111 protein-coding genes and 2 pseudogenes (1 of these 113 only partly in view) are annotated in these 113,097 nt (G+C 73.5%); 56 read left to right on the top strand and 57 right to left on the bottom strand.

Annotated features, from left to right (window positions below; translation table 11 throughout):
* The 19 genes and pseudogenes from SM611_RS27045 to SM611_RS26955 form a co-directional block, all read right to left on the bottom strand.
* A protein-coding gene (locus SM611_RS27045) for an SAM-dependent methyltransferase (protein ID WP_371952914.1) crosses the window boundary here: on the bottom strand, nt 1–83 show its 5' portion. 166 nt of this gene lie to the left of the window's left edge; only the first 83 of its 249 coding nucleotides appear in the window; the start codon lies at nt 81–83; its stop codon lies off the left edge, out of view.
* 96 nt (nt 84–179) lie between these two features.
* Complete coding sequence (locus SM611_RS27040; RefSeq protein ID WP_504230288.1) at nt 180–881, bottom strand: SpoIIE family protein phosphatase; 702 nt, start codon at nt 879–881, stop codon at nt 180–182.
* 48 nt (nt 882–929) lie between these two features.
* A pseudogene (locus tag SM611_RS27035) lies at nt 930–1,787 on the bottom strand (Sco1979 family transcriptional regulator); the annotation flags it as partial.
* 94 nt (nt 1,788–1,881) lie between these two features.
* A complete protein-coding gene (locus SM611_RS27030; protein ID WP_371952912.1) occupies nt 1,882–3,240 on the bottom strand; it encodes an NAD(P)/FAD-dependent oxidoreductase in 1,359 nt (452 codons plus the stop codon).
* A 45-nt stretch (nt 3,241–3,285) separates the two neighbouring features.
* Complete coding sequence (locus tag SM611_RS27025; RefSeq protein WP_371952910.1) at nt 3,286–5,430, bottom strand: ATP-binding protein; 2,145 nt, start codon at nt 5,428–5,430, stop codon at nt 3,286–3,288.
* A gap of 203 nt (nt 5,431–5,633) precedes the next feature.
* Entirely contained in the window at nt 5,634–6,335 is a 702-nt protein-coding gene (urtE, locus tag SM611_RS27020) for an urea ABC transporter ATP-binding subunit UrtE (protein ID WP_504230286.1), read from the bottom strand.
* On the bottom strand, nt 6,332–7,081 hold the full coding sequence (gene urtD, locus SM611_RS27015; protein WP_371952909.1) for an urea ABC transporter ATP-binding protein UrtD: 750 nt from the start codon (nt 7,079–7,081) through the stop codon (nt 6,332–6,334). Before urtD ends, urtE begins: the two co-directional genes overlap by 4 nt.
* Nucleotides 7,078–8,184 carry an urea ABC transporter permease subunit UrtC gene (gene urtC, locus SM611_RS27010; protein ID WP_371952907.1) on the bottom strand — a complete coding sequence of 369 codons (1,107 nt, stop codon included), beginning with the start codon at nt 8,182–8,184 and terminating at the stop codon, nt 7,078–7,080. The genes urtD and urtC overlap by 4 nt, the downstream gene beginning before the upstream one ends.
* Complete coding sequence (gene urtB / locus SM611_RS27005) at nt 8,181–9,059, bottom strand: urea ABC transporter permease subunit UrtB (RefSeq protein ID WP_371952905.1); 879 nt, start codon at nt 9,057–9,059, stop codon at nt 8,181–8,183. The genes urtC and urtB overlap by 4 nt, the downstream gene beginning before the upstream one ends.
* 80 nt (nt 9,060–9,139) lie before the next feature.
* The gene (gene urtA / locus SM611_RS27000; protein WP_371952903.1) at nt 9,140–10,333 is read right to left on the bottom strand and encodes an urea ABC transporter substrate-binding protein; all 1,194 of its coding nucleotides are present in this window, start codon (nt 10,331–10,333) and stop codon (nt 9,140–9,142) included.
* Between the two features lie 203 nt (nt 10,334–10,536).
* On the bottom strand, nt 10,537–11,256 hold the full coding sequence (locus tag SM611_RS26995; protein WP_371952902.1) for an urease accessory protein UreD: 720 nt from the start codon (nt 11,254–11,256) through the stop codon (nt 10,537–10,539).
* Nucleotides 11,253–11,945, bottom strand: coding sequence for an urease accessory protein UreG (gene ureG, locus SM611_RS26990; RefSeq protein WP_371952900.1), 693 nt, complete (start codon nt 11,943–11,945; stop codon nt 11,253–11,255). Before ureG ends, SM611_RS26995 begins: the two co-directional genes overlap by 4 nt.
* A 15-nt stretch (nt 11,946–11,960) precedes the next feature.
* Entirely contained in the window at nt 11,961–12,677 is a 717-nt protein-coding gene (locus SM611_RS26985; protein ID WP_371952899.1) for an urease accessory protein UreF, read from the bottom strand.
* On the bottom strand, nt 12,677–14,404 hold the full coding sequence (locus SM611_RS26980) for an urease subunit alpha (protein ID WP_371952896.1): 1,728 nt from the start codon (nt 14,402–14,404) through the stop codon (nt 12,677–12,679). Before SM611_RS26980 ends, SM611_RS26985 begins: the two co-directional genes overlap by 1 nt.
* Nucleotides 14,397–14,726 (bottom strand): urease subunit beta, encoded by a 330-nt coding sequence (locus SM611_RS26975; protein WP_443112144.1) that lies wholly within the window; start codon nt 14,724–14,726, stop codon nt 14,397–14,399. Before SM611_RS26975 ends, SM611_RS26980 begins: the two co-directional genes overlap by 8 nt.
* The gene (locus SM611_RS26970) at nt 14,723–15,025 is read right to left on the bottom strand and encodes an urease subunit gamma (protein WP_371952895.1); all 303 of its coding nucleotides are present in this window, start codon (nt 15,023–15,025) and stop codon (nt 14,723–14,725) included. The genes SM611_RS26975 and SM611_RS26970 overlap by 4 nt, the downstream gene beginning before the upstream one ends.
* A gap of 171 nt (nt 15,026–15,196) precedes the next feature.
* The gene (locus tag SM611_RS26965; RefSeq protein WP_371952893.1) at nt 15,197–16,594 is read right to left on the bottom strand and encodes a PP2C family protein-serine/threonine phosphatase; all 1,398 of its coding nucleotides are present in this window, start codon (nt 16,592–16,594) and stop codon (nt 15,197–15,199) included.
* Between the two features lie 23 nt (nt 16,595–16,617).
* Nucleotides 16,618–16,896, bottom strand: a pseudogene (locus tag SM611_RS26960) (PAS domain-containing protein); the annotation flags it as partial.
* 150 nt (nt 16,897–17,046) lie between these two features.
* Nucleotides 17,047–17,334: a hypothetical protein gene (locus SM611_RS26955; protein ID WP_371952892.1), complete on the bottom strand. Its 288-nt coding sequence runs from the start codon at nt 17,332–17,334 to the stop codon at nt 17,047–17,049.
* Between the two features lie 310 nt (nt 17,335–17,644).
* Here SM611_RS26955 and SM611_RS26950 point away from each other — a divergent pair, with 310 nt between their 5' ends.
* Both SM611_RS26950 and SM611_RS26945 read left to right on the top strand, forming a co-directional pair.
* Nucleotides 17,645–18,046 carry an STAS domain-containing protein gene (locus SM611_RS26950; protein ID WP_371952891.1) on the top strand — a complete coding sequence of 134 codons (402 nt, stop codon included), beginning with the start codon at nt 17,645–17,647 and terminating at the stop codon, nt 18,044–18,046.
* Between the two features lie 110 nt (nt 18,047–18,156).
* Nucleotides 18,157–18,795, top strand: a complete 639-nt coding sequence (locus SM611_RS26945; RefSeq protein WP_371952890.1) for a GAF domain-containing protein — start codon at nt 18,157–18,159, stop codon at nt 18,793–18,795.
* A gap of 96 nt (nt 18,796–18,891) precedes the next feature.
* On the opposite strand, the gene SM611_RS26940 is transcribed toward SM611_RS26945, so the two are convergent.
* A complete protein-coding gene (locus SM611_RS26940) occupies nt 18,892–19,596 on the bottom strand; it encodes a tetratricopeptide repeat protein (RefSeq protein WP_371952889.1) in 705 nt (234 codons plus the stop codon).
* Between the two features lie 378 nt (nt 19,597–19,974).
* Here SM611_RS26940 and SM611_RS26935 point away from each other — a divergent pair, with 378 nt between their 5' ends.
* Nucleotides 19,975–21,999 carry a right-handed parallel beta-helix repeat-containing protein gene (locus SM611_RS26935; RefSeq protein WP_371952888.1) on the top strand — a complete coding sequence of 675 codons (2,025 nt, stop codon included), beginning with the start codon at nt 19,975–19,977 and terminating at the stop codon, nt 21,997–21,999.
* 176 nt (nt 22,000–22,175) lie between these two features.
* Here SM611_RS26935 and SM611_RS26930 read toward each other — a convergent pair whose 3' ends face one another.
* Nucleotides 22,176–22,460 carry a MerR family transcriptional regulator gene (locus tag SM611_RS26930; RefSeq protein WP_371953086.1) on the bottom strand — a complete coding sequence of 95 codons (285 nt, stop codon included), beginning with the start codon at nt 22,458–22,460 and terminating at the stop codon, nt 22,176–22,178.
* A gap of 683 nt (nt 22,461–23,143) precedes the next feature.
* Between SM611_RS26930 and SM611_RS26925 the strand changes: the two genes are divergently transcribed.
* Both SM611_RS26925 and SM611_RS26920 read left to right on the top strand, forming a co-directional pair.
* The gene (locus tag SM611_RS26925; RefSeq protein ID WP_371952887.1) at nt 23,144–24,160 is read left to right on the top strand and encodes a class I SAM-dependent methyltransferase; all 1,017 of its coding nucleotides are present in this window, start codon (nt 23,144–23,146) and stop codon (nt 24,158–24,160) included.
* Between the two features lie 64 nt (nt 24,161–24,224).
* Nucleotides 24,225–25,025 (top strand): SAM-dependent methyltransferase, encoded by an 801-nt coding sequence (locus SM611_RS26920; protein WP_371952885.1) that lies wholly within the window; start codon nt 24,225–24,227, stop codon nt 25,023–25,025.
* A gap of 32 nt (nt 25,026–25,057) precedes the next feature.
* Here the strand turns inward: SM611_RS26920 and SM611_RS26915 are convergent, their stop codons facing one another.
* Together SM611_RS26915 and SM611_RS26910 are read right to left on the bottom strand one after the other, a co-directional pair.
* The gene (locus SM611_RS26915; protein WP_371952884.1) at nt 25,058–25,396 is read right to left on the bottom strand and encodes a MerR family transcriptional regulator; all 339 of its coding nucleotides are present in this window, start codon (nt 25,394–25,396) and stop codon (nt 25,058–25,060) included.
* 248 nt (nt 25,397–25,644) lie between these two features.
* The gene (locus SM611_RS26910) at nt 25,645–26,091 is read right to left on the bottom strand and encodes an Hsp20/alpha crystallin family protein (protein ID WP_371952882.1); all 447 of its coding nucleotides are present in this window, start codon (nt 26,089–26,091) and stop codon (nt 25,645–25,647) included.
* Nucleotides 26,092–26,444: 353 nt separating this feature from the next.
* Between SM611_RS26910 and SM611_RS26905 the strand changes: the two genes are divergently transcribed.
* Both SM611_RS26905 and SM611_RS26900 read left to right on the top strand, forming a co-directional pair.
* Nucleotides 26,445–27,170: a nucleoside/nucleotide kinase family protein gene (locus SM611_RS26905; protein ID WP_371952880.1), complete on the top strand. Its 726-nt coding sequence runs from the start codon at nt 26,445–26,447 to the stop codon at nt 27,168–27,170.
* A 158-nt stretch (nt 27,171–27,328) separates the two neighbouring features.
* The gene (locus tag SM611_RS26900) at nt 27,329–29,455 is read left to right on the top strand and encodes a hypothetical protein (protein ID WP_371952879.1); all 2,127 of its coding nucleotides are present in this window, start codon (nt 27,329–27,331) and stop codon (nt 29,453–29,455) included.
* A 54-nt stretch (nt 29,456–29,509) separates the two neighbouring features.
* Here the strand turns inward: SM611_RS26900 and msrA are convergent, their stop codons facing one another.
* Nucleotides 29,510–30,019, bottom strand: a complete 510-nt coding sequence (gene msrA / locus SM611_RS26895) for a peptide-methionine (S)-S-oxide reductase MsrA (RefSeq protein ID WP_371952877.1) — start codon at nt 30,017–30,019, stop codon at nt 29,510–29,512.
* Between the two features lie 217 nt (nt 30,020–30,236).
* Here msrA and SM611_RS26890 point away from each other — a divergent pair, with 217 nt between their 5' ends.
* Nucleotides 30,237–32,273: a SpoIIE family protein phosphatase gene (locus SM611_RS26890; RefSeq protein ID WP_371952875.1), complete on the top strand. Its 2,037-nt coding sequence runs from the start codon at nt 30,237–30,239 to the stop codon at nt 32,271–32,273.
* Between the two features lie 33 nt (nt 32,274–32,306).
* On the opposite strand, the gene ppk2 is transcribed toward SM611_RS26890, so the two are convergent.
* Nucleotides 32,307–33,110 carry a polyphosphate kinase 2 gene (ppk2, locus tag SM611_RS26885; RefSeq protein WP_371952873.1) on the bottom strand — a complete coding sequence of 268 codons (804 nt, stop codon included), beginning with the start codon at nt 33,108–33,110 and terminating at the stop codon, nt 32,307–32,309.
* Between the two features lie 324 nt (nt 33,111–33,434).
* On the opposite strand from ppk2, the gene SM611_RS26880 reads away from it, so the two are divergent.
* From SM611_RS26880 to SM611_RS26870, 3 genes are all read left to right on the top strand, one after another.
* Nucleotides 33,435–33,683, top strand: a complete 249-nt coding sequence (locus SM611_RS26880) for a hypothetical protein (protein ID WP_371952871.1) — start codon at nt 33,435–33,437, stop codon at nt 33,681–33,683.
* A 357-nt stretch (nt 33,684–34,040) separates the two neighbouring features.
* Nucleotides 34,041–34,187, top strand: a complete 147-nt coding sequence (locus SM611_RS26875) for a hypothetical protein (protein ID WP_371952869.1) — start codon at nt 34,041–34,043, stop codon at nt 34,185–34,187.
* 5 nt (nt 34,188–34,192) lie between these two features.
* Complete coding sequence (locus SM611_RS26870; RefSeq protein WP_371952867.1) at nt 34,193–35,650, top strand: bifunctional aminoglycoside phosphotransferase/ATP-binding protein; 1,458 nt, start codon at nt 34,193–34,195, stop codon at nt 35,648–35,650.
* 64 nt (nt 35,651–35,714) lie between these two features.
* On the opposite strand, the gene SM611_RS26865 is transcribed toward SM611_RS26870, so the two are convergent.
* Nucleotides 35,715–36,278 carry a DoxX family membrane protein gene (locus SM611_RS26865; protein ID WP_371952865.1) on the bottom strand — a complete coding sequence of 188 codons (564 nt, stop codon included), beginning with the start codon at nt 36,276–36,278 and terminating at the stop codon, nt 35,715–35,717.
* 223 nt (nt 36,279–36,501) lie between these two features.
* On the opposite strand from SM611_RS26865, the gene SM611_RS26860 reads away from it, so the two are divergent.
* Nucleotides 36,502–37,080 carry an Rv1733c family protein gene (locus tag SM611_RS26860; protein ID WP_371952863.1) on the top strand — a complete coding sequence of 193 codons (579 nt, stop codon included), beginning with the start codon at nt 36,502–36,504 and terminating at the stop codon, nt 37,078–37,080.
* Here the strand turns inward: SM611_RS26860 and SM611_RS26855 are convergent.
* The gene (locus SM611_RS26855; RefSeq protein ID WP_371952861.1) at nt 37,030–37,407 is read right to left on the bottom strand and encodes an enoyl-CoA hydratase/isomerase family protein; all 378 of its coding nucleotides are present in this window, start codon (nt 37,405–37,407) and stop codon (nt 37,030–37,032) included. The genes SM611_RS26860 and SM611_RS26855 overlap by 51 nt on opposite strands.
* A gap of 246 nt (nt 37,408–37,653) precedes the next feature.
* Complete coding sequence (locus SM611_RS26850; RefSeq protein ID WP_371952859.1) at nt 37,654–38,607, bottom strand: acyl-CoA desaturase; 954 nt, start codon at nt 38,605–38,607, stop codon at nt 37,654–37,656.
* Nucleotides 38,608–38,794: 187 nt separating this feature from the next.
* Between SM611_RS26850 and SM611_RS26845 the strand changes: the two genes are divergently transcribed.
* The 9 genes from SM611_RS26845 (at nt 38,795) to SM611_RS26805 (ending at nt 50,519) form a co-directional block, all read left to right on the top strand.
* The gene (locus SM611_RS26845) at nt 38,795–40,036 is read left to right on the top strand and encodes a cytochrome P450 (RefSeq protein ID WP_371952857.1); all 1,242 of its coding nucleotides are present in this window, start codon (nt 38,795–38,797) and stop codon (nt 40,034–40,036) included.
* On the top strand, nt 40,033–41,628 hold the full coding sequence (locus SM611_RS26840) for a peroxidase family protein (RefSeq protein ID WP_371952855.1): 1,596 nt from the start codon (nt 40,033–40,035) through the stop codon (nt 41,626–41,628). The genes SM611_RS26845 and SM611_RS26840 overlap by 4 nt, the downstream gene beginning before the upstream one ends.
* Nucleotides 41,607–43,763 carry an alpha/beta hydrolase family protein gene (locus SM611_RS26835; RefSeq protein ID WP_371952853.1) on the top strand — a complete coding sequence of 719 codons (2,157 nt, stop codon included), beginning with the start codon at nt 41,607–41,609 and terminating at the stop codon, nt 43,761–43,763. Before SM611_RS26840 ends, SM611_RS26835 begins: the two co-directional genes overlap by 22 nt.
* 9 nt (nt 43,764–43,772) lie before the next feature.
* On the top strand, nt 43,773–44,081 hold the full coding sequence (locus SM611_RS26830) for a hypothetical protein (RefSeq protein WP_371952851.1): 309 nt from the start codon (nt 43,773–43,775) through the stop codon (nt 44,079–44,081).
* Nucleotides 44,082–44,188: 107 nt separating this feature from the next.
* Complete coding sequence (locus SM611_RS26825) at nt 44,189–45,217, top strand: TIGR03617 family F420-dependent LLM class oxidoreductase (protein ID WP_371952849.1); 1,029 nt, start codon at nt 44,189–44,191, stop codon at nt 45,215–45,217.
* A 100-nt stretch (nt 45,218–45,317) separates the two neighbouring features.
* Nucleotides 45,318–46,643 (top strand): metal-dependent hydrolase family protein, encoded by a 1,326-nt coding sequence (locus tag SM611_RS26820; protein ID WP_371952847.1) that lies wholly within the window; start codon nt 45,318–45,320, stop codon nt 46,641–46,643.
* Nucleotides 46,644–46,765: 122 nt separating this feature from the next.
* Nucleotides 46,766–47,287: a (2Fe-2S)-binding protein gene (locus tag SM611_RS26815; protein WP_371952845.1), complete on the top strand. Its 522-nt coding sequence runs from the start codon at nt 46,766–46,768 to the stop codon at nt 47,285–47,287.
* Complete coding sequence (locus tag SM611_RS26810; protein WP_371952843.1) at nt 47,284–48,276, top strand: FAD binding domain-containing protein; 993 nt, start codon at nt 47,284–47,286, stop codon at nt 48,274–48,276. The genes SM611_RS26815 and SM611_RS26810 overlap by 4 nt, the downstream gene beginning before the upstream one ends.
* Nucleotides 48,273–50,519: a xanthine dehydrogenase family protein molybdopterin-binding subunit gene (locus tag SM611_RS26805; RefSeq protein WP_371952841.1), complete on the top strand. Its 2,247-nt coding sequence runs from the start codon at nt 48,273–48,275 to the stop codon at nt 50,517–50,519. Before SM611_RS26810 ends, SM611_RS26805 begins: the two co-directional genes overlap by 4 nt.
* Before the next feature lie 65 nt (nt 50,520–50,584).
* Here the strand turns inward: SM611_RS26805 and SM611_RS26800 are convergent, their stop codons facing one another.
* On the bottom strand, nt 50,585–51,265 hold the full coding sequence (locus tag SM611_RS26800; protein ID WP_371952839.1) for a TetR/AcrR family transcriptional regulator: 681 nt from the start codon (nt 51,263–51,265) through the stop codon (nt 50,585–50,587).
* Between the two features lie 112 nt (nt 51,266–51,377).
* Here SM611_RS26800 and SM611_RS26795 point away from each other — a divergent pair, with 112 nt between their 5' ends.
* The 4 genes from SM611_RS26795 (at nt 51,378) to SM611_RS26780 (ending at nt 53,972) form a co-directional block, all read left to right on the top strand.
* Nucleotides 51,378–52,046 carry a PaaI family thioesterase gene (locus SM611_RS26795; RefSeq protein WP_371952837.1) on the top strand — a complete coding sequence of 223 codons (669 nt, stop codon included), beginning with the start codon at nt 51,378–51,380 and terminating at the stop codon, nt 52,044–52,046.
* 104 nt (nt 52,047–52,150) lie between these two features.
* Nucleotides 52,151–52,618, top strand: coding sequence for an SDR family oxidoreductase (locus SM611_RS26790; RefSeq protein WP_371952835.1), 468 nt, complete (start codon nt 52,151–52,153; stop codon nt 52,616–52,618).
* 322 nt (nt 52,619–52,940) lie between these two features.
* The gene (locus SM611_RS26785; RefSeq protein WP_371952833.1) at nt 52,941–53,297 is read left to right on the top strand and encodes a VOC family protein; all 357 of its coding nucleotides are present in this window, start codon (nt 52,941–52,943) and stop codon (nt 53,295–53,297) included.
* Nucleotides 53,298–53,330: 33 nt separating this feature from the next.
* Nucleotides 53,331–53,972 (top strand): glyoxalase, encoded by a 642-nt coding sequence (locus SM611_RS26780; protein ID WP_371952831.1) that lies wholly within the window; start codon nt 53,331–53,333, stop codon nt 53,970–53,972.
* A gap of 199 nt (nt 53,973–54,171) precedes the next feature.
* Here SM611_RS26780 and SM611_RS26775 read toward each other — a convergent pair whose 3' ends face one another.
* From SM611_RS26775 to SM611_RS26745, 7 genes are all read right to left on the bottom strand, one after another.
* On the bottom strand, nt 54,172–54,840 hold the full coding sequence (locus SM611_RS26775; protein ID WP_371952830.1) for a sigma-70 family RNA polymerase sigma factor: 669 nt from the start codon (nt 54,838–54,840) through the stop codon (nt 54,172–54,174).
* Between the two features lie 225 nt (nt 54,841–55,065).
* Nucleotides 55,066–55,311, bottom strand: a complete 246-nt coding sequence (locus tag SM611_RS26770; protein ID WP_371952828.1) for an AAA family ATPase — start codon at nt 55,309–55,311, stop codon at nt 55,066–55,068.
* 339 nt (nt 55,312–55,650) lie between these two features.
* Entirely contained in the window at nt 55,651–56,298 is a 648-nt protein-coding gene (locus SM611_RS26765; RefSeq protein ID WP_371952826.1) for an alpha/beta hydrolase, read from the bottom strand.
* Nucleotides 56,299–56,601 (bottom strand): hypothetical protein, encoded by a 303-nt coding sequence (locus SM611_RS26760; protein ID WP_371952824.1) that lies wholly within the window; start codon nt 56,599–56,601, stop codon nt 56,299–56,301.
* Between the two features lie 98 nt (nt 56,602–56,699).
* Nucleotides 56,700–57,473: an SDR family NAD(P)-dependent oxidoreductase gene (locus tag SM611_RS26755; RefSeq protein ID WP_371952823.1), complete on the bottom strand. Its 774-nt coding sequence runs from the start codon at nt 57,471–57,473 to the stop codon at nt 56,700–56,702.
* Nucleotides 57,474–57,568: 95 nt separating this feature from the next.
* On the bottom strand, nt 57,569–57,982 hold the full coding sequence (locus SM611_RS26750; protein ID WP_371952821.1) for an OsmC family protein: 414 nt from the start codon (nt 57,980–57,982) through the stop codon (nt 57,569–57,571).
* 284 nt (nt 57,983–58,266) lie between these two features.
* Nucleotides 58,267–58,878: a helix-turn-helix domain-containing protein gene (locus tag SM611_RS26745; protein WP_371952819.1), complete on the bottom strand. Its 612-nt coding sequence runs from the start codon at nt 58,876–58,878 to the stop codon at nt 58,267–58,269.
* Nucleotides 58,879–59,005: 127 nt separating this feature from the next.
* Here SM611_RS26745 and SM611_RS26740 point away from each other — a divergent pair, with 127 nt between their 5' ends.
* Entirely contained in the window at nt 59,006–59,824 is an 819-nt protein-coding gene (locus SM611_RS26740) for an NAD-dependent epimerase/dehydratase family protein (RefSeq protein WP_371952818.1), read from the top strand.
* Here SM611_RS26740 and SM611_RS26735 read toward each other — a convergent pair.
* The 8 genes from SM611_RS26735 to SM611_RS26700 form a co-directional block, all read right to left on the bottom strand.
* Nucleotides 59,792–61,213: an FAD-dependent oxidoreductase gene (locus tag SM611_RS26735; protein WP_371952816.1), complete on the bottom strand. Its 1,422-nt coding sequence runs from the start codon at nt 61,211–61,213 to the stop codon at nt 59,792–59,794. The genes SM611_RS26740 and SM611_RS26735 overlap by 33 nt on opposite strands.
* Nucleotides 61,214–61,477: 264 nt before the next feature.
* Nucleotides 61,478–62,398: an alpha/beta hydrolase family protein gene (locus SM611_RS26730; RefSeq protein ID WP_371952814.1), complete on the bottom strand. Its 921-nt coding sequence runs from the start codon at nt 62,396–62,398 to the stop codon at nt 61,478–61,480.
* On the bottom strand, nt 62,395–63,042 hold the full coding sequence (locus SM611_RS26725) for a neocarzinostatin apoprotein domain-containing protein (RefSeq protein WP_371952812.1): 648 nt from the start codon (nt 63,040–63,042) through the stop codon (nt 62,395–62,397). The genes SM611_RS26730 and SM611_RS26725 overlap by 4 nt, the downstream gene beginning before the upstream one ends.
* A gap of 17 nt (nt 63,043–63,059) precedes the next feature.
* On the bottom strand, nt 63,060–63,641 hold the full coding sequence (locus tag SM611_RS26720) for a neocarzinostatin apoprotein domain-containing protein (protein ID WP_371952811.1): 582 nt from the start codon (nt 63,639–63,641) through the stop codon (nt 63,060–63,062).
* Nucleotides 63,638–65,437, bottom strand: coding sequence for an ATP-binding cassette domain-containing protein (locus SM611_RS26715; RefSeq protein ID WP_371952809.1), 1,800 nt, complete (start codon nt 65,435–65,437; stop codon nt 63,638–63,640). Before SM611_RS26715 ends, SM611_RS26720 begins: the two co-directional genes overlap by 4 nt.
* A complete protein-coding gene (locus SM611_RS26710) occupies nt 65,434–66,585 on the bottom strand; it encodes a hypothetical protein (RefSeq protein WP_371952807.1) in 1,152 nt (383 codons plus the stop codon). Before SM611_RS26710 ends, SM611_RS26715 begins: the two co-directional genes overlap by 4 nt.
* A complete protein-coding gene (locus SM611_RS26705; RefSeq protein ID WP_371952805.1) occupies nt 66,582–67,613 on the bottom strand; it encodes a WxL protein peptidoglycan domain-containing protein in 1,032 nt (343 codons plus the stop codon). Before SM611_RS26705 ends, SM611_RS26710 begins: the two co-directional genes overlap by 4 nt.
* Nucleotides 67,614–67,671: 58 nt before the next feature.
* A complete protein-coding gene (locus SM611_RS26700; protein ID WP_371952803.1) occupies nt 67,672–68,991 on the bottom strand; it encodes a WxL domain-containing protein in 1,320 nt (439 codons plus the stop codon).
* Nucleotides 68,992–69,164: 173 nt separating this feature from the next.
* Between SM611_RS26700 and SM611_RS26695 the strand changes: the two genes are divergently transcribed.
* On the top strand, nt 69,165–69,833 hold the full coding sequence (locus SM611_RS26695; RefSeq protein ID WP_371952801.1) for a class E sortase: 669 nt from the start codon (nt 69,165–69,167) through the stop codon (nt 69,831–69,833).
* A gap of 56 nt (nt 69,834–69,889) precedes the next feature.
* Nucleotides 69,890–70,597, top strand: a complete 708-nt coding sequence (locus SM611_RS26690; protein WP_371952800.1) for a hypothetical protein — start codon at nt 69,890–69,892, stop codon at nt 70,595–70,597.
* A gap of 48 nt (nt 70,598–70,645) precedes the next feature.
* Here the strand turns inward: SM611_RS26690 and SM611_RS26685 are convergent, their stop codons facing one another.
* A complete protein-coding gene (locus SM611_RS26685; protein ID WP_371952798.1) occupies nt 70,646–71,467 on the bottom strand; it encodes an IclR family transcriptional regulator in 822 nt (273 codons plus the stop codon).
* 166 nt (nt 71,468–71,633) lie between these two features.
* Here SM611_RS26685 and SM611_RS26680 point away from each other — a divergent pair, with 166 nt between their 5' ends.
* The 15 genes from SM611_RS26680 to SM611_RS26610 all read left to right on the top strand — a co-directional run bounded on the left by SM611_RS26680 (nt 71,634) and on the right by SM611_RS26610 (nt 87,946).
* The gene (locus SM611_RS26680; RefSeq protein ID WP_371952797.1) at nt 71,634–72,887 is read left to right on the top strand and encodes a flavin reductase; all 1,254 of its coding nucleotides are present in this window, start codon (nt 71,634–71,636) and stop codon (nt 72,885–72,887) included.
* Between the two features lie 20 nt (nt 72,888–72,907).
* Complete coding sequence (locus SM611_RS26675; RefSeq protein ID WP_371952796.1) at nt 72,908–74,194, top strand: acyl-CoA dehydrogenase family protein; 1,287 nt, start codon at nt 72,908–72,910, stop codon at nt 74,192–74,194.
* A complete protein-coding gene (locus tag SM611_RS26670) occupies nt 74,191–75,639 on the top strand; it encodes an aldehyde dehydrogenase family protein (protein WP_371952794.1) in 1,449 nt (482 codons plus the stop codon). The genes SM611_RS26675 and SM611_RS26670 overlap by 4 nt, the downstream gene beginning before the upstream one ends.
* Nucleotides 75,639–76,775: an FAD-dependent oxidoreductase gene (locus SM611_RS26665; RefSeq protein ID WP_371952792.1), complete on the top strand. Its 1,137-nt coding sequence runs from the start codon at nt 75,639–75,641 to the stop codon at nt 76,773–76,775. Before SM611_RS26670 ends, SM611_RS26665 begins: the two co-directional genes overlap by 1 nt.
* A 44-nt stretch (nt 76,776–76,819) precedes the next feature.
* Nucleotides 76,820–78,244 (top strand): aldehyde dehydrogenase family protein, encoded by a 1,425-nt coding sequence (locus tag SM611_RS26660; protein ID WP_371952790.1) that lies wholly within the window; start codon nt 76,820–76,822, stop codon nt 78,242–78,244.
* 152 nt (nt 78,245–78,396) lie between these two features.
* On the top strand, nt 78,397–79,377 hold the full coding sequence (locus SM611_RS26655) for an alpha/beta fold hydrolase (protein WP_371952789.1): 981 nt from the start codon (nt 78,397–78,399) through the stop codon (nt 79,375–79,377).
* Between the two features lie 134 nt (nt 79,378–79,511).
* Entirely contained in the window at nt 79,512–81,146 is a 1,635-nt protein-coding gene (locus tag SM611_RS26650) for a nitrilase-related carbon-nitrogen hydrolase (protein WP_371952787.1), read from the top strand.
* A 14-nt stretch (nt 81,147–81,160) separates the two neighbouring features.
* Complete coding sequence (locus SM611_RS26645; protein ID WP_371952785.1) at nt 81,161–81,964, top strand: oxidoreductase; 804 nt, start codon at nt 81,161–81,163, stop codon at nt 81,962–81,964.
* Nucleotides 81,965–81,972: 8 nt separating this feature from the next.
* Complete coding sequence (locus SM611_RS26640) at nt 81,973–82,902, top strand: alpha/beta hydrolase family protein (protein WP_371952783.1); 930 nt, start codon at nt 81,973–81,975, stop codon at nt 82,900–82,902.
* 9 nt (nt 82,903–82,911) lie between these two features.
* Nucleotides 82,912–84,066 (top strand): aromatic ring-hydroxylating dioxygenase subunit alpha, encoded by a 1,155-nt coding sequence (locus tag SM611_RS26635; RefSeq protein WP_371952781.1) that lies wholly within the window; start codon nt 82,912–82,914, stop codon nt 84,064–84,066.
* Between the two features lie 4 nt (nt 84,067–84,070).
* Nucleotides 84,071–84,814, top strand: coding sequence for a hypothetical protein (locus SM611_RS26630; protein ID WP_371952779.1), 744 nt, complete (start codon nt 84,071–84,073; stop codon nt 84,812–84,814).
* Nucleotides 84,807–85,754, top strand: coding sequence for a hypothetical protein (locus SM611_RS26625; RefSeq protein WP_371952777.1), 948 nt, complete (start codon nt 84,807–84,809; stop codon nt 85,752–85,754). Before SM611_RS26630 ends, SM611_RS26625 begins: the two co-directional genes overlap by 8 nt.
* Nucleotides 85,751–86,527: an SDR family oxidoreductase gene (locus SM611_RS26620; protein WP_371952775.1), complete on the top strand. Its 777-nt coding sequence runs from the start codon at nt 85,751–85,753 to the stop codon at nt 86,525–86,527. The genes SM611_RS26625 and SM611_RS26620 overlap by 4 nt, the downstream gene beginning before the upstream one ends.
* Nucleotides 86,528–86,582: 55 nt before the next feature.
* Nucleotides 86,583–87,206 (top strand): hypothetical protein, encoded by a 624-nt coding sequence (locus SM611_RS26615; protein WP_371952773.1) that lies wholly within the window; start codon nt 86,583–86,585, stop codon nt 87,204–87,206.
* On the top strand, nt 87,203–87,946 hold the full coding sequence (locus tag SM611_RS26610; protein WP_371952772.1) for a maleate cis-trans isomerase family protein: 744 nt from the start codon (nt 87,203–87,205) through the stop codon (nt 87,944–87,946). Before SM611_RS26615 ends, SM611_RS26610 begins: the two co-directional genes overlap by 4 nt.
* A gap of 27 nt (nt 87,947–87,973) precedes the next feature.
* Here the strand turns inward: SM611_RS26610 and SM611_RS26605 are convergent, their stop codons facing one another.
* Nucleotides 87,974–89,065, bottom strand: coding sequence for an AI-2E family transporter (locus SM611_RS26605; RefSeq protein ID WP_371952770.1), 1,092 nt, complete (start codon nt 89,063–89,065; stop codon nt 87,974–87,976).
* Nucleotides 89,066–89,130: 65 nt separating this feature from the next.
* Between SM611_RS26605 and SM611_RS26600 the strand changes: the two genes are divergently transcribed.
* The 3 genes from SM611_RS26600 (at nt 89,131) to SM611_RS37610 (ending at nt 91,976) form a co-directional block, all read left to right on the top strand.
* Nucleotides 89,131–89,982: a DUF72 domain-containing protein gene (locus SM611_RS26600; protein ID WP_371952768.1), complete on the top strand. Its 852-nt coding sequence runs from the start codon at nt 89,131–89,133 to the stop codon at nt 89,980–89,982.
* A gap of 144 nt (nt 89,983–90,126) precedes the next feature.
* Complete coding sequence (locus SM611_RS26595) at nt 90,127–90,744, top strand: CBS domain-containing protein (protein WP_371952766.1); 618 nt, start codon at nt 90,127–90,129, stop codon at nt 90,742–90,744.
* Entirely contained in the window at nt 90,744–91,976 is a 1,233-nt protein-coding gene (locus SM611_RS37610) for an acetyl-CoA hydrolase/transferase family protein (protein ID WP_443112143.1), read from the top strand. The genes SM611_RS26595 and SM611_RS37610 overlap by 1 nt, the downstream gene beginning before the upstream one ends.
* Before the next feature lie 21 nt (nt 91,977–91,997).
* Here the strand turns inward: SM611_RS37610 and SM611_RS26580 are convergent, their stop codons facing one another.
* The 5 genes from SM611_RS26580 to SM611_RS26560 form a co-directional block, all read right to left on the bottom strand.
* The gene (locus tag SM611_RS26580; RefSeq protein ID WP_371952764.1) at nt 91,998–92,627 is read right to left on the bottom strand and encodes an HU family DNA-binding protein; all 630 of its coding nucleotides are present in this window, start codon (nt 92,625–92,627) and stop codon (nt 91,998–92,000) included.
* 101 nt (nt 92,628–92,728) lie between these two features.
* Complete coding sequence (locus SM611_RS26575; protein ID WP_371952762.1) at nt 92,729–93,685, bottom strand: glycine betaine ABC transporter substrate-binding protein; 957 nt, start codon at nt 93,683–93,685, stop codon at nt 92,729–92,731.
* A gap of 16 nt (nt 93,686–93,701) precedes the next feature.
* The gene (locus SM611_RS26570; protein WP_371952760.1) at nt 93,702–94,469 is read right to left on the bottom strand and encodes an ABC transporter permease; all 768 of its coding nucleotides are present in this window, start codon (nt 94,467–94,469) and stop codon (nt 93,702–93,704) included.
* A complete protein-coding gene (locus SM611_RS26565; protein ID WP_371952758.1) occupies nt 94,466–95,491 on the bottom strand; it encodes an ABC transporter ATP-binding protein in 1,026 nt (341 codons plus the stop codon). The genes SM611_RS26570 and SM611_RS26565 overlap by 4 nt, the downstream gene beginning before the upstream one ends.
* Complete coding sequence (locus tag SM611_RS26560) at nt 95,488–96,132, bottom strand: ABC transporter permease (protein ID WP_371952756.1); 645 nt, start codon at nt 96,130–96,132, stop codon at nt 95,488–95,490. The genes SM611_RS26565 and SM611_RS26560 overlap by 4 nt, the downstream gene beginning before the upstream one ends.
* A gap of 297 nt (nt 96,133–96,429) precedes the next feature.
* On the opposite strand from SM611_RS26560, the gene SM611_RS26555 reads away from it, so the two are divergent.
* Nucleotides 96,430–97,440 carry an alpha/beta hydrolase gene (locus tag SM611_RS26555; protein WP_371952754.1) on the top strand — a complete coding sequence of 337 codons (1,011 nt, stop codon included), beginning with the start codon at nt 96,430–96,432 and terminating at the stop codon, nt 97,438–97,440.
* On the opposite strand, the gene SM611_RS26550 is transcribed toward SM611_RS26555, so the two are convergent.
* Nucleotides 97,385–98,314: a PDR/VanB family oxidoreductase gene (locus SM611_RS26550; RefSeq protein WP_371952752.1), complete on the bottom strand. Its 930-nt coding sequence runs from the start codon at nt 98,312–98,314 to the stop codon at nt 97,385–97,387. The genes SM611_RS26555 and SM611_RS26550 overlap by 56 nt on opposite strands.
* A 220-nt stretch (nt 98,315–98,534) precedes the next feature.
* Between SM611_RS26550 and SM611_RS26545 the strand changes: the two genes are divergently transcribed.
* Complete coding sequence (locus SM611_RS26545) at nt 98,535–98,948, top strand: MmcQ/YjbR family DNA-binding protein (RefSeq protein ID WP_371953084.1); 414 nt, start codon at nt 98,535–98,537, stop codon at nt 98,946–98,948.
* A gap of 96 nt (nt 98,949–99,044) precedes the next feature.
* On the opposite strand, the gene SM611_RS26540 is transcribed toward SM611_RS26545, so the two are convergent.
* Nucleotides 99,045–99,851, bottom strand: a complete 807-nt coding sequence (locus SM611_RS26540) for an alpha/beta hydrolase (RefSeq protein ID WP_371952750.1) — start codon at nt 99,849–99,851, stop codon at nt 99,045–99,047.
* A 97-nt stretch (nt 99,852–99,948) separates the two neighbouring features.
* Between SM611_RS26540 and SM611_RS26535 the strand changes: the two genes are divergently transcribed.
* Complete coding sequence (locus SM611_RS26535) at nt 99,949–100,275, top strand: hypothetical protein (protein WP_371952748.1); 327 nt, start codon at nt 99,949–99,951, stop codon at nt 100,273–100,275.
* Nucleotides 100,276–100,380: 105 nt separating this feature from the next.
* Entirely contained in the window at nt 100,381–101,292 is a 912-nt protein-coding gene (locus SM611_RS26530; protein WP_371952747.1) for an LLM class F420-dependent oxidoreductase, read from the top strand.
* On the opposite strand, the gene SM611_RS26525 is transcribed toward SM611_RS26530, so the two are convergent.
* On the bottom strand, nt 101,270–101,656 hold the full coding sequence (locus tag SM611_RS26525; RefSeq protein ID WP_371952745.1) for a VOC family protein: 387 nt from the start codon (nt 101,654–101,656) through the stop codon (nt 101,270–101,272). The two genes, SM611_RS26530 and SM611_RS26525, sit on opposite strands and share 23 nt — an antisense overlap.
* Nucleotides 101,653–102,306 (bottom strand): TetR/AcrR family transcriptional regulator, encoded by a 654-nt coding sequence (locus SM611_RS26520; RefSeq protein ID WP_371952743.1) that lies wholly within the window; start codon nt 102,304–102,306, stop codon nt 101,653–101,655. Before SM611_RS26520 ends, SM611_RS26525 begins: the two co-directional genes overlap by 4 nt.
* 278 nt (nt 102,307–102,584) lie before the next feature.
* Here SM611_RS26520 and SM611_RS26515 point away from each other — a divergent pair, with 278 nt between their 5' ends.
* From SM611_RS26515 to SM611_RS26500, 4 genes are all read left to right on the top strand, one after another.
* Nucleotides 102,585–103,517: an ABC transporter substrate-binding protein gene (locus SM611_RS26515; RefSeq protein WP_371952741.1), complete on the top strand. Its 933-nt coding sequence runs from the start codon at nt 102,585–102,587 to the stop codon at nt 103,515–103,517.
* A gap of 91 nt (nt 103,518–103,608) precedes the next feature.
* Nucleotides 103,609–104,622, top strand: coding sequence for a FecCD family ABC transporter permease (locus SM611_RS26510; protein ID WP_371953082.1), 1,014 nt, complete (start codon nt 103,609–103,611; stop codon nt 104,620–104,622).
* Nucleotides 104,619–105,389 (top strand): ABC transporter ATP-binding protein, encoded by a 771-nt coding sequence (locus SM611_RS26505; protein WP_371952739.1) that lies wholly within the window; start codon nt 104,619–104,621, stop codon nt 105,387–105,389. The genes SM611_RS26510 and SM611_RS26505 overlap by 4 nt, the downstream gene beginning before the upstream one ends.
* A 2-nt stretch (nt 105,390–105,391) precedes the next feature.
* Nucleotides 105,392–106,072: an adenosylcobinamide amidohydrolase gene (locus SM611_RS26500; protein WP_371953081.1), complete on the top strand. Its 681-nt coding sequence runs from the start codon at nt 105,392–105,394 to the stop codon at nt 106,070–106,072.
* Nucleotides 106,073–106,180: 108 nt separating this feature from the next.
* Here SM611_RS26500 and SM611_RS26495 read toward each other — a convergent pair whose 3' ends face one another.
* Together SM611_RS26495 and SM611_RS26490 are read right to left on the bottom strand one after the other, a co-directional pair.
* Nucleotides 106,181–107,551 carry a chromosome segregation ATPase gene (locus SM611_RS26495; protein WP_371952737.1) on the bottom strand — a complete coding sequence of 457 codons (1,371 nt, stop codon included), beginning with the start codon at nt 107,549–107,551 and terminating at the stop codon, nt 106,181–106,183.
* Between the two features lie 77 nt (nt 107,552–107,628).
* Entirely contained in the window at nt 107,629–109,179 is a 1,551-nt protein-coding gene (locus SM611_RS26490) for an AMP-binding protein (protein WP_371952735.1), read from the bottom strand.
* 303 nt (nt 109,180–109,482) lie between these two features.
* On the opposite strand from SM611_RS26490, the gene SM611_RS26485 reads away from it, so the two are divergent.
* Nucleotides 109,483–111,609, top strand: a complete 2,127-nt coding sequence (locus tag SM611_RS26485; RefSeq protein ID WP_371952733.1) for a vWA domain-containing protein — start codon at nt 109,483–109,485, stop codon at nt 111,607–111,609.
* Nucleotides 111,609–112,979 (top strand): extracellular solute-binding protein, encoded by a 1,371-nt coding sequence (locus SM611_RS26480; protein WP_371952731.1) that lies wholly within the window; start codon nt 111,609–111,611, stop codon nt 112,977–112,979. Before SM611_RS26485 ends, SM611_RS26480 begins: the two co-directional genes overlap by 1 nt.
* Nucleotides 112,980–113,097: the final 118 nt, after the last annotated feature.

Below are 113,097 nucleotides of genomic sequence, written 5' to 3'. Positions count from 1 at the left end.
GGGAGCAGGTCCACGCCCGCCATCAGCGCTTCGACCTCCGCCGCGGTGCGCAGGTTCGGGCGCGGCGTCGCGCCTCGGACCATCTTTGAAAACCCGCGTGTTCGTCGGACCAGGGCGAGGGCACCGTCCGAAGGTAGCGCCCGCCCGGGTTCCGGGTGGCCGGTTTCTGAGCAGCGCGGTCATTCATCCGGCCGCACCGTCCAGTGCGCCACCGCCGGTTCGGTCTCGGGTCGCGGAGCATGCCGTTCGAGGTGCGCCAGCAGGAGCGTCGGCGGGAGGCGGAGGGCGCCCACGGCGTGGTCGAGCAGATCGGCCTGAATGCTCTCCAGCGTCTTGGCCGGGTCGTCCGCGCACAGCGCGGCGGCCCGTTCCGCCAGTGAATCGGCGTGGCCCTGCTCGTGGCGCGTCTGTATCGGGCCGTGGGGGTGCAGCAGGAGCCGGTCATTGTGGCGGAGCGGCACGGTCGTGGTCTCGGGCCATTGGCCGCCGGCGTCGAGCAGGGTCAGCGGCGGATAGCTGGGCAGGGCCTCGACCGGAAGCACCCGGCCCTCTCTGATCAGCAGCGGCGGCGGGCCCCCGCAGCACACCATTTCGGCGGTGTCCTCGCGGAGGGTGAGCAGCAGAGCGGTGACGAATTCGCCGTCCTCCGCCATCGGGGCGAGGAGCGAGTGCATCCGGTCGGCCAAGCCCGGCAGGGTCGGCTCGCCGGGAGCCAGCCGCCGGAAGCCGCCGAGCGCGGCGTCCGCCGTCCGCCGGGCCGGCTCGCCCGTCCCCAGCACGTCCCCGATCAGGATCCTGGTGCCGAAGGACGTGGGCAGGACGGCATGGAAATCGCTTCTGAGCCGGGGCGCCGCCGGAAGCCGGGAGCTCTGCGTGCGCACTGTTCCGCCGTGCTGCGCGAAGGTCGTGGTCGGCGTTCCGTACTCCGTCCGAAGAAGGCCCGTGAGGACCTCGGGGGTGGACTCCGGCGTGGCGCTCTCCACGCACAGCCGCTCCATCGCCCTGAGATAGCTCTCGGTCTCCTCCGGCTTGTCCAGATACAGCGCGCCGGTGAGGTTCTCCAGGTAGACCACGTCCGGCACCTCGGGCTCGGGGAAGCGCAGGACGGTGAAGGCGCCGCCCTCCGCGACGTGGCCCCCGAAACGGAACGGCATGACCTGGACCGTGGTGTTCGGTTGCGCGCACATGACGATGAGGTGCTCGAGCTGGCCCCGCATCGTCTCGTGGCCTCCGAGGGGCCGGCGCAGCGCCGTCTCGTCTATGACGACCCACAGCCGGGCGGCGTCGGGCATGGAGAGCCGCTCCTGGCGGCGCATCCGCAGTTCGACCCGGTGATCGATCTCGGCGGCGGAGGCGTCCGGATTCCCGAGGCGAATGACCGCGCGGGCGTAATCGGGGGTCTGCAGCAGGCCGGGGACGAATTGGATCTCGTACGTCCGGATGAGCGACGTCGACGCTTCGAGCCCCACATAGGTCTGGAACCAGTGGGGCAGGACGTCGTGGTAGCGGTGCCACCAGCCCGGCGTGTTCGCCTCGCGCGCCTTCTCCAGGATCGCGTCGCGCTCGCCCTCGTCGGCCACGCCGTAGAGGGTGAGCAGATCGGCCACGTCCCGTTCCTTGAAGCTCACCCGGCCGAGTTCCAGCCGGCTGATCTTCGACTCCGAGCTCCGGATGCGGTCACCGGCCTCCTGGCGGCTCAGCCCGGACGCCTCCCGCAGGCGGCGCAGCTGGGCGCCGAGGATGATGCGCAGCACCGTCGAACTCGAGGCAGGTCGCTCAACGGTCACCTCCCACCTCCGCGGGCAGGGGCAGTGGCAGTCGCGGCGGCAGCCGCGGCGGCAGTGGCATCGCGCGCTCCCCGCGCGCCGGGTCGCGTCCCGCTCACGGGATGAGGTGGTCGGGTCCGGCCGCCGGGCGGACGCGCGCGGTGGCGGCGCGCAGCAGCACTCCCGGCAGGAACAGCGACTGGGGCTGGGCGGTGAGCGACAGCACGTCGATGAACCGGTCGCAGACCCGCGGGTCGACGTTGGCGAGGGACTGGACCCGGTCCACGTAGCGATTGAGGATCTTGGTCTGGACGCCGGCCGTGGCGCCTTCGGTGGTGCTGTACCGCAGGTCCTCCCCCGTGGCCACCAGCCACGGGCCGGTGGCGTTCTTGATCACCTTGCGGTGGAAGCGCCGCGCCAGCCTGTCGAGGTCCCCGTCCGACCGCAGGCACGCGTCCAGCGTCAGCGCGGACTTCGCCGCGACGGTCATTCCCTGGCCGTACAGCGGGTTGAAGGCGCACAGCGCGTCGCCCGCGACCAGGAACCGCCTCGGCCACCTCCGCATCCGCTCGTAGTGGCGGCGGAGGTTGGCGGTGCGCCGGTAGCTGACGACGGGCGTGAGCGGCTCGGCGTCGCGGATCGCCTCGTAGAGCACCGGGCTGCGCAGGCTCTTGGCGAACTCCAGGAAGCCGTCGTCCTCGTTGGGCGGGTAGTCCTCCCCGACGCCGAAGAGGCTGACGATCCACCGTCCGCCCTCCTGGGGGAACAGCGCGCCGGTGCGCGTGCCGTGCGGGGGGTCGGCCTGGAGGTAGAGCGCCTTCCAGCCGGGGTCGAACCCGGAGGGGATGGTGTAGGTGCGGCTGGCGTATCCCAGCAGGGGGTTGATCAGGGTCTGCCGGACGGCGGGATAGCCGAGCCCCTCCAGCCACGCGGGGGTCTTGGAGGAGCGCCCGGTGGCGTCGACGACCAGGTCCGCGGTGAGCGGCTCACCGGGCGCGGTCGTCCCGCGCTCCCGCACCTCGACGCCGGTGACGGCCCCGGCCTCGGCCAGCAGCCCGGTCACCTCGTGGCCCCCGAGCATCCGGACCGTCCCGGTCTTGGCCAGCCGGGCGCGCACCGTCCAGTCGAGGAGGTCCCGGCTGAAGGTCAGCAGGCGGGTCGACTCGAACCGGCGCCGCCATCCGGCGGAGGTCAGCCACAGCATGTCCGCGGGGACCCGGACCTCCGGGACGTCCGCGGCGAGCAGCTCCTTCTCCAGCCCGGGGAACAGCTGCTCGGCGATCTCCAGTCCGCGGCTCCAGAGCACGTGGAGGTGCCGGGCCTGCCCCAGGCCGGGTCGGGACGCGACGGCCTCCGCGAGACGGTCGCGCTCGATCACGGTGACCTGGGCGAAGTGGTCGGCGAGGATCCGTGCCGCCAGCAGCCCCATCAGGCTGCCGCCGATGACGACGGCATGCTCACGGGCCTGCGTCATGGTCTTCCTCCTCGCGGGTGCGGTACGGGCGCTGCTACGGGGATCTCAGCGGCGGCGCTCGGAGGCCGCCGCGAGCGGGAGGGAGTCCGGGCGCTCGCCCATCGCGAAGGCGACGGCCTCGTCGAGACCGAGGGCCGTGCCCTGTTCGAAGAGGCGTTCGTAGGTCTCGTCGCCCAAAGCCTGCCGAGCACGTTGCTCCCCTTCACTGTGCGGGGCGTTGAAGTACGCGGAACCGAACAGCGGGAGCCCTACCGTCCGCCAGATCCTTGCGGCCGCCCCCTGCATGGCCGCGGCGTCCCCGGGACGGCCGCCGGCCGCGCGGAACAGGGCGAGGAGTTCGATGCCCAGCACGGCGCACACCAGGTCGTGGAACGTCCGGCTGATGTTCACGCACGCCCGGGCGAGGCGGGTCGCCTCCTCGGCCCGGCCGCCGGTCCAGGCCGCGAAGGCCAGGACGTAGAGCGCGTAGGCCCTGACCCACCGCTCGCCGTGCTCCTCGCAGATCGCGCGGACCTCTTCGCACAGCTCGACGGCGGAGGGCAGGTCCCCTTGGAACGCGACCGTCATGGCGTACTCGGCGCGCGCCATGATCACGCTGGTGTCGAGCTCCCCGAGGGAGTCGTAGGCCGCGAGCGCGTCCTTGAACAGGGTGGCCGCTCGCTCGTGGTCGTCCGTCACCAGGGCGACACAGCCCAGCCGATGGACCGCGTTGGCCGACGCGACCGGGTCGCCGGTTCGCTCGGCCTCTGCTCGGCCGGCCTCCAGCAGCTCGGTCGCGGCCCCGGTCTCGCCCTGCTTGATGGCGATGTAGCCGTTCACCCAGAGGGCCTTGGCGCGGATCGGGGTCGGGCCGGCGTCGACGGCGAGTGCCCGGTCCAGCCAGTACCTGCCTTCGGCGAGGAAACCGCACCCCACCCAGTAGAAGCACAGCGCCCCGGCCATCCAGAGGCCGGTCTGCGTCTCACTGGGGGTGCCGAGGCAGTAGTCCAGGGCCGCGCTCACATTGGCGTGCTCACCGAGCATCCGTCTGAAGATCTCCTCCTGCTCGGCGCCGAACCACTCCCGCTCCCATTGCCGGACCAGCCGCAGATACCAGTCGCGGTGCCGCTCGCGCACACTCTGCCGCTCGCCCAGTTCGTCGAGCCATTCCGCGCCGTACTCGCGCAGGGTGTCCAGAAGCCGGTACCGCGCGTTCACTCCGTCGCCGGCCCGTGAAAGGATCGATTTGTCGACCAGCCCGGCCAGCGTCAGCGAGACGCGGTCCGCGGGCAGTACGCCGTCGCCGCACACGTGCTCGACCGCGCGCTGATCGAAATCCCCGGCGAATACCGACAGCCGGGCCCACAGGAGCCGTTCCTGGCGCGTGCACAACTCATGGCTCCAGCCGACCGTCGTCCGTAGTGCGTCGTGCCGCGACGCACCATCGGACGCGGCCGCGGCGCCGTCCACCAGCATTTCGAACCGGTCGTCCAGCCCGTCCGACAACTGGTCCAGGGAGAACCGCCGCAACTGGCCGGCGGCGAGTTCCAGGGCCAGGGGAATTCCCTCCAGCCGACGACACAGCCGCACGACGGTGCGCCAGTTGTCGTCGCCGACGGCGAAGCCGCCCGTGGCCGATGCCGCGCGCTCCTCGAACAGGGCGACCGCCGGGGGCCGCGCCGCCGTGTCCGCCGGAGCGGCCTCCAGGTCCGGCGTCTCCAGCGGGGCGAGTTCCAGCACGTGCTCACCGTGGACGCCGAGGGCCTGCCGGCTCGTGGTCAGCACGCATAAACCGGGCGCCGCGTTCAGCAGGACCTCGGCCACGCCCGCACAGGCGGCCCTGAGATGCTCGCAGGTGTCCAGCACCAGCAGCAGCCGTCTGCGGGACAGATGATCGGCGAGGACGTCGAGCCGCGGACGCGCGGTCTGGTCGACGATCCGCAGGGCGCGGGCGATGGCATGGCCCACGAGCGAGCCCTCGCGCAGGCCCGACAGGGGCACCACCCATGCGCCGTCCGGGAACCGGTCCTCCAGTTCCCGCGCCGCCTCCAGCGCGACCCGCGTCTTGCCGACGCCGCCGACCCCGGTCACCGTCACCATGCGCCCGGTGCCGAACAGCCCTTTGACCTCGGTCAGCTCGGCGTGCCGTCCGACGAGAGCGGCGGTGTGAGGGAGGAGATTCCCCCTTCGCAGCACATCGGCCCCAGCCACGATCGCCTCATTCCCCGCACGCCGTCACGATGGCGCACCACCTTACCCAGCCGGCCTGCGAAAATGGTGCGTATTTCGAAATCAACAGCCGATCAGGAAGAATCACTACAGGGACCACAAAAACACTCATCCACCACATAAGTCGTCAACGGCCCCGGCGGGGCCGGAGCCCCGCTGGACGCCGCCGTCCTCGCCGCCGGGGTTCAGACGGCGAGGAGGTGCTTGACCTTGTCGTCGTGCAGGTCGGCGGCGCTTCCGGAGTGCCGGACGGTGCCGCCGTCGAGGATCACGAACGCGTCGGCGAGGCGGAGGGCCAGGTCGAGGTACTGCTCCACGAGCAGGACGGCGAGGTCGTGCTCCTTGTGCAGCCGTTCGACGGCCTCCTCGATCTCACGGATGATCGACGGCTGGATGCCCTCCGTCGGCTCGTCCAGGATCAGGATGCGCGGCCGGGTCACCAGGGCCCGGGCGATCGCCAGCTGCTGCTGCTGACCGCCCGACAGGAAGCCGGCCCGGCGCTTCAGCAGGCCGGTCAGGCGCGGAAAGACCTCCAGGGCGTCGTCGATGGCGGACCGGTCGCGCCGTCCGGTGGCCTCCAACGTCACCTGGAGGTTCTCCCAGACCGTGAGCTGGGGGAACGTCTCGTGCCCCTGCGGGGCGTAGCCCATGCCCAGCCGGACGCGCTGGTACGTGCGCATGCGCGTCACATCGGTGCCGTCGAGGGTGACCGTGCCCGCGGTCGGGGTCAGCACGCCCATGATCGCGTTGAGCAGCGTGGTCTTCCCCACGCCGTTGCGGCCCATGACGGTGACCAGCTCGCCGGGGCCGACGGTCAGGTCCACTCCGAACAGCACCTGCGACCGGCCGTAGGCGGCCTGCAGCCCGCTCACCTGAAGCATGCTCATACCGCCTTCTCCTCGCGCGACCGGCCGAGATAGACCTCCTGGACCCGGGGGTCGGCCTGGACGGCGGCCACGTCCCCCTCCACCAGCACCTTGCCTTCGTGCAGGACGGTCACCTGGGACGCGTACCGCCGGAGGAACTCCATGTCGTGCTCCACGACGACGACCGTGTGGTCCTTGGCGATCTCGGTGAGCAGTTCGCCCGTCCGCTCGCGCTCGTCCTGGCTCATGCCCGCGACGGGCTCGTCCAGCAGCAGCAGTTTCGGCCGCTGCGCGATCAGCATGCCGATCTCCAGCCACTGCCGCTGGCCGTGCGACAGCACCCCGGCGGGACGGTCCGCCAGGCCGGCGAGCCCGATCCGCTCCAGCGTGGCCGCCACCACCTCCGACGTGCCGCGCCGCTGCCGGAGCAGCGCGGCCAGCGGGCGGCGGAAGGAGGCGGCGAGGTCGATGTTCTCCAGGACGGTGAGCTCCTCGAACACCACGGAGGTCTGGAATGTCCGGCCGATCCCGAGCCGCACGATCCGGTGCTCCGGCCGTCCCACCAGGGAGGCGCCGGCGTAGGTCACCGATCCTCCCGCGGGCCGGGCCAGGCCGGTGATCACGTCGATCAGGGTGGTCTTCCCGGCCCCGTTGGGGCCGATGAGGAAGCGCAGCTCGCCCTGCTCGACGGTGAGGTCGACGCCGTCGAGGGCCCGGAAGCCGCCGAAGACGACCTCCAGCCCGCGGATCTCCAGCAGCGCGCTCACGGTGCGACCGCCTCCCTTTCTCCCGTCGCGGCGGCCGGCGCGGGCTCGGGCGGCGGAGCGGCCGCCCCGCGGCGCCGGGCGAGGGCTTCGCCGGCCCACCGCACGGCCCCGGCGACACCGCCCGGCGCCAGCATGATCACGAAGATGAACATCAGACCCTGCAGGTAGACCCAGCCGCTCGGGTACTGCTCGCTGAACGTGGTGTGCGCCCAGTTGAGCAGCACCCCGCCGAGCGCCGCGCCGGCCAGCGAGAACCGCCCGCCGATGGCCACCGCGACCACGAGCTCGATCGACGGGACGACCCCGAGCAGCGACGGCGAGATGATCCCGACGACCGGCACGTACAGCGCCCCGGCGATGCCCGCCATCGCCGCCGACGACGCGAACGCCACGGTCTTGACGGTGGCCGGGTTGTAGCCGAGGAACCGGACCCGGTCCTCGCCGTCGCGCACCGCGACGAGCAGCCGGCCGAAGCGGCTCTTCACCAGCTGGCGGCACAGCAGGTAGAGGGCGCCGAGCACGAGGGCCACCACGAAGTAGAAGGCGCGCTTGGAGCCGTCCTCCTCGGGGTCGCGGCCGAAGACGTCGTAGAAGTGCGTGAGCCCGTTGGTCCCGCCGGTGAGGCCCTGCTGGCCCACCAGCCAGATCACGAAGGCGGCGGCGAGCGCCTGACTGAGGATCGCGAAGTAGGCGCCGCGCACCCGCTGCCGGAACACCAGGAGGCCGAGGATCACCGCGGCCGCCGCCGGGACGGCCACCGCCGCGGCGATGGCGAACACCGGGTTGGAGAACGGCTTCCACAGCAGCGGCAGCCGCTCCACCCCGCTCCACACCATGAAGTCGGGCAGGTTGCCCGGCCCCGCGTCATGGAGCTTCAGGTACATGGCCATCGAGTAGCCGCCCAGGCCGAAGAACACGCCCTGGCCGAGGGTGAGCATGCCGCCCTGGCCCCAGGCCAGCCCGATGCCGAGCGCGGCGATGGCGAAGCACAGGTACTTGGCGAGCAGGCCGAGCCGGAACGGGTCCAGGACGGCGGGCGCGACCACGAGGACCAGCAGCGCCGCGGCGGTGAAGAGCGCGATCCCGCGCCACCGGGCCGTCATGTCAGCGTCCGGGTGCGCAGGACGAACAGGCCCTGCGGGCGGGCCTGCAGGAACACCACGATCGCCCCGAAGGCGATCACCTTGGCCAGGCTCGCGTCCGTCCAGAACTCGGCGTAGGAGTTGAGCAGGCCGAGGGCCAGCGCCGCGAGGACGGCGCCGCGCAGCCGGCCGAGGCCGCCCGCGACCACGACCAGGAACGCGTCCACGATGTAGTAGGTGCCGAGGTTGGGGCCGATGGGGCCGATCAGCGTCAGCGCGACGCCGGCGATCCCGGCGACGCCGGAGCCGATGAAGAACGTGAGCTGGTCGACCCGGCCGGTGTTGACGCCGCTGCACGCGGCGAGCTGGCGGTTCTGCATCACCGACCGCATCCGGCGGCCCTGCCGCGTCCAGCTCTGGTAGGTCCAGATCGCCAGGACCGACACCGCCGCGAGGACGAGGATGAACAGGCGCGTGTAGGGCAGTTGCGAGCCGAAGATCCGCACGCCCCCGCCGAGCCATTCGGGGGCGCGCACCTGGACGTTGGGCGCGCCGAAGACGTCGCGGGCGAGCTGCTGGAGGACGAGGCTGACCCCCCAGGTGAGGAGCAGGGTGTCGAGCGGCCGTCCGTAGAAGTGGCGGATCGCCGCCCGCTCCAGGAGCAGGCCCATCGCGCCGGCGACGGCGAACGCGACGGGCAGGGCGACCAGGACCGCCTGCCGCCCGGTCCAGTCCTGCAGGACGTACGCCGTGTAGGCGCCCGCCATCATGAACTCGCCGTGGGCCATGTTGATCACGCCCATCTGGCCGAAGGTGAACGTCAGGCCGAGTGCGACGAGCATCAGGACGGCGGCGATGCTGAGGCCGATCGGCAGCTGGCTGAGCAGGGCTTCCATACGACTCCTCGGTGCCCTTGGTCGACGGGGGCCGTCGGGCCGGGGCGCCCCGGACGGGCCGGGACGCCCCTGGCGGAGGATCAGGACAGGCCGGCGGCCCAGGGGTAGCTCTTGAGGTAGGGGTCCGGCGCGATGGGCTTGCCGGAGTCCCACACCTGCTTGATCGTGCCGTCGGACTGGATGACGCCGATGCGGGCGGTCTTGTGCACGTGGTGGTTGGCGCCGTCGATCGTCACCTTGCCCTCGGGCAGGTCGAGGGAGACGCCGCCCGCGGCCTTCTTGACCGCCTCGACCTCGGTCGTCCCGGCCTTCTCGACCGCCGCGGCCCACAGCTTCACGGCGTTGTACCCGGCCTCCATCGGGTCCGAGGTCACCTTGTCCGAGCCGTACTTCGCCTTGAACGCCTTCACGAACGCCTCGTTGGCCTTGCCCGGGGTCGTCATGTAGTAGTTCCAGGCGACGAGCTGGCCCGTGATGTTGTCGACGCCGATGCCCTTGACCTCCTCCTCGGCGATGCTGACGGACATCACCGGGAGGGACGAGGCGGTGGCGCCGGCGCTCTTGAGCTGCTTGAAGAACGCGACATTGCTGTCGCCGTTAAGGGTGTTGAACACCGCGTCGGGCTTCGCCTGCATGACCTTGTTGACGAGGGTGCTGTACTCCGTCGTCCCCAGCGGCGTGTACTCCTCACCGAGAACGGTCATTCCGTTGGCGCCGGCGTACGCCTTGATCTCCTTGTTCGCGGTGCGCGGGAAGACGTAGTCGCTCCCGACGAGGAATATCTTCTTCTTGCCCTTCTCCTTGAGATAGTCCAATGCCGGGACGATCTGCTGGTTGGTGGTCGCGCCGGTGTAATAGATGTACGGCGAGCTTTCCAGCCCCTCGTACTGAACCGGATACCACAGCAGCGCCTTGTTGCGTTCGAATACGGGCAGCATCGCCTTGCGGCTGGCCGATGTCCAGCCGCCGAACACGGTCGCGACCTTGTCCTTGCGGATGAGTTTCTGCGCCTTCTCGGCGAAGGTGGGCCAGTCCGAGGCGCCGTCCTCGACGACCGGTTCGAGCTTCTTGCCGAGGACGCCACCGGCGGCGTTGATCTCGTCGATGGCCATGAGCTCGGAATTCTTGACGGTGACCTCGCTGATGGCCATGGTCCCGCTCAGCGAGTGGAGGACGCCGACCTTGATGGTGTTCCCGCTCGCCGACGCGGTGCCGCCGGACTCGTCCGACCCGCTACCGCAGGCGGTGAGGCAAAGCAATGACGCAGCCGCCATTGACACCAATACCGGCAGAGATTTCCTGAGCACGTACCACTCCTTGCGGGCAGCCCCGAAACTGATGGCGGACACCGCCGATGCCGGCGAACCGCTTGAGTCGGGTTAATGCAAACGCGATGCCATGTCCGCGATAATTCTGCTTTGTATCCGGTGCGTGAACTGGACCTCACCGCGGCGGGCGGCGCCCGGTGGGGTCGCGCTCAGCCGCGGGCCCGCCGCTCTCCGTGGTCGAGGCGGTGGCGGAGCGTCGCGGAGTCGGGCGCGAGGGCGGTGACCAGCACGCCCGGCCCGGCGAGCGGCATCACCGCCAGCCCCTCGCCCGCGTGGGCGTCCTTCGCCAGTCCGGGGCCGACGAGCAGCACGCTCCCGGTGCAGCGCGCGTCGCCCAGCACGGCGCCGCTGGTGTGCAGGACGCGGTCGGGCAGCCGCAGTTCGTGGCGGAGCAGCGGCGTGCCGTCGAGGGTGACGTCGACGCGTCCGGTATAGCGTCCCGGCGGTTCGCCGTGCCGGCCGAGGACGAGTTCCTCGCGCCACCGGAGCGTGGCGTCGCCCGCCAGCGCGAGGCGCGTGACCGCCCGGTGGTGGCAGCCCGCCGTCGCGACCGCCGGCTCCGGGGCGAGGTCGAGGTGCGCGCCTGGGCCGACCGAGGCCCGCACGTACGTCCTGGACTCGCCGTCGCCCGGAAGCAGCAGAGTGCTCGCGACGGACCGCACGGCGAGGGTGGCGCCCGCCGCGACGTCCAGGTCGAGGTGGAGTTCGTCGCCGCCGAGCGGCCCCGCCGCGGCCCCGACGACGTAGACGGCGTCCGGGGCGGCGCGCAGCGCGTACGGGCCGTCGGAGCGCAGCGTCGGCAGCCGGGTCCGGCCGGCGGCGTCGCGTTCGGCGCGGACGGCGGCGTGCGCCGTGTAGTGCCGGGTCACCGGGCTCCGGGGGCCGCCGCCGGTCGCGCCCGGTCCGGCGCCGTACCTTCGAGGACGGACCGGACCCAGCCGGCGACCTCGGGCGCGCCGGGGCGCTCGCGCAGTGAGCTGAAGACCACCGGCCTGCCGCCGCGGACCCGCGCCGCGTCGCGGTCCATGACCCCGAGGTCGGCGCCGACGAGCGGGGCCAGGTCGGTCTTGTTGACGACCAGCAGGTCCGCGCCGCTCACCCCGGGACCCCCCTTGCGCGGGACCTTGTCGCCGCCCGACACGTCCAGGACGAAGATCTGCCGGTCGACGAGGCCCTGGCTGAACGTCGCGGTGAGGTTGTCGCCGCCGCTCTCCACGATGACGAGGTCGAGCGGACCGTGCCGCCGCTCCAGCGACTCGACGGCGTCCAGGTTGGCGGAGATGTCGTCGCGGATCGCCGTGTGCGGGCAGCATCCGGTGCGGACGGCGACGATCCGGTCGTCCGACAGGACCGCGTTGCGGCGCAGGAAGTCGGCGTCCTCGGTCGTGTAGATGTCGTTGGTCACGACGGCCATGCGGAGCTCGTCGCGCAGCGTCCGGCACAGCGCCGCCACCAGCGCGGTCTTGCCGCTCCCGACCGGCCCGCCGACGCCCAGCCGCAGCGCCCGGCCCGGGGCCGGCGGCGCCGGGTGGGGGTCGTGATCGTGGTTCGCGCCCATGGGTCTTCCTCTCTGTCAGGATTCGAACAGGCGCAGGTCCGCCTGGAGATGCAGTTCGGCGAGGACGTCCAGGGCGGGCGCCGACGCGGCGGGCAGCGCCTCCGGATCGCCGCCGGCGGAGGCGGCGGCCTCCGCGGCGACCGCGTCCACCTGGGAGGCGAGTTCCGCGAGGACGCGGTGCACGGCCAGCGGGTCCAGCCCGAGCAGCCGCACGGCCGCGGACGCCGGACCGGTGACCGCGCCGTAGGCGCCGATCGAGGCGGCCTCCGCGGGCGAGCCGCCCGCGACGGCGACGGCGGCCCCGAGGACGAGCGGATGGTGCGGTGCGGGGAACGCCCCGAGCGCGTCCAGCACCGGATGCGGCGACATGCCGCGTACGGCGCGCAGCAGCGAGCGCCCCTGCGCCCGGGACGCCCGCCGCCCGGCGGGCGACGGCATCCTGGCGTCGGCCTCCGCGTCGAGCACCGTCCAGCCCTCGTGCCCCGCGCCGGCACCGCCGCCCGCGGAGGCCGGGCCGTTCGCGGTCCCGGCGGCGAGGGCGCAGGCGGCGGCCGAGAGCGCCGCGGTGACCAGCCCGGCGGTGGCGAGGCGGCCGTGCAGGAAGGCCGCCAGCGACGGGAGGTCGGTGACCGCGCCCGTCCCCGCCGCCGGCTCCAGGCCGCCCGAGTGCGCGTGCCCGCCCGCCGGGAGGCGGGAGTCGGCGAGAAGCAGCAGCGGCGCCGGCAGGGTCATCAGAACAGGAAGTAGCGCTGCGCCATCGGCAGCTCGGCCGCGGGGGCGGGCTCCACCTCGGCTCCGTCGATCGACACCGTGAACCTGTCCGGGTCGACGTCGATCCGCGGCAGCGCGTCGTTGAGGAGCATGTCCGCCTTGCCGAGCCGGCGGGTGTCCTTGACCGGCACGAGCGCGCGGTGCACCGCCAGCCGGTCGGCGAGGCCCGCCTCGAGGGCGGCGGGCGCCACGAAGTGCACCGAGGTGGCGGCGGCGGTGCGCGGGACGGCGCCGAACATCGGACGGGGCAGGACCGGCTGCGGGGTCGGGATCGAGGCGTTGGCGTCCCCCATCGCCGCCCAGGCGATCACTCCGCCCTTGACGACCGCCTGCGGGCGGACGCCGAAGAAGGCCGGGTGCCACAGCACCAGGTCGGCGAGCTTCCCCGGCTCCACCGAGCCGACCTCGCCGTCGAGGCCGTGCGCGATGGCGGGGTTGATCGTGTACTTGGCGACGTACCGGCGGGCGCGCAGGTTGTCCGCGGGCTCGGCGCGGCCATCCGGATCGCTCAGCGCGCCGCGGCGGAGCTTCATGACGTGGGCGGTCTGCCAGGTGCGGATGACGGTCTCGCCGATCCGTCCCATGGCCTGCGAGTCCGAGCCGATCATGGAGATGGCGCCCAGGTCGTGCAGGACGTCCTCGGCGGCCATGGTCGTGGGCCGGATGCGCGACTCGGCGAAGGCCAGGTCCTCGGGGACCGACGGGTCGAGGTGGTGGCACACCATGAGCATGTCGAGGTGCTCGTCGAGGGTGTTGACGGTGTGCGGCCGGGTCGGGTTGGTGGACGAGGGCAGCACGTTGGGGTGCGCCGCGACCGTGATGATGTCGGGCGCGTGCCCGCCGCCCGCGCCCTCGGTGTGGTACGCGTGGATCGACCGGCCGGCGACGGCGCCGAGCGTCGACTCGACGTACCCGGCCTCGTTGAGGGTGTCGGAGTGCAGCGCGACCTGCACGCCCGACGCGTCGGCGACGCGCAGGCACGCGTCGATGGCCGCCGGGGTGGAGCCCCAGTCCTCGTGCAGTTTGAAGCCGGACGCTCCGGCGCGCAGCTGCTCCCAGAGCGCCTCCTCGCCGACCGTGTTGCCCTTGCCGAGCAGCGCGACGTTCACCGGCCAGGAGTCGAGCGACTCCAGCATCCGCGGCAGGTACCAGGCGCCGGTCACGGTGGTGGCCTTGGTCCCCTCGGCCGGGCCGGTGCCGCCGCCGATGAGGGTGGTGACCCCGGCGCCGAGCGCCTCGTCCAGCAGCTGCGGGCAGATGAGGTGGACGTGGGAGTCCACGGCCCCGGCGGTGAGGATGCGTCCGTTGCCGGCGAGCACCTCGGTGGACGGCCCGATGACCAGGTCCGGGTGGACGCCGTCCATCGTGTCGGGGTTGCCGGCCTTGCCGAGCGCGACGATCCTGCCGTCGCGGATCCCGACGTCGGCCTTGATCACGCCCCAGTGGTCGAGCACCACGGCGCCGGTGACGACCAGGTCGAGGGCGCCGTCCGCGCGGGTGGTGCGCGCCTGCCCCATCGACTCGCGGATCACCTTCCCGCCGCCGAAGACCGCCTCGTCGCCGGCCGAGGCGCCGCGGCTGCGGTCCTCGGTGACCTCGATGAACAGGTCGGTGTCGGCCAGCCGGATCCGGTCTCCGGCGGTGGGGCCGTACAGCTGCGCGTACCGGGCCCGCGACAGCTCAGCCATCGAGCGCCCCCGCGCGCTCGGGACGCAGCCCCGGCACCACCCGGTTCCCGGCCAGCGCCACCAGGTCGACCTCCCGGGTCAGGCCGGGCTCGAACCGCACCGAGGTGCCCGCCGGCACGTCCAGCCGGCACCCCCAGGCGGCGGACCGGTCGAAGTCCAATGCCGGGTTCGCGACCGCGAAGTGGTAGTGGGAGCCGACCTGGACGGGGCGGTCGCCGGTGTTCACGACGGTGACCGCGACACGGGACCGGCCGGTGTTCAGGGGGACCGGTGGGCCGTCGCCCGGCACGACCTCGCCGGGCACCAGCGGACGCCCGCTCACGGGATCGGCCGGTGGACGGTCACCAGCTTGGTGCCGTCGGGGAACGTCGCCTCGATCTGCACCGAGTCGAGCATCTCCGGAATGCCTTCCATCACGTCCTCCCGGGTCAGCACCGTGCGGCCGGACTCCATCAGCTCGGCGACCGTACGCCCGTCGCGAGCGCCCTCCAGGACGTGGACCGCGATGATGGCGGTCGCCTCCGGATGGTTGAGCCGCAGGCCGCGGGCCCGCCGCTCCCGCGCGACCGAGGCCGCGACGTGCAGCAGCAGGCGCTCCTGCTCATGTGGGCTGATCAGCACGTTCCGGACCCTACTGTCCGGAACAGAACGGAACGCATCTCTATTACGGATTTAACAGCGAATTTACATCGTTAGTGGGAAAGCTCACTTACTCCACTGCGGGAATTGCCGCAACGACGAATTCGCGCTGCGTTATCGGCGCCCGGTGCCGCGATAAGGCCGGACTGCCCGTCACCCGGGGATGCGGAGGGCCAGCAGCGCCACGTCGTCCTCGCCGGCGGGCTCTATGCGCTCTAGAAGCTCGTCGCACAGGTCGGGCAGGGGGAACTGGGCCAGGTGTGAGCCGTGACGGCGAAGGCTGGTGAGGCGGTCGGTCAGGTCGGCGTCGCGGGTCTCGACGAGCCCGTCGGTGTAGAGCAGGAGGGTCGACAGGGGCGGGAGGAACCGGCTGCCGTCGGGGCGGGTCCCGGCGACTTCGGGGGCGCCGAGCAGCACTCCGTGCTCGTCCAGGAAATGGGTGTCGCCGTCGTGGGTGACCAGGAGGGGCGGGGGGTGGCCGGCGTTGCACCAGCGCAGGCGCCAGGGAGCGCCCGGGGTCCCCTCGACGCGGCCGAAGACGGCGGTCGCGAGTTCGGCGTCGCTGACGGCGCCCATGACGTCGTCCAGGCGCGCCATGACGGCGCTGGGCGGCTCGGCCATGTCCCAGGCCAGTGCCCGGAGCATGTTGCGGACCTGGGCCATGCGGGCGGCCGCCGGCAGGTCGTGGCCGACGATGTCGCCGATGACCAGTCCGGTGGCGCCGTCGGGCAGGGTGAAGGCGTCGTACCAGTCCCCGCCGACCCAGCTGACCTTGGCCGCGGGCACGTACCGGGCCTCCAGCCGCAGTTCGCCCTGCTGCGGCAGGGGGGTGAGCAGGTTGCGCTGCATCGCCTCGGCGGTGTTGCGCTGCTCGGCGTACAGGCGGGCGTTGGCGAGGACCAGGCCGGTGCGGCGTGCGACGTCCTCGACGACGAGCCTGTCGCCCGGCCCGTAGAGCTGCCCCGGGCGGGAGTAGCCCAGTGTGAGCGCGCCGTAGGTCTCCCCCCGTGCGGCCAGCGGGGTGATGATCGCGCTCTTGGCGTCCATGACCTGGAAGAGTTCGTACTGGGCCGCGCTGAGAGGTTCGTCCGGGCGGCGGTCGGCGTCCGCGCTGATGACGACCGTGGTGCCGCCGCGGAGCACCTGGGCCAGCGGCCCGCGCGGTGTCCGGGGAAGGGGCGGAAGGGGCCCCTCCAGGCCGGCGATGTCGGCGGCGGACAGTTCGCGGTGCGTCGCGGCGGCCCGCTCGACACGGCCGTCGGGGAGCAGCAGGTCGACCTCGGCCCAGTCTCCGAGCGCGGGCACCACGAGCCGGACCAGCCGCCTCAGCACCTCCGTCTCGTTGAGCGTGGACGACAGCACCGTGGTGATCTCGGCGACCAGCGCCAGCCGTGCGTTGGCCCGCTCCACCTGGGCCGCCCGGTCGCGCAGCTCGCGCTCGACCGCGAACCGGTCGGAGACGTCCTGCAGGACGATGACCACCCCGGCGACCGCGCCCGTCTCCGGTGCGGCCCCCGGCCGCTCGCCGGTGTAGATGGGTGCCACGACCACGAGCACGTCACCAGCCGCCCGTCGCGATGGACGAAGCTCTCGGCGTCCCCGTGGTCGGGGACGCCGGTGCGCTGCGCGCGCAGGAGGCGTTCGGACGGGCGGTGCCCGTCGCCGTCCCGCTGGAGGATCCGGTGCAGCCGCTTCCCCAGCACCTCCTCGCGGGTGTACCCGAGAAGCTGCTGCGCCCGCGGATTCCACGCCGTGATCCGGCCGGACTCGTCGGTGGCCAGAACACCGGAGTTCATCGCCTCCACCAGACGATCCTGAGCCCTGCCCCGCCGGCCGCTCACCTTCCCGGTCATTTCACCCCCCTCTGGATTCGACACCCCGCCTCTTCCCTCGAGATCACCCCGAACACCCAGACACCAGGCCCTCCGGCGGACAGGCGCCCTCGCCGAGGGAGTCGCACCGGCACCCTCTGGCGGCCCCGGTACGCGGCGCGCGCCGGGCGGCTAGAGCGCTTCGCCGACCCAGCGCCATGTGCCGTCCTCGCACTGGGCGCGGATCAGGTGCGCACCGCCGGCGTCCGCGAGCTCGGCGACCTTCCGGATCAGCCGGCGGTGGAAATCGGCGGGCGGACGGCCACCGGCCGCCGGGCCCTCCAGAAGCGTCACGTCGACCTTCGTCGCGTCGCGGAGCTGCGCGGTCAACCGACCTGTCGCGTCCAGGCGAAGTATCACGATCGCATCGGCGCGGATCATGTCACCTCCGTCGGCGGCCGAGATCCACACGTCACTCATGAGCCTCATCTCCAAAGGCCCCCGAACCCCGCGCCCTACCACTTCAACATAAAGCGCGCCGCGCCCCCAGAGGCCGCGGCGGGTTTTCGATGCCACTTGGCACGGCCGCTCCGAGCCCGTCCGCCGCGGCCCGCGCGCCGGGACGGCGCCCGGGAGCGCCGCGGGAGCACATGCCGGAGTTCATCACGCGATGATCGCCGGCCGAGGGCGTAGACTCCTCGTGACGAGGGTTCCTCAACACGGGCGATCAAGCTCGCGTCCCCTGGTTTCTCGATTCTCGGCTCCTCCGGGGCCAGACAGGTCCGGCGCGATGACGCCGCAACACCAGCCCTTCCGTACCGCCGCCGGGGAACCGGCCGGGCTGACCCGCGAACGGTTCGCCGACCACACCGTCATCGCCCTCAGCGGCGAACTCGACGCCGCCTCCGCACCGTTCCTCCGCGATCGGCTGCACGCCGCACTGCGGGACACCGGCGCGTACGTGATCATCGACCTGTCGGACGTGACGTTCTGCGACGCGTCCGGGCCGGCGATGCTCGTCGGCGCACGCCGCCGGACGGAGGCCAAGGGCACCGCCGTGATCCTCGCCGCGCCGCGGCCGCAGACCGCCGGGCTGCTGGAGGCCACCGGGCTGCTCGGCGCCTTCTCCGTCGAGATCTCCGTCGCCGCGGCACGGACCGCCGGGCGCGGTACGCGGACGGCGGCGGCCTGACCGCGCGGCACGCCCCCGGCGGATCCGCAGGCGATCGGCCGCGGGCGGCACCGCCTGCCGCCGGGCCGGAGTCCGGCACCGGATCAGCACGAGGAGAGCGGGATGACGAGATGACCGGACACGACCTGCCGGTGAGCGGCTGGGCGCCGACGGGCGAGATCCGCGGTGCGGAGAACGGCCGGCGCCTGGACGCGTCGTTCGACCTGATGAGGGCGGTCCTGGACGGAGCCGCCCTCCCGCGCCTGCTGATCCTCGTCGCCGAACGCGCCCGTGCCATGGCGGGCGTTCCGCTGGCGTTCATCGCCCTCCCCGACGAGGCCGCGCTCACGCTGCGGATCGACATCGCGGTCGGCGCCGGCAGCGACCGGATACGCGGCCTGACGGTACGGCGCGGCCGGTCGATGCTCGGCCGCGCGTTCGGCTCCCGCCGGGCCCTGTCCGCGCGGATCGTCGCCGACCAGACGCTCAGCGCCCTGCCCGCGGGCCCGATCCTGATACTGCCGCTGGACACCGGCGAGGCGACCCGCGGCGTCCTCGCCGTCCTCGGACGACCGGGCGCGCAGCCGTTCAGCCCGGCCGCCACCCGCCAGCTGCTGCTGTTCGCCGACACCTCCGCCCGCCTCGTCCAGCTCGCCGAGGACCAGCGTGCGTCCGGCCCGCCCGCCCGCGCGGCCGCCCAGGTCACCGCTCTCCGATCGCTCGCGGCCCACCCGGATGTCACCCGGCGAGGCGGAGATCACCACGGGTGAACCGCGGACGGACACCCGGGCCCCCACCCACGACCGCCGGCGGCCGCCGGCGGTCAGATCAAGGCCCCTCGGTCACGCCCCGGGCCCCCGCGCGCGTCAGGTCTTCGACTTCCCGGCCGCCTCGACCGCCTCGGCCGCGCGCTGACGCCACCACGCCGCCCCGCCCCGGCGCCCTCTTCCCAGCAACATCGTGCTGAGGTTGAGCATGGCGTTGGCGTCGCCGGCATCGGCGGCACGTCGCATCCACCGCTCGGCCTCATCCTCGATGCCCGAAGCCGCCAGCGCGCAGCCGAGGTTCACCATGGCGGGGACATGACCGCCTTCAGCGCCTCGCCGGTACCACCGCTCGGCCTCTCTCGCCCTGCCCGTCCGGGTCAGAAGAATGCCGAGGTTCAGCATGGCGTCCGTGCTCCCCGCCCGGCCGGCTCGCCGATACCATCGCTCGGCCGTTTCGGTCCGCCCCTCGGCATCGGCAAGGCCGCCGAGGCTGAACATCGCGTTGACCTCGCCGGCGTCCGCGGCACGCGTCCACCACTGCTCGGCCTCACCGCTCCGCCCCGAGTGATAAAGCACGACACCCAGATTGTTCATGGCTCCGGGCGTAGGAGCGGCATCGACGGCGCGGCGCGACCACAGCTCGGCCTCCGCCGCCTGGCCCATATCATCCAGGAGGGAACCGAGACTGCCCATGGCCCCGCCATGACCGGCCTCAGCCGCCCGGCGGAAATGCACTTCGGCCTCCTCCAGATGCCCGTCCTCCCGGGCCGTCACACCGAGCATGTGTTGGACGGCCGAGTTCACGCCGGGGAACCTCGAACGAATTCTGCCCTGCAGGCGTCTGACCAGTCCCATCATTCCGAACAGCGCTCCCGGGTTGCCGCCGGTCCGGAGCCCTCGGTTTCCGAGGCGCTCTCCTCGTTCGACGCATTCACGGCACAGTCCAGGGCACCCGGCCACAAAACCGGCATGACCTAAGCAGGACACCCCGGCCTGGTTTAACGGAGCGGCGAAGGCGCCCGGCGCGGACGCGGGGCAGAAGATCGGTATCAGTCTGCTTGTGAGACTTCCTCGGATTTGTGGATCGTGGTTCCATGTGTACCGAGCAAGCGTTCGGGGGGTAAATCGGAGCGCTGAGCGAGGGAGTGCCGGATGGGCCCGCGGTTTCTGAGGAGGTTGTGGGTGCCCCTGGCAGCCGCGGCCGTGCTGGTACTCGGCATGGTGCAGGCGGTGCAGGCGCACATCGAGCGGCCGTCGTACTGGCCGTCTCCCGGACCGGACTGCTCCATCAGCCCGTGCGCGGGCGGGACGGTGCCGACACCGCGGAGTCTGGGGTCAGCCATCGAGACCGTCCCGGGGAGCACGACCCGCGTGGTGTGCCGGCCGGACTCGCTGGAGCGGCTGGACGCCTCGATCAAGCGGGCGCTGAAGTCGGGCTACAACGTCCGCCCGCACGACCACCGGACGCTCAGCGCCACCGAGGCGCAGAACCTGAGACGGATCAACCAGGCGTTGTTCGAGCAGTGCCGATACAGCGAGATCCAGCCCGCGGTGACCGATTCGGGGAACAACGACCGGGTCGTGGTGCTGCCGGGTCTCTACACCGAGCCCACGGCGCGCCAGAAGCCGACCCACGACCCCGCGTGCGACCAGTACAAGCTGAGCACGGGGGCGTACTCCTACCTCGGCGAGTTCAACTGCCAGAACGACGCCAACCTGATCGCCGTGCTCGGCCGGGCCCCCGGCGGCGGCCAGGACCCGGACCCTCCGCTCGTCGACCGGCACGGCATCCCCAACCGGGGCGCGTGCGTGCGATGCAACCTCCAGCTCGAAGGGTCGGGCGTGAGCGCCGACGACGTGGTCGTGGACGCCGGCGACCCCTCGTCCGGCAACGGCGGCCCGCGCAACTCGGTGAAGGACGTCGGCATCCGCGCCGACCGCGCCGACGGGTTCGTGCTGCGGAACCTGACCGTCCGGCACGCCGAAGAGCACGACATCTACGTCCTGGAGACCAACGGGTACCTGCTGGACAGCTTCAAGACCTTCTACGCGGGCGAGTACGGCGTGCTCACCTTCGTCGAGGACCACGGCGTGATCCAGAACTGCGAGGCGGCCGGCAACGGCGACTCCGGGCTGTATCCCGGGTCGGGTGCGAAGACCGGCGCCGGACGCGACGAGAAGGTCTACCCCACCGCGCGCTACAGCCAGCAGATCCGCTACTGCGACTCGCACCACAACGCCAGCGGCTACTCGGGCACCGACGGCAACGCCACCTGGGTGCACCACAACAACTTCTACGACAACGCCCTCGGCTTCACCACCGACGTGTTCACCGCCGCCGGGCATCCCGGTTTCCCGCAGCAGGGCGACCTCATCGAGCACAACGACTTCTTCTCCAACAACTTCAACCCCTACCTGGCGGACAGCGACGTGGTGCCGACCGTGCCCGTCCCGGTGGGGACGGGGATGTGGATCGCCGGCGGTGACGACAACGTCATCCGGAACAACACCTTCCGCGACAACCGGCGGCGCGGGGCCATGCTCTTCGCCGTCCCGGACGCGTTCGTCTGCGCCGACCAGCCCATGACGGGCTGCGACCCGCTGAAGCTGTCCACCTCGCACCGCAACCAGTTCTACGGCAACCGCATGACCGGCAACGGCCTGGACTTCTGGTGGGACGCCTTCCCCGGCAACACCGGCAACTGCTGGTATTCCAACGGCACCGTCACCACCTCGCCCAGCAACCTGCCGGACTGCCTCAACGGCAAGGCGCCCTTCCTCAGCTTCGGGTTCGGCAACCTGGGCAACGAGCTCGAACTGCTCACGTGCATGGCCAACCTGAAGCCCGGCGGTGCTTGCCCGTGGTTCACGACCCCCGAGGCCACCGCCCCGGCCGCATCCCGGACGGCACCGGCTGGCGACGACCACGACCACCCCGAGACGAGCGCACTCGACGACGCGATGCTCGCCGCGATGACCTGCCATTCCTGGAAGGAGATGACGACCGGCCAGCGCGACCACATGCTGGACAAGATGGCGGTGTTCATGGGCGGCCAGATCGACCATCCGGGAGCGCGCGGCACGACGCTGAGCAACCAGAAGGCGACCGGCATGCTCGACAACGCCTGCGGGCTGTCCTTCGCGGGGCCGTTCAAGCTCTACAAGCTCTACGCCCGGGCGGCGGCGTTCCCCCTGCAACTCCCGTAACGACACACGGGGGCGGCCTTTCCTGCCCCCGGACGCGGCAGTGTTTGGTCGCGGGCGGCGCCACCGAGGGCGTGGCCCGCGACGCCGCCGCCACTCCCCCGCCGTCCTGGCCCGGCGCGCCGTTGTCGCCGTTTCCCTGGGCGCGGCCGGTCCCGCGGTCTGCGGATTCGGCGTCGCTATGCCGGGTTCTGGGGCGGGTGCTGCGCAGCGCGGTCTTTCTGGAGTTGGGCGTTGATGCGCTGGGCTTCGGCGAGTTGGTCTTCCAGGATGATGATGCGGCAGGCGGCCTCCATCGGAGTGCCCTGGTCGACCAGATCGCGGGCCCGCTGCGCGAGACGCAACTGGTAGCGGGAGTAGCGGCGGTGCCCGCCGGGCGAGCGCTGCGGGACGATCAGCCGGGCGGCGTCCAGGCCTCGCAGGAACGCCGGTGTGACGTCCAGCATCTCGGCGGCGCGCCCCATGCTGTAGGCCGGGTAGTCCTCGTCGTCGAACTTGCCTTCCAGCCCGCCAGCCTGGTCCTGCGGGTGCTGCTCGTCTGGCTGGGCTCCGGCCTGGGCCGGGTGGGATGCCTTCACTAAACCTTCCGTACTGCCTCGGGTCGGCCGTGACGACGACAGGGGCCCCGGTGCCAGACTGCGGCACCGGGGCCCAAAGGAACTACACCATCTACCGGCTCCGAAGAGCCGGCCTTCCGCGCCGGCCACTCAGTGGCGAGCGGCTGTGCGGGGATCGCGGATGCGTGACCGTAGACCACCGTCCAATCTGCGGAGCCGCGGTACCCGAGCGGCATCGATGAAGCCTGCTGCGGGCGATCCCGATGGCGTCGAACCCTCCTTACCTCGACATCACTACCTGTACTGCGTGTTCCATGTGTTCTCTTGCGCCAGGCGGCCCGAAGGCCACCCGGTGGACCGGCTGCCGGGGCCCCTTCCACTGCGTTGGCCCCGGCACGCACGGCCTGTGTCATCCGTACCTGACGGCAGTTCGTCCTCTGCCGCCTCTCTTGGACTCGCTTCTCTTCGATGACAAGGAGACTACCCGCCCCATCCTCGAAAATCTACCTCGGCCACCACAGAGTTTCGTAGATCACACTGCCCGGTTCGTTGCACGGGTCAGGAGGGGTTGTTTCTGCATCATGTGATGTATGACGAGTGGTGCTGCGGCGATGCCGGCATGGGAGTCGATGAGCGAGGAGCAGGTCGGGCGCTGGCGAGAGGTCTTGGACGGGGTGGCGGGGATGCTGCCGGAGGGTCCCGTGTCCGTGCTGGTCGACGGAGGCCCGCACACGGGCGCGTTCGCCGAGCGACTGGCGTGCCGGCTCCGGGACGCCGGTCGCGTACGGCCCGGCGGAGAGGCGTCCGGGCCGGGTCTGCGGACCGTCACGGTGGCGGCGGGGAGCGGGTGGCGTGCCCGCCCGCCGGTGGGCGGCTGGGACGTCGTCATCTGGTTGCGCTCCCACCGTGCCGCCGGCGGGGACGCCGAGAACGGCGCCGACATCGTGATCGACCTGCACGACGTCACGTGGCCGGTGATCCGCCATGTCGCGCCGCGCCTGGCCGGGCAGGGCGGCTGGTTCGCCGCGGAGACCCGGGCGTTCTTCGGCCCGCGCGCGGCGGCCTGGGACGCCAAGTTCGGCGACGACGTCCCGGCCTACACCTCGGCGATCGCGGAGGCCGCCCTCCCCGAAGGGGGAAGCGTCGTGGACGTGGGCTGCGGCACCGGACGCGCGCTGCCCGTCCTGCGCAGCGCGGTCGGCCCCGCCGGAAAGGTGATCGGCGTGGACCTCACACCGCAGATGCTGGACACCGCGCGAGCCCACGGCCGTGCCCGGCACTGCGTCCTGATGCTGGCCGACGCGCGCCGGCTGCCGTTCGCGGACGCCCGGCTCGACGCGGTCTTCGCCGCCGGGCTGGTCCAGCACATGCCCGACCCGGCGGCCGCACTCGTCGAACTGGCCCGCATCACCCGGCGCGGCGGCCGGTTGATCGTCTTCCACCCGTCCGGACGGGCGGCATTGGCCGCGCGCCACGGCCGCATCCTCCGCCCCGGCGAACTCCTGGCGCAGGCGCGGCTCGGACCGCTGCTGGCACGCACGGGCTGGCGCCTGGACGCCTACGACGACCCGCCCCACCGGTTCCTCGTCCTGGCCACCCGCTGTTAGCCGCCGACGGCACGCGCCGGCGGGTTAGCTTGTCCTTCACGACTACGGAAAGCGGGAGCCGGCGATGAGCTCAGAAAGTCCCGACCGCAGCATCGACAGCACCGTGCCGCATTCGGCGCGGATCTGGAACTACCTGCTGGGCGGCAAGGACAACTATCCCGTCGACCGGGAGGCCGGCGACAAGGTCTTCCAGATCTTCCCCGGCATGGTCGACATGACCCGCCACTCCCGGCACATGCTCACACGGGTGGTGCGGTATCTGGCCGGCGAGGCGGGCATCCGCCAGTTCCTGGACATCGGCACCGGGCTCCCCACCATGGACAACACCCATGAGGTCGCCCAGCGCGTGGCGCCCACGTCCAGGATCGTCTACGTCGACAACGACCCATTGGTGCTGCTGCACGCCAGGGCGCTGCTCAACAGCAGGCCCGAAGGGGCCACCGACTACATCGAGGCCGATGTGCGCGACCCCGACGTCATCATCGCCGAGGCCGCCAGGACGCTGGACTTCAGCCGGCCCACCGCCCTCATGCTCATGGGCATCCTGGGACTGGTCAGCGACTACGACGAGGCCCGGTCGATCGTGGATCGCCTGCGGGCGGTGCTGGCGCCGGGCAGCTACGTCGCGGTCTACGACGGTACCGACACAGACCCCGCCTACGTGGAGGCCATCCGGAACTACAACGCCGCCAGCGGCGCCGTCGCCTACACACCGCGCAGTCCGGAGCAGATCGCCGGGTACCTCGACGGGCTGGAGCTGGTGGAGCCGGGTGTCGTGACCGTGACCCGGTGGCGTCCTGAGCCCAGTCCTTGGGGGGAGGCACCCGAGGTGGCCTGCGCCGGCGGCGTCGGCCGCAAGCCCTGAAGGCGGGCCGAAAGCGACTGCCGTCTACGGCCTCACTCGCCTTTCGGCCCCTGGTCGGGCAGGTGGCCGAGCTCGACCAGCCGGGCGGCCAGTGCGTCGCGTTCGCGGGTGAGTTCGGCGAGCTCGTGCTGGAGCTCGAAGATCCGTCGGATGGCGGGCAGGGTCATGCCCTCGTCCATCATGCCGACGACCTGCTGGATGCGGCCGATCTCGTTGCGGCTGTATCGGCGTTGCCCGCCGGTCGAACGCCGGGGTGAGACGACCTGCTGGCTGTCGATGCGGCGCAGGAACGCCTGCTGCACCCGCAGCATGTCGGCGACCTGTCCGACGGTGAACAGCGCCGCGTACTCGTCATCGATCGGCAGTCCCATGCCGTCCTCTCGTTCTTGCGCGATCTTGCTCGTGGGCCCCCCGGACGCCGCGCCGGCCCCGGTCGAGGCGGTGCGTCGTGCGGGCCGTCCCCTGGTCTCGGCCGCGCACCTGCCGGGGACGACCAGCGACGATCCGGCCCGGCGGGCGCCGTACGCCCACCGGGCCGCGACCGGTCCCTCACCACCGGCCGCGCCGCCGCGACGGCATGACCCGTGTTCTGGCGCGGGAGAGGAGGGACGCGCGCCGGTCAGCTTTTGATCGCCTTCTGGGTTCCCTCGGCCTGGACGGCGACCTTGCGCGGCCGGGCCTTCTCCAGGACGGGGATGCGGACGGCCAGGACACCGTTGTTGTACGCGGCCTCGATCGCCTCGGCGTCCAGGTGCTCCGACAGGTAGACGCGGCGGGTGAAGGCGCCCATGGTGCGCTCGCGGACGAAGACGCGCTCGTCCTCGCCGAACTCCTCCTCACGGCGCGCGGTGACGGTCAGCACGCCGCGGTCCACGGTGACCTCGATCGAACCGGGGTCGACGCCCGGCAGGTCGAACCGCAGGACGACGTCGTCGGCGCGGCGGATCCCGTCCATCGGCATGCTCGCGCCGTTGCCGAGGGTGGCCTGCCCGGTGGCCTGGCGGACCGCGCGGTCGAACTGGCGCTCGAACTCCTGCACGAAGGGGTCGATCGACGTCAGCAGCATCTTTGCTTCACCTCCGAAGTTTCCCCGGGACCTCCACGCCCGAGATGTCATTGCCTCGCAAGGAGGAACCTTGCAACTCAGATTATAGATACTGTGCTCCCCGGATCGTCAAGTACTGGCTCACTCACCGGCAGGTCCGCACGGCGCAGCCATGCCGGAACGTGGCTCCATGCAGGTCAGGCAGCAGATGCCAGGCCAGGAAGGTAGAGATGGGCATGCCTCGCGAGCGCAGTCGAGCGGAGCACGACCTCCCTGCCAAGAGATGATCAAGGGCGGCCGTCAAATCACGGCGGCGGCGGGCCGGATTCATCGGGCCGGGCGCGGCTGCCCGTCGATCAAGCTAGCTTCACGTCATGGGAGTCGAGCGGGCGCCGGTCCATCATTCGGTCTCAACATGGCGGCAGCCGACGCCGCCTCCGGGCACGCCCCAGCGCCACGCGGTGGTCGAGCGGGTCGCCGAACGCGTCCTCCGCCTCGGCGAGGGCCGGCTGAGGGTGGCGATCGATGGACGGACCGCCGCCGGCAAGACCAGCCTGGGCCACGAACTCGCAGAGCGGATCAGCGCCGCCGGGCGCCCGGTGCTCAGGGCGAGCCTGGACGACTTCAAGCGGCCATGGCGAGAGGCCCATCTCTACGACCGCACCTCTGGCGAGGGCTACTACCGCAATGCCTTCGACTACACAGCCGTCACGACGCTGCTGCTGCAACCGTCCGGACCACGCGGTTCGGGACAGTGCGCCCTTTGCGGCATCGACCCGCTCACCCAGCGCGACCACTCATCGAACGTCGTGCAGGCGCCTCCCGACGCCGTGCTCGTCGTCGACGGGGTCTTCGCCTTCCGGCCGCAGATCAACGCGTACTGGGACCTGCGGATCTGGCTTGAAGTGGACGCCGAGGTGTCGATTCAGCGGGGCATCGCCCGCGACCGCGCCCGGGAGGGAACCGAAGCCGAAACTCTGCACCGTGACCGCTACCTCCCCGCCGAGCGCCTCTACATGGCGGAAGTCGATCCAGCCCGGCTGGCGGAGGTCATCATCGGCAACAACGAGATCGACCGCCCGAGAATCCTCCGGATCTGACATGCGGGCCGCTCGACCAGCGGCTCCTGCCGGGGCCGAGTTCCGGTGCCGAGCCCCGCGACTCGGTGGCTGCTCGCTCGGTGTGCGTGGCGTGTGATCCTTAGATCCAGGAATGTGCCGTGCGGCGAGGGCCTCGGCGGTGGTCCGGACGGGGCGGGATGAGCGGAAGACGCGAGGTCGATCGGACCGCGAAGAGGTATGTCCGCACCAAGGCCGGGCAGTTCGCGGTCGTCCAGCTCCTGATCGGCATGGCGCTGCTGATGGTCTGGCCCTTCGCCTTCGGCTTCATGGTGGAGGAGGTCACGGCCGCCGGACGGGCCGCGAGAGGCGAGGGGGTTCCGGGCACCTTCATCGCGCGATCGGAGACGTGCGGACGCGGCGGATGTACCTGGTACGGCCCGTTCACGACCGGCGGCCTCTTTCAGCCGACCGCCGAGAGAGTCGAATTGAGGGGCGACGGCGACCATTCCGTTCACGCCGGAGAGGCGGTGCCCGCCCTCGACGTCGGTTCCGGAAGGTTCGTCCACATGCGGGGCGGGTCGCCGGAGTGGGGGCTGCCGTTCACCGCCGCGGTCCTCGCCGCGATCACCGGGGGCCTCGGCGCGGGGTTGAACGGCATGGTGCTGTGGGGCGTCTACTGGACGCGGGCCTCTCCCGCGTCGCGCAGGCGGCAGGCGCGGGAACGCGGGCGCTCCGCGCTGCGCGGCCTGGCCGACCGCGACCGGTGGGTTTGGTCGGCGCGGCCGGGCCGTTCCACGACCAGGGTGACGATGGCCAGGTCCAAGCGGCGGACTCTGGCCGGGGCCGCCGGCGTGCTCGCGATCGTGTCGGCGCTGCCGCTGTTCGGCCTGATCTGGGTCGTGTTCAACGAGGAGACCACCCGGGCCGAGTTGATCGCGGGTTTGTGGTCGCCGCTCTTCGCGGTCGTCTTCGTGGGCGTCGCGATCCAGACGCTCAGGCTGGTGCTTCTACGGCCCCGGATGTGGGTGACCGACGATGAGATCGTCCTCTGGGACGCGCTGCTGCTGTGGAAGGTGCTGCGGATCCCGCGCTCAGCCATCGCGGCGGTCCGCTGCCGCGACGAGTCGCGGCCGTGCCGGATCGAGGAGGGCGTGGCCCAGTTGACGCCGTTCTGGGAGGAGCTCAACCTCGTCCTGCGGATGCGGGACGACATCTCCCTTCCCGCGCGCCGGCTGCGGTGGGGCAACTGGTTCTGGGTCATGTTGACTCTGCGGGATCTCAACCCGCAGACGGGCATGCCTCAGCGGGGTCGTCTGGTGCGCGGGTTGTGCCTTCGGGTGCAAGAACCGCGCCGGGCGGCCATCGACCTCGACCGCTGGCTGGCGGAGGACGAGACGCCCCCTCCGCCGGAGATCGCGCTGGTGGAGAACGCCCTGAACGGGACGGTGCGGACGCACCGCGGCGCCGGCGGTGCGCGCGTCAAGATCAAGGGACGGCTTCCCCGGCCGGTGCTGGCCGAGTTCGTGAACGAGGGCGCCGGGACGCTGCGGGCCTGGCTCCGGCGTACCGAGTTCGGCCGGGGGATCCCGGTCATGGTGTGCGGCCCGGGCGAATCGCCCGCCACGACCGTCCTGGACGACCGGCTGCTATCGGGCAAGGAACTCACGAAGAGGTTCCTCCACGTCGAGGCCGAGGGCCAGTGGACCGTCACGATCAGCGGACCGCAACGGGCACGCGGGTTCACCGGCTCCACCACGGGCACCGGGCCCGAAGTGCTCCGCTACCAGGGGCCGGCCGGCATCGCCGTCGTGACATGTCCAGGCGGACAAGCCCACCAGGTCCACCTGCACGCACCGGACCTGGCCGCGGTCGCCGGTTGCGACCCGGTCGCGTCCACCGACGGGTTCAGCGAGCGCGAGTCCCGGCCGAGCCGGAGCACGTTCGCCGTTCCGGCGCAGGCCCTGATTCGCGTGAGAACGGCCGGGGCGGACTGGCGGATCGACGTGACGCCGCTACAGCAGGCCGACGTGGACGACCTCGCGCAGGCCGGAGAACAGGGACACGACACGGGTCACGTCCAGCCGTTCGAGCACTCCATCGCAGGTGACCGCACCGCGGTAGTGCGCTACCTGGGGCCTCCGGGACCGGTCCTGTTCCGCGGCGGTGACGCCTTCGGCCTCCTGCACCTCCGCGTCACGCTGACCCCGGCCCGGACACTGGCCCTCCCGGGCGGCGACACGGTGGTCCAGCTGCGTCCCCACACGCTTCTCCAGGTCACCGGAGGCCCCGGTGCTTGGTCCCTGGAGGAGACCGCTCCGCCTTGAGAACCAGGGGGACGGTGCGGCGCCGGGGGCCGGCGGCCGCACCGTCCCGTGGCGTCAGGCGGTGGCGGCCCGCTTGGGCAGCCTCCAGCCGGGGCGGGGGAAGTGGCACGTGTACCCGTTCGGATACTTCTGCAGGTAGTCCTGGTGCTCCGGCTCGGCTTCCCAGAAGTCGCCCGCGGCGGTCACCTCGGTGACGACCTTGCCCGGCCACAGGCCGGAGGCGTCGACGTCGGCGATGGTGTCCTCGGCGACCTTCCGCTGCTCGTCCGAGGTGTAGAAGATCGCGGAGCGGTAGCTCGTGCCGATGTCGTTGCCCTGCCGGTTCACGGTCGTGGGGTCGTGGATCTGGAAGAAGAACTCCAGCAGCGCCCGGAAGTCGGTCTCGTCGGGGTCGTAGACGACCTCGATGGTCTCGGCGTGGGACCCGTGGTTGCGGTAGGTGGCGTTGGGCACGTCGCCGCCGCTGTAGCCGACCCGCGTGGAGACCACTCCGGGCTGCCGGCGGAACAGCTCTTCCATCCCCCAGAAACAGCCGCCTGCGAGCAGTGCCCTCTCGGTTGCCATGTTCTCTCCCTCGCTTCCTTCGACAGCACGTACAGCGGGCGCCGCGGCGGCGTTATTCCGCCACCCGTCGCAGGAGGCCGGTGACCCGACGGCGCTGCCGGCCGCCCGGACCGGGACCGGGCCGGGACGTGGAGGGTCGTCTCATGCCGATTCGGGTGGAAATATTGATCTACGCAGGTGGGACACCCTTTACGGTGCCGCGTGCTTCCATGTCCTTATGGCTCAGAGCAACATTTGGGCGCCGGGCGAGGACTCGCCCGTTCCGGCGATAGCCGTGGTCGGCGCCCGGGGGGACGTGGTGGGCTGGTCGCGGATGGCCGAGGAACTCCTCGGGTATTCACCGGCGGAGATCCTGGGCCGTCCCGGGACCGATCTGCGCATGGAGCGCGATCGCGCGTCCCGGCTCTGGACGTGGGGCGGCGAGGACGGCGATGACGACCACCAGGCCGGCATCTTCGACCTGCGCCACCGCGACGGCGACCAGATCGTGGCGCATTTCGAGTGGACCCGCATCGCCACCCCGGGCGGAGCGCCCGCGTGGGTGGTGGCGGCCCTACCCGTCGGCCTTCTGACCCTCGGCGCCTCCGTGCTGGAACCCCTGCTGTCGGCGGTGCCGGTGGTGATGGTCGTCTGGGACCCCGAACTCCGGCCGGTCTGGCGCAACGAACAGGCCCGGCGGCTGGAGCGGGCATTCCCGTTCTTCCAGGTCGGCCGGCCGCTGCCGGTGGACCTGGCCGAGGCGGACATGCTGGTCCCGCCGGAACTGATCCGCGAAGTGCTCGCCGAGGGCGTCCCGGTGGTGGACCACGAGGTCCGATGGGAGACCCCCGACCGGAATGAGGGACGCACCTTCTCGACCTTCCTCTTCCGTGTCGAGGGCGTGGACTCGCGTCCCCTCGGCGTGTGCCTGATGGCCGTCGACATCACCCACAGCGGCGCACGCGAACGCCTGGCCCTGCTCCGCCGGGCCAGCATCCAGATCGGCACCACCCTCGACGTCCGGCAGACCGCCCAGGAACTCGCCGACCTGGCCGTCCCGGCGTTCGCCGACTACGTCACCGTCGACCTCACCGAGGCCGTCCTGCCCGGGCCCGAACCCCTGGAGCGGCTGGAGGCCAACGCCAGCGGCATCCCGACGTTCCTGCGCGCCGGCCTGGCCTCGATCCACGACGAGATCCCCGAGTCGCTGTGGCCGCGGGGGCAGCCCGTGTACGTGCCTCCCTCGTCCCCGTTCACCGAGGTTCTCGCGTCCGGCCGCTCCCACTTCGAACCGCGGATGGAGACCACGTCCGCGAACTGGCTCGACCGCGATCCCGATCGGGCGAGGACCGTCCGCGCCACCGGCATGCACACGCTGATCATCGTCCCGCTGAAGGCCCGCGGGAACCTGCTGGGGATCGCCGTCTTCGTCCGCACCGACAACCAGGCGCCCTTCACCCGCGACGACCTGGCGCTGGCGGAGGAGCTCGGGGCCCGCGCCGCGCTGAGCCTGGACAGCGCGCGCCAGTACACCCGGGAGCACGACGCGGCGCTCGCCCTGCAGCGGCAGCTCCTCCCGAGCAGGTTGCGGGGCGGCGACATGATGGAGCTGGCCTCGCGCTACCTGCCGTCCGACGTCCACCAGGGCGTCGGAGGCGACTGGTACGACGCGATCCGGCTGAACGGCTCGCGCCTCGCCCTCGTGGTGGGCGACGTGACCGGCCACGGGATCAACGCCGCCGCGAGCATGGGGCGCCTGCGGACCGCCGTGCGGACGCTCGCCTACCTGGGCCTGCCCCCCGACGAGCTGCTCGCCCGTCTCGACGAGCTGTACGCCGCGCAGACCGAGGACGAGGACGGCGACGCCCTGTCCCCCATCGCCGCGACCTGCCTGTACGCCGTCCACGACCCGGCCACCGGGCGCTGCGTCATGGCCTCGGCGGGGCACCTGCCGCCCGCGATCGTCCGTCCCGGCGGCGACGTCTCCTTCCCCGGCCTCCCGGCCGGCAATCCGATCGGGCTGGGGCTGGGCGCGCACCGGTCCGCCGAGTTCGAGCTCGACGAGGGGACCACGCTGGCCCTCTACACCGACGGGCTGATCGAGCGCCGCGACCACGACCTCAACGACGGCATGCGGCGGCTGGGCACGGCGCTGACCCGGGACGCCCTTCCCCTGGACGACCTCTGCACGAGCGTCATCGACGCCATGATGACGAGGGCCGCCGAGGACGACGTCACCCTGCTCCTGGCGAAGACCCTGACATCCAACAGATGAACCGCCCGGGGGCGCCGTTCGGCGCTCGCGGCCTCAGTCCAGCAGGGTCGCCGCGTGATCCGGGACGTAGGTCTGCTCGTCTCGCGGGGGGCGTTCGTAGCCTCTCGAAGGAGGACGCTGCGGCAGCCGGAGCGGCGGGCGCTCCACCTCGCCGTAGGGAATGCGCGACAGCAGGTGGGAGATCATGTTGATGCGGGCGCGGCGCTTGTCGTCGCTGTCGACCACGAACCAGGGCGCCTCCGGAATGTCGGTGTGGACGAACATCTCGTCCTTGGCGCGCGAGTACTCCTCCCATCGCGTGATCGCCTCCATGTCCATGGCGGACAGTTTCCATCTCCGCATCGGATCCTCGAGCCGGCTGCGGAAGCGGCGCTCCTGCTCGGCGTCGCTGACCGAGAACCAGTACTTGTGCAGCAGGATGCCGTCCTCGACGAGCATCCGCTCGAATATCGGGCACTGGTGCAGGAAGCGCCTGTACTCCTGGCTGGTGCAGAAGCCCATGACCCGCTCGACTCCCGCGCGGTTGTACCAGGACCGGTCGAACAGGACGATCTCGCCGGCCGCGGGCAGGTGCTCGACGTACCGCTGGAAGTACCACTGGGTCCGCTCCCGGTCGCTCGGCGCCGGCAGCGCCACGACCCGCGCGACGCGGGGGTTCAGGTACTCGGTGACGCGCTTGATGGTGCTGCCCTTGCCCGCGGCGTCCCGTCCCTCGAACACCACCGCGACGCGCGCTCCCTCCGCGCGCACCCACTCCTGCAGGACCATCATCTGCTCCTGCAGCCGGAGCAGTTCACGCTCGTAGACCCGCCGAGACAAACGCCGGGGACCGCCCATACCGCCTCCAAGCATTCAGCATGTGGTCCTCCAGTCTCGCACCGGCATGCCGGGCGCCTCCTTCCGGACGGCGGGTGCCCGCGCGGGCCGAACGGCTGCGCGGACGAGGGCGAAGGTCCCTAGGGGCGCGGTCCGCCCGGATGGACGCTGGAGGTGCTGGTCCCCTCGCACGAGGAGGTCGATGTCGCCCCGCACGAGGGTGGAAACCCGCCGGACCACTACCGCGGCGAACGGCCGGGCTCCGCGCTGAGCACCGCGCCGTCGCCGTAACCGTTCACTCGCGTCCGCCCGTGGGGCGGCGCGCCGACGCAAAGGAGTTTCGCGATGGCGAGGCAGATCGGCCCCCCCAGTCTCTCCGTCCTGGCCTTGGAGCAGCGTGTAGCGGTGCTGGAACGGCAGACCGCCGCCCTGGCACGGGCCGCCCGCCTGCTGGCCGCCGCTCTGGAGGACGTCGCCTTCGACACCTCCAACGACGGGACGCCGGTGGCCAGGCGAACCCGCCTCACCGACGTCACCGCGCTCCTGCCCGACACCGCGGGCGCCCGAGGCGCGGACGAGAGTTCCCTCTCCTGATCGGCCCGGCTCCTACCGGGGAGCCTTCCGACCACGGCGACCGCAGGGGGGCTGAGGAACGACGAACTGCGGAATCTTGATCCGGCCACCTGCCCGGCGCTCGCCCAGCGGGTGGCCGTCGGCCGGCTCGTGTGGGGCCGAGCTCGTGTGGGGCCGAGCTCGTGTGGGGCCGAGCTCGTGTGGGGCCGAGGAGGAAGGGGACCGTGACCCATCACGACCTCCTCATACCCGATACCTCCATGCCACCGCCCCACACATCCCCGCCGCAGGGCCGAAGGACCCATCTCGCGGGGACGGTCGGCTCTGGCCGCGGAGCGGTCCGGGGGAGACGGTGGAGGTGACTCAGGGAGGTCGCCGATGCGGGTCATGCCAGAGCGGTTCACGGCCATGCCCGCCGCCGGCGAGGACGGGCGGCCCCCCGCCGCCGAAGGCGTCGTGGATGTCGTCCCCGCTCTCGGGTACGACCACGACGACGCCCGCCCCGCCCCGTATCCGAGAGCGTGAGGCCCGTGCAGAACGCCGCAGTCAGCGAGACCCACATCGGTGTCGTCTTCTTCACCGGAGACCGCGCCTACAAGATCAAGAAGCCCGTCAGCCTGGGGTTCCTCGACTTCAGCACCCGTGAACTGCGCGAACGCGCCTGCCACGAGGAGGTCCGGCTCAATCGGCGGTTCGCCCCGGACGTCTACCTCGGCGTCGCCGACGTGCACGGACCGGACGGCGACGTCTGCGACCACCTGGTCGTCATGCGCCGGATGCCCGCCGACCGCCGCCTGGCCACCCTCGTCGAGGCCGGCACGCCGGTACGGGACGCGCTGCGCGACACCGCGCGCATCCTCGCGGCCTGGCACGCCCAGGCTCCGCGCGGCCCCGAGATCAGCGCGCACGGCACCCGCGACGCCGTCCAGGCCCGCTGGCACGACAGCTTCGACCAGGTCCGCCCGTTCCACGGTGACGTGATCGACGCCGCGGCGGCGGCCGAGATCGAGGCGCTCACCGACGAGTTCCTCGACGGCCGCCAGGCCCTGTTCGACGCGCGGATCGCCGACGGACGCGTCGTCGACGGGCACGGTGACCTGCTGGCCGGCGACGTCTTCTGCCTGGACGACGGCCCCCGCATCCTGGACTGCCTGGAGTTCGACCGGACGCTGCGCAGCCTGGACGGGCTCGACGACGCCTCGTTCCTGGCCATGGACCTCGAACGCCTCGGCGCCCCGGACCTGGCCGAGTACTTCCTCACCGAGTACGCCGCGTTCGCCGCCGACCCGGCGCCGGCCTCACTGCGGCACCACTACATCGCCTACCGGGCGTTCGTCCGCGCGAAGGTCGCCTGCCTGCGGCACGACCAGGGCGACCCGGACGCGGCCGCCGAAGCACGCGCCTACGCCGACGTCGCGCTGCGCCATCTGCGCGCCGGGCGGGTCGGGCTGATCCTGGTGGGCGGGCTGCCCGGCACCGGCAAGTCGTCGCTGGCCGGAGCCCTGGCCGACCGGCTCGGGTGCTCGGTGCTGGGTAGCGACCGGGTCCGCAAGGAGCTCGCCGGGCTCGCCCCCCTCGACTCCGCCGCCGCCCCCTACGGCACCGGCCTGTACGACCCCGAATGGAACGACCGCACCTACCGGGAACTCGCCGACCGCGCCGCGAGCCTGCTCCGGCTGGGCGAGACGGTCGTCCTGGACGCGTCGTGGACGTCTAAGCAGCAGCGCGACCTCGTCGCCCTGGTGGCCGAACACGAACACGCGCATCTGAGCTCCCTGCGCTGCGAGGCCCCGCAGGACGTCGCCGCCGAACGGATCCGCACCCGGGCGCGAGGCGCCTCCGACGCCGACGCCGCCATCGCCGCCGCCATGCACGCGCACGCGGAGCCGTGGCCCGAGTCGAGCCCGATCGACACCGGCGGGACACTGGACAACTCTGTCGAACAGGCGCTCGACATCCTCCGGCCGCACGTCCCCGAACACCGGTAGGACGGCGGCGAAACACAGCAGGACGCCCGCCGCGGGGGCGGGCGTCCTTGGTGATCGTCATCGGCTACTTCAGGAAGGGGAGCCGTTCGACCAGCGGGGTCTTGCCCCACCAGCGGCCAAGGCCCAGGGTGTCGCCGGCGCTGACCAGGGCCAGCCCGACGATCAGCAGCGCGTAGATCAGGTGGTCGTCCATGAAGACGTTGTTCTCCGGAGGCAGCACCGCCGACCACATCATGACCAGCAGCGCCGCGCCGCCGACCGCCGCGATCCGCATCCCGATGCCCAGGATCAGCGCCGCACCGACCCCCGCCAGCCCGATCATGAACAGCCAGTCGGCCCACGCCGCACCGGCCATGTCGTTGTAGAACCCCGCCAGCGGGCCCTTGGGGGCGTGCGCCAGGAAGCCCTCGGTCGGGCTCCCCCCGTCCAGCCAGCCCTTGCCCGACGGGGTCGCGTGGCCCAGCCCGAACAGCTTGTCCACGAACGCCCACGCGAACACCCAGCCCAGCGCCAGCCGCGCCAGGGCCCACACATAACGCGCGGCGGGCGACTCGGTCAGCGGCTCAGGCTTCACCACCCGGACCAAAGAGCCCCGCCCCACACTCGTCTTGTGCTCGGAGACTGCCATCGCCGTCTCACCCTCCATCACATCGCCGGTTCTTCCACCCCCAACTCAACGCCACCCGCCACCGGCGCCGTAGATCCGTTCGGCGCAAGATCGAAGGGACCAAGGTCCCTAGGAGCGGCGGTGGACAGGGGCTAAAGGCCCGTCTGTCAGGGGCTTCGGCCTCTGCAGGTGCCGGTCGCCGCACGTCTAGCGTCGTCCCAGGCGGCTTGGAAGGGACGGCGTCATGAAACCGGCGACGATGTGGGCGCGCGCGAATCGCTGGCGCCGCAGCCTCGGCCTCGACGGCAACGACCTGAGACGTGACGTGGACCGCGCCCAGCAGAGGCTCGGCATCGTCCTGCTCATGCTCTTCTTCGGCATCGCCCTGCCGCTGGGCGTCCACACGGCCCAGACCGTCTACGACTCGGGTGTGCGGGCCGAGCGGCACGAGGCCGCCACCTGGCGCCGGGTCGACGCGACCGTGGTGAAGGTCAAGGAGGTGAGCGGCCGGCACCGGGTCACCGTGGCGTGGACCGGGCCGGACGGCACCCGGCGGACGGGCGACTACACGACCTGGCGCGGGTCCGCCGTCGGGAGCCGTATCGCGGTCTGGGCCGGCCCCGGCACCGTGTCGCTTCTCCCACCGCGCGATCATTCGCGGACCGTCGCCCAAACGGGGGTCGTCGCCGCGGCGGTCGCCCTGGCCACGGCGTTGCCGCTGCTAGGCGTCCACCGGCTGGCGCGACGCCGCTTCGACCGGCACCGCGACCGCCTATGGGACGCCGCGTGGGCGCGCCTCGACAACCACCGCATCGGCCCCTGACCCGCACGAGCGCTCAATCGGCGCCCAGTCTCTCTGGGGACGACCGGCGCTCCGCCATCGCACGCGCCACCCCTCGATACGGTGCCCGCCGGTGGTCGTCGGCGGGCCGCCGAGCACGCTGACCATGGCACGGTCGAGGCCGGCGCAGAACCCCCGGCCCGCTCCGGTGAGGACGACGACCCTGACCTCGGGGTCCTCGGCCACCGCGGCGAGCGTCCGGTGGAGGTCGGCGAGCAGCTCCGCCGAGAGCGCGTTGAGCCGCTCGGGACGGGACAGGGTGAGCAGGGCGATGCCCGGCTCGGGACTGCTCAGTTCGAGCGTCGACATCGCTGCTCCTGGGTGCTGGGAGGGACGGGCGCGCCGCGGACGGCCCCGGCCGCCGCGCCGCCGTGCACTGAACGGAAGATCCTTCTCCGGATCGGGGTCATTGGGAAGGTACAGGGCCCGCTCTGCGAGACGTTGCCCTGGAGTCCGGGCGCCCCGATGAGACGCGCTGCGGACGTCGTATCGCGTTTCGGGGGCGCCCGTCGGCGGGGAGCCGAATGGCCGAATTCGCGTCCCCTCCCATATTCGTCAGTCGGCGGCGCGCTCCGGACAGCTTCGGGCCCGGTGGCGGTTCGCCTGCGTCTCGATGCGGGCCGGGGACGGCCAGTGGACGTCGTACGCGCAGCCCAGCCTTTCGAGGAGCCGGATCAGGGCCGCGCTGGGGTCGGTCTGCCCCTTGAGGACGCCGTGGCGGGCGCTGGTCGGCTCGATGTGGTGCCAGTTGTGCCAGCCTTCGCCGAAGGTCAGGAGCGCCACCCAGCGGACGTTCGAGGAGCGGTCGCGGGCGGCGAAGGCCCGGTCGCCGAAGCAGTGCGCGATCGAGTTCACCGACCAGGTGACGTGGTGGACGACCGCGCAGCGGACCGCTCCGGCCCAGAACAGGGCCGTCCAGAAGCCCGCCCACGACCAGGTGAGCAGGCCCCCGGCCGCGGCGGGCAGCAGGAAGGACGCGGCGGCGATCGCGGGGTAGGCGGCGTCCACGCGGCGGATGTCGGGGTCGGCGAGCAGGTCGGGCACCCAGTGTTCGCGGCTGGACCGCCGGCGGGCGCTGTAGAACCAGCCGGCCTGGGCGTGCAGCAGGCCGCGCAGCAGGGCGAGGCCGGTGTCGCCGTAGACCCAGGGCGAGTGCGGGTCGCCCGGCCGGTCGGAGTACTTGTGGTGCCTGCGGTGCTCGGCCGCCCACAGAGAGACCGGCCCCTGCAGCGCCAGCGCGCCCGCCAGGGCGAACGCCACGCGGACCGGGCGTCCGCAGCGGAAGGAGCGGTGGGTCAGCAGTCGGTGGTAGCCGACGCTGATGCCGAAGATGTTGACGGTGTACATGGCCAGGGCGAGCAGGACGTCGAGGACCCCGATCGCGCGTCCCCAGGCGGCGGCCGCCGCCGCGACCAGGGCGACGGGCGGGAGGACGACCAGGACGACCAGGTAGGCGTGCCTGCGGGTCGCGGAGACCCCGACCGTCTCCCTCGACGCGAGCTCCGCCATGGATCCTCCCCCGAGAGTCGGCTTTCATTGAACTGCGCCGGTCCGGTGGGACGGCAGTTGCCTGACGGATAGGCACCCATCACCGAATGAATCTACTTAACTACTCAAAGTGTCGAACCTCTTGGCGGTGACGGCGCCGGATCCTTACTCTCTGGATCCGCCCGGTCACGAACTCGGAGACGATGCCATGCAGCCCGACGGGTACCTCGCCGCCTACGACGACCTCCTGCGGGCCGATCCGCCCGCCGCGCAGGCCCGGCTGGCCGGCTGGCTGCGCACGGACTGGCGGGACCTGTTCGCCGAGCTGCGCGCCGACCGGCCCGTCCTCGCCGCCCCGTCCTTCACCCTGGTCACCCGGCACGCCGACGTCGTCGACGTCCTGTCCCGGCCGGAGTCGTTCCAGGTCAGCACCTATAGGCCGGCGATGGAGGCCGCGCTCGGCGCCCCGATCATGCTGACCCGCGACGGGACCCCGGTCAACTGGCGCGAGAAGGGCCTGATGCAGGCGATGCTCGCGCCCGAGGACGTCCCGAGAGTGCGCGCGCTCGCGGGAGAACTCGCCGAGCGCGCGCTGGACGGGGCCGACGGCGGGTTCGACGCGGTCCGCGACCTGTTCCGGAGCGTCCCGCTGAAGGTCTGCGCCCGCTACTTCGGCTTCCCCGGGCCCGACGAGGAGACGCTGTCCCGCTGGTCGCGGGCCGTCATGACCGACGTGACCGCCAACCTCGCCGGCGACCCCGGCGTGCGGGCGGCGTCGGTCGCCGCGGGCGCCGAGATGATGGCGTACCTGCGCGGCCTGGTCACCGAGCGGCGGGCCGCGGCCGGCGGCGCCGACGTGCTCGGCCGGCTGGTCCGCACCCGGCTGCCCGCCGAGCTCGGCTTCGACGACGAGCGCGTCGCGGTCAACGTCGCCGGGCTGCTGCTGGGGTTCGTCGAGAACGCCGCCGGGTCCATGACGAACGCCGTGTCCGTGCTGCTCGGGCGCCCCGGCGCGCACGCCCGGGCCGCCGCGGCGGCATCCGATCCGGAGCGGTTCGACCCCCATGTCTGGGAGGCGCTGCGCTTCGATCCTTTCCTGAAGATGATCGTCCGCTACTGCGCGCGCGACCACGTGCTGCCCAGTGGGGAGACCGTCCCGGCCGGACGCCCCGTCCTGGCCTCCGTCGCCTCCGCCATGTTCGACGACGACGCCGTCGAGGATCCCGCGGCCTTCCGGACCGACCGGCCCGAGCACGCCTGGATGCACTTCGGGCACGGCCCGCACGCCTGCCTGGGCGTGCACCCGGGCCGGGTCGTCATCGCCGAGACCGTCCGCCGGGTCATGCTGAGACCGGGGCTGCGCGCCGACGGCGAGGTCCGCCGGGACCGCGCCGTCTTCCCCGACAGCCTCACCCTGCGGTTCGACGCCCCGGCACGCGAGGGGGCATGACCGTGCGAGAGGCCCGCCCGAGCGCCCGCGGCTTCGCCTCCGATGGCGCCCGCAACCGGCTGCGCTACCTGGCGCTCACCCGCGGACGGCCGCTGTGGCGGCTCGCCGAGTCCTCCACCGCCCTGCGCCGCCGCATCAACGCCACCGTCATCGACCAGGCCGTCCGGGAGATGCCGCCGCGCCCCGAGCCGCTGAGCACCATGGCCCCCTACACGTCCTGGGCCTCGCTGACCGACCGCACCTACAGCGGCCGGCACCTGCCGCCCGTCCCCGGCCAGGAGACCGGCCGCCCGACGGTGGAGGAGGCCGCGGACCTCTTCCTGCGCGAGGGCGAGATGACGCCCTGCCCCCGCTCCACCGTGCTGTTCGCCTACTTCGCCCAGTGGTTCACCGACGGGTTCCTTCGCGGGGAGTCGCGCGAGCCCCGCGACCCGCGCCGCAGCACCTCCAACCACGAGATCGACCTCAACCCCCTGTACGGCCTGGACGCCGAGGCCACCGACGCCGTCCGCGCCCACGAGGGCGGCCTGCTCAAGAGCCAGCTCGTCAACGGCGGCGAGTTCCCGCCGTACCTGTGCGAGAACGGCAAGGTCAAGGCGGAGTTCTCGGCGCTGACGGCGGTCCGCATGGAGATGCTCTCCGACGCGCAGCGCGACACCCTCTTCGCGATCGGCGGGGACCGCGGCAACGTGCAGGTCGGCTTCACGATGATGACGGTGCTGTTCCTGCGCGAGCACAACCGGGTCGCCCGGACGCTCGCGGCGGAGAACCCCGGGTGGGACGACGAGCGGCTCTTCCAGACCGCCCGCAACATCGTCATCGTCGAGGTCATCCGGCTGGTCGTCGAGGAGTACATCAACCACATCACGCCCTACCACTTCCGTTTCCTGCTGGACCCGCGCCTGGGCCGGACGCTGCGGCGCGCGCCCTGGCACCGGCAGAACTGGGCGTCCGTCGAGTTCAACCTCGTCTACCGCTGGCACAGCCTCATCCCGTCCAGCCTGGTCGTCGGAGACACCGAACTCCCCACCGCCCGGACGCTCTTCGGCGCCGCCCTGATCCCCGGCCCCGGGCTCGGGCGGCTGTTCGAGGACGCCTCCGAGCAGCGCGCCGGGCGCATCGGCCTGTTCAACACCGACCCGATCCTGCACGACGTCGAGGTCTCCTCGATCGCCGACGGCCGTGCGCTGGGGCTGGCGTCCTACAACGACTACCGCGCCCACTGCCGCTTCCCGAGGGCGCGCGGCTTCGCCCAGGTGTCGGGCGACCCGCGCGTGCGGGAGGCCCTGGCCGGGCGCTACCGCGGCGTCGACGACCTGGAGCTCTACGTCGGCCTGTTCGCCGAGGAGCCCGGCTCGCCCGCCGCCGTCCTGCCGCCCCTGCTCACCAAGATCATCGCGATCGACGCGTTCTCGCAGGCGCTCACCAACCCGCTGCTGGCCCCGCGCGTGCTGACGGCGGAGACCTTCACCCGCACCGGCCTGCGGACGATCGGCGAGACCCGCACGGTCGCCGACGTGGTGGACCGCAACACCCCCGAGGACCCGGCACCGCGGTTCGTGAGCATGACGTGGCGGGGGGCGGCGCGATGACGGCGGACGGCGGATCCGGCGCGGCTCCCGCGGCGCGGCTGCGGGCCGCCGCCCGGGAGCTCGCCGAGATCGCGCACACGCTCCGCGAGGCGTCCGCGCACGCCACGGCCGCGCTCGCCGATCCGCGGGTCGCCGCGGCGGCGTGCCGGGCGCCGCGGGACGGATGGCGCGCGCAGCGCGCGCTGGCCCGCGCCATCACCGACCCCGCCGGGCTCGGCTGGGCCCCGGCGGGCGGCGTGGTCGGCGCCGTCGGCGCCAAGCTCGGCGGGTTCACCGGACGGGCGAGCCTGCCCGTGGCGGTCATGACCACGTCGCTGCGGCTGCGCATCGCCGCGGTCGCCCTCGCCGATCCCGCGCTCACCGCGGACCCGCGGGTGCGCCGGCTGATCGAGGCGGCCGGCGAGGGCCGGGCCGGCGTGCCGGCGGCGATGCGCGACCTCGTCCGGGAGCGCGGGGCCGCGGGCGCGCTCACCGCCGTCTCGCCCGTCTTCAGCGAGGTGCTGGCGCTGCGCGCGCTCCTCGACCGGAACCCGCTGAACGACCACGCCGCCTGGCTCATCGCCACCGGCATGGGCGCGGCGACCGCCGACCCGCTGACGGGGCTGAGCAACCGCGCCATCGCGCGGCTCGACCGCGGTCAGGGCGCCGCCGTGCGCGCCGAGCCCACCGCGCCGGAGGCCGCGCGGTTCTGCCGGGAGGCGTCGCTGCTCGGCCTGCTCGGCGACCTGCTGGCGATCGGGCCGACCGGCCGCGCGCTGGTGCTCACCGTGCGGGGCCCCGACGGCGTGGAGCGGTACGTCCTGCTGGCGCCCGGGATGCGGCCGGGCGCACCCGACGACGCCTCCCCCGCCGACCTGCTCGGCGCGTTCAGCAGCACCGTCCTGGACAGCGGCCCCTACAGCCGCTCCCTCGCCAAGGCGATCGCCGACCACCCCGTCCCGGCCGGCGCCGACCTCGCCCTGATCGGCCACAGCGCCGGCGGCGCGGCGGTCATGAGCCTCAGCCAGGACGCCGCGCTCAACGCCCGCCACCGGCTCACCCACGTCATCGCGATCGGCTCGCCGGTCGACTTCAAGGAGCCCGCGGATCCCGCGACCTGGGTCGCCAGCGTCACCAACCGGCACGACATCATCCCGAGCCTCGACGGGCAGGGCGCCGGGACCTGCTTCCCGGGACGGCCCGGCCGGTACGTCGTCGACTACGCCGACCCGGCGCACCTGTTCCCCGCCTGCCACGGCCTGGAGCAGTACGCCGCCAACATCGAGCACGACCTCCCCGAGGCGCGCGCACACATCGAACGGCAGCTCACGCCCTACAGCGGGCCCGTCGTCCAGCGGCGGCTCTACCGGCTCTACGACGACGCGCGGCGCCCGGCGGGCTTTCCCTTCCTCACCGTCGCCTCCCGCGCCGAGCCCACCCCCGACGGACCGGTGGAACTGCCCGTACGGACGCAGGACGCGGCGGCGCTGACGGCCTGGTTCACGGTCGACGCCGCCTCGGCCGCCGCCGTGCTCGGGCAGGGAACCGCCCCGGTGCGCGCCGGGACGCGGTCGCTGGTCGCGCTGTGCGTGCACGACCACCGTGACAGCACGCTCGGGCCGCACCGGGAGGTCACCCTCGGTGTGCTGGTCCACGATCCGTGGTGCCCACGGCCCGTCGGAGTCTGGCCTGACCTGCTGCGCCGCCCGCACCTGCGCGGCGCCGGGCTGTGGACGCTCGCCACCGCGCTGAGCACGCCCGCCGCGGGCGCCGCCCACCGGAACCTGTGGAGCGACGACGCCTTCACCGCGCCGACCCGCGCCCGCCTGGGCGGCGGGGCCGTCGTTCTCACCGTCGGCGCCCCGGACGACCGCGTCCTCGCCTTCGCCGGGGCGCTCGGCCCGAGCGTGCCCTGGCCGTCGGGCGAACGGGTCCTCTACTCCGCGCGGGCGGACGTCACGCTGCGCTCGCACGTCCACGCCCACGGCCCGGCCCGGCTGCACCCCGCGCCGCGGGCCCGGCTGCGCGCCGGCGCCGGACCCCTGGCCGACCGGCTGCGCGCTCTCGGCCTCGCCGGCGCCCGGCCCGTCCTCTGCCTCAGCAGCCCGCACCGGATGCTCCGGCGCGACGCGGGCACCCCCGTCTTCCCCGCTTAGGAGGCCGCCTTGCCCGCCCGCCGCCCGGTCGCCGACGCCGCCGCCCTGCTGACCGTCGACGCCGGCGCCGTCGAACGCGCCACCGAACGCCTGCGCGCCCTGGTGCGGCGGCTCCGGGACGACCCGGCGACGCCGCCGTGGTTCGCCGACGCCGCCGCGGCCCACCTCGCCGCCGGTGCGATCGCCGCCGCCGACCTCGCGCTCGCGGCGTCCGGCCTGCGCGCCCTGTCCGAGTCGTCCCGGCGCACCACCGCGCCGCGACACGAAGACGAACCGGGCTTCGGCCCGCGGTGCACCGGCCGCGGCCCCGGCATCTGATCCGTCCGGTACGTGGGCCCGGAGGCGGCACCGGACCGCTTGAGATGCCAGGCTCCCATGCGAGAGCCTCGGCCCCTCGCGGCCCCACGCTGAATGGAGATCGGTCAGTGAAGCTCGATGTGCAACTGGACGGCCGGCCGGACGAGGCGGCGGAGCGCGCCCGGACGCTGATCGCCGCCGGGGTGGACGGCCTGTTCACCTTCGAGGGCCCGCACGACGTGTTCCTGCCGCTGATCGTCGCGGCCGGCTCGTCGGACGTCCCGGCGACCGACCTGATGACGAACGTCGCGATCGCGATCCCGCGCAGCCCGATGCATCTGGCCAACATGGCCTACGACCTGCAGCTGCTGAGCAAGGGCCGGTTCCGGCTCGGGCTGGGCTCGCAGATCAGGCCGCACATCGAGAACCGGTACGGCTCGACCTGGAGCAGGCCGGCGGCCCGGATGCGGGAGGCGGTGCTCGCGGTGAAGGCGATCCTGAACGCGTGGCAGGACGGCGGCCGGCTCGACTTCCGCGGCGAGTTCACCAAGCACACCCTGATGCCGGCGACGTTCGTCCCGGGGCCGAACCCGTACGGGGTGCCGCCCGTCCTGCTCGGCGCGCTGGGGCCGGTGATGACCCGGACCGCGGCCGAGGTCGCCGACGGGCTGCTGGTCATGCCGTTCCACAGTCGCCGGCACTTCCGCGAGCGCACCCTCCCCGCCGTGGCCGAGGGCCTGGAACTGGCGGGCCGCGACCGGATCGACCTGTTCCCGCAGGTGATCGTCGCGATGGGCGACTCCCCCGCCGAGATCGAGGCCGCGACCTTCGGCGTGAGGGGGCTGCTGGCGTTCTACGGGTCGACCCCGGCGTACAGGCCGGTCCTGGACATCGAGGGCTGGGGCGACCTGCAACCCGAGCTGAACGCGCTGTCGAAGGCCGGCGACGTCATGGCGATGATCGGTCTGATCGACGACACGATGACGCGGACCCTGGCGGTCACCGGGACCCCCGCCGAGTGCGCCGCCGAGATCAAGAGCAGGTTCGGTGACGTGGCCGAGCGGATCTGCGCCTACTTCCCCGGATCGACCCACCCGCCGGAGACGATCGCCGCCCTCGCGGCCGAGCTGGGGAAGACGGCGGATCCGGCCGCGTAGCCTGCGCCGGGTCGCGGCTCGGATTCATGTGCTCGGTAAGGCTTCGCAAACCCTTGGCCGTCGGCGGCTCTCCGGCCGTGCGGCGGGGCACGGTGCGGGGGTGAGCGAGGAGCGCCCGGCCGGGACGATCGTGATCCGCGATGTGCGGATCTTCGACGGGGTGAGCGACCGGGTCCGGCCCGGGCACGTGGTGACCGAGGGCACCAAGATCAAGACCGTGGGCGAGGGGGCGCCGGGCGGCGTCGGCGCGGGGGCCACGGTCATCGACGGACGCGGGGGGACGCTCATCCCCGGGCTCAGCGACGCGCACGTCCACCTCATCCTCGCCGGCGCCACGCAGGTGGAGCTGATGCTCGGCGGCGCGGGCCTCGGATACCTCCGGGGCGCCGCGGAGGCCGAGGCGATGCTGATGCGGGGGTTCACGACCGTCCGCGACATGGCCGGCGACACCGGCGACCTCAAGCGCATGATCGACGCCGGTGCGCTGCCCGGCCCGCGGATCTACCCCAGCCAGGCGGGCCTGTCCCAGACCGGCGGGCACGGCGACTTCGGCATGGTCTACGACGTGCCGACCGCCCTGGGCGGAACGGCGACCCGCGCCGAGCGGCTCGGCCTCATGCGGGTCGCCGACGGCACCGCCCAGGTGCTCGCGGGCGCGCGCGAGCAGCTGAGGAAGGGCGCCTCGCAGATCAAGATGATGGCCGGCGGCGGCGTCGCCTCTGCCTACGACCACCTGGACGTCCTGCAGTACACGTCCGACGAGCTGCGCGCCGGGGTGCGCGCGGCGGCGGACTGGGGCACCTATGTGGCGGTGCACGTCTACACCGGCGCCGGCATCCGCCGGGCGGTCGAGGCCGGCGTCCGGGTGATCGAGCACGGGCATCTGGCCGGCGAGGACGACCTCGGGTTCATGGCCGAGCACGGCGTCTGGCTGTGCACCCAGCCGTTCGCCGAGGACGACCACGTCTACCCCGACCCGTCGTCGGCGGAGAAGAACCGGCGGGTGTGCGAGGGGGTGGAGCGCGTCTTCGGCTGGGCGCTGGAGCACGGGGTGCGCCTCGCGTTCGGCACCGACCTGATGCTGAACCCGGCCGCGAGCGTCCGGCAGAGCGAGATGCTGGCCCGCCTGGGCGGGCTGGCCGGCGGCCCGGTGGCGGGGTTGAGGATCGCCACGTCCGGCAACGCGGCGCTGTTCCGCGAATCCGGTGCGCGCGACCCCTACCAGAACCCGACCGCGTCCGACGTGGCCGCCTTCGGCGACCGGCCGCACCTCGCCCACCTCGGCGTCATCGCCGAGGGGGCGTGGGCCGATCTGCTCCTCGTCGCCGGCGACCCCACCCGCGACCTGCGGCTACTGGCCGACCCCGCCGCCAACCTGAAGGTGATCGTCAAGGACGGCCGCGTCCACAAGAACACCCTGGCCTGACATCGCGCGATCGCCTTCCTGAGCGGAGCCCCGGACGGCGGCCTCCGCGAGGTGACATCCGGCTACTGAGGGGCAGGGACTCCGGCACGGAGAGTGATCGATTTGATCGTCGAGGAGTCCGCATGGGGATGGACGTCGAGGCACGGCCGCTGGAGCACGCCCTGGAGGCGCGCGCCGTCGTTCTCACCGTCAACGGCCGGGAGCGGGAGGTGCGGGTCGAGCCCCGCGTCAGCCTTCTGGACGCGTTGCGCGAGCATCTCGGGCTGACCGGCTCGAAGAAGGGATGCGACCAGGGCACGTGCGGCGCCTGCACGGTGTGGGTGGACGGCCGCCGCGTGCTGGCCTGCCTGACCCTCGCGATCGCCTGCGAGGGACGGGAGGTCACCACCATCGAGGGCCTGCCGGACGGGGACCGCCTGCACCCCATGCAGGAGGCGTTCATCGCCCGGGACGCGTTCCAGTGCGGCTACTGCACGCCGGGGCAGATCATGTCCGCCGTCGCGCTGCTGGAGGAAGGGCACGCCGCCGACGACGGCGAGATCGCCGAGTGGATGAGCGGCAACGTCTGCCGGTGCGCGGCCTACCCGAACATCCGGGCGGCGATCCGCGACGTCCGGGACGCGGCGGGCGGTGCGGGGCGGTGAGGCCGTTCGGCTACACGCGGGCAGCGGACGTCGGCACGGCGATCACGGCGGTGCGCGAGCACCCGGGCGGCGCGTTCCTGGCGGGCGGTACGACCGAGGTCGACCTGGTGCGGCAGAACGTGCTGCGGCCGGACCTGCTGGTCGACATCAACGACCTGCCCCTGGACCGCGTCGAGGACCTGCCCGGCGGCGGCCTGCGGATCGGCGCGCTGGCGCGCATGAGCGACGTGGCCCAGGCGGACGGCGTGGTCGGCAGGTTCCCGCTCGTCTCGCAGGCGCTGCTGCTCGGCGCGTCCGCGCAACTGCGCAACATGGCCTCGATGGGCGGCAACCTGTGCCAGCGGGTGCGGTGCGGCTACTTCCGCGACGCCGTCTCGCCGTGCAACAAGCGCGAGCCCGGCAGCGGCTGCGCCGCCCTCACCGGTTTCCACCGCGGGCACGCGGTGCTCGGGACCAGCGACAGGTGCATCGCCGCCTATCCGTCCGACGTCGCGGTCGCGCTGACGGCCGTGGACGCGGTCGTCCGCACCCGCGGACCGGACGGCGAGCGGAACATCCCGATCGACGACTTCTTCCTGCTCCCCGGCGACACCCCGCACCGCGAACGTCCGCTGGAGCACGGGGAGCTGATCACGGCGATCGAGGTGCCCGCGGTCCCGGTGGCCCGCCGTTCGGTGTACCTGAAGGTCCGCGACCGCGCGTCGTACGAGTTCGCGCTCGTCTCGGTCGCGGCGGCGGTGGACGTCCGGGACGGCGCCGTCGCCGATGTCCGGCTCGCGCTGGGCGGGGTCGCGACCAAGCCGTGGCGGGCGCGGGCGGCCGAGCGGAGCCTGCTCGGCGGACCGGCGGCGCCGGCCGCCTTCGACGAGGCGGCCGCGCGGGAACTGGCGGCGGCCGAACCGCGGCCGCAGAACGCCTTCAAGGTCGAGCTGGCGCGCCGGACGATCGTCCGGGCGCTGACGGCGCTCACGAACGGGGAGGACCGATGAGCGGATCCATCGGCCGGGAGGTCCCGCGGGTTGACGGCCGGGAGAAGGTCACCGGCACCGCGCGCTACTCCGGGGAGATCGCGCTGCCGGGCCTCGCCCACGCGCGGATCGTCGGCGCGCGGGTGGCCGCCGGGCGGGTCGCCTCGATCGACACCGCGGCGGCGGAGCGGGCCGCCGGGGTCGCCGCGGTCCTGACCCGGCGCGACCTGCCCGCGGTCGCGCGCGTGCCGCTGGTGCCGTCCCTGATGGGCGGGCCCGCACCCGGCGAGACGTTCTTCCCGATGCAGGACGACGCGGTGCACTACGCGGGCCAGCCGGTCGCGATCGTGGTGGCCGACGGCCTCGAGCAGGCGCAGCACGGCGCGTCCCTCGTCCGGGTCGAGTACGACGAGGCGCCGTCCGTCACCGTCATCGAGCAGGGCCGCGCGGACGCCTACGAGCCCGAGAAGATCTTCGGCGGCTTCATGCCGGCGCAGCTGAGCCGCGGGGACGTCGAGGGCGGGCTCGCCGCGGCGGAGGCGCGGGTCGACACCGTGTTCCGGTTCGCGGCCAACCACCACAACGCGCTGGAGCCGCTGACCACCACCGCCGTGTGGGACGGCGACCGGCTGACGCTGTACGACTCGTGCCAGGGCATCAAGGCGGTGCAGCTGACCGTCGCCGCCCTGCTCGGCATGTCGCCGTCGAAGATCCGGGTGCTGACCCGGTTCGTCGGCGGCGCGTTCGGGTCCAAGGCGATGGTCTGGCCGCACGTGACCCTCGCCGCGCTCGCCGCCCGGCACGTCGGCCGGCCGGTCCGCCTCACGGCCACGCGCGAGCAGATGTTCACGTCCTGCGGGCACCGGGAGGAGCAGGAGCAGCACATCGCGCTCGGGGCGCGGCGCGACGGGACGCTCACCGCGATCCGGCACCGCAAGATCTCCGTCACCTCGCCGTTCGACGACTGGGCCGAGCCCGCGTTCGGGGCGTCGTCGCAGGTGTACGCCAGCCCCGCGTTCGAGGGCGCGCACCGGCTGGTGCGCGGCAACACGATGACGCCGACGTTCACCCGCGGGCCCGGCGAGTCCGCCGGGATGTTCAGCCTCGAATGCGCGCTGGACGAACTCGCCTACGAGATCGGGATCGACCCGGTCGAGCTGCGGCTGCGCAACGCCGCCGACGCCGACCCCAACACGGGCCATCCGTGGTCCAGCGGCGGGCTGGCCGAGTGCCTGCGGCGCGGCGCGGAGCGGTTCGGCTGGGCCGGCCGCGACCCGGCGCCCGGCGTCCGCCGCGAGGGCGACTGGCTGATCGGCACCGGCATGGCCACCGCCGCGTACCCGGTGGCGTTCTTCATGCGCACCCAGCGCGCCCGCGCCCGCCTGTACTCCGACTGCACCGCCGTGGTGTCCACCGCCGCGCAGGAGTTCGGCACCGGGATGACCACCGTCCTGACCCAGGTCGCCGCGGACGGCCTCGGCCTCGGCCTCGGGGGCGTGCGGCTGGAGTACGGCGACACCGACATGCCGACCGCCGGCTCCCCCGTGGGCTCCAACGGCGCGATGATGGTGAGCGCCGCCGTGCACAACGCCGCCGTCGCCGTCCGCGACCGGCTGGTCGCCGCGGCCACCGCCGATCCGGACTCGCCGCTGCACGGCGCCGATCCCGGCACGGTCACCGTCGAGGGAGGGCGGATGGCCGCCGCGGGAGGCGGCGCCGAGACCTACCGCGACCTGATGGAGCGGCACCTCATGAACGATGCCGAGGCCATCGGCAGCTGGGACCCGCCGCCGCTCAGCACCCCGTACGGGCTGCTGACGTTCGGCGCCCAGTTCGCCGAGGTGGCGGTCGACGCCGAGCTCGGCCTCGTCCGGGTGCGGCGCATGACCGGCGCGTTCGCGCCCGGCCGCGTCCTCAACCCCCTGACGGCGCGCAGCCAGCTGATGGGCGGCATGCTCTGGGGCATGAGCCAGGCCCTGCTGGAGGCCACTCGCATGGACACCGGGCTCGGCCGGTGGGCCAACACGAGCCTGGGCGACTACCTCGTCCCGGTCAACGCCGACGCGCCCGACGTCGACATCGAGCTGATCGAGGTGGACGACCCCGTCACCGGGCCGCTCGGCGTCAAGGGGGTCGGCGAGATCGGGCAGGTGGGCTCGGGCGCGGCGGTCGCCAACGCCGTCTTCCACGCGACCGGCGTCCGCGTCCGGGAACGTCCGATCACCGCCGAGCACCTGCTCGGCGGCCTGAAGGACCCCGTCTAGTCTAGGCGCCGCTCATCCCCGGGAGGCGGTCCGGCGGACGTGGTCGCCCCGCACGGTGGCGGCGCTCAGTCCCGGCGTTCGAGGTAGCCGGCGATCGATTCGGCCAGCACGGCGCGCGCGTCGTCGACGTCGGTCCAGGTGCTCAGGTGCTGCTCCAGGTAGAGGCCGTGGACGGCGGCCGGCAGGAGGTGGCGCACGCGCTCGAGCCGGTAGGCGTCGACGACCAGCCCGCGGAACGCCCGCGCATAGGCGCGCCGCCAGCGGCGGTCCCAGCGGGCGAGCTGCTCGGCCGTCCGCGGGTAGGTCTCGGTGAACTCGACCGTGCTGCGGGGCAGCAGGCCGCGCAGCGTCGCCACCGCCCGGCCCGGGGGCGAGTCGAGGGCCGCCCAGAGGGCGTCGACGATCCGTCCCATCCGTTCGGCGACGGACCCGTCGTCCATCTCCTTCCACGGCAGCATGTCGCCCTGGCCGGCGAGCTCGTCGAGGACCGCGGCCCAGAGCCCGTCGACGTCGCCGAACTGGTGCTGGACCGTGCCCCAGGTGACCCCGGCGCGCTTCGCCACGAGGTTGGCGCTGACCTCGGCGCCGTGCTCGCTGTCGGCGAGCATGGCGATCGCCGTCCTGATCAGCCGGGCGCGCGTCTCCAGACCGCGCCGGTTGAGCCGGGCGCCCCGCGCGTTCAGCGGGACGCCCGCGCCGCCGGTGCGCGCCGGCTCCCCGGTTGGGGCGGGCGAAGGCTCGGTCACGGGGCGATTGTAGATCGGGCGGCAGACCGCGAGGGGCATGTTGGGCACACTGTACATAGATATGTCTATGTGATTATTGATGGAGCCGGTGCATCCGGTATACGGTCGGCGCATGATGAGCCGCCGTTTCCCCGAAGCAGCCGCGGTGGGCGTCGGCGGCTTCGTCCGCGACGACACGCCGACCGAGCAGGTGGACCGCCGGGAAGCGGTGGTGGCGTCGCTGGCCGGAACCGTCCGCGACCTGGTCGACGCCACGATCCGCACGACCCTCGGCGACGCCGAGCTGCACCGGATCCGCGACGACCTCGCCGCGGTCGTCGACCGGCTGCGGGCCGGCCAGCTGCCCGGTCCGGCCGGGATCAGGTACAACTCCGAACGCCGCTCCTGGAACTGGGGCAATGCCGTGATGGGCGCGGCGAACGCGCTCGCTCCGCCGCTCGACGTCGTCCACGACGCGTCGGGCTGCCACGCCGACGTGGACCTCGGCGCGGCCTACGAGGGGCCTCCGGGGCTGGTGCACGGCGGGGTCTCCGCGATGCTCCTCGACCACATCATGGGCGAGACGGCGTCCGCGATGCGCCGGACGACCTTCACGGGGACGCTCACCACGCGCTACCGGCGCGGCACTCCCCTCGGCCCTCTGCGCCTTGAGGCGAGCATCGTCCGCGAGGAGGGGCGCAAGGTGTTCGTGGCCGGGTCGATCGCCGACGCCGACGGGGTGACCGTCGAGGCCGAAGGGGTGTTCATCCAGCCGGCGGGAGCGCCGGCGGCGGACGGGTGACATCCCGCTTTCCATAGAGGCCGCTATCTCTGTCGCTCACCGTGGTCGCGCCCGGAAGGAGCTCCGCCGATGTCCCCTTCGCCGGTGTCTGAGGGCGGGGCCCCGTGAGGTCGCTCGCGGACGGCGGCGTCGCCGTCGTCACCGGCTCGTCGCGCGGCATCGGCCTGGAGGTGGCACGGGGGGGCGTGAACAGCCTGACCTACGCGCTCGCGGCCGAGCTGCGCGAACACGGCGTCCGGGTGAACGCGGTCTGCCCCGGGGCCGAGACGCGCCTGTCGAGCGGAGCGGACTACGAGGCCGCCATCGAACGGCTGCACCGGCGGGGCATCCTCGACGACCTCATGCACGCCGGAGCGCAGGCGCCGCCTCCCGCCGAGTACGTCGCGCAGCTCTACCTCTTCCTCGCGACCACCGAGTCGGCCGACGTCACCGGCCGGGTGTTCGCCGGCGCGGGCGGCTACATCGGCGAGTTCCCGCGCCCGGCCGAGCGGTACCTGGCCTGGCGGGACCACGCCGCGTCCCCGCCGTGGACCCCCGACGAGATCGCCGCGCTGATCCAGGGGGACGGGTAGGCGGCGGACGCCCGCCGCCTCCCTCACGCCCCCACGGGGGCGAGGCCGAGGCCCGCGAGTGCCTTCGCGCCGCGATCTCGGCGTTGCTGAGATGGTCCCCGACCAGCTCCAGCACCTCGGCTTCCCGGGGCGAGGCATCCGCTGTCGCCGCCACTGTCCCCTTCTCTCGTACGCCCTCCGTGGCCCGTTCCGTGCTCGCGGTTCGTAGCGGCAGTACGTAGGCGGTTCCGTAGTCGCCACGGATGTGGCCGGGGCGCGCCCGGAGCGAGGCTGTGGGCAGTTGAACGACGGGTCGACACGGCCCACGACTCCAGGAGCGACCATGAGCGACTCCCCCGCCCGGGGCATCACGACGGTGCTGCATCCCGTGACCGACCTGGCGAAGGCCAAGGCGGTGTACGCCGCCCTGCTCGGCGAGGCACCGCAGGCCGACTCGTCCTACTACGTCGGGTTCGAGGTCGGCGGCCAGCACATCGGGCTCGTCCCGGGCGGCGGCCCGCAGAGCCTGACCTCCCCGGTGGCCTACTGGCAGGTGCCGGACATCGAGGCGAAGCTCGCCGAACTGACCGAGGCCGGCGCGGCCGTCAGGGAGGCCGCGCACGACGTCGGCGGCGGACGCCTGGTCGCCACCGTCACCGACCCGGACGGCAACGTCCTCGGGCTGATCCAGGACCACTGAGCACGCACACCGCCACGCGGAGAGGGAACCACCATGATCTCCTTCGAGACCATCACCCTGGAAGTCGCCGACCCCGCGTCCGCGGAGGCCTTCTACGAGGCCCTCGGCCTGGCCGCCCACGTGCGCGTCCGCGCGCCGGGCGAGCCGGCCGCAGTTTCCGGCGGCTCCGCCGGCTCTGGGGGCTTCGCGCTGTCGCTCGTCGCGTCCCAGCCCGGCAACGTCGACGCCCTCATCGGCGCCGCGCTCGGCGCCGGCGCCACGACGCTGAAGCCCGCAGCGAAGACGTTCTGGGGCTACGGCGGCGTCGTCCGGGCCCCGGACGGGACGGTCTGCAAGGTCGCGTCCTCCAAGAAGAAGGACTCCGCGCCCGCCGCCCCGGAGTTCGACCAGATCGCGCTGCTGCTGGGGGTCGCGGACGTCAAGGCGAGCAAGCGGTTCTACGCCGGCCGCGGCCTGGCCGTCGCCAAGAGCTTCGGCGGCAAGTACGCCGAGTTCGAGACCTCGTCGGCCGTCACGCTGGCGCTCTACCCGCGCCGCGCCCTCGCCAAGGACACCGGCGCCGCCGAGGAGGGTGCCGGCTCGCCCCGGCTCGTCCTGGCCGGCGGCGGTGCGCCCTTCACCGACCCGGACGGGTTCGCGTGGGAGTCCGCGCCCGTCCTGGACGCGGGGAGGTGAGGGACTCCGGCGAGGCGGGCGGGCCGGACCCCGCCTCCGGGCCCCGCGGCACGCTCGCCGCGCGGCCCGGAGGGCCAGGAGCCCGGCTACAGGCCCGGATAGGTGCGCCCCCGCAGGCGCCGCGCCACGTCGTCCACGTCGGCGACGAGCTCCCGCGCGACCGGCGCGCGTCGCCACCACTCCGTCCTCCCCGGACCCGTTACGCCGCGCCCTTGAGGACGGCGGGTTCGGGCGGGCCCGCCACGTCGGCGGCGAAGAAGTCCTCCAGGGCCGTGACGTTGCCTCGCTGCGCGGCGTCCAGGAAGGTCGTCAGGAGGCGCCGGTGCTCGCCGATGTCGATCGGTTCGCGCCGGGGAACGCTCAGGTGCTTGCGCGCACGGCTCACGAGCTGGCGGACGTTCGCCGGAGTGAGCTGGATGATCTCGGCTATCTGCTCGTAGGGATAGACGAACGCCTCGCGGAGGATGTAGGCGGCCCGCTGGGCCGGGGTGAGCTTCTCCAGGAGCAGGAGGAGGGCGGACTCGACCGCCTCGCCCCGCTCGGCCCCGGCGGCCGGGCCGTCGCCGGTGTCGACGGGCTCGGCCGGCCAGCGGCCGACGGTGGTCTCCCGGCGGACGCGGGCGGACTGCGCGGCGTTGATGGACAGCCGCGTCGTGATCAGGGCGAGGAACGCCGCGGGGTTGGCCACGGCCGAGCGCTCGCTGTTCTGCCAGCGCAGCCAGGTCTCCTGGACGATGTCCTCGGCCTCGGCCGGGCTGCCGAGCATCCGGTAGGCGATGCCGAAGAGGCGCGGACGCAGTTCGAGGAAGGCGGCGGCGGCCCGGTCGAGGGAATCCGCCTGGTCCTGCACGTCAAGAAGAGTGCTCATTCCAACCTTCAGGATATGGCGCCGGTCCGCGGCGGCGAACCGATGTCGGTGGACGTTATGCATTCACCATTTCGCGTCCGCTCAGGCATGGCATGACACGAACGCATGAGATCGCATTTCAGCAGCACAGGTAACTCTTCTGAAACTTTGGAAATTGTCTTTCGGGCGCACCTGAAGGCCGGATACCGCATGGATGAACGGATCCGCTCTGGAGACGCGGAGGTGTTATCCGGCTACCCGCTGCAGTGAATGCGCGCCGATCTCGGTGAGCTCGGCGACGGTCGACCGCAGCAGCACACCGAACGGGACCACCTCCCGACCGCGCTCCCCCGCCCCGCTGAGGACGCGGAGCGGGAGGGACTCCGCGATGGCCGGCGCCTCACGCATGAGGCGGCTCTTGCCGGCCCCGGGCGCCCCTTCGACGAGGAGGACGCCGCCGCGTCCCGCCCGCGTCATCCCCTGAACCGCCATGACCCCTCCGTCCTGCCGGCGGGCACCCGCCTCCGACACGTTTCACTGTCGCCGGGCACGGCCCCCGGTCGCATCAGGGAGACCCTGGCCCGGGTCCCTAGGCACGGGGCCGGGTCCCTGGGGCACGGCGGCTCGGGGTCAGAGGAGGGCTGCGCTCTGGTGGCGCGCCGTGGCGCCTTCGCGAACACCTTGCTCAGGTGGACTCGACGGTGCGCTTCCGGACGGTCTCGCCGGTGGCCCGCAGCTCGTGCGCGGCCCGGTCGGCGGAGCCAGAGGTGGGTGAGGTCCGGAGTGCGAGCGCGTGCCGGCCAGGGCGACGCGCCCGCATCCGTGATGCCCCTAGCCTGAGACCGCGTCGCGGATGGACGCGGCCACGGCGTCCGGCTGGGACACGGCGATCGCGTGCGAGGCGCCGGCGATCTCGCGGGTCCCCCGCGAGGAGGCCCGCTGGGCCATGAACCGCACCACCTCGGCCGGGATGTTGAGGTCCCGCTCACCGTAGACGAACCAGGACGGCTTGACGCGCCAGGGCGCCTCGCCGACGTTCAGGTCGTCGGTGAGCGCCCGCTCGGTCACCGGACGCTGGGTCGCGGCCATCAGGGCCGCCTCGCCGGCGTCGAGGTCGGCGCAGAACTGGTGGTGGAACTTGTCGTCGGCGATCCGGAACTCGTTGCCGCCGGTGGCGACCGGGTAGGCGGCCAGTGCGGCGCCCAGGGTGCTGCCCTCGAACTTCTCCGAAAGCTGGAACGCGGTCTCCCCCGCGTCGGGCGCGAAGCCGGCGACGTAGACCAGGGCGCGGACGGCCGGGTTCTCGGACGCCGAGTCGCCCGCGACCGCGAGACGGGAAGCCTCCAGACCCTCGTCCGCGCCGTGCTCGGTGATCCACCGGGCCGTGGCGTAGCCCTGCTCGATCGCGACCGGATAGCGCGCCTCCGGCGACCGGTCGTACTCCACGAACACCACCGCCGCGCCCGCCCCCACCGCCACCTACCGGACGAGCCGGTCATGCGTCCCGGCGTTGCCCAGAACCCACCCGCCACCGTGCATGTAGAGAACGACCGGAAGCACCCCCGCCGCCCCGGCCGGCTTCACGATCCGGACCCGCACGCCCCCGGCCCCGACCGGCACCGTGATCCACTTCTCCTCGACCTCCGGCATCACCACCGGGGCGGCCTGCAAGTCGTCCAGCACCTTACGGGCACCGTCGGGCCCGAGCTCGTACAGGAACGGGGGCTTGGACGTGGCGTCGGCGATCTCCTGCGCCGCCGGCTCCAGAATGCTGCCGCTCATGGCGTCCCCTCTCATCGTGGGTTACGCCAGATAAGACAGGGCGCTCGCGCGCCCTGTGACAGCCCGGGAAAGGAACCTCGCGCGGTGGCCGTGCCGGGTCAGCGGGGGAGCTGGCCGTCGTCGACCTTGATGACGGTCCCGGTGACGAACTCCGAGGCCGGTGAGACGAGGTAGAGGAGGGTGCTGTCCAGCTGGGCCGGGTCGCCCATCCGCTTGCGCGGGAGCGCGCCGGTGAAGTCGCCCACGCGCTCGATCATGCCGTCCATCATCTCCGAGGCGAAGTTGCCCGGGGCGATGGCGTTCACGTTGATGTGGTTGCGCGCCCACTCCACCGCGAGCGCCTCGGTCATCCGGTTCAGCGCGGCCTTGGTGGTCGAGTACAGGGCCGTGCCGCTGGTCGCCACGTAGAAGGCGGCCAGCGAGGAGATGTTCACGATGCGGCCCGGCCTGCCCTCCTCGATCAGGCGGCGGCCCACCGCGGACGCCAGCAGCCAGGGGGCGCGGAGGTTCGTCTCCAGCACGGAGTCCACCAGGTCCACGCTCATCTTGTGCACGAGCGCGGCGTCCGGGATCCCGGCGTTGTTGACCAGGATCGTGATCAGCCCGCACGCCTCCTCCACGGAGGCGACCGCGGCCTTGATCGCCTCCGCGTCGCGCACGTCCAGGGGAACGGCGTGCGCGCGCCCGCCGTCCTCCTCGATCTCCTTCACCAGGGTCTCCAGCCGCTCGGCGCGCCGCCCGGCGACCGCCACCGTCGCCCCCGCCGCCGCCAGCACCTTGGCGAACCGGCGCCCCAGCCCGGAGGTGGCCCCGGTCACCAGCGCCACCTGGCCGGTCAGGTCATGGGAGACGTTGGGCAGTGGAAAGGACATCGGTTCCTCCTCGGACGCCGCGGACGGTCCCCCGTACTCAACACCCTCGGCCCGCGGCCCGCCCACCCGGCCTCCCCGAAGCGGTCCCGCCGCCGTCAGGCGACCCGGGCGGGGCTCTCCAGGTGGACGCCGATGCGCGGCGGGTCGAGGAGCGAGTTGTGGACCGTGCAGCGATCGACGGCGGCCAGCATCCCCTGGGTCTCCGCCTCCGAGAGCCGGGCCGGCGGGCGGAACCGCAGGTCGACGTGCGACACGCGGGGCGGGACGCTCGGGCCCATGGTGTAGCCGGCGGTGACCTCCAGACCCGTGGCGGGCAGGCCGTGCCGGGCCAGGTAGCGGCGTGCGTAGTGGGCCGCGCACGCGGCCAGCGACGCGACGAAGAGCTCCACGGGGGTCGGCCCGATGTCCATTCCGCCCGCCGAGTACGGCTGGTCGATATGGATCACGTGGTCCCTGACGAGCACGGCGAAGGCGTCGTCTTCGCGATGGACGACCAGCATCTCCCTCATTGGACCGTCTCCTCTGCTCCGGGCTGCTTCTCCTTTTCCCAGCGTCCGGCCTGGTAGGCGGCGCGGGTAAGGGCCGAAGGTCCCGGCGGCGCGGGACGCAGGGCACCGGCGCGGTCCACGACCGTGACCGCGGCCCGCCAGGGCCGGCTCGCGGGCGCAGGCGGTGCCGATGATCCCGGCGCCGAGCACCACGACCCGCGTCATCGCCCCTTCCGAACGTTCGGTAAAGCGAACGATGCCGGGCGTACGTCCGCCGCGCACGGGAGGTCAATGCCCGCGGACCGTCAGGGCATGCCGCCCCGGTGCGGGGGTTCGGCGGGGGCGGCGTGGGGCCGCTGCCCGGCGCCGTACTGGAGCAGCAGGACGGAGCGCACCGTGCCGTCGAGCGCGGCGTAGGAGTGCGGGAGGCGGGCGTCGAAGCCGATGTAGTCGCCCGGCCCCAGCTCGACGTCCCGGCCGTCGACCCGCACGGCCAGCCGTCCGGCCTGGACGATCGTGTGCTCGGTGCCGGGGTGGCCGGGCGAGTCCTGCCGGCGGCCGGGCCTGAACCGCTGGTCGTACACCTCGACCAGGGCGCCGCCGGCCGCGATGCCGCGCAGCGGGCGCAGCTCGGCGCCCTCGCCGCGCAGCACGTCCGCCTCGGCCGCGCGCACCACCGTCGGCCCGGACCGGTCCCGCCGGTCGAGCAGCCCGGAGATCGGGACCTCCAGCGCCCGCGACAGGCTGAACACGGTCTCGATGGTCGGGTTGCCCGCCCCGGCCTCCAGTTGCGAGAGCGTCGCCTTGCCGATCTTCGAGCGGCGGGACAGCTCCGACAGGGACAGGCCGAGCTCCAGCCGGGCGCGCCGCAGGTTGCCGGCCAGCACCTCCCGCACCGACTCCCCTGACGCGCCCACGCTCCGCCCCCGTCCCGTGCGGTCCGATCCCGCCGCGTTCGATCTATCGAACGCTCAGTCTAGCGGCGGACCGGACGCACGGCACATGGCAAGATGGAAACGATGTTTCCATCTTGGGAGGGCAACGGTGCGGTACGCGGTGATCGGGTGCGGCAATGTCGGCATGGAACTCGCCCGGCGGTGGGTCTCCCGGGGGCACGAGGTCGTCGGGACGACCACGTCCGCGGCGCGGGTCGGCGAACTTGAAGAGGTGTGCACGGACGTCGCCGTGCTGCGCGGCGCGGACAAGGCGGCCGTGGCCGCCGCGACCGAGGGGGCCGACGCGGTCGTCCTCACCGTGAGCCCCCGGTTGTCGCGCTCCTTCGACGCCGCCCAGCGGGTCGCCGAGTACGCCGACACGCTCGCGGCGAGCGCGCGGACAGCCGCCGCCGTCCATCCGCGGGTCGTGTTCACCAGCTCGACGTCGGTCTACGGCGCGGGCGGCGGAGCGTTGATCGACGAGACGGGCCCGACGACCGACGACGAGGACGCGTCGCCGCGCAACTTCATCGCGGCGGAGGAGGCGGTGCTCGCGACGCCGGGCGGCGCCGTCGTGCGCATCCCTGACGTGTACGGCCACCCCAGCGACATCGACTACCCGGCCCGGGTGAGGTTCGCGCACGAGGTGCTGGGCGGGAGCGTCCCGTTCTCGGCCGACGCGCTGCTGTACCGGATCGACTACCGGGACGCGGCGGCGGCGCTCGACTTCGTGGTGAGCGAGGGACTGACCGGCGTCTACAACGCCTTCCCGGACGCGGAGGTCCCGCCGACGAACGCGGCGGCGTTCGCGGAGATCTGCGCGGCCGAGGGGCTGCCGGAGCTGACCTACCGGGGCGAGATCAGGACGCCGGAGGTGCCGGTGTCGTCCGCGAAGCTACGCGCGGCCGGGTTCGCGTTCGCGCACTGAGGCCAGGTTCCGTCCGACGATGCGGCCGAAGGCGAGCGCGGGCGTGAGGCACATGCCCGAGCAGAACGCGTTGCCGTTGACGGCGGCGGAGCCGATGACCTCGCCCACCGCGTACAGGCCGGGGACGGCGCGGCCGTCCTCGCGCCGCACCCGCAGCCGCGCGTCGACGTCGAGGCCCGCGAACGTGATCAGCGTGACGGGGTGGTTCTCGACGGCGTAGAACGGCGGCTCGCCGATCGGCGCGGGCAGGTGGCGGCGGCCGAAGTCGCCGTCGGCTCCGGCGGCGACGGCGGCGTTGTACCGCGCGACCTCGGCGGTCAGCCCGGCCGGGTCGATGCCCGCGCGCCGGGCCAGCCCGGCGAGGTCGCCGGCCTTGTGCAGGCCGCGCCTCCGCCCGCACCGGGCGTCCAGTTCGGCGGGGCTCCAGCCGTGGACCATCGGCCGGGACTCCCGCAGCGCGCGGGCGTCGAAGACCATCCAGAAGGTCATCCGGTCGACGCCGGTCAGCACCCGCTCCTTGCGGTCGATGCTCGGCTCGTCCTCGGCGATCCAGCGCCGGCCGTGCCGGTCCACGTAGATCTCCCACGGCGGGCGCTCGGCCGCCACCAGCTGCGGCCGGTTCAGCCAGTCGACGCGCGGGTCGTCGCCCTCCGGGGGCATGCCGCCGAACGTCGGGATGTACTGGCCGAGGCCCTGCAGCGCCGCGCCGATCCGGCGCGCCATGAGCAGGCCGTCGCCCGTGGAGGTCGGCGCGGCCGACGTCGTCAGCGGCGCGCCCTCCAGTTCGGCGAACAGGTCGGGGGCATGGCCGAAGCCGCCCGTCGCGAGCACGACGGCCGGCGCCCGCTCGCTCCGGCCGGCGGTCACGCCGGTGACGGCCCCTCCCTCGGCGAGCAGGCCGGTGACGCGCGTCCCGCAGCGCACCTCGATCCGCCCGTCCCGGGTGTGGGGTTCCAGCAGGCGGCGCAGCGTCCGCAGGATCGCCGGGCCGCCCGGCGTCTCGGCCGCGTGGACGGTCCGCGGCGTGGTGTACGGCTCGTGCCCGTAGACGATGCGCGGGGTCGCCGGGTCGATCTCGTAGCCCGCCGCGAGGAGCCATTCCAGGACGGCGGGCTGCTCGCCGAGCGAGAGCCGGGTGAGGTCCTCCCGCCCGGTGCCCCGGCTGATCCGCCGGATGTCGGCGAGATGCCGTTCGGGGTCGTCGTCGATGCCGCGCTCGCGCTGGGCCGAGAAGCCCCCGGCGGACAGGTGCCCGCCCGAGTACGGCAGCGCCCCGCCGATGTCCGCCGCCTTCTCCAGGACGAGCACCCGCGCGCCGGCGTCCGCCGCCGCGATCGCACAGGCCAGCCCGCCCGGCCCGGCACCGACGACGATCGCGTCGAACGCCATGACGCCTCCATGTTTCGCTCAGGGATACAGTGTTTCTCTTGATGGGGACATGGTCAAGGGCGGGCGCGAGGGCGGCCGGATGCACTGGTCCCATGTCCTCGGGCATGACCACGGCACGCCGGGCCGGGCCAAGGCGCGGACCCGCCTCCCTGGAGCCGGTCCACCGGCCGCTGGGACGGCGACGGGATGCAGCCCGCGGGAGAACGCGGAGAAGCCCCGCAGGCCGGTCCCTCGGTACCTGCGGGGCTTCCCTTCCGGCCCGCGTCAGCGGACGTAGCGGACGGTGACGGAGGGGTCGACGGCGTCTCCGACGCCCCACAGCCAGACGCCCGACCAGACGTCGCCCAGGACGGTGCGAAGGAACATCGCGCTCCAGCGGGCGGACGCCTTGATGCTCGTCTCCTGGGAGACCGTCTGCGCGGACGGGTCCGGGGCGGCCCCCGCCGGGTTCTGGACGTCCGTGATCCCGTAATGGTTGGCGCCGGTCACGGACACGAGCATCTTCGGCGGCGCCTGGATCGCGTCGTAGGTGCCCTCGGCCGCCGCCGGGGCGGCCATCCCGTCCGCGGTCCCCTGCACGAGGGCGACCGGGACGGTGTTGGCGACCGGCGGGTTGCCCGCACCGCCCGGCGGGGTGTTGGTGGTGCCGAACAGGGCGGCGCCCTTCAGCTCGGCCGGCTTCGCGGTGGGCGTGCCGCAGAACGGCGGCGCGCACGCGCCCGTGGTGAGGGTGAGCGCCGCCGCCCCGCCGAAGGAGTGGCCGAGCAGCACCAGGGAGCCGGTGTCGATCCTGTTTTTGAGCGGCGAGGCGGCGCGGGCGTCCTCGTCCCGCGCCCAGGCGACCGTCCAGGACGCCTGGGCCTCCTCGGCGAACAGGCCGCTCTGCCCGAAGATGACGCGGTGGTGGTCGGGCACCACGACGACGAAGCCGTACCCGGCGACCGCGCGGGCGTAATCCGCGTACGCGGACCGGCTCACGTTGGCGCCCTGGAGCAGCAGCGCCACCGGCAGGTCGGCCCGGATGTCGGACGGGGCGGGCGCGTACACGTCCGCCGGGTCGCCGTTGACGGTGGTCGCGAACGCGATGGGGGCGTCCTCCCGCGCCGCCGCGGGGGCGGCCGGGAGGACGGTCACGGCGAGCGCGGCCGCGACGGCGCCGGCGGCCAGGGTACGGGCGAGGCTCACGAGTGGCCCCTCCGGCGGCGCGGGATGATGAGCAGAGCGGCGCCGCCCGCCATGACGAGCGCGGAGGCGACCAGCGCGTAGGTGGGCACGCCGTCGGGGCTGCCGGTGTTCGGCAGGTCGTTGCCGCCGGCGTTGCCGCCGCCCGTGCCGCCGCCGCCGTCCCCGTCGTCCCCGCCGGAGCCCCCGTCGCCGCCGCCACCGGTGCCGGCGGCGAAGCCGACCGGGATCTCGGCCGTGTTGGGCCCCTGATTGCCGGGCGCGGTGACCGCGATGACGCAGGCCCCGGTCTTGGTCGTGCAGTCGACGCCGCCCGCCTTGGCGACGATCTTGATCTTGGCGTCCTTGGACTTGGCCTTGGTGATGAAGTTGCCCTCGGCGTCCGTGCCGCCGAGGATCGCCCCGCCGGTGTCCTGCGCGGCGCAGTCGCTCGGGAGCTTGGGCTTGGGCTTGCACAGGCCGAGCGTCACGAACGTCTCGTTCGGCGTCATGCCGCTCACCTGGACGGTGATCGTGTCGCCCGCCTTCAGTCCGGTGGTCTTGCTGGCGGTGATCTTCGGCGCGGCCAGCGCGGACGGCGCGAACGCCAGCACGCCGGCCGCCGCGATCGCGGCGACGGTGCCGGCACGTCTTCTGATTCCGGTCACGATGGAGCTCCTTCTGGTTATCGGCTGCGGCGTTGGACGACGGTGACGATGGCTCCGGCGAGGACGATCAGGCCGGCGGTGAGTGCCCACAGCGGGGTGGACGGGCCGTCCACCCCGGATCCGGCGCTCGCGGCGGGTGCCGCGGACGTCCGGACGGCGTCGCCCCCCTTGAAGGACGACCCCTTGAACCCGACGCGGACGATCGCGGTGTTGGCGTCGACGACGGTCTTCGGCACGGCGCCCGGCAGGGGGCCCGCGCCGATGACGCACTGCTGCGTCATGCAGTCGATCCCGCTGAACTCGGCGTGCGTCTTCAGCGTGACCTTGGGGAGCCCTCCCTTGGCGTCGACGTTGACGAAGGTGGCGCCGCCGCCGAGGTCGCAGTCCTTGAGCCCGTTGGTGTAGCCCTCCCGGCACAGGCCCACGGCGACCGACTTCAGCCCCGGCCGGAACCCGCTCCCGGTGACGGTGATGGTGTCGCCCTCGGCGAGGTCGGTGCTTCGGCTGACCTGGAGCGCGGGCGCCGGCGCGGCTCCGGCGGCGGTGAGCGGAAGCGCCGGGGCGCTCAGCACGGCCGCGGCGAGGGCGATCGCGATCACTGGGCGGAACCTCCGGTGCTGCGGGCCGCCGCGGGTCGGCGGGCCTCGTCGGGCGCGGGGACGGGGATCTCGGTGACGCGGTCGCGTCCGACGGCGTAGCCGCGGTGGGCGAGCGCGTGGACCTCGGCGGCGGCGGGCACGGTGACCAGCACGGTGGTGCCCGCGGCGGCGAGCCTGCGCAGCACGGCGTGGACGGCTCCCGCGCACGGGCCGGCGGCGATGCCGTCCACCAGCAGCAGCCGGGGCCGGGTGAGCAGCGCCTCGGCCAGGGAGAGCAGGGTCCGCTGGGGGTCCGTCAGCGACCGCGCGTGGTGGTGGCCGAGGCCGTGCAGCGCGGGGAAGACCTCCAGAACGGCGTGCGCGGCGCCCTCCGGGTCGGCGTGCCCCAGGGTGCGCGCGTGGGCGGCCAGTCCCTCGGCGACCGGGCGGCCGTCCGGGACGTGCGGGTCGGGGCCGGCGAGATGGCAGAGGCCGAGCCGCATCCGCAGGCCGGCGTCGAGCGCGGTCACGTCGGCGCCGTCCAGCCGCACCCTGCCGCGGCAGGGCGTGCGGCCCGCCAGGGCGGCGAGCAGCGTGCTCGCGCCGGGGCCGGACAGCGCGACGGTCTCGCCCACCGCGACCGTCAGCCCGGCGCCGCGCAGCGGAACCTTCCCGCGCGGCACCGACAGGCCGCGGACGTGCAGGAACGGGCCGGGCGGGGGCTCGGGGCCGCGGACGCGCAGCGCCAGCAGCGCGCCGAGGACCGGCGGCAGGGCCGTCAGCGTCAGCGCGGTCCCCTCGTCGAGGGCTCCGCGCAGGGCGGCGGCGCACCCGAAGCCGGCCATGCCCCCGGTCACGGCGGCGGCCCCGGTGAGACCGGCCGCCGCCAGAAGGCGCGATTCTGGCAGCGGCCGGAGTACGGCGGCGTCGAGCGCGGCGGTGGCCAGGCACGCGGCGGCCAGGGCGACCGCGAACCCGGCGGCGAGCGATTCGGGGCCGGGCGCGGTCGCCATCAGCGGCGCCGCCGCCGCGCCCGCGAGCAGCAGCCACGGGATGGTCTGCGCGGCGCCCGCGGCCCGGCGCCCGAGGACGACGAGCACGAGCGCGGGCAGCAGCGCCCACGCCAGGTACCGGACGGCGTCGGCGCCGAGCAGGTCCCACCGGAACGTCAGCAGGTGCAGCCCGCCCATCAGGGAGGCGCCCACGATCCATCCGGCGGACAGGTGGGCGGGCAGGGCCGGCCGGACGTCCCGGAGGGCGCCCCGCGCGACGGGCCGGACGGGCGGGTCCTCCTCCCCCACGGTTCCGGCGGCGAGGAGGGCGGCCAGGACGGCGGCGAGGACTCCGGCGACCACGAGCGCCGTGCCCGGGTCGGCGGAGCGGCTGGTCGCGAGCCACGCCGCGGCGGCCGTCCCGGCGAGCGCGGCGGCCTGGCCCCACGCGGCGGTGCCGGGCGTCCGGGCGGCGCGCGCCCGGGGCACGGCGAGCAGCGGGCTCGCGAGGAGGCCCGCCGCCATCAGGCCGGTGGCGAACACCGGCACCGCGGGGACCGCCCCCGCCAGCGCGGTGGCGGCCCCGGCGAGCACGCCGCCGGCGGCGGCCAGCCCGGACGGACGCACCCGGCGGGCCGCCCGCAGCACGCCGGCCAGGCCGGCGCAGGCGAGCAGGAGCCCGGTCAGCGCCATGTAGTCCACCACGTCGCCGGGGATCTTCACGACGCCGCCGAGCGCGTCGGCGAGCAGCAGCACCGTCCCGCCCGCCAGCGGCGCGGACGCGGCTCCCGCGGCCTCGGCCGCGCGGCGCGGCGCGGCGCTCATCGCGCGTCGTCCTTCCCGGAAGGCCCGGAGGGACCGGTTCCGGTGTCGGCCCCCGGCATGGCGAGGAAGCGCTCCAGCGCCTCGGCGTCGACGGTCTCCGCGGCCTCGCCGGTCCGGCGCTCCAGGTAGCCGAGCAGCTCGTCGCGGTCGAGCACGTAGGCGCCGGACGGCGACGGCGCCACCGAGTCCAGGTACCCGACCACGTCCTTGAGCTCGACCGTCCGGGCGGGGCGCGGCGCCTCCTGCGGGGACGCGGAGGGGAGTGCCGCGCGGCGACGCCGGCGGCGGGCCCGCGCCCACCGGCCCAGCGTCAGCCGGATGCCGAGCAGCAGGAGCAGCGCGGCGAGCGCGTTCACGCCGAGCAGCCCCCAGGGGTAGGTGGTGAAGGTGGTCTCGAACGGGACGGAGCCGGCGTACCGGCCGCCGACCACGAACTGCCCGAAGGCGGCCGGGGGCAGCTCCACCGGGATCCGGTAGGTGGCGGTCTGCCCGGGACGCAGCGTGCCGGTCTTCGGCGCGTCCAGCGGGCTGTCGGGGGTGTCGCCGGCGCCCCAGCCGACGACCAGCGGCGCGTTCTCGATGGGGTCGGCGCCCGCGTTGCGGATCCGCAGCACCAGGGTGCGCTTCGGCCGGCCGCCGAACAGCTCGCCGCGCTCCCCGCCGCCGACGACCTCCAGGCCCACGACGTCCGCGCGGACGGGCGCGACGTCGGGGCGGACGCGCTCGACGGGGTGCCCCTCGACGGTGAACGGCGCGGTGACCGTCGCCGGCGTGCCGGGGCCGCCGGGCAGAGTGCCGACGCGGACGACGCAGGGGCACGCGGCGGGCGGCGCGCCCACGGTCAGCCCGGCCTCGAACGCGCCGGTGGGGGCGACCATCGCGGTGACGCCGCGCTCGGTGTCGCAGTCGGCCGAGCCGTGCACCGCCTGGGCGCCGCAGACCTGGACCTGCACGGTGGCGCCGGGCGTCCAGGAGCTGCCGCGGATCCGGGCGGTCGTGCCGGCGGCGGCCGAGCCGGGCTCGACGGTGACGCCGGGCGCCGCCCTCAGCGACGCCGGGGGTCCCGCCGGCAGGGCGCGGGCGGGCGCGGGCAGGACGGTGAGGAAGGCCAGGACGGTGAGCAGGACGGCGGCGGGGCGGAGCCTCACAGGAAGACCCCCTTCTCGCCCGGGGTGAGCCCGGCCCGCTCCCGCCAGCGGCGGATCAGCCGGGGCAGCACGGACCACAGCAGGAACACGGCTCCGGCGAAGGCCAGGAGCGCCACCCAGGGCACGACGACGAACCCGGTCTGCGCGCGGACGTCGATGCCGCCCGCGGCGACGAGCTCCACCCGCACGGTGACGGCCTCCAGGCCGGGCGTGCCGTCCCAGGGCACGGTGATGTCGGTCCGCTCGCCTGGCAGGATCTCCGGCAGGCGCCGGTCGGGCCACCGCTTGATCTCGCGGCCGAACGCGCCGGTCGCGCGGACGCGGGCGGTCGGCGAGATCCGCTGGTTGCCGGTGTTGACGACGGTGTAGCGGATCGTCCCCCGCCCGTGCTGGACGAACGGGACGGCCGGGTCGCTGCGCCGCACGCCGAGGCCGGCGGCGCGCAGGCCGGGGGTGAGCGGCCCGGAGACGCGCAGGTAGACGCGGGCGCCGACGGCCCGCCGCACCCCGACGCGGGCGCCGCCGCCCTCTTGGACGCTCTCGATCGCCGTGTTCAGCGCGACGACGCCGCCGATGTGCTCACCGGGGGTGGCGTTGGCGGGGATCTTCAGCGTGAAGGGGATCTCCTTCGCGGTCCGCGCCGGGATCTTCGCGGTGGCGGACTTCAGCGAGATCCAGGCGCCGACGTCCCGGGGCGCCTCCTCGGCGGTGCGCAGCGCGAACCCGGCGTCGCGTGGCGTGTTGTAGGCGTCGGCCCCGTACACCCGGAACGTGATGGGCCGGTCCGTGAGGTTGGTGATCCGGACGACGTCCCGGACGGTCTTGCCGGGCGGCGCCTCGAACGCGAAGAAGGGCCGCGCGGCGAGGGCCCCGCTGCGGTTGGCGGGCCCGACCGACCAGGCCCCGTTCCCGGTCGCGGGGACGGGGGCCGGCTCGGCGGCCGCCGCCGCGCCGCCGGGCACGGCGGTGCCGGCGGCGAGCGCGGTGGCGAGCAGCGCCGCGGCGGCGATCCGGTGTCCGGGGGTCATCGATCACCTCGTTGCGGCCGGGCGGAGCGCGCCGCCCGGCCGCGGGGGTTCGGCACGGTCAGGACAGCGTCAGGGTGAGGACGGCGGTGTAGCGGCCCGCGCCGGTCGCCGGCGGGACGGTGAGCTTCAGCCCGGCGCCGGCGGTGAACGTGCCGCCGACGATCTGCCCGGCGCCGTCGGGCGCGCTGCACAGCGTGGCGGCCGTGGTGGTGTCGAGCGGTCCGGCGCTGCCCGGCGTGACGGCGCTGGCGCCCGGCGCGCCGGTGCACGACGGCGTCCAGGTCAGCTTGCCCGCCGGGATCTTCGTGCCGGCGGGGGCCGAGAAGTCGGTCATCGTGCCGGTGAGCGACCATCCGGTGCTGCCGCCGCGCGCGTCGATGACCTCGACCTGCTTGAGCGACCCGGTCGCGGTCTGCTCGGTGCCGTCCAGCGTCACGGGGGTGAGGTCGACCTCGCCCGCGGCGCGGGACATGGTGAGCGGCCCGCCGTTGACGGTCAGGTTGATCTTCTGCTCGCCGCACCGCTCCGCGGGCTGGTCGGCGCACGCGCCGGTGGGCGGCGGCGTCTTCTCGGTGACGGTGAGCGCGACGCTCCGGCTCACCGCGCCCTGGGTGATCACGAGGGTGCGGGCGCCCGGCGCGGCGGACTCGGCGACGGTCGCCGACGCGGTGAGCTTCCCGGCGGCGTCGGCGGAGCCCGTCGCACCGGTCAGGTCGCCGGGCGCGCACGCGCCGCCGCCGGCGTCGCACAGCGCCAGCTCGACCGGGCCGGGGGCCCAGCCGGCGCCGGTGACGCTGACGGCCCCGCCCTGGACGACGGTGGACGGGCTGACCGAGGCGCCGGGCCCGCCCTCCCCCACGCCGATCGTCGCGAGGGGCGCGGCGGCGGACTTGGGCGCGCAGGTGATGGTGGCCTGGGCGCCGGCCTCGGCGACGATCGTCAGCGCGGCGGGCGCGATCTTCACGTCGCCGGCGGCGGCGAGCGTGAGCTTGCCGGAGACCGTGCCGATCGGCAGCTCGCCGTACGCGGGGATCGTCTCGGTCCGCTTGGGCGCCTGGATCGGCACCGAGCCGGTCTGCGCCCCGGAGACGGCCAGGGTTCCGGTGGTGGTCCAGGAGTTGACCGGCAGCGGCGCGACGCCGGGCAGGTTCGAGAAGTCGGCGTCGACCGTGACCTCGTCGCCCACCTCGGCCGACGCGGGGGCCGATACCGTCACGGTGGCGTTGTAGTCGAAGACGGTGCTGAAGATCTTGCACTGATACGGGACCTGGCCCGTATCGGCGAGCACGGCGCCGGCCGTGGCCACCGGCACCGTGACGGCGCCGGCCGCGGTGACGACCGCGGCGGCCCCGCGCAGTGCGGTGCGTGTGCGTCTCATGTTCGTCGTCGCTCCTCTCCGACTCTGTTTCGGAGGGGGAAACAGAGTTTCGCAACGTCCGGATAGCGAAACCGCTGCGGGCCGACGATGTCAAGGGGCGGACGGCACTGGAAACCCAATCGTTTCACTCTGGAGATCGCCGTTTCCCTTCGAAAGGGTTACGGTTCCTGGCCATGCGGACGGTGCTGCGAACCATGGCCGAGTTGTCGTTGACCGCCGGCCTCGTCCTCGCCCTGTTCGTCGGCTACCTCTCCTGGGGCACCGGCGAGTACACCCACCGGCAGCAGGGCGACCTGCACGACGACCTCGAGCAGCAGTGGAACACCGCGCGGGCCAGGAAGCTCGCGGCGGCCGGGACGCGGCAGCGGGTGGCGGCGGCCGCCCCCGCGCCCTCCGAGGGCCGGGCCTACGCGCGGCTGCGGGTGCCGAAGTTCGGGTCGTCCTACCAGTACACGGTGGTGGAGGGCGTCGGGGTCGCCGACCTGCGCAAGGGACCCGGCCACTACCCCGGGTCGGCCGGGCCCGGCGAGGTCGGGAACATGGCGATCGCCGGCCACCGCACCACCTATGGCGGGCCGTTCGAACGCAACGGCGAGCTGGCGCGCGGCGACGAGATCCTCATCGACACGGCCACCATGACCTACTCCTACAAGGTGACCAACAGGATCGTGGTGCGGCCGAGCCGCACCGACGTGACCGCGCCGGTCCCGGGCAGGCCCGGCCGCAGGCCCCGCACGGCGATGCTCACCCTCACCACCTGCCACCCGAAGTTCTCCGCCGCCTACCGCCTCGTCGTCTTCGCCGAGCTGGCCGGGCGGCGGGCGAGGACCGCCGCCGCCTGAGCACCCGTGTTACGGTTCGCACAGCGAAACGCGGTTTCCAAACAAGGAGGATGGACGTGGGGGCGCACGAACACGGCTGGTGGATCCTGCTGCACCTGGTGCTCTTCGTCTTCTGGCTGGGCGGCGACCTCGGGGTCTTCTACTCCAGCCGGTACGTCCTCAAGCCGGACCTGCCCCCGGCCGCGCGGGCCACGGCGCTCAGCGTGATGAGCGGGCTCGACCTCGGCCCGAAGATCTGCCTGGTGCTGTTCCTGCCGAGCGGGGTGACGCTCATGGCGCTGGACCCGCACGGCGCCGAGGTGTTCGGCGCGCCCGCCTTCGGCTGGTGGCAGGTCCTGCTCGTGTGGCTGTTCGCCGCGGGCTGGCTCGCCGCCACGGTCGCCGACCACCGCACGCACGGCCGCTTCCCCTGGGTGCGGCGGGCCGACTGGGCCGTCCGGATCGCGCTCATCGCCGCGCTCGCCGGCACGGCCGCCTACACCCTGCTCGCCGACCGCCCGTTCGGCGTCACCACCGACCCGCGCTGGCTCGGCGGCAAGGTCGCCCTCTACACCGCCGCCATCGCCTGCGGGCTCGGCATCCGGATCACGCTGCGGCCCTTCGGGCCCGCGTTCGGCGCGCTGATGAGCGGCGGCTCCACCCCGGACGTCGAGCGCACCCTCAAGCGCGCGGTGGACGGCTGCCTGCCCTACGTGTTCGGCATCTGGACGGCCGTCCTCGGCGCCGCCGCGCTCGGCGTCCTCAAGCCCGGCGCCGACCTGTGACCGGCGGCCCCGGTGCCTCCCGCCGCGTCCCGCCGGCGGCCCGCTCCGTCAGCCGCCGTGGCCGAGCTGGCCGGAGACGCGCGCCGCGGACTCCACCAGCGGCGGGGCGCACTCGGCCATCCGCGGCTTGAACCGGCCCAGCGGGCCCGCCACGCTGAGCGCCGCGATGACCCGGCCGTCGTGGTCGAAGATCGGCGCGGCGATCGAGGCCGTCCCCTCCTGGCGCTCGCCCTGCGACGAGGCGTACCCGCGCTTGCGGATCGCCGCCAGGTCCTTGCGCAGCCGGTCCTCGTCGACGATGGTCCGCTCGGTCAGCGCTTCGAGGGGGTGCCGGGCGAGCAGCCCGGCGACCTCGGTCTCGTCCAGGAAGGCGAGGATCACCTTGGACGAGCTGCCCGCGTGCAGCGGGTAGGGGATGCCGAGGGCGACCTCCACCCGCAGCTCGTGCGGAGGGACGGCCTGGTCGACGTACAGCCGGGTGTCGCCGCGGCGGATCGACAGGGTGGCGGTCTCCCCCAGCTGCTGGGCGAGCCGCCGCAGCTCGGGCGCGGCGAGGGCGCGCAGGTCCATGCGGGAGAGGTAGGCGCGGCCGAGCGCGATGGCGGCGTGCCCGAGGGCGTACCGGCGGGTCACCGCGTCGACGGTGATGAGGTCGCGGCTGCGCAGCGCGGTCAGGATGCGGTGCACGGCGGCCTTGGTCAGCCCGAGTTCCGTGGCGATCTCGGTCACCCCGAGGTCGGGCCGCCCGCTGCGGCCGAACAGCAGCAGGACGTCCATCGCGCGCTCGACGGCGGCGATCGACCGGCTCTGCCCCTCGCCCTCCTCGGCGGGGGACGCTGGGGCGCTCGAAGAGGTCGCACTGCGCGACACGGCGGTTCCTTCCGACGGGGCGGGCACAGCCGCAGTCTAGGCCATCCCGTTTCCCTTACGGAAACGCTCGTCACCGCTTCGGGGCGTTGACACCCGCTCCGCCTGCTCGTTACCGTCGGCGTGACAGTGTTTCGGGCAGGGAAACGAAAGGCACGATGCCGTGACGGTGGACGCGCAGACCTTCCGTGCGGTGCTGGGCCAGTGGCCGACCGGTGTCGCGGTGGTGACCACCGTCTCCGACACCGGCTGGCATGGGATGACGGCCGGCTCGTTCGGCAGCGTCAGCCTCGACCCGCCGCTGGTCATGGTCTGCCTCGCACGGCACATCTACACCCACGAGCTGGTCGAGCGCAGCGGCGTCTTCGCGGTCAGCGTCCTCGGCAAGGACCAGGCCGCCATCGGCCACCGGTTCGCGGGCCGCGAACCCGGCGACCGGTTCGCCCGCGGCTCCTGGAGCGCCGCGCCGACCGGCGCGCCCGTGCTCGGCGAGGCCGTCGCCTGGCTCGACTGCCGGGTCGTGCACGCCTACCCGGGCGGCGACCACACGATCTTCGTCGGCGAGGTGCTGGCCGCCCGGACGCCCCGCCGCACCACGCCGCTGCTGTTCCACTCCCGCGCCTGGGGCCAGCTCGCCGACCCGCTGCCCGACCAGGTGACCATCGCCGACACCGGGCTCGCCGCCGCGCTGCACCGCCGGCTCAGCGCGTCCGGCACCGCCCCCGCCCGCGTCACGCGGAGCGGCGTCGCGCGGCTGCTGGAGTCGGTCCGCGCCGCGGGCGTCCGCGTCCGGACCCCCTTCCCGCCGGCCCGCACGCCGGGCGGGGCACCGGACGAGACGGCGCCGCAGGCGTGGTCGATCCTCGTCGAGGACGCGGCGTGCCTGGCGGAGATACCGCGCGGGTCCGGCATCATCGCCGAGATCGCGGACGGCCCGGACGCCCGGCGGCTGATCGAGGGGGCCCGCGAGCGGGACCTGACCGTCATCGGACGGGTCGGCGACGTCTTCGCCCCCGCCCGGCAGCGGGACGTCCTCGACGCCGTCGACCGGATGGCCGCCGCCGGGTGCGCCGAGATCGCGCTCGACGAGGGCCCCGAGGCCGCGTCCCCGCTGCTGGTCCGCAACCTGCTCCAGGAGGCGGTGGCCCGCGCGCGGCCGGTGCCCCTGCGGGTGCGGCTCCGGGAGGCGTACGGGCTCGGCCTCGCGAACGCGCTGACCGCGATGAAGAGCGGCGTGCGGAGCTTCGACGTGACGCTCGGCGGCGTCGACGGCGGCCTGTGCGCGGAGGACGTGCTGTTCCTGGCCGCCCGGCTCGACGTCGCCACCCCGATCGACCGGGCCGCCCTGGTGGCCGCCGCCGCAGACCTGGAGGCCGTCTGGGGGTCGGCCCTTCCGGGCCGCACCTACCGGGCCGCGTCCTGACCAGCTGAAGGGATCCATCGATGACACAGCCGACGACCCAGCCGACGGGCGCACGGCTCGTCGAGTCCATGAGCGCCGCCGAGCGCGAGCGGGCCGAACGCGTGGAGGCGGTGCTGCCGGCGCTGCGCGAGGCCGCGGCCGCCGCCGACGCCGCGGGCGAGTTCCCGGCCGGGCACGTGGCGCTGCTGCGCGACGCGGGCCTGCTCGGCCTGGTGGTGCCGGCCGAGTACGGCGGCCTCGGCGGCGGACTGCGCGACCTGGCCGCCGCCACCTACGCGATGGGCGCCGCCTGCCCGTCCACGGCGCTGTCGTTCTTCTTCCACAACACCAGCGCCTCGCGCGGCCTGCTGCCGCTGGAGGCGATCGAGGCCGGCCTGTTCGACGGGGACGACGAGTGCAAGCCCGTGCGGGCGTTCGCCGAGAAGGTGCTGACCCGGATGGCCGCCGGCACCTGGATGGCCAACTTCGCCAGCGAGGAGGTGAAGTCGTCCAGCGCCAACATCGCGATCGCCACCACCGCGACCCCGGCCGAGGGCGGCTGGCTCCTCAACGGGGTGAAGTCGTTCGGCTGCGCCACCGGGGTCGCCGACACCTACCTGGTGACGGCCCGGCTGGACGGCACGGCGAACGCCGACGGGCTGGCGCTGTTCCTGGTGCCGCGCGAGGCGCCCGGCGTCGTGTCCCGCGCCCCCTGGAACGGGCTCGGCATGCGGGCGTCCAACAACCACGGGGTGACGCTCACCGACGTGTTCATCCCGGCGGAGGAGGCCCTCACCGTCCCCGGCGCGTTCGTGCGGATGCTGCAGGTGAGCCGGGGCAGCTTCGTGGGCAACCAGCTCGCCATCGCGGCCTGCTACCTGGGCGCGACGCAGAACGTGTACGACTTCGCCATGGAGCGGCTCACCCGCAGGACGTTCGCCGACTCGGGCCGGCCGATCGCGTCCTCGCCGATGCACCAGGTGATCATCGGCGACATGACCGAGCGGCTGGAGACGGCCTACCTGTGGATCCGCCGGCAGCTGGAGCTGGAGACCTCCGAGCCGCCGCTGCGGCCGAAGGCCGATGTGTACCGGCAGTGGCGGATCGCCAAGGGCGACATCACCGAGGCGTGCTTCCAGGTCGCGCTCGGCGCGTTCAAGGCGTGCGGCACGTCCGCCGCCACGATGGACGGGGTCATCGGCCGGACGCTGCGCGACCTCGCGATGGGCCTGGTGATGACGTTCCCGGCGGAGCGGGGCAGGCTGGAGGCCGCCCAGGTCCTCACCGAGAGCAAGGAGAACGAGTTGTTCGCGAGCGTCGTGAAGTGACCCGGTCCCACCGCGACCTGGTCGGCGGGGACTGGGCGGAGACGCCCGGCGGCGGTCCCGTCCTGGAGGACCCGGCGACCGGCGAGGAGATCGGGCCCGCCGGCGTCACCGGCGAGGAGCGGCTGGAGCGCGCCCTCGCCGGGGCCGCCGCGGACGCGGACGGCTGGGCGGCGCGCCCGGCCGCCGAGCGCGCCGCCCTGCTCGACGAGGTCGCCGCCGCGCTCGAACCGGTGACCGCGGAGATCGCGGCCCTGGAGGCGGCGGCCACCGGCGTCCCGATCCGGCAGGCGGTCCCGCTCGGCATGATCGTGTCGGGCTCGTTCCGGCTGGCCGCCGAGCAGCTGCGCGGCGGGCTGGACGCCGCGTTCACCCGCGACGACGGCCGCGCCGTCGAGGTGCGGCGGCTGCCGTGGGGCCCGGCGCTGTGCCTGGTCCCGTGGAACGCGCCCGCCCCGATGGCGGCGCACAAGGTCGCCAACGCGCTCGCCGCCGGCTGCCCCGCGATCCTCAAGCCCAGCGAGTACGCGCCGCGCGGAAGCCAGCGGTTCGCCGAGGTCGTGGCGGGGGTGCTCGCCGGGCGCGGCGTTCCCGGCGGGGTGTTCCAGCTCGTCCACGGCGACGGCGGCACCGGCGCGCGGCTGACCGGCGATCCCCGGGTCCGCGCGGTGTCGTTCACCGGCGGCGCGGCCGGCGGCCGGTCGGTCGCCGCCGCGTGCGCGGCCGGGATCAAGCCGGTGCAGCTGGAACTGGGCGGCAGCAACCCCCTCGTCGTGATGCCGGACGCCGACCCCGGGCGGGCCGCGCGCGCCGCCGTCGACCTGCTCACCACGCTCAACGGGCAGTGGTGCCGCGCGCTCGGCCGGCTCATCGTGCCGGCGGCCCTCCAGGACGCGCTGCTGGACGCCATCGGCGAACGGCTCGCGGCCCTGCGCGCCGGCCCGCCGCTGGACGAGGACACCGACTTCGGGCCGCTCGTCCACTCCCGCCACCGCGACCTCGTCGCGGCGCAGCGGGACGCGCTCGGCGGACGCCTGGTCTCCACCACCACGGTGCCGGACCACGGCAACTACCTGGCTCCCGCGCTCGTCACGGGGGTGGACCCCGGCGACGCCACCGAGGAGATCTTCGGGCCGGTCGCCACCGTCCACCCGTACCGGACGCTGGACGAGGCCGTGGCGCTGGCGAACGGCACCGCCTACGGGCTCGAAGGGTACGTCGCCGGCACCGACGAGGACGCGGCCCTGGCCGTGGCCCGGCGCGTCCGGGCCGGCGAGGTCAAGGTCAACGGGTCGAGCGTGATGAGCCTGCACCTGTTCACGCCCCGTCCCGCGTGGGGGGCGTCCGGGCTGGGCGAGGAGGGCACGGCGGAGACGCTGCGGTTCTTCACCAACCCGCGCGTCGTCGGCGTGGAGGACGGGTTCGCCCTGCACTCCCGGGAGGGCTGATGGCACGGGTGCTGGTCGCCGGGGCGGGCCCGGTGGGGCTGACCGCGGCGCTGACCCTCGCGCGCCGCGGCGTTCCGGTCACCGTCCTGGAGGCGGAGCCGGGGCTGGCCGCCGAGTCGCGCGCCTCCACGTTCCATCCGCCGTCCCTGGAGATGCTCCACGAGCTGGGCGTGCTGGACGCGCTGCTGGAGCGCGGCCTCGTCTCCCGGACGTTCCAGTACCGGGAGCGGCGCGGCGGCGTCATCGCCGAGCTGGACCTGTCCGTCCTGTCCGGCGACACGCCGTACCCGTTCCGCGTGCAGTGCGAGCAGAGCAAGCTGACCCCGATCCTGCGCGAGCACCTGCTGGCCGCGGGCGGCGAGGTGCGGTTCGGCGCCGCCGTGCGGGCGGTCCTCCCCCACGCGGGCGGCGTCGAGGCGGCGACGGCGGACGGGCGCTTCCGGGGCGACTGGCTGATCGGCGCGGACGGCGCCGGGTCGGCGGTGCGGCGGTCGCTCGGCATCGGATTCGAGGGCATGACCTACCCGGAGCGGTTCCTGGTCGCCTCCACCCGCACCGACGTCGAGAGCCTGCTGCCCGGCATCGCCGCCGTGAACTACGTCTTCGACCCCGACGAGTGGCTGGTGCTGCTGCGCACCCCCGACCACTGGCGGGTGCTGTTCCCGACCCCCGAGGGCACGCCCGACGACCGCGAGCTGGCGCGGCTGCCCGACCGGCTGCGCGGCGTCGCCGACACCTCCTGGGACGTCGCGCACGCCAGCCTGTACCGCGTCCACCAGCGCGTCGCCGCGACGTTCCGGACCGGGCGCGTGCTGCTGGCCGGGGACGCCGCGCACGTCAACAACCCGCTCGGCGGCATGGGCATGAACAGCGGCATCCACGACGCCGTCCGGCTGGCGGGCGCGCTCGCCGGCGTCCTGGAGGGGGGCCCGGAGGCGGCGCTCGACGCGGCCGCGGCGGCGCGCCGCGACACCGCGCTGTCGTTCGTGCAGCGGGTGACCCACGCCAACTGGGAGCGCATGCGCGACCCGGCCGGGTACCACGACGAGCTGCGCAGGCTGGCGGACGATCAGGCGGAGGCGCGGCGGTACCTGCTGGGCACGTCGATGATCGCCTCGCTGCGGGACGTCGCCTGATGCCCGGCCAAGGGGTGCCCGGCGAAAGGGCGCCCGGTGACGGCGTGCCCGGTGCCATCGTCCGGGAGAACCCGGCGCGACTCGGCGAGATCGTCGGACGGGTCCCGGTGGCGGGCGCGGCGGAGGTGGACCGGGCCGTCCGCGAGGCGGAGGCGGAGCAGCGCGCGTGGCGGGAGCGGCCCGCGGCCGAGCGGGCGGACGTCCTGCGCGAGGCCGCCGACGCCGTCGACGCGATGCCCGGCACGGCCGTGCTGCTGGCGCGCGAGTCCGGCAAGCCGCTCGCCGACTGCGCCGGCGAGCTGCGGTTCGCCGCCGCCTACTTGCGCTGGGTCGCCGAGCGGGCGCCGGCCGCGCTCGCCGACCGGGAGACCGACGACGCGGCCGGGCGGCTCCTCCTGCGGCACCGCCCGTACGGGGTGGTCGCGGCCGTCACGCCGTGGAACGCCCCGGTCATCCTCGCCCTGCTGAAAGTGGGTCCGGCGCTCGCGGCCGGCAACGCGGTGGTGGTCAAGCCGTCGCCGCTCGCGCCGCTGGCGGTCACCCGGGTGCTGGCGGCCTTCCCGCCCGGGCTCGTCCAGGTGGTGCACGGCGGCGCGGCGACGGGCCGGGCGCTGGTCGGCCACTCCCGCGTGCACCGGGTCGCGTTCACCGGCGGGGCCGAGGCGGGGCGCGCGATCGGGGCGGCCGCCGCCGAGGCGATCACCCCCGTCCTGCTGGAGCTGGGCGGCAACGACCCGGTCGTCCTGCTGGACGACGCGGACCTCACCGACGAGGCGATGGACCGCCTCGTCATGGCGTCCTTCGCCACCGCCGGCCAGGTGTGCATGGCCGCCAAGCGCCTGTACGCGCCGCGGTCCCGGCTGCCCGAGATCCGGGACGCCTACCTGGCGGCGGCCGAGCGCGTCCTCGTGCTCGGCGACCCCCTGGACGAGGGCACCACCGTCGGCCCGGTCATCTCCGCGGACGCGGCCGAGAGGGTGCGGGGCCTGGTCGCCGGCTCGGTGGCGCGCGGCGGCTCCGTCGTCGAGCTGGGCGCGGTCCGCGCCGACATGGGGCGCGGCCACTTCGTCCGCCCGGCCCTGGTCATGGACGTCGCCGACGACGCGCCGATCGTGGCCGCGGAGCAGTTCGGCCCGGTGGTGCCGCTGCTGGCCTACGACGGCGAGGACGAGGTCCTGGCCCGCGCCAACGCCGGCGACCTCGGCCTCGGCGCCTCGGTCTGGTCCGCCGACGAGGACCGCGCGTTCGCGTTCGCCCGCCGGTTCGACGCCGGCTTCACGTTCGTGAACACCCACAACCGCACCGGGATGGCGGCGCGGGCGCCGTTCGGCGGGGTGAAGCGCAGCGGGCACGGCCGCGAGTACGGCGTCGAGGGCCTGCTGGAGTACGCGCAGGTCTGCGCGATCCACGCGCCCGCCGCGTTCCGCGCGGGTGGTGCCGGCATGGGCGCGGGCGCCTACCCGGGCTGACGCCGCCGCCCCGCTCGCCTCCGCCGTTACCCAATCGCCGCACCGGGCCCATTGCCCTCACCTCCGGCGCGGTGCTTAATGAGGATGGCATATTGGAAACTCTGTTTCGCTCAGAGAAACGGAGTGGTCCCCTCGTCCCCCTCGGAGGCAGCATGCGCACGGTCCGTGCCGTCCGTTCCCTGACCGGAGCCACCGGCGCCGCACTCGCCCTCACCCTCGCCGGCCCCCTGTCCCCCGCCCACGCCGCCGTCACCCGCGTCCAGACCACCGTCGAGATCCGCTGCGCGTTCACGACCCTGAACCAGGGCGCCGACTGGTACTTCCCGTCGGGCACGCCCAAGGGCCTCGTGTGGCTGCAGCACGGCTTCGCCCGCTCCAACGCCAACGTCGCCGACCTCGCGTCCAGGTACGCCGCCGCCGGCTACCTGGTGTTCGCCCCGGCCCTGCCCACCGCGAACATCTTGGGCTGCACGCTGCAGAACATCGGCAACAACACCGACTTCCTCGGCAACGTCGCCGACCTCTTCGCCAAGATGGACGACCCGTCCGACAAACTCGGCCGCAGTTTCACCAGGGCCAAGACCAAGGCGGGACGGACCGGCCTCGCCCTGCCCGGCTCCCTGGTCTTCTCCGGGCACTCGGCGGGCGGCGAGGCCGTCAGCTACGTCGCCGGGCGGCTCCGCACCGACAGCGCGGCGGCCTGGGCGAAGTTGCGCGGCCTGGTGCTGCTGGACCCGGTGAAGTCGTTCATCGGCGACAACCTCGACACCGGGCTGGAGGCGGTGGACGGGACCGGCCGCGTGATCCGCACGATCTCCGGCCCGGACGGCGTGTGCAACAACAGCGGCAGCGGCACCGACGCGGTCCAGTCCGACGTGCACGCGCCGTTCGTCGGCGTGCGGCTGACGACCGGCGCGCACACCGACGCCGAGGGCGCCAGTACCGACAGCGTCGGGACCCTCGCCTGCGGCACCCCGAACGCCGAGAACGTCGCGACGCTCCAGACGTTCGCGGTCGCCTGGGCCACCGACGCCTTCACCGGCACGCAGACCGCCGCGTACCTGCCCGGCGGCTCCTACTACCAGTCCCAGCTGGCCGGCGGCAGGATCGAGACCCTGGCCGGCGCGTCCTGACCGTCCCCCGCCCGCCGGACCGGCGGGCGGGGCCCGGCCGACGTGAAGTTTCTTCGCGGCGGCTCTGGCGGCGGGACGGCCGCGCTTGTAAGATTTTTGGAAACAGCGTTTCGCTATGGGAACCGGGAGGCCCGATGGGTCCGGTCCGGGTGGCCGCCGTCCAGTTCGCGGCGGGCCTCGATGCGTCCGGCAACCTCGCCACCTGCCTGCGCTTGGTGGATCAGGCGTGCGCCCAGGGTGCGAGCATCATCGTTCTGCCGGAGTTCTGCAACCGCCTGTCCTGGTACGAGGACCGCGCGTCCGCCGAGCGGCACGCCTGCACGCCGGACGGCCCGTTCCTCACGGCGATCGCCGCCCGTGCCGCCGCGCACCGCGTGCACATCAAGACCAACGTCACACTGGCCGGCGGCGACGGGCGGATCACCGTCAGCAGCCTGCTCTACGGCCCGGACGGCACGCTGCTCGGCCGGTCCGACAAGCTGACGCTGATGGGCGCCGAGGGCGACCACCTCGACCCGGGCACCGCCGCCGGACCCGTCATCGACACCCCGCACGGCCGCCTCGGCATGTACGCCTGCATGGAGGGCGTCACCAGCGACGTCCCCCGCGACCTGGCGGTCCGCGGCGCGCAGGTGCTGCTCAACAGCCTCAACTCGTTCGCCACCGACGAGGCGAGCCTGCACGTCCCCGTACGCGCGGCCGAGAACAAGGTGTGGGTGGTGGCGGCCAACAAGGTCGGCCCGCTGCTGCCCGCCGTCCTCCTCCCCGCGATCGCCGGACGGCTGGGCGTGCCGCCGGAACTCCTCGACGGCGCCGGCGAGAGCCAGATCGTCGCGCCGGACGGGACGGTCGTGGCGAAGGGCCCGCGCACCGGCGAGGCCGTCGTCGTCGCCGACATCGACCCCTCGCTCGCCGACGCCAAGACCCGCCCGGACGGGACCGACCTGTTCGCGTCCCGCAGGCCGCGGCTCTACGCGCCGATCGTCCGGCCGCCCCGCCCCCGCGAGGCGCCGCCCGGCGAGGAGAAAGTGGACGCGGCCGTCGTCCGGTCCCCCGAGCTCGTCCGCCAGGCCGCGCGGGCGGGCGCGGAGCTGATCGTCCTGCCGGAACTGGCGTTCGGCGCCGAGGCCGACCCCGGCGAGGTCGCCGCGGAGCTGGCCGGCGCCCTCCAGGGCACGACCGCGCACGCGGTGACGAGCGTCCGCGCGGGCTCCGCGCACGCCGCCTACCTGGTGAACGCCGGCGGCCTGGCCGGAGTCCAGCCGCAACTGCACGCCAGCGCGCGGCACTCGGGCTGGGCCACCGAGTACGGCGACCGGCTCGAGGTCTTCACCCTCCCGTGGGGCCGGCTCGCGCTCGTCACCGGCGACGACGCCCTCTACCCCGAGGTCTTCCGGCTGGCCGCCGTCGCCGACGCCGACGCCGTCGCGGTGCCCTTCACCCCGGCGGAGGACTGGGAGACGGCGCTCGGCCTGCCCGAGCGCGCCGCCGAGAACCGGCTGAACGTCGTCGCCTCCGGGCCGGACGGCGGCCTGGTCCTCGCGCTCCCCGCCGACTTCACCCTGTGGACGGCCTGGCAGGGCCCGTTCGAGGGACGCATCAGCCACCCCCTGGTCACCCGGGCGACCGAGCCGGTCACCGTGGCGGCCGTCCACCCCGCCCAGGCCGTCAACCGGCTCGTGTCCAAGAACACCGACCTGGTCGGCGGGCGCCCCGCGCACGCGGTCGCCGCGCTGGCCGACGACGCACCGAGCGGAGCAACCCGTTGAAGGAGACCCCGCAGTTGAAGGAAACGCTGCAGCATGTCGAGCAGATGGTGGACGAGTCCCCCGTCGTCGACGTGACCGAGACCTTCGAGCGGTTCGGGACGATCCTGACCGGGCTGAAGGCGAAGATCGACGCCCGGTTCGAGGTGGCCCGCGACCCGTCCACCGAGGCCCTGGAGACCTACGGGAACCCGCCGCAGAGCCCCGGCGGCAGCCTGGCCGCCTACAGCGGTCCGGAGATCGACTGGATGGTCCACTCCTGGCTCGGGAACCCGACGGCGGGCTTCGCCAACCTGCACCTGACGGTGTGGCTCGGCCCGCACATCCGGGTGCCGCACCTGGGCATCGCGCTGCTGGTCTGGCCGGAGGGCTGGTTCTACGTCGACTCGATCCCCCGCACCAACCTCCTCGTCGACGGCGCGTACTACGACGCCTACTACGAGCCGCTCAACGAGGACTGGCTCGCGGTCCGCGAGGCGAACCCGCAGCTGGAGTGGTTCACCAGCCGCGCCGGGTTCATCCGGGCGAGCCTGTCCCCCACCGCGCACTGCCACTCCTTCCCCCGCGAGGACAAGAACGTCGACCTCGTGGAGCGGCTGCTGAACGAGCACGTGGACCGCTGGCTCGGCTGGGTCGACGAGGCGCCGCCCGTCCCCGCCGAGGAGCGGGCGGCGCTCGCCGCCACCGACCTCGCGACCCGGCGCAACATCGCCGAACGCGACCCCGCGAACGTGATGGGCGTCCGGTTCTTCGGGCAGGAGACCACCGACCGGCTCGTCCGGGCGCTGTGGGGCGGGGACCGAGAGCTGCCGCGCCCATGAGCACCCCCATGGACGTGCGGTCCCTGTGGTGGTCGGCGGACACCGGCGGCCCCGCCCCGTTCGGCACCGCGCACCTCAAGGTCTACTACCCGGCCCGCGCCGAGGGCACCGACGCCGAGCGGCTGTCCGGGGTGATCCCGCCCGACCCGCGGGACGCCCCCTACCCGGTGGTCGTGTTCTGCTCCGGCGTGAACGTCGAGCAGGCCGTCTACCGGGACCTGGCGGCCGGCATCGCCGCCGCCGGGTTCGTCGTCGTGACGTTCGACCGGGTGGCGGAGCTGTTCGGCGGCCAGTACGGGCTGACGCCGGGCGTCGACCTGGACGCGGCCCGCCCGGACGCCTACGGCACCCGCGCGACCTGCCCCGCCATCCCCGCCGTGCTGGACGCGCTGACCGGGATCGACCTGCTCAAGGACGTGCTCGACCTGGACAGGATCGCGCTCGGCGGGCACTCGGCGGGCGGCACGGTCGTGCTCCAGTCGGCGCGGTTCGTCCCCGGCGTCCGGGCCTGCTTCGCCTACGGGACGCACACCATGGTCGCGACCATGCTGGGCTGGCCCGCCGGGACCGTCCTGCCCGCCCAGGTCGACTGCCCGGTGCTGCTGGGCGTCGGCACCGAGGACGGCGTGATCATGGGGAGTTCGGACCGGTACGGGCAGGACGGCCCCTCCGACGCGGTTGTCCGGACGTTCGACGAGGCGCTGCGCGACCCCCGCGACCTGCTCGCCGTCGTGCGGGGCGCCAACCACTTCGCCGTCGCGGACCCGGTCGACCCGACCGCCGCCCGCGCCTTCCTCGACCGGCGGCCCGCGGCCGACCCGGCCGAGTCCCGCCGCGCCTTCACCGGCCTGGCCACCGCGTTCCTGCGCGCCCACGTGCGCGGGGAGGACGTGGTCCCGTCCGCCGACCCGGCGCTCATCGACCTCCGGCGCCGATAGGAGCCAGCCATGCTCAAGAACTTCTGGTACGCGGTCGAGTTCGCGAACGCGGTCACCCGCGCCCCCAAGCGCGTGACCTGCCTGGGCCAGGACTTCGTCCTCTACCGCAAGCGGGACGGCACGGTGGTGTGCCTGTCCGACCTGTGCGTGCACCGCGGCGCCGCGCTGTCGGAGGGCACGCTGGTCGGCGACAAGATCGCCTGCCCGTACCACGGCTGGGAGTACGAGCCGGACGGCGCGTGCAGCAAGATCCCGGCGAACCCGGAGGGGCGCGGCATCCCGAAGCGGGCCCGCGTCGACTCCTATCCCATCCGGGAGGAGTACGGGCTGATCTGGGCGTTCCTCGGCGACCTGCCGGAGGACGAGCGCCCGCCCATCCCGCACTTCCCCGAGCACGACGACCCGTCCTTCGCCTGCGTGTACGTCGAGATGGTCATCGAGGCCAACTACGAGCGGACGTTCGAGAACGTCGTGGACGCCGCGCACACGCCGTTCGTGCACGGCACCCGGTTCGGCAACCCGGACAAGCCGCAGATCCCCGACTACGAGATCGTCCAGGACGACTGGTCGGCGATCGCCGACATCAGCCTCAGCCCGCCGCCCGCGCGGGGCCTGTGGAAGCGGCTGTACAAGGAGAAGCCGGAGGAGGTGCTGACCACCAACGGCTGGTACCTGCCCAACATCGTGAAGCTGCACGTCCGGCTGCCGTTCGGGGACATGGTGCTCTACGACCACAACATCCCCCTCGACCGGAACCGCACCCTCGTCAAGATCGTCGGATACCGGAACTTCTTCACCGGCAAGTGGGCGGACCGCGACGCGCGCAAGCGGATCCGCGGCATCCTGCTGCAGGACAAGCCGGTGGTGGAGAGCCAGCGCCCCGAGCTGCTGCCCTACGACCTCCCCGACGAGCTGCACCTGCGCAGCGACGCGCTCCAGGTCGCCTACCGGCGGCGCCGCCAGCAGCTGATGGCGGACGGCTGGTGGGTCGGCGACGACGAGCAGATGCCCGTCAACGGCAAGCGCGGCAGCGCCACCGTCATCCCCTCCCCGGCCCGCCGGGAGAACCCGGAGCTGGCCCGCGCGTGGCAGCACCGCGCCCGCGGCGGCACCCCGATGCCCGCCCCGAAGAAAGCCGCCGACGGCGGCACGGAAAAGGAGTGAGCGAGTGAGCGCGTCGCCGCCCAAGGCACTGAACGACCGGACGATGGCCGCCCTGGCGGACGTCGAGGAGCTGACGACGGTCCGGGAGAAGGACCTCGTGAGCCCGATGTCCCCGGACCCGGTCGGCACGCTGCGCGTCCTGCGCGGCGAGCGGATCGCGAAGGTCGTCTGCATCGGGCTGACCGTGGAGCAGATCGGCATGGACAGCCACATGATCTTCGCCTTCACCGGCGCGGACTCGGCCGTCCCGCACTTCACCCTCGACTCGGTCCAGGCGGGCGGGTACCTCGCCTACCACATCGACCTCGTGCCGCGCGCCGACCTGGGCGCGCACCTGGAGTACGTCAACGCGGTCTACCAGCCGCTGACGCCGGCGTTCGAGGAGGTGCGGGAGCGGTTCGGGCCGTCCACGGCCGCGATCGGCCCCCGGCAGCACGCCATGATGTCGCCCTGGATGCTCGTCAACCGGGCCGACGAGGAGCACTTCCAGCAGATCGGCGCCTACCTCGACCGGTACTTCGAGCACTGGCGCGAAGTGCTGGTGAAGGGCGTCCCCGACGACGTCCGGGCCACGCTCGCCGGCACCGACCTGGCCGTCCGCGACGCCCGCAACCGCGCCGCCCTGTTCAGCCCGGAGGTCGACCCGGTGTGGGCGAACGTCGCCCGCCTGGTCGGCGACGAGCAGGCCGAGGAACTGCGCCGCGAGCTGCTGTCGAACGACCTGGCGGGTGCGGCGGCCGATGGCTGAGCCGAGCGAGTGGCAGAGCCGCATCGAGGGCGAGTGGCACGGCCGCCCGTCGCTGTTCGACGCGACCGGCGCCTGGCAGGGCTTCGAGGACATCCGCCGGTCGTCGGTCTTCGAGGACGGCGCCACCACCTACTACATGGACGGCGGCCTGGAGGGCGGCGGCCCGCTGGCCGGGCGGTTCCGGCTCGGCGCGCCGTTCGCGTTCGGGGTCGTCGACTCCGACAGCGACCGCGTCTACACCGGGCCCGACTTCCACGGGACCGGGCAGCCGTACGGGGGGTTCGTCGACGCGCACTACTACGGGCCGGGATGGCAGGTGGACCTCAACACCTGGAACCACGTCCTGCCCGACGGCGAGACGCAGGTGTACTCGTCCACCCTCTACCAGGGCTGGGCGCTCGTCGGCTGCTTCAACGGCGTCTACAAGCGCACCACCGACTACGACACCGACGCCGGGACGCGGGAGACGATCGACCGGCACCTGGCGGAGGAGACGCGGAACGGCCCGGTCCCGTTCATCCTGCCGACCAAGCGGCGCGGCGCCTACAGCGGCACGTGCGAGCTGTGGGGCGCCGACCAGAAGCCGGCCGGCGAGGTCACCGTGTCCGTCGAGCTGGAGCCGATCGACCTGCTGCGCACCCGCCGGCACGTCACCTGGACCGGCGCCCTCGACCGCGGCTACACCGTCGAGGCGAGGCGGGACGGGTTCCGCTCCTTCTTCGAGGGGCCCGACGCGTGGGGCAACTCCCAGGCGTTCGGGCGGGCCGACTACCCCAGCGTCCACTTCACCGACGTGTGGAAGCTGAAGGGCCGCGAGTTCATGATCGACGCGACGCCGGGGATGTCGGCCGGCGAGACGCTGGCCGTGGTGTACGAACTGTTCCGGGGCGGGGTGCTGAACTGCGTCCTGCACGGCGTGCTCACCTGGGAGGCCGCGTGACGGGCCGGGCGGTCGTCGTCACCGGCGGGACGCGCGGGATCGGGCTCGGGCTCGCCCGCGAACTGCTCGCCCGGGACGTCCGGGTCGCGATCTGCGGCCGCTCGCGCGAGTCGGTCGACACGGCGCTCGCCGACCTCGGCGACGGCGCCGTCGGGACGGTCTGCGACATGGCCGACCGCGAGCAGGTGCAGGCGCTGTGGGACACGGCCGCGAAGGCGTTCGGGCGGATCGACCACTGGGTCAACAACGCCGGCGTCTCCACCTCCCGCCGCCCGCTCACCGAACTGCCGCCCGAGCAGCTCGAAACGGTCGTGACCGCCAACCTGCTCGGCGTGATGCACGGCAGCGCCGTCGCGGTCCGCGAGATGACCGCGCAGGGCGGCGGCACCGTGTGGAACATGGCCGGTCTCGGCAGCGACGGCCGGACCGTCCCCGGGCTGATCGCCTACGGGGCGACCAAGCGCGGCACCGACTACCTCACGTCCGGGCTGGCCAAGGAGGTCAAGGACGGCCCGGTCACGGTCGCGCACCTGTCGCCGGGCATGGTCGTCACCGACCTGCTCCTGCGCGACTACTCCCCCGACGAGCTGGCCAAGGCGAAGAAGGTCTTCAACATCCTGGCCGACCGGGTCGAGACGGTGACGCCCTGGCTGGCCGACCGGATCCTGGCCGGGACGAAGAACGGCGGCACGGTCGCCTGGCTCACCACACCCAAGATCATGGGACGGTTCCTGCTCGGCACCGTCCGCAAGCGCGATTTGTTCGGCGCCTGACCATGGGCGAAGCGAACCGGGGGGCGTGGGGGTCGTCCCCCCACAAGGAGCACCCATGAGCGAGTACCCGATCGCCCTGGCCGTCGAGGACTTCGTCCCGGTGGCGCTCACCGCGGCCGGGGTGGCCCTGCTGCGGCACAAGCACCCGCTGGTCCCCGCCGCGGCGGTCCTCGTCGTGGCGGGCGGGTTCGCCAAGGCGACCTGGAAGCTGATCGTCGCGCTCGACGGCCCGGACCTGCGCTGGCTGCACGAGGCGCTGTTCCCGCTGCTGGCCGCCGGTTTCACGCTGCTGGTGTTCGCGCTGGCGCGGGAGCTGCGCCGGCCGGGCCATCCCGTGGCGCTCGCCGTCCCGCTCGCCGCGGCGCTGGCGGCCTCGGCCGCCCTGCGCGACACCTGGCCCGCGATGGTGTGGACGATCATCGCGGTGACCGGTGCGGGCGCCCTGCTGCTGCGGGCGGCCGCGCGGGCGGGCGACCGGCTCGGCGCGTCGCTCTTCGGCCTCTGGCTGGCCGGACAGTACCTGCTCGGCCCGATGGCGGCGCGGGCCGAGCAGTCCATATCCCTGCAGTGGGTGGAGCAGTCCTGCAACACCTTCGCCCAGGCGGCGTTCGCGTACGCCGCCTGGCGGCTCGCCACCGCGGCGAACCGGACACCTGAGGCGGAAAGGGCGGCGGCATGACGGACGCACTCGGTTGGCGGCGCAAGTTCGGCGTGATCGCGCCGTCCACCAACACCATCGTCGAACCCGACTTCTACCGGATGGGCGTCCCGGGCGTGACGTCCCACTTCTCCCGCATCCACATCCGCGACCAGAACATGGACGGCGACGCGGGCATGGAGCGGCTCCTGGAGCAGATCCGCGACGAGATCGGCGCGGCCTGCGAGCGCGTCATGACCTGCGAGCCCGACTACATGGTGATGGGCATGTCCGCCGAGACGTTCTGGGGCGGTGTGGAGGGAAACAAGCAGTTCGTCAAGCAGATCCACGACATCACCGGGCTGCGGGTGGCGACCGGCGCCGAGGCGTGCGAGCGGGCGCTGAAGCTGTTCGGGGCGCGGCGGATCGGCGTCGTCACCCCGTACCAGCCGGTGGGCGACGCGAACGTCGAGCGGTTCTTCACCGAGATCGGCTTCGAGGTCGACCGGATCATCGGGCTGAAATGCCCGACCGCAGTGTCGATCGCGCACGTCACCGAGGCGGAGCTGCGGGACGCGCTGCGGGAGCTGGCGGCGGGCGAGGTCGACGCGCTGGTCCAGTGCGGCACCAACCTGTCGATGGTCGCGGCGGCGGACGAGGCCGAGCGCTGGCTCGGCCTGCCGGTCATCGCCATCAACGCGGCCACCTGGTGGATGGCCCTGCGCGACAACGGCATCGACGACAAGGTCCACGGCGCCGGCACCCTCCTGCGCGAGCACTGACGAGGCGCCGGGCCCGCCAACGGCCCGCTAACGCTCCGGCGCGGCCGGGGAGACCGCCGGGGCCACCGCCGGGGGCGGGTCGTCGGCGGACAGCACGGACGCGACGCGGTACGCGACCGCGACGACGGGCACGGCGATGATCGCGCCCGCGATGCCCGCGAGCAGCGACCCCGCCGTGACCGAGACGACGACCACGACCGGGTGCAGGTTCAGCGTCCGGCCCATGATCAGCGGTTGCAGGAGGTGGCTCTCCGCCTGCTGGACGGCGATCACGGCGCCGAGCACGAGCAGCGCGTCGGTCAGCCCGCCGCTGACGAACGCGATGATCACGGCGGCGGCGCCGGCGACGACCGCCCCCACGAACGGGATGAACGCGGCGACGAACGTCAGCAGGGTCAGCGGCAGCGCGAACGGCACCCCGATCAGCACCAGGGCGAGGCCGATGCCCGCCGCGTCCACCAGGGCGATCAGCACGATGCCGTGCACGTAGGAGACCAGTGCCCCCCACCCGGCCCGCCCGGCCGCGTCGATCTTCGCGCGGCGGCGCGCGGGGACCAGCCGCATGATCCAGTCCCACATTCCCGGGCCGTCCTTCAGCATGAAGAACAGCAGGAACAGGGACAGCAGGGTGGCCGCGGCCACCTCGGCGGCGACGCTGGCTCCGGTCATCGGGTCGGGCGAGGCCCGCCGCGCGGCCTTGATCAACCCGTCGATCGTGTCGTCCAGCTGCCGCTCGCTGATCGGCAGGGGGCCGTTGACGATCCGGTCGCGGGCCCGGTGCAGCCCGGCGCTCAGCCCGTGGCTCATCTCCCGCCACTGCCCGGCGACCTGGTCGCCCGCGAGCGCGAGCGCGCCCGCGATCGCGAGGAGCAGCGTCAGCAGCCCGGAGAGCGCCGCCGCCCAGGCGGGCGCCCGGAGCCGCCGCACCAGCCGGGCCACCGGCGCCACCAGCGCGGTCAGCAGCAGCGCCGCCACGACCGCCATCGTCAGCGCCATCACCTTGAACAGGAGGTAGACCACCAGCCAGACGGCCCCGGCGACGAGCAGCAGGCAGGCCGCGACCGCCGCGGCGCTGCGCAGCGCGGACGGGACGGCGTCGAATCCCCTGCGGTCGGTCATCGCGCCGCTCGTACCCGGACGTCCGCGAGGCAACCGCCCCGCGGCGTCCGATAGCGTCGGGCGGCATGCGGGTGCATGTGGGGTGCGCGATGTGGGCCCACGTCCGGTGGCAGGGCCGGTTCCTGCCGCCCTCGCTGCCTCCGGGCGAGCGGCTGCGGGCCTACGCGAGCTGGTGCGACGCGGTGGAGGGCAACACGACCTTCTACGCGACGCCGGCGCGGAGCGCGGTGGAGTCGTGGGCGGAGCAGACCCCACCGGACTTCCGGTTCGTCGTGAAGCTGCCCAAGACGATCACCCATGAGCGGCGGCTCGCGGGCTCCGGCGCGGACCTGCGGTCGTTCCTGCGGGCGATGGAGCCGCTGGAGTCGCGGGCGCACGCGCTCTGGGTGCAGCTGCCGGGCTCGTTCGGCCCCGGCGACCTCGGGACCCTGGCCGGGTTCCTGCGCGGGCTCCCCGCCGCGCACCGGTACGCCGTCGAGGTGCGCCACCGGGCGTTCTTCGAGGACGCGGGGGCCGCGCGCGACCTGGAGCGGGTGCTCGTCCAGGCGGGCGCGGAGTGGGTCCCGTTCGACACGACCGCGTTCTTCCGGGACCGGCCGTCCAGCGACGCCGAGCGGGACGCGTGGACGAAGAAGCCGCGCGTGCCGCGCCGGTCCGCGGCGCTCACCGAGCGTCCGATCGTCCGCTATCTGGGGCGGGACGACGCCGGGCGCACCGTCGAGGGCTGGCGGTTCTGGGTGGAGAAGGCCGCCGAGTGGGTGCGCGAGGGGCGGTCGCCCACGGTGTTCATCCACACGCCGGACAACGCGGACGCGCTCCCCCTGGCCCGCCGCTTCCACGACGAGGTGCGGGCCATGGCGCCGGAGGTCGAGCCGCTGCCGGAGCCGGTCCCGGCCGAACCGCCCACCCTGTTCTAGGGCCGGGTCCTCTCGTGCCGGCGGTCGGGGCCGGGACGTTCGGCCCTGGGCCCCGGCCGTCCGCTGCGCGATCATGGAGGGGCAGGGGTCGGGACGTCCGGCCCGGGTAGGTGAACGGCGTCCTCGCCGGAAGGAGAACAGGCCATGCTGGTCCGGGAGGCGATGACCTCGCCCGTCGTCACGATTCCGCGGACCGCGACGGTCCGCCAGGCGATCCGCGTCCTGCACGAGCACGACATCACCGCGCTTCCCGTCGTGGACGAGGACGGCACGCTGGCCGGCATCGTCAGCGAGATGGACCTCATGCGCGGCGTGTTCGAGCGCGACCCGCGGGCCTTCGCCCGGCCCGTCGCGACGCCCGCGGCCCCGGCGCCGCGCCTGGTGGAGGAGGTCATGACCCGGGAGGTGGAGACCGCGCGTCCCAACACCGACGTCGCGACGCTCGCCGACACGATGATGCGGACGCGGATCAAGAGCGTCCCGGTGCTGGCGGAGACCGGCGTCGTCGGGATCGTCAGCCGCCGCGACCTCATCGCGATCCTCGCCCGCGGCGACGCCCGCATCCGCGACGACGTGCTCGCCGCGATCGACGAGTACGGGCCGGACGGGCGGCACTGGGACGTCTCGGTACACGACGGCGCCGTCGAGTTGAGCGGCGGCGGCGCGGACGAGGACGCCCAGCGGATCGCCGGCATCCTCGCCGGGACCGTCCCCGGCGTCACCCGCGTCTCGATCAACGACACCACCCGAGGGCAGGCCTGATGCGCGTCATATCCGAATCCCACCTCGGCAGCGTCCTCGGGGGCCTGCCGGGCCGGCCGCGGGTCGTCGCCGGCGGCAACTTCGCCACCCCGCGCCGCGCCCTCGCCGTCCTGGACGGGGCCGCCTCCGAGTACCGGCTGTTCATGCTCAACGCCCAGGGCGAGCTGCCGGACCGCGACGGCGTGGAGTTGGAGACGCCGTTCGTCGGGGCGGGCATGCGGCGCCGGGCGCGGCTGCGGTACTACCCGTCGCGGCTGTCGCTCGTCCCGAACCTGCTGAAGGAGTCGCTGCCGCCCGACGTCGTGATCGTCCAGACGTCCATGCCGCGGAACGGGACGGTGTCGCTCGGCATCGAGGTCAACATCCTGCCCGCCGCCGTCGAGGCGGCCCGCGCCCGCGGCGGGCTGGTCATCGCGCAGCTCAACCCGCGCATGCCGTACACGTTCGGGGACGCCGTCATGGCGGTCGACGAGATCGACTACGCCATCGAGTCGGACGAGCCCCTCGCCAGCCCCGTGCCGCGGCCGCCCGGGGACGTCGCCCGCGAGATCGGCGGCCGGGTGGCGCGGCTCGTCCCCGAGCGGGCGGCGCTCCAGCTCGGCATCGGCGCCGTCCCGGACGCGGTGCTCGCCTCGCTGCTCGACCGCCGCGGCCTCGGCATCTGGTCGGAGATGTTCAGCGACGGGGTCCTCGCGCTGGAGAAGGCGGGGGCGCTCGACCCGGACACGCCGATCACCGCCTCGTTCGCGTTCGGCAGCGAGGAGCTCTACGACTGGGCCGACCGCAACGAGCGCGTCCGGATGCTGCGCACCGAGAAGACCAACGACCCAAGCCTGATCGCGCGGCAGCCCCGGCTGGTGTCGGTGAACTCCGCCCTCCAGGTCGACCTCTACGCGCAGGCCAACGCCAGCCGCGTGCGCGGGGTGATCTACTCCGGGTTCGGCGGGCAGACCGACTTCGTGGTGGGCGCGCTGCACTCCCCCGGCGGGCGGGCGATCATCGCGCTGCCGTCGTGGCATCCGCGGGCGGACGTGTCCACCGTGATCCCCCGCCTGTCCGGGCCGGTCACCTCGTTCCAGCACAGCTTCATCGTCAGCGAGCAGGGCACCGCCACGATCTGGGGCCGGGACTCGGCGTCGCAGGCCCAGCAGATCGTGGACCAGGTCGCGCACCCGTCCGCCCGCGACGGGCTCCGCGAACAGGGACGCGAACTGGGGTTCCCGCTGCGCTGAGCGGCGCCGCGGCGGACCGGCCTACTTGGCGGCCTTGACCCGGGCCTTCGCCTTCCCCGCCTTCTTCTTGCCGTTCTTCGGGGCCTTCCCGTTCTTCGCGCCCTTGACGTCCTGGGCGGGCCTGGCGTTCTTCGCGGGTGCGGAGGCGATCACTTCGGCGTTCGCGGACGGCTTCTTCGCCGCGCCGTCCTTCTTCGGCTTCTTGCCGTTCTTGCCGCCTGCCCCGGCGGCCTGGGCCTTCCCGGCGTCCTTCGCGTTCTTGGCGTTCTTGGCGTTCTTGGGCCTCTTCGGCGCGGGCGCCTCGACCGGCACGGTCGCCGGGGCCTCCGCCTCGGCGGCGGCAGGCTCAGCGGCGGCAGGCTCGGCGATGGGGCCGCTCCCGGCGACGCGGTTGCGGAACGTCTGCCCGGTCCGGAAGCGCGGCACCTGGGCGGCGGGCACCTCGACCGGCTGCCCGGTGCGCGGGTTGCGGGCGCTGCGGGCGGGACGGGAGAAGCTGTCGAACGTCCCGAACCCGGTCACGATGACGCGCTCCCCGGCGGACACCTTCTCCATCACGGTGTCGAACACGGCGTCCACGTGCCGGCGGGCGGCGGGCTCGTCGCTTCCCGCGCGTTCCGCCACGGTCCTGACCAGTTCACTGCGGTTCATGCGCCATGCCCTTCACTGTGGCGATATATGCTGCTCAGCGTAGTGCGGCGCGGCGGCCGGGGCCCGGTAAACCGCATCCCGGCCAGCGTATTCTCCGCTTCTCAGCCGCCGATGAACCCCTTGGACCTCAGCCAGGTCTCGGCGACCTCCGCCGCCTGCGCGCCCTTGATGTCGACCTCGCCGTTGAGCTCTTGCAGGACGGAGTCCGTCAGCGCCGCCGCGATCGGGGCCGCGATCTTCTCGATGGCGGGGTGGTCCCGGTAGACGGAGTCCCGGACGGTGAGGGCCGGGTTGTAGACGGGGAAGAACGCCTTGTCGTCCGGGACGGGCGTCAGGCCCAGCGCCTTGATGCGCCCGTCGGTGGTGGCGACCTCGCCGAACGCGCAGGGCTCGCCCTTCCCGATCGCGTCGTAGATCGCGCCTTCGGCCAGGGTCGCGACCGACGACTTGGGCAGCGTGAACCCGTACGCCTTCTGCAGGCCGGGCCACCCGTCGCTGCGTCCGGCGAACTCGCTCGCCACGCACGTGGACGCCTTGGGCGGGTCGCTCTTGGCCAGGGCGGCGTAATCCGACAGGTTCTCGATGCCGAGCCCGCGCATCGTCGTCGTCTTCACGGCGATGGCGTAGGTGTTGTTCGCGGGCGCCGCCGCGAGCCACTTCACCTTGTTCTTCGCGAGGTCCTGCTCGGCGACGGCCTTGTACTGCGCGGCGGGATCACCGATCGGCTCGGTCTGCTTCAGGTAGTTGATCCAGGCCGTCCCCGTGTACTCCCAATACATGTCGATGCTGCCGGACGTCAGCGCGGCGCGCGTGGTGTTGCTGCCCTGGAGCCCGCACTTCTCCTGGACGGTCGCGCCCGCCGAGCGCAGCGCGAGCGCGGTGACCTGGCAGAGGACGAGCTGCTCGGTGAACTCCTTGGACCCGACGGTGAGGGTGGCGCCCTTCAGCGAGTTGCCCTCGGCGAGGCTGCCCGCCTCGGCGTCGGTGCCGCCGGAGCTGAAGCAGCCGGCGGTCAGCGCGGCGGCGGCGAGGCAGGCGGCGAGGGGAAGCGTGCGCATGGTGACTCCTCAGGGTTCAGACGCCGCGGGGGCGCAGGACGTGGTCGACGAGTCCGATGAGCCAGTCGGCGGCCATGGCGAGCACCGCCGTGAGGACGCTGCCGGTGAGCAGGATCGGCGTCCGGTTCAGCGCGATGCCGGTGTTGATCAGCTCGCCGAGGCCGCCCGCGTTGGTGAACGCCGCGAGCGTCGCGCTGCCCACGTTGAGGATCACCGCGACGCGGACGCTGGCGAGGATCACCGGGACGGCCAGCGGCAGCTCGACGCGGAACAGCACCGCCGTCCTGGACAGCCCGATGCCGCGCCCGGCCTCGATCAGCGAACGGTCGACGCCCCGCAGGCCGACCATCGTGTTGCGCAGCACCGGCAGCGCGGACACGAGGATCAGCGCGACCACGGCCTTCTGGAACCCGATGCCCACCGTGACGGCGAGCAGGACCAGCACCCCGATGGACGGGACGGCCTGCCCCACGTTGGCGAGCGCGAGGAACGGGGCGGACAGCCGGCGCAGCCGCGGCCGGGTCAGCAGCACGCCGAGCGGGATCGCGATCGCGAGGACGAGCGCCGTGGAGACCGCGACCAGGGCGATGTGCCGGCCGAACTGGTGGGCGATCTCGGATCGGTTGATGGAGCGGCGCTCGATGGCGTCCAGGTCCACCCCGCGCAGGTAGACGTAGAGCGCCGCGCACACCGCGAGGAGGAAGACGGGCGTGACGAGGAGGCCGGCGCGGCCGCGGACGTCCTCGCCGGGCGCCGTCCGCTCCGGTACGGCGGTGAGGGTCATCGGCCGCCGCCGCCCGCCGCCGGGGTCTGCCGGACGATCGTGGACCACGACACCGTGCCGGCGGGTCGCCCGTCGCCGTCCAGGACGGTCGCGCTCTCCGCGCCGGCCCGCAGCATCGCGTCCAGCGCCTCGTAGAGGGACTGGTCGGCCCGGACCGTCGCGCCGCCCGCCCGCCCGGGCCCGCCCGCCGGCAGCGCGATGGAGCCGACCTCGACCAGCCGGAGCCGGCGCATCGCCGCGCCCGTCCCGACGAACGACGCGACGAACGCGTCGGCGGGCTCGGCCAGGATCGCCGCGGGCGTGTCGTACTGGACGAGCTTCGCCCGCCCTCCGAGGATCGCGATCCGGTCACCGAGCTTGAGCGCCTCGGTGAGGTCGTGGGTGACGAGCACGATCGTCTTCCGGATCCGTTCCTGGAGCTCCAGGAACGCGTCCTGGAGCCGTTCCCGCGTGATGGGGTCGATGGCGCCGAACGGCTCGTCCATCAGCATCGCGGGCGGGTCGGCGGCGAGCGCGCGGGCGACCCCGACGCGCTGCTGCTCGCCGCCCGACAGCTCCTTCGGATACCGGCCCCGGTAGCCGCCCGGGTCGAGCCCGACCATCTCCAGCAGCTCGTCGACGCGTTCCGCGACGCGTTTCCTGGGCCGGCCGAGCGTCCGCGGGATGAGCCCGATGTTCGCGGCGACCGTCATGTGCGGGAACAGCCCGACCTGCTGGATGACGTACCCGATGCGGCGGCGCAGCTCGTCCGGGTCGGCGCGGGTGACGTCCTCGCCGCCGAGCAGGATCCGGCCCGCGGTCGGCTCGATCAGCCGGTTGATCAGCCGCAGCGTGGTGGTCTTGCCGCAGCCGGACGGCCCGAGCAGCACCACGATCTCCCCCTCGCGGACGCCGAGCGTGAGGTCGTCGACCGCCGGCGCGTCCTGGCCCGGGTAGCGCTTGGTCACCCCCTCCAGGCGGATCATCTCCCGGCGTTCCGGTACGGCGCCCTCGGCGGTGCCGGCGGCGGCGGGTTCGGTCATCGCAGCCCCTTGGCGGTGGTGAGACGTGACAGCACGACGAACAGCAGGTCCAGGACGAGGGCCAGGACGGCGACGCCCAGCGTCCCGGCGAGGGTGTCGTTCAGCGCGTTCGCGCCGCCGATCCGGGCCAGCCCGCCGAAGATCAGCTCGCCGAGCCCGGGCCCCGCGACGGCGGCGGCGATCGCCGCGATCGCGACCGTCATGATCGTGGCGACCCGGACGCCGGTGAGCACGACCGGCCACGCCAGCGGCAGCCTGATCCGCACCATGCGGCTGAACGCGCTCATCCCCATGCCGCGGGCCGCCTCCTCGACGGCGCCCGGCACGCCCTCCAGCCCGGTGATCGTGTTGCGCAGGATGGGGAACACCGCGTACAGCGCCAGCGCGATGATCGTCGGCGCGAGGCCCAGCCCGAACAGCGGGATGAGCAGGCCGAACAGCGCCAGGGACGGGACGGTCAGCATGGTCCCCGTCACCCCGAGGGCGAACCCCTTCGCCCGCGGCCGCCTTTCGACGGCGATGCCGAGCCCGATCCCTGCCACGGCCGCGATGGCGACGGCGATCAGCACGACCTCGGCGTGCTCGGCCGCCAGCCGGGCGATCGTGGGCCAGCGTTCGGAGAGATAGTCGGAGAAGCTCATCGCCGCCTTCCGTCCGGGACGGCGGCTGATCGGGCGAGGACGGTACGGCTCGCGTCTCCCATACCTCAGAATCTGCCTACGGATGATCAGTCTGGCAAGACGCCCGGGCGCCGATCCGGCGGGAGATCGCCATCACTCCGGGTTGTCGCGCAGGTACCGCAGCAGCAGGCCCTTCATGGGGGCAGGGTACGGCACCCGACGATCTGCGGATTCCGGGACGATCTACCCGGCAGCCGGCGGCTGGGCAGAGCGGCCCGGACGTCGGACACTGGGGGCGCCGGCCGAGAGGAGCCCGTGGTGACCTACGCCTACGACCCGGAACTCGTCCCGTGGATCTCGATGATCCCGCATCTGTCGATCGCCGACATCGAGCAGGTCCGCCAGAACGAGGGCGAGATGTTCGGGAGCCCGCCGGCGTACGAGCCGCCGGTCCCGGTCGAGACCCGCGACGTCACCGTGCCGGGCCCGCGGGACGCGCCCGGCGTCCCGGTCCGGGTCTTCAGGCCCGCTGAGCGCGGCGGCGCCCTGCCCGGGCTCGTCTTCATCCACGGCGGCGGCTTCGTCCTCGGCAGCGTGGACCTCTACCAGGACGACGCGACCGCCATCGCGGCCGAGGTCGGCGCGGTGGTCGTCTCCGTCGAGTACCGGCTCGCCCCCGAACATCCCTTCCCCGCCGGTCTGGAGGACTGCTACGCCGCGCTGACCTGGACCGCCTCGCACGCCGCCGAACTCGGCATCGACCCGGAGCGGCTCGCGGTCGGCGGGGAGAGCGCCGGCGGCGGCCTGTCCGCGGCGGTCGCCCTGCTGGCCCGCGACCGCGGCGGCCCGGCGCTGTGCTTCCAGCTGCTCGGCATCCCGGAGCTGGACGACCGGCTCGACACGCCGTCCATGCGCGCCTACACCGACACCCCGATCTGGCATCGGCCGAACGCCGAGCTGAGCTGGGACTACTACCTCGGCGAAGGCGTCCGCGGCACGGCCGGCGTCTCCCCCTACGCGGCGCCCGCCCGCGCCGAGGACCTGTCCGGCCTGCCGCCCGCCTACGTCACCACCTGCGAGTTCGACCCGCTCCGCGACGAGGGCCTGGCCTACGGGCAGCGGCTGATCCAGGCGGGCGTCCCGACCGAGATGCACCACTACCCGGGCACCTTCCACGGCTCCACCCTCATCTCGGGCGCGGCCGTGACGAGACGCATGAACGCCGACCGCCTCGACGCCCTCCGCCGCGGCCTGCACCCCGCCGGCCGACCTCTCAGAGCTCCAGAACGAGGCGGGGCCCGCGGGCCCGGGACACGCAGATCATCATGAACCCCCCGTCCGCCCGCTCCGCCTCGGTGAGCACGGAGTCCCGATGGTCCGGTTCGCCCTCCAGCACGGGGGTCTCGCACGTCCCGCACGTCCCCTCCCGGCAGGACGACAGCACACCGACGCCCGCCTTCTCCACGGTCTCCAGGATCGAGCGACCGGCCTCGACCCGCAGCGTCCGGCCGCTCAGCCTCAACTCGACGTCGAACGCCTCCTCCACCCCCGCGACCGCCTTCGGCGAGAACCGCTCGGTGCGCAGCGACGCCGGGGAACACCGCTCCTCGACCGCCGCGAGCATCGCCTCCGGCCCGCAGCAGTAGACGAGCGTGCCCGGCACGACGCCGCCCAGAATGCCGTCAAGATCGAGCAACCCGAACTCGTCCTGAGGGCGGACCTCGACCCGTTCCCCATGCCGGGCCAACTCGTCCACGAAAGCCATCGAAGAACGCGACCGCCCCCCGTAGTACAGCCGCCAGTCGGCGCCCGCGGCATCGGCGGCGGCCACCATCGGCACGATCGGCGTGATGCCGATGCCGCCGGCGAGGAACACATAGCGCGGCGCGTCCTCCAACACGAAGTGGTTCCGAGGCCCCCGGGTCACGAGCCGGTCCCCCGGCCGCACCCGCTCATGGACGGCCGTGGACCCGGGCCCCTCCTTGAGAACCCCGATCCGCCACACCCGCGTCTCGGCCGGGTCGCCGCACAACGAGTACTGCCGGACGAGCCCCTCGCCGAGCACCACGTCAACATGCGCCCCAGGCCGCCACGGCGGCAGGTCGCCCCCGTCCACGGCGCCCAACGTCAACCCGACGACGCCATCGGCGAGATCCGCCCTCCCCAGCACGACGACCTCGGCCTCCGCGTCCGCCGACACCACGAGGCACCCCTCCCTACCAGCGAAAAGCGCCTGCCTGCCCAACAATGACGAGCCCAGCGCCGACACCCGGGCACCAACCGCGCCGCCCTCCCGACCTTCACCGCATCAGTCCCGACGCACCACCACCCCTTCCACCAAACGGAAGAGCTCCACTACCCCACCGCGGCCAAGAGCGGCGCAGGACTTGTCGACGGTCGGTACCGGCCGTGGCGCGTGCCCGATGTCGGACGGCCCGCTTACGATGCCGGGCAGGCTCGTTACCAGGAGGGGCGTACAGGTGAGCGATGTGGACGCGGCGATGAGGATCCGGGAGATCTGCCTGTCATTGCCGGAAGCGACGGAGAAACCGTTCGGCGGACACACCGCGCCCTCCTTCCGTGTTCGCGACAAGTTGTTCGTGATGACCAGCGAGGACGGCCTCTCGATGACCTTCAAGGCCGGTCCCGGCGTGCAGGAGGCCCTCGTAGCGGAGAACCCCGAGGGCTTCTTCGTCCCGAAGTACGTGGGCAGCAAAGGCTGGGTGGGCGCCCGCCTGGACGTCGAGCACGACTGGGACGAGATGTCGGAACTCATCGAGGACAGCTACCGCCTCATCGCTCCGAAGCGCCTGGTGAACCTCCTCGACCGCGACTAATTAGGACGCCACCGCCCGGCATCCACCGATAGCAGGGGGCGAACGTCGAGACCGGAGCCCGCCACCGAACGGTCCGGCACACGTGGCATGTGGACGTCAGGAGTGAGTGGTTCGGTGCGGCCGATCTTTTGTGCCAGGCGGCGGGCGCCAGGGTGAGACCGCGCCGGTCGCCCACTTCCCTATGCGATGGACGAGGTCCGGGGTGGCGGCCACTTCGGCGTGGCCGAACGCCGGCTCGATCCAGAGTTCCCTCGGTTCGGACGCCGCGTCGTAGAGCTGATGGCCGTGGTCGACGGGGAAGAACGCGTCCGCGTCGCCGTGGACGACCAGGAGCGGCACCGGGGCGATGCGCCCGGCGACCTCGTGGGGCGCCTCCGGGACCGGGTCCCATCCGTCGGGTGCGATGCGGGTGCCGCGCGCCATCCGGACGGCCAGCCGGCCGAGGCGCCGTTCGACCACCCAGTGCGCGCGCCGCATCGGGACCGTCCCCCGGTAGTACCAGCGGGCGGGCGCGCTGACCGACACCACCGCGTCCACCCCGCCGTGCAGGGCCGCGTACCGGACGACGACGGCGCCGCCCATCGAGAACCCCGTGACGACGACGCGCCGGTATCCCCTGCGGCGCGCCGCCGCGACGGCGGCCTCGACGTCCAGCACCTCCCGGTCGCCGACCGTGGAGTGCCCGCCCGACCGTCCGTGGCCGCGGAAGTCGAGGCCGATGACGCCGCCGTGCGGGTGGAGGGTCCCGGCGATCCGGCGCAGCGCCGGCTGCCGCCACGAGCAGGTGAACCCGTGGGCGAGGACGAAGCACACGCCGCCGTCGCCCCGCAGGTGGCCCGCGTCGATCCGCACGCCGTCGGTGGTGAAGAGGGTGAGCGGTTCCGGAGTCGTCACGTCCTCCATGATCGGTCATCGCGCGCCGCGTGCGGTGCGCGGCCCCGGCGGGGCCTGAACGGGCGCTTGCTGGGTAGGTAGTGGACGTGGAACCAGGCTGGCGAGTGTGGACAGCGAAGACCGCCCGCACCGGGTGAAGGCGCGCGGGGGCGGCCGGGAGGCCGCGGGCCGCGCGGCCGGGTCGCCGGGCGTCCCGGCCCGCCCCGGGACGGCCCGCGAGCGCGAGACCGACGAGTACGCGAGCCAGGCGATGGTGTCCTCGGCGCGCGCCCACGAGCGGGCCGCGGCGCTGCTGGAGGCGATGGCCGCCGCCCATCCGGAGGAGGCCGAGCTGCATCTGCAGGCGGCCTCGCGGCACCGCAGGTGGGCGGCGAACGACCGCGAGCTGGCGCGCACGTACGCGCCCCGCTCCGGCGACCCGGACGGTGCGTGAGCCGAGGGCGCACGCCGGCGCGACGGTGACCTCGCCGGCGCATGGCCCTGGGGAACGGGCGGCGCATGTGTAAAGATCGAATTACACGGTTCCAGGGAGGTCGTTGTGCGGGTTGGTGTGCTGCTGAACGAGCGGGACGGGGCGGACGCCCTCGGCAGGCTGGCGGACGATGTGCGGCGCGCGGCCGACGACGGGTTCCCCTCGGCCTGGATCTCGCAGATCTTCGGCGTGGACGCGCTGACCGCGCTCGCCGTGGCGGGACGGGGCGTCCCCGGGATCGAGCTGGGCACCGCGGTCGTGCCGACGTACCCGCGCCATCCGGCCGTCCTGGCGCAGCAGGCGCGGACGGTCGCGCTTGCCCTGGAGGGACGCCTGACGCTCGGCATCGGCCTCTCCCACAAGATCGTCATCGAGGACATGTACGGGTACGACTACGGCCGGCCCGTCCGGCACATGGACGAGTACCTGTCGGTGCTGCTTCCCCTCCTGAACGGGGAGAACGCGTCCTTCAAGGGCGAGACGCTGCAGGGCAACGTCGGGCTGAGCGTCCCGAACGAGGGCCGCGTGCCCCTGCTGCTGGCGGCGCTCGGCCCGAAGATGCTGAAGCTGGCGGCGGAGCGGGCGGACGGCACGGTCCTGTGGATGACCGGTCCCGTGACCGTCCGGGACCACATCGCCCCCACCATCACCGCGGCGGCGAAGGCGGCCGGGCGCGGCGAACCGCGCGTGGTGTGCGCCCTGCCCACCTGCGTCACGAGTGACCCAGAGCGCGCGCGGGAGCAGGCCGCCCAGACCTTCGAGATGTACGGCTTCCTCCCGTCCTACCGGGCGATGATGGACCGGGAGGGCGTCGAGGGCCCCGCCGACCTGGCCGTCGTCGGCGACGAGGACACGGTCCAGGCCAAGCTGGACGAGCTGGCGGAGGCGGGCGTGACCGACTTCGTCGCCGCCGAGTTCATGCCGGGCGACGACCGGCGCCGCACCCGCGAGTTCCTCAAGGTCGCGACGGCGCGATGAGCTCGTAGAGGTTGCCGCTGGAGTCGGAGAAGTAGAGGCCCCGGCCGCCGAGCGGGTGCGACTCGTCCACCCGCCCGTTGTCGGCGTGCGCGGGCTCGTCGCCGTATGGGATCTCGCGTGCGTCGAGGCGGTCGACGACCGCGTCGAACGTGGCGGCGTCCACGTCGAAGGCCAGGTGGTGGCCCTGCGGATGCGCCACCGTCAGGTAGTCGAGGGTGAGGCCGTCGCTCACGCGGATCGGAACGAAGTGCCGCGCGCGCGGATGCGGGCCCGTGTACGCCAGGCCCATGACGGCGGCGAAGAAGCGGGCTGCCTCGTCGTTGTCGGCGGCGGTCACGATCGTGTGGTTCAGGCTGATCGTCATTCGCGGGTTCCTTCCTTGAGGGCTCCGTGCAGGAAGACGTCCAGGTACTCCTCCATGGACGGGCTGGACGCGGCGTGCTCAGCGGGCCCGGCGGGCGGGCGGGCGCGGGTGAAGGTCAGGCCCAGGAACAGGCTCGCGATCTGCTCGGCGGGCAGGCGGAGCCGGTCGGCTTCGGGTTCGAACAGCTCGGCGATGGCGTCCCGCGTGCGGTTCATGGCGGCGTCGCGGTCAGGCCCGCCCGCGTCATGCCCGCGCTCGGGACCGCCCCTGGGGCCCCGGGGAGCGCCGGGGCGGCCGCCGGTGGCGTGCAGGGCGCCGAGGACCATGCCCATGCGGACGAGGTAGGCCTCGATCGCGGCGCTCGCCTCGGCGAGCCGGCCGGTCAGCGGCTGGTCGAGCGGGATCCCGGCGATCTCCGCCACGACGTGGTCGTTGCGCAGCGCCTCGGTGACGCACGCGTCCAGCAGCTCGTCCTTGTCGGCGAACACGCGGAAGATCGTCGCCTCGCCGATGCCGGCGGCGCGGGCGATCTGGCCGGTCGTCACCGTCGTCCCGTGCTCGGCGACCAGCGGCAGCGCCGTCCGGACGATCATCTCGCGGCGTTCCGCGGGGCTCATTCCCGGCGCCCGGCGCCGGCTCTTGCGCTCCATGCCGTCCACGGTACGGAGTGAGGACTCACACCGTCAAGGTCGGAGTGAGGAGTCACTCCGACATAGCGGGCAGATCCGGATTCCCCGGCTGATACCGTTGCGGTGCTGCGCGCCCAGGAGCGAAGTCCGGTGTGAACCCGGCGCTGTCCCGCAACTGTGGTGCCCCTCTCGAAGTGGCCGAGCCAGGTCGCCTCCTTCGCGCGCCGACGATTCTCGACCTCGTGGAAGGGCGATCCGTCATGGGCGGGCCGTGGCTTCCCGGCATCCTGGAGGCTCCAGTGAGACCCGTACGTACCTTCGGCGCGGTGCTGGCGATCGGTATCGCCATGGTCACGGCCGCATGCGGCGGCGGTGGCGAGAACGCGGAGGACGGCACGAGCGGCGGCGCGAAGACCGTCGTCGTGCAGGCGGCGAACGGCGCGGTGACCGTTCCCGCAAGGCCGAAGCGCATCATCTCCCTCTCCCCCGCCCACACCGAGACGCTGTTCGCCATCGGCGCCGGCAAGCAGGTGGTGGCGGTCAGCGACTACTCGAACTACCCGGCCGAGGCGCCGCGCACGAAGCTGTCCGGCTTCAAGCCGAACGCCGAGGCGATCATCGCTTACAAGCCGGACCTCGTCATCGTGTCCGACGACCTGAACGGCGTCGTCAAGGCGCTGGAGAAGGTGAAGGTCCCCGTCCTGCTGGAGCCCGCGGCGACGAAGCTGGACGACGCCTACGACGAGATCAACGACCTCGGCCTGGCCACCGGCCACGCCGCCGAGGCCAAGCAGCTCACCGACGGCATGAAGGCGGAGATCGAGAAGACGGTCGCCGCGTCGTCCGCCAAGGCCCGGGACGCGGGCCTCACCTACTACCACGAGCTCGACAACCAGCTGCACTCGGTGACGTCGACCACGTTCCTGGGCCAGGTGTACGGGATGTTCGGCCTGCGGAACGTGGCCGACAAGGCCGAGAACGCGGCCGGCGGCTACCCGCAGCTGTCCCGCGAGTACCTGCTCAAGCAGGACCCCGACCTGATCTTCCTGGCCGACGTCAAGTGCTGCGGCCAGAACGCCGCCGCCCTGCCGAAGCGCCCCGGCTGGTCCGACCTGGACGCGGTGAAGAGCGGGAACGTGATCGAGCTGGACGACGACATCGCCTCCCGCTGGGGGCCGCGCCTGCCCGAGCTCGTCAAGGCGATCGGCGACGCCGTCCAGAAGGTGCAGTGAGCGCGCCGTCCGCGGACGCCCGCCCGTGATCGGAAAGCACGGCCCCCGCGGCGCCGCGGCAGGAGGCCGGGCGGGGTCGTCCCAGGCCAGGCTGCGACCGCTGCAACTCGCGGTGGCGGTCGCGCTGCTCGCGGCGACCCTGCTGGCCGGCGTGCTGGTGGGCGCCGCCGGGCTGCCCGTCGGCGGGGTCCTGAAGGCGCTCGCCAACCGGATCCCGTTCGTCGACGTCGACTCCGGCTTCGGGGTGATCGACGAGAACGTGCTGTTCGAGCTGCGGGTGCCGCGCGCCCTGATGGCCGCGCTGGTCGGCGGGATGCTCGCCATGGCCGGCGCCGGCTACCAGGGCGTGTTCCGCAACCCGCTCGCCGACCCGTACCTGCTCGGCGCGGCGTCGGGGGCGGGGGTCGGCGCGACGCTGGTGATCGTGCTGGTGCCCGGCGACCCCGGCTACGGCGTCCCCCTCGCCGCGTTCGCCGGCGCCATCTGCGGGGTCGTGCTGGCCTACGCGCTCGGCCGGACGGCGGGCGGGAACGAGGCGGCGACGCTGGTGCTCGCGGGCGTCGCGGTGTCGCTGTTCCTCGCGGCGGTGCAGACGTTCGTCCAGCAGATGAACGCCGAGGAGCTGCAGCGCATCTTCTCCTGGATCCTCGGCGGGGTCGGCACGGCGGACTGGCACCAGCTGGCGCTGGTCGCCCCGTACGCGCTCGTCTCCACGGTCGTCCTGCTGACGCACGGCCGGCTCCTGGACGTGCTGAGCGTCGGGGACGAGGAGGCGGCGAGCCTCGGGCTGTCGGCGGCGCGGGTGCGGCTGACCGTGCTGGTCGCGGCGTCGCTGGCGACGGCGTCGGCGGTGGCGGTGAGCGGGCTGATCGGGTTCGTCGGCATCGTCGTGCCGCATGTGGTGCGGCGGCTGGCGGGCGGCTCCTACCGGGTGGTCCTGCCGCTGTCGCTGCTCGGCGGGGCGGCGTTCCTGGAGGTCGTGGACCTGGTGGCGCGGACGGCGATCAGCCCCGGGGAGCTGCCGCTCGGCGTGGTCACGGCGTTCGTCGGCGGCCCGTTCTTCGTGGCGGTCCTGCGCGCGTCCCGCAGGCGGGTGGAGACGTGACCGTCAGGGTCCGGGACCTGGACGTCTCGCTCGGCGGCCGGCCGGTGCTGCAGGGCGTGTCGCTGGACGTCCCCGCCGGGTCCTGGACGGCGGTCATCGGCCCGAACGGCGCCGGGAAGTCGACGCTGCTGCGCGCGGTCCTGGGGCTGGTGGCGTCGCACGGCGAGATCAGCGTGGCCGGCCGGGACGTCCAGAGCCTCAAGCCGCGGCAGCGGGCCAGGATGGTCGCCTACGCCGCGCAGAGCCCGAACCTGCCCGTCGGGATGACCGTGTTCGACTACACGCTGCTCGGGCGCTCCCCCTACATCCCGCATCTCGGCCGGGAGAGCGCCCGCGACCGCGCCATCACCGCGGAGGTCCTCGACCGCCTCGACCTGGCGTCGTTCGCGTCCCGTCCCCTGGACGAGCTCTCCGGCGGCGAGCGGCAGCGGGTGGTGCTGGCGCGCGCGCTGGCGCAGCAGACGTCCGTCCTCCTGCTGGACGAGCCGACGACCGCGCTCGACATCGGCCACCAGCAGCAGGTCATGGAGCTGGTCGACCAGCTGCGGCTGTCCGACGGGCTGACCGTCGTGACCACGATCCACGACCTGACCCTCGCCGGCCAGTACGCCGACGCCCTGGTCCTCATCGCCGGGGGGCGGGTCGCCGCGGCGGGGACGCCCGCGCGGGTCCTCACGCGGGGCACCGTCGAGCGGCACTTCGACGCGCGCGTGCACGTCGCGACCGGCCCGGGCGGCCGGCCCGTCCTGTCACTGGAGCGGCCGTGAACATCGAGACGGTGTGGCGCGAGGAGGACGGCACGCGCCTCGCGGCGACGGTGTGGCGGGCCGGGGACGGGCATCGGATGATCTCGTCCGCGATGCTGGGCGGCGGGATCGGCCCGGCCCGCTGGGTGCTGAACGCGCAGGTCGCGGGCGCCTACGCGCGCACCGACCCGGTCGTCCACCTGACCGAGCTGGCCGCGTCGTACGGGCTGGAGGGGCCGGGCGTCGGCATGCTCACGGCCGCCTCCGTCTCGCGGACGGTGCGGCGGGACGATGGGGGCGTGCACGTGTCGGCGACGGTCGGGCTGCGGGTCCCGACCTGGGCCGCCGCCCCCGCCGGCGCTCCCGATCCGGAGCTGGCCCCCCTGGACGGGGCGTCCACGACCTCCCGGACGCCCGGCACCGTCAACATCGTCGTCGCCGTGCCCGTCCCGCTGACCGACGCGGCGCTGGTGAACGCGGTCGTCACCGCGACGGAGGCGAAGACGCAGGCGCTCCTTGAGGCGGGCTACCCGTGCACGGGCACCGCGTCCGACGCGATCTGCGTGGCCGCCGCGGCCGGCGGCGAACCGGAGGTCTTCGCGGGGCCCCGCTCGACGTGGGGTGCGCGGATCGCCCGTGCCGTCCACGCCGCCGTCCACGCGGGGGCCGTCGACTACACCCGCTACCTCCGGACCCGGGATTAGTACCGGCCGCCGTACCACCCCGGTGCGGTACGGCGGCCGGTTCAGGGCCAGTGCAGTGTGGGGAAGGGCCTCACCTCCTCCTGGGTGTGTCGCTCACCGGCATGACGGTCAGCCGGCGTGGGGAAGGCGATGTCCATTGCGGTGCTGCGGTCCACTGCGGTTCTGCGGTCCATCGCGGTTCTGCGGTCCGGTGTGGTGATGCGGTCCGTGGTGGTTCTGCGGCCCGCCGCGGTTCAGCGGGCCGACGCGGGGGTCGGTGGTGAGCGGGTCGCCGCCGTCCAGCAGCGACCCCCCGCCCCCCGGGGCGTTCATCGGCGGGAGCGCGTGCAGCCCGGTCGGCGCCTCCCGGTCGACCGCCGGGCGGGGGCCGGTGTCGTGGCGGTCGGTGAGCGCGGTGAGCGCGTCGACGCGGCGGCGCGCCCGGTCGGCCTCGGCGCGCGCGGCGTCGCGTTCGGCGGTCAGCGCCTGCACCGCCGCGCGCAGCTCCTCGGCCGTGCGCGACAGCTGCCAGTTGTGCTGCTCCAGCTCGCGGGCCCGCGCCTGGATCTGGTCGCGGTCGGCGACGGCCTGCCCGCGCTTGGCCTCGGCGTCGCGGACGGCGGAGCGCAGGTCGTCGGCGGTGCGCTTGGCGGCGTCGGCCTCGACGCGCTGCCCCTCCACCAGCGTCTCGGCCTCCGACACCCGACCGTGCAGGGCGACGAGCTCGGACCGGGCGCTCTCCAGCGAGGCGAGCAGCTCGCCCTCGCGGGACGCCACGCGGTCGCGTTCGCGTTCGGCGGCGACGCGGGCGGCGCTGGCGCCCTCGGCCTCGGCCCTGGCCTCCCGGGACTCCCGCCGGGCGGCGTCCCGCTCGCCGGTCAGCCGCTTGACCTCGGCCTGGGCGGACGCGGCCTCCTGCTCGGCGGCCTCGGCGCGGGCGCGCGCGGTGGCGGTCTCCCGCCACGCCAGCTCCGCCTGCCGCTGGGACGCGTCGCGCTCGCGCTGCGCGATGGCGACGTGCCCGGCGGCCTCGGCGCGCGCGTCGGCGACCCGCCGCTCGACGCCGGCGACGCTCAGCTCGGACATCAGCGATCCGGCGAGCCGGTCGGCGGCGCCCTCCAGCCGGTCCACCATCTCCCACGCCCAGGCGACCTGGCCGGTGAGACCCGGGGACTCCAGGCTCCGCTCGCGGTTCTCCCGCGCGGCCCGCTCGCACGCGCCGTCGCCGTCCTGGCAGTAGCGGACGGTGCGGGCGCCGCGCACCGGCTGCGGCACGGGCCGTCCGCAGCCGGCGCACGGCCAGACCGCGACCGGGTCACCGAGGCGTGCGATCCCGGCGCGGTCGTCATCCGCGGCCGCACGTCCACCGGGGTCGCCGCCGGGCGCGGCCTCCTCCTCGGTGTAGGCGGCCGGGTCCGTGATGACGGGAAGGTCGGTCTTCGTCGTGGCGGCGGAGGTCGGGGCGACGTCGTCGAGCGGGGCGACCTTCTGGTCCTTCATGTGCCGTTGTACGCACCTGCCCCCGGAGGCGTTCGACGTTTCCGGGGACGAGTTGCGCCCCGCCCGCCCCGGAGGGCTCAGCCCGGCCGTTCCCCCAGGTAGTCCTCGCGGACGCGGCGCCGGCTGAGTTTGCCGGACGGGGTGCGCGGCAGCGATTCGCGGAACTCCAGCCGCCGGGGGTGCTTCAGTTTCGCCAGCCGGGGCTCGCAGTGCGCGAGCAGTTCGGCGGCCAGCTCGTCGCCCGCCTCGGCGCCCTCGGCGGGTTCGACGAGGGCGACGACGCTCTGCCCCCAGTCCTCGTCCGGGACGCCGATCGCGACGGCGTCCCCCACGGCCGGGTGCTGCAGCAGCACCGACTCGATCTCGGCCGGGTAGATGTTGACGCCGCCGGAAATGATCAGGTCGGTGCGCCGGTCGCTCATGTAGAGCCAGCCGTCCGCGTCGAGGTGGCCGAGGTCGCCGGGCGTGTAGTAGTCGCCGCGCATCGAGGCGGCGGTCTTGTCCGGGTCGTCGTGGTACTCGAAGCCGGGCTGCCCGGTCGCGTAGATCAGGCCGGTCTCCCCCGCCGGCAGCTCGGCGCCCTCCGGGTCGAGGATCTTGATCTGGACGCCCTCGACCGCGCGTCCGACCGTCCCGGGGTGGGCGAGCCACTCGTGGGGGGCGGCGACCACGACGGGGCCGCTCTCGGTGGAGCCGTAGTACTCGTAGAGGACGGGGCCCCACCAGTCCATCGTCCGCTGCTTGGTCTCCAGCGGGATGGGCGCGGCGGTGTGGAACACCTGCCGCAGCGACGACAGGTCGTACTCGGCCTTGACCTCGTCCGGCAGGGCGAGCATGCGGTGGAACATGGTCGGCACCATGAGCGAGTTGGTGACGCGGTGCCGCTGGATCAGGTCGAGCGTCTGCTCGGGCTGGAAATGGGGCGAGATCACGACGGCGTGGCCGAGGCTGAGCGCCATCAGCGCGTGGACGCACGGCGCCGAGTGGTACAGCGGGCCGACGACGAGGTGGACCTCGTCGTCGCCGGGTTCGAGGCTCAGGTGCCGCATCAGCGTCTGCCGCATGACCTCGAACAGGATCTCGGGCGGGAAGTCCAGCAGCGGGCGCCGCACGCCCTTCGGCCGCCCGGTCGTCCCGGACGTGTAGAGCATGACCGACCCCATCTGCCGCTTCTCGGGCGGGTCGGCGCTTCCGGCGGCGCACAGTTCGGCCAGCGTGCGGTAGCCCTCGGCCGGGTCGGCGCTCACGCGCCCCTCCGCGGGGACGCCGGCCTCGTCCGCCGCGGCCGACACCGCGCCGGCGAACGCGCTCTCGGTGACGACGGCCTTGGCGCCGGAGTCGGCGAGGATGTAGGCGATCTCGGGCGTGGTCAGGTGGCGGCTCACCGGGACGAGGTAGAGCCCCGACTGCATCGCGGCCAGCATCACGGTCAGGAACTCGCGCCGGTTGCCGAGCACGGTGGCGAGCGCGTCGCCGGGACGCAGGCCGATGTCGCCGAGCGCGTGGGAGAAGCGGTTCACCTCGGCGTGCAGTTCGCCGTAGGTGACCGGTTCGCCCGGGGCGAGCACGGCCGGGCGGTCCGGGTCGTTCTGTGCGATCTGGTAGAAGCCGACACCCTCGACACTCATGCGGCGCTCCTCTGTGCGGGTCTGGCGGCCAGGCGACCTCGCCCCCATCTGATCGGTCTTGCTGGCGACCCGTCAAGACACTCACGCGGGCCGCCGCCGGCGCTCCGTGGCGTGCGGCGGCCCGGGCGCCCGCCGTCCCGGAAGATGAAAAAGGTCATTAACGGTCGACCACAATCCGCCTCGACAGGATCGACCAATGAAGGTCAACCGTTTTCCTGTATCGCGCCCAGTACCGCGAATTATGATCAGAACCCTATTCCGAATCCGGCAAGTCGAGAGTTCGGCGTGACCACGAAGCCCCATATGAGTGAATCCGGCGACGGCGACCGGCCACCGGGCGCGGCGTCCGGCGGGCGGGACCACGACCCGGCCGGCCCCGGCGACCCCCCTGGCCTCACCCCCGGGCCCGGACCCGCACCCGGCGAGATTCCGCCGAGCGTCATCATCGGCGTCTGCTCCGGCGTCATCGTGACGGTCCTGATGAAGCAGGTCTACGCGGTCCCCTGGCTGGGCACGCTGGTCACGGCCATCGTCACGGTGGCCGCCTTCGTCCTGCTGGGATGGCTGGCCACCCGCGACCCGGTGAAGTCGGTGCTGAAGAGGCTGTTCCCGCGGGTGCCGGCAGGCGCCGCGACGGCCCTCGGCTGGGGCGCCGCCGGCGCCACGGCGATGTTGCTCATCTTGACGTCGGTCGTCGGCGTCGGCCAGCTGCTGAAGTGGACGCGCCCCTGCGGGCAGCCCCTGGAGTTGCGGGTCCTCGCCAACCCGGCGACGATCAGGCCGCTGCGCAGCGCCGCCGCGGAGTTCGAGAACGAGAGCCGGGACCACGGCTGCAGCGAGTACAGCGTCAGCGTGGCGGGTGAACCGGGCCCCGTGCGATTGCGCACGGCCTTCAGGCAGCAATGGCCGCGCAACGGGGCCGCCGGCGACCCGCCCACCGACAATGATCGCCTGTTCGGTCCGCAGCCCGACATCTGGATTCCGTCCTCGGAGGAGGAATTCGACTATGTCAAAGGCGTCGGCGGGGGCGCGGGAACACCCTCGTTCGTCAAGAAATCGCCTTCGCTGGGGCTCTCGCCGATGACGCTGGCCCTCTTCGGCGAAGACCATACGGTGGTCAACGATCTCCGTGCGCTGCCGGTGGCGACGGACATCGGTGATCTGCTGAACCGCTTCGCTTCAGCGGGGCTGAAGCTGCGCGGCATCGCCCGTCCCGTCCCGGAGACGTCCGCGGTGGCGCTGGCGGTGACCCCCGCGCTCTATGCCAGGACGCAGGACACGGACAACCGGGAGGACGAGCGGTTCGCCGAGCCCGCCGACATGCTCGCCCCCGACGCGGTGTCGCTGCTGTGCCGCTTCCGGGAACAGGCCGAGGAGGGCCTGCGGCCTCCCAAGGACATCGCGGTGGCCGTGCCCGAGCAGCTGCTGAGCGACTACGACTTCGGACTGCCCCTCGGCGACGACCAGTGCAAGGGCCTCGACCTCACTTCGCGCGAACACGCCGCGTGGCGCCTGTACCCGCACTACTCGGCCGATCTCCCCACACTCGATCACCCGTTCGTCCAGGTGACGTGGCCGGGCCAGAGAACGAGCGAACGAAGCGACGCGGTGCGCGCGTTCCACGACTGGCTGATGCGCAATCCGCTGACCGCCCAGGGTTTTCGCGACGGTGAAGGCACCTACCCGGCGACGGACCTCGACGACCCGGCGCCCTACAGCCTGTCACGGCTCGTAGCGGACAGGCGCTTCACCACCACGCTGCCCGACAAGGTGCCGCCGAAGAGCCCCGATGATGTCCAGAGCGCGCTCGCAGTGATCAGCAAGGCGCGCCCCAAGGTCTCCCTCTCGCTGATGCTGGACGTGTCGGGTTCCATGGGCGGTACCGCCAGGGGACGGGCCGGCACCCGCCTCGCGCAGGGCGCGTCGTTCATGCAGAGCCTGGTCACGCAGCTCCAGGACAGCGACAACGCCGCGCTGCGGGTGTCGTCCTCCGAACAGGTGCCGAAGGGCGACGAGTCCGACGTCCCGCCGCCGGTGTCACCAGAGAGCAAGAACGACATCCTGCGGCGTCTGCAGGACGCGACGCCCAAGGGTTCCGACCGGTCGCTGAGCACGATGCTCGAAGACGCCCGCATCGGCTCGGAACGGACGAACCTGGTCCTCGTCACCGATGGACAGGTCGGGTCGACCAGGAAGGACCTGTCGGCCGGGACGCTGTCGGGCGAGTACCGCGCGAAGCATCGTGACATGCGGCTGGTCGTGGTGATGGCAGGCCCGGCGGGCTGCGGCGCGTCACCCGTCAAGGACCTCGTGGCGGCCCTCAGAGGCGGTGGCGGCGCCGAGTGCCTGGCGCTCAGCACGGACCCCAAGGCCCAGGAGCGGCAGGCCGCCGAGCTCATGGTGAACCTGAGACTGGGCGGTGGGGACTGATGGCCCGCGACGGCCTGCGGCGGTTCCTGCCGCCGGACGCGCCGGCGTGGGGGGCCGCGGCGGCCGGGGCCTGCCTGATCCTCGTCGTCGCGGTCGTGGTCGTCCTGCGGCCCGGCCCGTCCCGTCCGCACTGCGACCGCGAGAACCTCGTCATCGTCGGCGGCACCGACGTCAGCCTGAACTTCCAGCGCCGCAAGCTCGTACAGGAATGGAACGAGGGGAAGCCGGGCGACCCGCCCCCCCGACACGCGACACTCGTGGAAGTGGCCGATTCCACGGACCTGCAGCACAGCCAGATCAAGGCCGTCGAGGAGTCCGGCGGCTGCGACTACGACGTCCTCATCATGGACAACACCTGGACGGCGCAGTTCGCGAGCAGCGGCTATCTGCGCCCGCTGGATGACATCAGAGACGGGGACGACTTCTTCGGCCCGGCCCTGAAGACCGGAGCCTGGAAAGGCGAGCAGTACGCCGTGCCGTTCAATGTGGACGTCGGGCTCCTCTACGCCCGCAAGGGCGCGAATGTGCCGACCGCCTGGCCGGGCCTTCTCGATGAGGGGGTCGCGATGCAGCTCGCGGACTACGAGGGGCTGACGGTGAACGCGCTGGAGGCCGTGTGGAACGACGGCGGCGCGGGCCTGCTCAGCGGCGACGGGCATCCGGGCGAGGCCGATCTCCGCGAGCGCGTGTTTCCGGCGCTCGTCCGGTTGGCGAAGGAACAGGGGCGGTTGGCGGGGTCCCGGCAGGCCAAGGAACAGGACAGCATCAAGGCGTTCCTGTCCGGGACCTCGCTGATGCGCAACTGGCCCTACGCCTTCTCCGCGCTCGCGACCGAGCCCAGGATGCGGAACGGCGACGAGCTCGAGTTCGACGTGCGGGCGTTGCCCGGCGACGGCGTCCTCGGCGGCCAGAACCTCGCCGTCTCGGCATACTCCCCGCACCCCGAGGACGCCGCGGAGCTGGTGAAGTTCCTCAGCGCGAAGAACAGCCAGAGCAAACTCTTCTCGTGTGGCGGTTTCGCGCCCGCCAGGTATTCCGCACTGGGTCTGCGGCCCGGCGACCTGTCCCCGAGCGCGGTCTCCGTGCCGCCATGTGACCTCGGCAAGGACAAGAGCGAAGCCGAGGAGTCCTTCCTCCCGAGCCAAGCGCAGCTCACCACGCTGGGGCGCGCCATCGTGGGGGCCCTGCCGCGCGCCAAGTCCCGGCCGGTGACGCCGCACTACAGCACGTTCAGCGCCACTTTCCGGGGCTGCGTCGAGCGGATCTTCAGGGATGAGGATGCCAACCCGCAGAACGACGCGCACGTCGACGCTGCGAAGTTCGCCGAGGCGGTCGAGCGGTCACTGGACGGGCGTACGGCGTCCTGCTAGCCCCGTTTTCCGCACATGTGGATCTTTGGGGGTGATCGGTGCGTCGGGTTGGTCCTGGATCTGCGGGACGGGCAGCGTGTGGGGTTGTGAGACAACCTGCGCGGTTCGGTGGCCGGTC

It is taken from the genome of Actinomadura monticuli (assembly GCF_041463655.1).
In the GTDB taxonomy this organism is placed as follows: domain Bacteria; phylum Actinomycetota; class Actinomycetes; order Streptosporangiales; family Streptosporangiaceae; genus Spirillospora; species Spirillospora monticuli.
This window is presented reverse-complemented; position numbering and strand designations above follow the sequence as displayed.

Coding starts and splice junctions, on each gene's coding strand:
- SM611_RS27030 (WP_371952912.1), bottom strand. CDS start 3,240: ATGACGCAGGCCCGTGAGCATGCCGTCGTCATCGGCGGCAGCCTGATG.
- urtE (WP_504230286.1), bottom strand. CDS start 6,335: ATGAGCATGCTTCAGGTGAGCGGGCTGCAGGCCGCCTACGGCCGGTCG.
- urtC (WP_371952907.1), bottom strand. CDS start 8,184: ATGACGGCCCGGTGGCGCGGGATCGCGCTCTTCACCGCCGCGGCGCTG.
- urtB (WP_371952905.1), bottom strand. CDS start 9,059: ATGGAAGCCCTGCTCAGCCAGCTGCCGATCGGCCTCAGCATCGCCGCC.
- urtA (WP_371952903.1), bottom strand. CDS start 10,333: ATGGCGGCTGCGTCATTGCTTTGCCTCACCGCCTGCGGTAGCGGGTCG.
- ureG (WP_371952900.1), bottom strand. CDS start 11,945: ATGGGCGCGAACCACGATCACGACCCCCACCCGGCGCCGCCGGCCCCG.
- SM611_RS26985 (WP_371952899.1), bottom strand. CDS start 12,677: ATGACCCTGCCGGCGCCGCTGCTGCTTCTCGCCGACTCCCGCCTCCCG.
- SM611_RS26980 (WP_371952896.1), bottom strand. CDS start 14,404: ATGGCTGAGCTGTCGCGGGCCCGGTACGCGCAGCTGTACGGCCCCACC.
- SM611_RS26955 (WP_371952892.1), bottom strand. CDS start 17,334: ATGAGTGACGTGTGGATCTCGGCCGCCGACGGAGGTGACATGATCCGC.
- SM611_RS26950 (WP_371952891.1), top strand. CDS start 17,645: ATGACGCCGCAACACCAGCCCTTCCGTACCGCCGCCGGGGAACCGGCC.
- SM611_RS26945 (WP_371952890.1), top strand. CDS start 18,157: ATGACCGGACACGACCTGCCGGTGAGCGGCTGGGCGCCGACGGGCGAG.
- SM611_RS26930 (WP_371953086.1), bottom strand. CDS start 22,460: ATGGGGCGCGCCGCCGAGATGCTGGACGTCACACCGGCGTTCCTGCGA.
- SM611_RS26925 (WP_371952887.1), top strand. CDS start 23,144: ATGACGAGTGGTGCTGCGGCGATGCCGGCATGGGAGTCGATGAGCGAG.
- SM611_RS26920 (WP_371952885.1), top strand. CDS start 24,225: ATGAGCTCAGAAAGTCCCGACCGCAGCATCGACAGCACCGTGCCGCAT.
- SM611_RS26915 (WP_371952884.1), bottom strand. CDS start 25,396: ATGGGACTGCCGATCGATGACGAGTACGCGGCGCTGTTCACCGTCGGA.
- SM611_RS26910 (WP_371952882.1), bottom strand. CDS start 26,091: ATGCTGCTGACGTCGATCGACCCCTTCGTGCAGGAGTTCGAGCGCCAG.
- SM611_RS26905 (WP_371952880.1), top strand. CDS start 26,445: ATGGGAGTCGAGCGGGCGCCGGTCCATCATTCGGTCTCAACATGGCGG.
- SM611_RS26900 (WP_371952879.1), top strand. CDS start 27,329: ATGAGCGGAAGACGCGAGGTCGATCGGACCGCGAAGAGGTATGTCCGC.
- msrA (WP_371952877.1), bottom strand. CDS start 30,019: ATGGCAACCGAGAGGGCACTGCTCGCAGGCGGCTGTTTCTGGGGGATG.
- SM611_RS26890 (WP_371952875.1), top strand. CDS start 30,237: ATGGCTCAGAGCAACATTTGGGCGCCGGGCGAGGACTCGCCCGTTCCG.
- ppk2 (WP_371952873.1), bottom strand. CDS start 33,110: ATGGGCGGTCCCCGGCGTTTGTCTCGGCGGGTCTACGAGCGTGAACTG.
- SM611_RS26880 (WP_371952871.1), top strand. CDS start 33,435: ATGGCGAGGCAGATCGGCCCCCCCAGTCTCTCCGTCCTGGCCTTGGAG.
- SM611_RS26875 (WP_371952869.1), top strand. CDS start 34,041: ATGCGGGTCATGCCAGAGCGGTTCACGGCCATGCCCGCCGCCGGCGAG.
- SM611_RS26865 (WP_371952865.1), bottom strand. CDS start 36,278: ATGGCAGTCTCCGAGCACAAGACGAGTGTGGGGCGGGGCTCTTTGGTC.
- SM611_RS26860 (WP_371952863.1), top strand. CDS start 36,502: ATGAAACCGGCGACGATGTGGGCGCGCGCGAATCGCTGGCGCCGCAGC.
- SM611_RS26855 (WP_371952861.1), bottom strand. CDS start 37,407: ATGTCGACGCTCGAACTGAGCAGTCCCGAGCCGGGCATCGCCCTGCTC.
- SM611_RS26850 (WP_371952859.1), bottom strand. CDS start 38,607: ATGGCGGAGCTCGCGTCGAGGGAGACGGTCGGGGTCTCCGCGACCCGC.
- SM611_RS26845 (WP_371952857.1), top strand. CDS start 38,795: ATGCAGCCCGACGGGTACCTCGCCGCCTACGACGACCTCCTGCGGGCC.
- SM611_RS26840 (WP_371952855.1), top strand. CDS start 40,033: ATGACCGTGCGAGAGGCCCGCCCGAGCGCCCGCGGCTTCGCCTCCGAT.
- SM611_RS26815 (WP_371952845.1), top strand. CDS start 46,766: ATGGGGATGGACGTCGAGGCACGGCCGCTGGAGCACGCCCTGGAGGCG.
- SM611_RS26805 (WP_371952841.1), top strand. CDS start 48,273: ATGAGCGGATCCATCGGCCGGGAGGTCCCGCGGGTTGACGGCCGGGAG.
- SM611_RS26795 (WP_371952837.1), top strand. CDS start 51,378: ATGATGAGCCGCCGTTTCCCCGAAGCAGCCGCGGTGGGCGTCGGCGGC.
- SM611_RS26785 (WP_371952833.1), top strand. CDS start 52,941: ATGAGCGACTCCCCCGCCCGGGGCATCACGACGGTGCTGCATCCCGTG.
- SM611_RS26780 (WP_371952831.1), top strand. CDS start 53,331: ATGATCTCCTTCGAGACCATCACCCTGGAAGTCGCCGACCCCGCGTCC.
- SM611_RS26775 (WP_371952830.1), bottom strand. CDS start 54,840: ATGAGCACTCTTCTTGACGTGCAGGACCAGGCGGATTCCCTCGACCGG.
- SM611_RS26770 (WP_371952828.1), bottom strand. CDS start 55,311: ATGGCGGTTCAGGGGATGACGCGGGCGGGACGCGGCGGCGTCCTCCTC.
- SM611_RS26760 (WP_371952824.1), bottom strand. CDS start 56,601: ATGAGCGGCAGCATTCTGGAGCCGGCGGCGCAGGAGATCGCCGACGCC.
- SM611_RS26755 (WP_371952823.1), bottom strand. CDS start 57,473: ATGTCCTTTCCACTGCCCAACGTCTCCCATGACCTGACCGGCCAGGTG.
- SM611_RS26750 (WP_371952821.1), bottom strand. CDS start 57,982: ATGAGGGAGATGCTGGTCGTCCATCGCGAAGACGACGCCTTCGCCGTG.
- SM611_RS26735 (WP_371952816.1), bottom strand. CDS start 61,213: ATGGCGTTCGACGCGATCGTCGTCGGTGCCGGGCCGGGCGGGCTGGCC.
- SM611_RS26715 (WP_371952809.1), bottom strand. CDS start 65,437: ATGAGCGCCGCGCCGCGCCGCGCGGCCGAGGCCGCGGGAGCCGCGTCC.
- SM611_RS26705 (WP_371952805.1), bottom strand. CDS start 67,613: ATGACCCCCGGACACCGGATCGCCGCCGCGGCGCTGCTCGCCACCGCG.
- SM611_RS26700 (WP_371952803.1), bottom strand. CDS start 68,991: ATGAGACGCACACGCACCGCACTGCGCGGGGCCGCCGCGGTCGTCACC.
- SM611_RS26695 (WP_371952801.1), top strand. CDS start 69,165: ATGCGGACGGTGCTGCGAACCATGGCCGAGTTGTCGTTGACCGCCGGC.
- SM611_RS26675 (WP_371952796.1), top strand. CDS start 72,908: ATGACACAGCCGACGACCCAGCCGACGGGCGCACGGCTCGTCGAGTCC.
- SM611_RS26665 (WP_371952792.1), top strand. CDS start 75,639: ATGGCACGGGTGCTGGTCGCCGGGGCGGGCCCGGTGGGGCTGACCGCG.
- SM611_RS26655 (WP_371952789.1), top strand. CDS start 78,397: ATGCGCACGGTCCGTGCCGTCCGTTCCCTGACCGGAGCCACCGGCGCC.
- SM611_RS26650 (WP_371952787.1), top strand. CDS start 79,512: ATGGGTCCGGTCCGGGTGGCCGCCGTCCAGTTCGCGGCGGGCCTCGAT.
- SM611_RS26640 (WP_371952783.1), top strand. CDS start 81,973: ATGGACGTGCGGTCCCTGTGGTGGTCGGCGGACACCGGCGGCCCCGCC.
- SM611_RS26635 (WP_371952781.1), top strand. CDS start 82,912: ATGCTCAAGAACTTCTGGTACGCGGTCGAGTTCGCGAACGCGGTCACC.
- SM611_RS26625 (WP_371952777.1), top strand. CDS start 84,807: ATGGCTGAGCCGAGCGAGTGGCAGAGCCGCATCGAGGGCGAGTGGCAC.
- SM611_RS26615 (WP_371952773.1), top strand. CDS start 86,583: ATGAGCGAGTACCCGATCGCCCTGGCCGTCGAGGACTTCGTCCCGGTG.
- SM611_RS26610 (WP_371952772.1), top strand. CDS start 87,203: ATGACGGACGCACTCGGTTGGCGGCGCAAGTTCGGCGTGATCGCGCCG.
- SM611_RS26605 (WP_371952770.1), bottom strand. CDS start 89,065: ATGACCGACCGCAGGGGATTCGACGCCGTCCCGTCCGCGCTGCGCAGC.
- SM611_RS26600 (WP_371952768.1), top strand. CDS start 89,131: ATGCGGGTGCATGTGGGGTGCGCGATGTGGGCCCACGTCCGGTGGCAG.
- SM611_RS26595 (WP_371952766.1), top strand. CDS start 90,127: ATGCTGGTCCGGGAGGCGATGACCTCGCCCGTCGTCACGATTCCGCGG.
- SM611_RS37610 (WP_443112143.1), top strand. CDS start 90,744: ATGCGCGTCATATCCGAATCCCACCTCGGCAGCGTCCTCGGGGGCCTG.
- SM611_RS26580 (WP_371952764.1), bottom strand. CDS start 92,627: ATGAACCGCAGTGAACTGGTCAGGACCGTGGCGGAACGCGCGGGAAGC.
- SM611_RS26575 (WP_371952762.1), bottom strand. CDS start 93,685: ATGCGCACGCTTCCCCTCGCCGCCTGCCTCGCCGCCGCCGCGCTGACC.
- SM611_RS26570 (WP_371952760.1), bottom strand. CDS start 94,469: ATGACCCTCACCGCCGTACCGGAGCGGACGGCGCCCGGCGAGGACGTC.
- SM611_RS26565 (WP_371952758.1), bottom strand. CDS start 95,491: ATGACCGAACCCGCCGCCGCCGGCACCGCCGAGGGCGCCGTACCGGAA.
- SM611_RS26560 (WP_371952756.1), bottom strand. CDS start 96,132: ATGAGCTTCTCCGACTATCTCTCCGAACGCTGGCCCACGATCGCCCGG.
- SM611_RS26545 (WP_371953084.1), top strand. CDS start 98,535: ATGTCGGACGGCCCGCTTACGATGCCGGGCAGGCTCGTTACCAGGAGG.
- SM611_RS26540 (WP_371952750.1), bottom strand. CDS start 99,851: ATGGAGGACGTGACGACTCCGGAACCGCTCACCCTCTTCACCACCGAC.
- SM611_RS26525 (WP_371952745.1), bottom strand. CDS start 101,656: ATGACGATCAGCCTGAACCACACGATCGTGACCGCCGCCGACAACGAC.
- SM611_RS26520 (WP_371952743.1), bottom strand. CDS start 102,306: ATGGAGCGCAAGAGCCGGCGCCGGGCGCCGGGAATGAGCCCCGCGGAA.
- SM611_RS26495 (WP_371952737.1), bottom strand. CDS start 107,551: ATGAAGGACCAGAAGGTCGCCCCGCTCGACGACGTCGCCCCGACCTCC.
- SM611_RS26490 (WP_371952735.1), bottom strand. CDS start 109,179: ATGAGTGTCGAGGGTGTCGGCTTCTACCAGATCGCACAGAACGACCCG.
- SM611_RS26485 (WP_371952733.1), top strand. CDS start 109,483: ATGAGTGAATCCGGCGACGGCGACCGGCCACCGGGCGCGGCGTCCGGC.
- SM611_RS26480 (WP_371952731.1), top strand. CDS start 111,609: ATGGCCCGCGACGGCCTGCGGCGGTTCCTGCCGCCGGACGCGCCGGCG.